Source organism: Chloroflexus islandicus, from assembly GCF_001650695.1.
GTDB classification, from domain to species: domain Bacteria; phylum Chloroflexota; class Chloroflexia; order Chloroflexales; family Chloroflexaceae; genus Chloroflexus; species Chloroflexus islandicus.
In genome coordinates this window covers 57,672-173,014 of the sequence record NZ_LWQS01000060.1, presented here as the reverse complement: position 1 = coordinate 173,014, position 115,343 = coordinate 57,672, and the positions used below count along the sequence as shown (strand labels likewise).

At 60.1% G+C, this 115,343-nt stretch carries 87 protein-coding genes and 1 riboswitch; of the genes, 29 read left to right on the top strand and 58 right to left on the bottom strand.

The features are described from left to right. Positions 1-389 precede the first annotated feature (389 nt). The 10 genes from A6A03_RS20410 to A6A03_RS12120 form a co-directional block, all read right to left on the bottom strand. On the bottom strand, positions 390-581 hold the full coding sequence (locus A6A03_RS20410; protein ID WP_156525331.1) for a hypothetical protein: 192 nt from the start codon (positions 579-581) through the stop codon (positions 390-392). 219 nt (positions 582-800) lie between these two features. Continuing rightward, on the bottom strand, positions 801-2,711 hold the full coding sequence (bchD, locus tag A6A03_RS12160) for a magnesium chelatase ATPase subunit D (protein ID WP_066788556.1): 1,911 nt from the start codon (positions 2,709-2,711) through the stop codon (positions 801-803). Positions 2,712-2,964: 253 nt separating this feature from the next. Further along, positions 2,965-4,080 carry a magnesium chelatase ATPase subunit I gene (bchI, locus tag A6A03_RS12155; protein ID WP_066788554.1) on the bottom strand — a complete coding sequence of 372 codons (1,116 nt, stop codon included), beginning with the start codon at positions 4,078-4,080 and terminating at the stop codon, positions 2,965-2,967. A gap of 135 nt (positions 4,081-4,215) precedes the next feature. Then, complete coding sequence (locus A6A03_RS12150) at positions 4,216-4,410, bottom strand: hypothetical protein (protein WP_066788550.1); 195 nt, start codon at positions 4,408-4,410, stop codon at positions 4,216-4,218. 5 nt (positions 4,411-4,415) lie between these two features. Further along, a complete protein-coding gene (locus A6A03_RS12145) occupies positions 4,416-5,249 on the bottom strand; it encodes a DUF169 domain-containing protein (protein WP_245668969.1) in 834 nt (277 codons plus the stop codon). A gap of 125 nt (positions 5,250-5,374) precedes the next feature. Continuing rightward, a complete protein-coding gene (locus A6A03_RS12140) occupies positions 5,375-6,610 on the bottom strand; it encodes a chlorophyllide a reductase iron protein subunit X (protein WP_012660438.1) in 1,236 nt (411 codons plus the stop codon). Positions 6,611-6,662: 52 nt separating this feature from the next. After that, positions 6,663-7,652: a zinc-binding dehydrogenase gene (locus tag A6A03_RS12135; protein ID WP_012256322.1), complete on the bottom strand. Its 990-nt coding sequence runs from the start codon at positions 7,650-7,652 to the stop codon at positions 6,663-6,665. An 88-nt stretch (positions 7,653-7,740) separates the two neighbouring features. Beyond that, positions 7,741-8,229 carry a 2-vinyl bacteriochlorophyllide hydratase gene (bchF, locus tag A6A03_RS12130; protein WP_066788547.1) on the bottom strand — a complete coding sequence of 163 codons (489 nt, stop codon included), beginning with the start codon at positions 8,227-8,229 and terminating at the stop codon, positions 7,741-7,743. Positions 8,230-8,243: 14 nt separating this feature from the next. Continuing rightward, positions 8,244-9,053: a class I SAM-dependent methyltransferase gene (locus A6A03_RS12125; RefSeq protein ID WP_066788543.1), complete on the bottom strand. Its 810-nt coding sequence runs from the start codon at positions 9,051-9,053 to the stop codon at positions 8,244-8,246. Positions 9,054-9,105: 52 nt separating this feature from the next. After that, a complete protein-coding gene (locus A6A03_RS12120; RefSeq protein WP_066788540.1) occupies positions 9,106-10,464 on the bottom strand; it encodes a BCD family MFS transporter in 1,359 nt (452 codons plus the stop codon). Between the two features lie 1,013 nt (positions 10,465-11,477). On the opposite strand from A6A03_RS12120, the gene A6A03_RS12115 reads away from it, so the two are divergent. From A6A03_RS12115 to A6A03_RS12080, 8 genes are all read left to right on the top strand, one after another. Continuing rightward, positions 11,478-28,202 (top strand): SdrD B-like domain-containing protein, encoded by a 16,725-nt coding sequence (locus A6A03_RS12115; RefSeq protein WP_066788537.1) that lies wholly within the window; start codon positions 11,478-11,480, stop codon positions 28,200-28,202. A 395-nt stretch (positions 28,203-28,597) separates the two neighbouring features. Beyond that, on the top strand, positions 28,598-29,023 hold the full coding sequence (locus A6A03_RS12110) for a hypothetical protein (protein ID WP_066788534.1): 426 nt from the start codon (positions 28,598-28,600) through the stop codon (positions 29,021-29,023). Positions 29,024-29,092: 69 nt separating this feature from the next. Further along, complete coding sequence (locus A6A03_RS12105) at positions 29,093-30,589, top strand: hybrid sensor histidine kinase/response regulator (RefSeq protein ID WP_066788531.1); 1,497 nt, start codon at positions 29,093-29,095, stop codon at positions 30,587-30,589. Positions 30,590-30,654: 65 nt separating this feature from the next. Continuing rightward, positions 30,655-31,509 carry a dTDP-4-dehydrorhamnose reductase gene (gene rfbD, locus A6A03_RS12100; protein ID WP_066788523.1) on the top strand — a complete coding sequence of 285 codons (855 nt, stop codon included), beginning with the start codon at positions 30,655-30,657 and terminating at the stop codon, positions 31,507-31,509. Next, the gene (locus A6A03_RS12095) at positions 31,506-32,468 is read left to right on the top strand and encodes a glycosyltransferase family 2 protein (protein ID WP_066788520.1); all 963 of its coding nucleotides are present in this window, start codon (positions 31,506-31,508) and stop codon (positions 32,466-32,468) included. The genes rfbD and A6A03_RS12095 overlap by 4 nt, the downstream gene beginning before the upstream one ends. Then, positions 32,465-33,247 (top strand): dolichyl-phosphate beta-glucosyltransferase, encoded by a 783-nt coding sequence (locus tag A6A03_RS12090; protein ID WP_066788518.1) that lies wholly within the window; start codon positions 32,465-32,467, stop codon positions 33,245-33,247. The genes A6A03_RS12095 and A6A03_RS12090 overlap by 4 nt, the downstream gene beginning before the upstream one ends. After that, complete coding sequence (locus A6A03_RS12085; RefSeq protein WP_066788517.1) at positions 33,244-33,531, top strand: YhbY family RNA-binding protein; 288 nt, start codon at positions 33,244-33,246, stop codon at positions 33,529-33,531. Before A6A03_RS12090 ends, A6A03_RS12085 begins: the two co-directional genes overlap by 4 nt. After that, positions 33,528-33,908, top strand: coding sequence for a hypothetical protein (locus A6A03_RS12080; protein ID WP_066788516.1), 381 nt, complete (start codon positions 33,528-33,530; stop codon positions 33,906-33,908). The genes A6A03_RS12085 and A6A03_RS12080 overlap by 4 nt, the downstream gene beginning before the upstream one ends. On the opposite strand, the gene A6A03_RS12075 is transcribed toward A6A03_RS12080, so the two are convergent. Continuing rightward, positions 33,871-34,326 carry a hypothetical protein gene (locus A6A03_RS12075; protein ID WP_066788513.1) on the bottom strand — a complete coding sequence of 152 codons (456 nt, stop codon included), beginning with the start codon at positions 34,324-34,326 and terminating at the stop codon, positions 33,871-33,873. The genes A6A03_RS12080 and A6A03_RS12075 overlap by 38 nt on opposite strands. Before the next feature lie 1,345 nt (positions 34,327-35,671). Between A6A03_RS12075 and A6A03_RS12070 the strand changes: the two genes are divergently transcribed. From A6A03_RS12070 to A6A03_RS12060, 3 genes are all read left to right on the top strand, one after another. Then, a complete protein-coding gene (locus A6A03_RS12070; protein ID WP_066788510.1) occupies positions 35,672-36,160 on the top strand; it encodes a flavin reductase family protein in 489 nt (162 codons plus the stop codon). Positions 36,161-36,232: 72 nt separating this feature from the next. After that, positions 36,233-40,279 carry a CHASE domain-containing protein gene (locus tag A6A03_RS12065; RefSeq protein ID WP_066788507.1) on the top strand — a complete coding sequence of 1,349 codons (4,047 nt, stop codon included), beginning with the start codon at positions 36,233-36,235 and terminating at the stop codon, positions 40,277-40,279. A gap of 154 nt (positions 40,280-40,433) precedes the next feature. Beyond that, the gene (locus A6A03_RS12060) at positions 40,434-41,042 is read left to right on the top strand and encodes a hypothetical protein (protein ID WP_066788504.1); all 609 of its coding nucleotides are present in this window, start codon (positions 40,434-40,436) and stop codon (positions 41,040-41,042) included. Positions 41,043-41,083: 41 nt separating this feature from the next. Here A6A03_RS12060 and A6A03_RS12055 read toward each other — a convergent pair whose 3' ends face one another. The 5 genes from A6A03_RS12055 to A6A03_RS12035 form a co-directional block, all read right to left on the bottom strand. Continuing rightward, positions 41,084-41,557 carry an anti-sigma factor gene (locus tag A6A03_RS12055; protein ID WP_066788501.1) on the bottom strand — a complete coding sequence of 158 codons (474 nt, stop codon included), beginning with the start codon at positions 41,555-41,557 and terminating at the stop codon, positions 41,084-41,086. Positions 41,558-41,560: 3 nt separating this feature from the next. Then, the gene (locus A6A03_RS12050) at positions 41,561-42,235 is read right to left on the bottom strand and encodes an RNA polymerase sigma factor (RefSeq protein WP_066788498.1); all 675 of its coding nucleotides are present in this window, start codon (positions 42,233-42,235) and stop codon (positions 41,561-41,563) included. A gap of 153 nt (positions 42,236-42,388) precedes the next feature. Beyond that, positions 42,389-42,601, bottom strand: coding sequence for a membrane protein insertion efficiency factor YidD (gene yidD / locus A6A03_RS12045; protein ID WP_066788495.1), 213 nt, complete (start codon positions 42,599-42,601; stop codon positions 42,389-42,391). Positions 42,602-42,605: 4 nt separating this feature from the next. Continuing rightward, complete coding sequence (locus A6A03_RS12040; RefSeq protein WP_066788492.1) at positions 42,606-43,244, bottom strand: 4-vinyl reductase; 639 nt, start codon at positions 43,242-43,244, stop codon at positions 42,606-42,608. A 79-nt stretch (positions 43,245-43,323) separates the two neighbouring features. Then, the gene (locus A6A03_RS12035; RefSeq protein WP_066788489.1) at positions 43,324-43,833 is read right to left on the bottom strand and encodes a MogA/MoaB family molybdenum cofactor biosynthesis protein; all 510 of its coding nucleotides are present in this window, start codon (positions 43,831-43,833) and stop codon (positions 43,324-43,326) included. A gap of 431 nt (positions 43,834-44,264) precedes the next feature. Between A6A03_RS12035 and A6A03_RS12030 the strand changes: the two genes are divergently transcribed. After that, positions 44,265-44,657, top strand: a complete 393-nt coding sequence (locus A6A03_RS12030; protein WP_066788486.1) for a metal-sulfur cluster assembly factor — start codon at positions 44,265-44,267, stop codon at positions 44,655-44,657. Beyond that, positions 44,654-45,658, top strand: coding sequence for an amidohydrolase family protein (locus A6A03_RS12025; RefSeq protein WP_066788482.1), 1,005 nt, complete (start codon positions 44,654-44,656; stop codon positions 45,656-45,658). Before A6A03_RS12030 ends, A6A03_RS12025 begins: the two co-directional genes overlap by 4 nt. Before the next feature lie 48 nt (positions 45,659-45,706). On the opposite strand, the gene aroQ is transcribed toward A6A03_RS12025, so the two are convergent. From aroQ to infC, 11 genes are all read right to left on the bottom strand, one after another. Continuing rightward, positions 45,707-46,168, bottom strand: coding sequence for a type II 3-dehydroquinate dehydratase (gene aroQ / locus A6A03_RS12020; protein WP_066788479.1), 462 nt, complete (start codon positions 46,166-46,168; stop codon positions 45,707-45,709). Positions 46,169-46,204: 36 nt separating this feature from the next. Then, positions 46,205-51,355, bottom strand: a complete 5,151-nt coding sequence (locus A6A03_RS12015) for an NEW3 domain-containing protein (protein ID WP_066788476.1) — start codon at positions 51,353-51,355, stop codon at positions 46,205-46,207. A gap of 10 nt (positions 51,356-51,365) precedes the next feature. Continuing rightward, positions 51,366-55,154 (bottom strand): right-handed parallel beta-helix repeat-containing protein, encoded by a 3,789-nt coding sequence (locus tag A6A03_RS12010; protein ID WP_066788474.1) that lies wholly within the window; start codon positions 55,152-55,154, stop codon positions 51,366-51,368. Between the two features lie 145 nt (positions 55,155-55,299). After that, complete coding sequence (locus tag A6A03_RS12005; RefSeq protein WP_066788472.1) at positions 55,300-56,295, bottom strand: sugar phosphate isomerase/epimerase family protein; 996 nt, start codon at positions 56,293-56,295, stop codon at positions 55,300-55,302. Between the two features lie 184 nt (positions 56,296-56,479). Continuing rightward, positions 56,480-57,400, bottom strand: coding sequence for a DMT family transporter (locus A6A03_RS12000; protein ID WP_066788470.1), 921 nt, complete (start codon positions 57,398-57,400; stop codon positions 56,480-56,482). Continuing rightward, a complete protein-coding gene (locus A6A03_RS11995; RefSeq protein WP_066788462.1) occupies positions 57,397-58,269 on the bottom strand; it encodes a hypothetical protein in 873 nt (290 codons plus the stop codon). The genes A6A03_RS12000 and A6A03_RS11995 overlap by 4 nt, the downstream gene beginning before the upstream one ends. A 3-nt stretch (positions 58,270-58,272) precedes the next feature. Continuing rightward, the gene (gene pheS / locus A6A03_RS11990; protein WP_066788459.1) at positions 58,273-59,322 is read right to left on the bottom strand and encodes a phenylalanine--tRNA ligase subunit alpha; all 1,050 of its coding nucleotides are present in this window, start codon (positions 59,320-59,322) and stop codon (positions 58,273-58,275) included. Between the two features lie 40 nt (positions 59,323-59,362). Next, the gene (locus tag A6A03_RS11985) at positions 59,363-60,169 is read right to left on the bottom strand and encodes a TrmH family RNA methyltransferase (protein WP_066788456.1); all 807 of its coding nucleotides are present in this window, start codon (positions 60,167-60,169) and stop codon (positions 59,363-59,365) included. A gap of 988 nt (positions 60,170-61,157) precedes the next feature. Next, a complete protein-coding gene (gene rplT / locus A6A03_RS11980; RefSeq protein ID WP_066788453.1) occupies positions 61,158-61,517 on the bottom strand; it encodes a 50S ribosomal protein L20 in 360 nt (119 codons plus the stop codon). 163 nt (positions 61,518-61,680) lie between these two features. After that, positions 61,681-61,887, bottom strand: coding sequence for a large ribosomal subunit protein bL35 (locus A6A03_RS11975; protein WP_066788446.1), 207 nt, complete (start codon positions 61,885-61,887; stop codon positions 61,681-61,683). Positions 61,888-61,942: 55 nt separating this feature from the next. Continuing rightward, a complete protein-coding gene (gene infC, locus A6A03_RS11970; RefSeq protein ID WP_281181287.1) occupies positions 61,943-62,686 on the bottom strand; it encodes a translation initiation factor IF-3 in 744 nt (247 codons plus the stop codon). A gap of 291 nt (positions 62,687-62,977) precedes the next feature. After that, positions 62,978-63,100: riboswitch (TPP riboswitch) on the top strand. A 101-nt stretch (positions 63,101-63,201) separates the two neighbouring features. On the opposite strand from infC, the gene thiM reads away from it, so the two are divergent. From thiM to A6A03_RS11950, 4 genes are all read left to right on the top strand, one after another. After that, complete coding sequence (gene thiM, locus A6A03_RS11965) at positions 63,202-64,035, top strand: hydroxyethylthiazole kinase (protein ID WP_066788440.1); 834 nt, start codon at positions 63,202-63,204, stop codon at positions 64,033-64,035. A 341-nt stretch (positions 64,036-64,376) separates the two neighbouring features. Then, positions 64,377-65,027, top strand: a complete 651-nt coding sequence (thiE, locus tag A6A03_RS11960) for a thiamine phosphate synthase (protein WP_066788437.1) — start codon at positions 64,377-64,379, stop codon at positions 65,025-65,027. Between the two features lie 12 nt (positions 65,028-65,039). Then, positions 65,040-65,840, top strand: coding sequence for a bifunctional hydroxymethylpyrimidine kinase/phosphomethylpyrimidine kinase (gene thiD, locus A6A03_RS11955; RefSeq protein WP_066788434.1), 801 nt, complete (start codon positions 65,040-65,042; stop codon positions 65,838-65,840). A 136-nt stretch (positions 65,841-65,976) separates the two neighbouring features. Continuing rightward, positions 65,977-66,780 (top strand): SDR family NAD(P)-dependent oxidoreductase, encoded by an 804-nt coding sequence (locus A6A03_RS11950; RefSeq protein WP_066788431.1) that lies wholly within the window; start codon positions 65,977-65,979, stop codon positions 66,778-66,780. 21 nt (positions 66,781-66,801) lie between these two features. On the opposite strand, the gene A6A03_RS11945 is transcribed toward A6A03_RS11950, so the two are convergent. The 20 genes from A6A03_RS11945 to A6A03_RS11860 all read right to left on the bottom strand — a co-directional run bounded on the left by A6A03_RS11945 (position 66,802) and on the right by A6A03_RS11860 (position 87,428). After that, the gene (locus A6A03_RS11945) at positions 66,802-67,368 is read right to left on the bottom strand and encodes a helix-turn-helix domain-containing protein (RefSeq protein WP_066788429.1); all 567 of its coding nucleotides are present in this window, start codon (positions 67,366-67,368) and stop codon (positions 66,802-66,804) included. Positions 67,369-67,647: 279 nt separating this feature from the next. Beyond that, positions 67,648-68,703 (bottom strand): LamG domain-containing protein, encoded by a 1,056-nt coding sequence (locus tag A6A03_RS11940; RefSeq protein WP_066788426.1) that lies wholly within the window; start codon positions 68,701-68,703, stop codon positions 67,648-67,650. 178 nt (positions 68,704-68,881) lie between these two features. Then, positions 68,882-70,201: an NAD(P)/FAD-dependent oxidoreductase gene (locus A6A03_RS11935; protein ID WP_066788421.1), complete on the bottom strand. Its 1,320-nt coding sequence runs from the start codon at positions 70,199-70,201 to the stop codon at positions 68,882-68,884. Further along, positions 70,198-71,238 (bottom strand): lysylphosphatidylglycerol synthase transmembrane domain-containing protein, encoded by a 1,041-nt coding sequence (locus A6A03_RS11930; protein ID WP_066788418.1) that lies wholly within the window; start codon positions 71,236-71,238, stop codon positions 70,198-70,200. Before A6A03_RS11930 ends, A6A03_RS11935 begins: the two co-directional genes overlap by 4 nt. 134 nt (positions 71,239-71,372) lie before the next feature. After that, positions 71,373-72,176 carry a phosphodiester glycosidase family protein gene (locus tag A6A03_RS11925; protein WP_066788415.1) on the bottom strand — a complete coding sequence of 268 codons (804 nt, stop codon included), beginning with the start codon at positions 72,174-72,176 and terminating at the stop codon, positions 71,373-71,375. 47 nt (positions 72,177-72,223) lie between these two features. Then, positions 72,224-72,691 (bottom strand): flavin reductase family protein, encoded by a 468-nt coding sequence (locus tag A6A03_RS11920; RefSeq protein ID WP_066788413.1) that lies wholly within the window; start codon positions 72,689-72,691, stop codon positions 72,224-72,226. Beyond that, on the bottom strand, positions 72,688-73,221 hold the full coding sequence (locus tag A6A03_RS11915) for an acyl-CoA thioesterase (RefSeq protein ID WP_245668967.1): 534 nt from the start codon (positions 73,219-73,221) through the stop codon (positions 72,688-72,690). The genes A6A03_RS11920 and A6A03_RS11915 overlap by 4 nt, the downstream gene beginning before the upstream one ends. 98 nt (positions 73,222-73,319) lie before the next feature. Continuing rightward, positions 73,320-74,459 carry an ABC transporter permease gene (locus tag A6A03_RS11910; protein WP_066788410.1) on the bottom strand — a complete coding sequence of 380 codons (1,140 nt, stop codon included), beginning with the start codon at positions 74,457-74,459 and terminating at the stop codon, positions 73,320-73,322. A 310-nt stretch (positions 74,460-74,769) separates the two neighbouring features. Then, the gene (locus tag A6A03_RS11905) at positions 74,770-76,323 is read right to left on the bottom strand and encodes an ABC transporter ATP-binding protein (RefSeq protein ID WP_066788408.1); all 1,554 of its coding nucleotides are present in this window, start codon (positions 76,321-76,323) and stop codon (positions 74,770-74,772) included. Between the two features lie 112 nt (positions 76,324-76,435). Continuing rightward, entirely contained in the window at positions 76,436-77,476 is a 1,041-nt protein-coding gene (gene add, locus A6A03_RS11900; RefSeq protein ID WP_066788405.1) for an adenosine deaminase, read from the bottom strand. A gap of 153 nt (positions 77,477-77,629) precedes the next feature. Then, the gene (locus A6A03_RS11895) at positions 77,630-78,571 is read right to left on the bottom strand and encodes a hypothetical protein (RefSeq protein WP_066788402.1); all 942 of its coding nucleotides are present in this window, start codon (positions 78,569-78,571) and stop codon (positions 77,630-77,632) included. Then, positions 78,568-79,563: a DNA-methyltransferase gene (locus A6A03_RS20010; protein WP_082908964.1), complete on the bottom strand. Its 996-nt coding sequence runs from the start codon at positions 79,561-79,563 to the stop codon at positions 78,568-78,570. The genes A6A03_RS11895 and A6A03_RS20010 overlap by 4 nt, the downstream gene beginning before the upstream one ends. Positions 79,564-79,587: 24 nt before the next feature. Continuing rightward, positions 79,588-80,670, bottom strand: a complete 1,083-nt coding sequence (prfA, locus tag A6A03_RS11890; protein ID WP_066788399.1) for a peptide chain release factor 1 — start codon at positions 80,668-80,670, stop codon at positions 79,588-79,590. Between the two features lie 76 nt (positions 80,671-80,746). After that, positions 80,747-80,881, bottom strand: a complete 135-nt coding sequence (locus A6A03_RS21000; protein ID WP_281181286.1) for a hypothetical protein — start codon at positions 80,879-80,881, stop codon at positions 80,747-80,749. A 1-nt stretch (position 80,882) separates the two neighbouring features. Further along, complete coding sequence (gene rpsU, locus A6A03_RS11885) at positions 80,883-81,086, bottom strand: 30S ribosomal protein S21 (protein ID WP_066788396.1); 204 nt, start codon at positions 81,084-81,086, stop codon at positions 80,883-80,885. 285 nt (positions 81,087-81,371) lie between these two features. Next, a complete protein-coding gene (locus A6A03_RS11880; protein WP_066788394.1) occupies positions 81,372-83,279 on the bottom strand; it encodes an alpha-amylase family glycosyl hydrolase in 1,908 nt (635 codons plus the stop codon). 123 nt (positions 83,280-83,402) lie between these two features. After that, entirely contained in the window at positions 83,403-84,500 is a 1,098-nt protein-coding gene (locus tag A6A03_RS11875) for a sugar ABC transporter permease (protein ID WP_066788392.1), read from the bottom strand. After that, entirely contained in the window at positions 84,493-85,572 is a 1,080-nt protein-coding gene (locus tag A6A03_RS11870; protein WP_066788390.1) for a carbohydrate ABC transporter permease, read from the bottom strand. Before A6A03_RS11870 ends, A6A03_RS11875 begins: the two co-directional genes overlap by 8 nt. 95 nt (positions 85,573-85,667) lie before the next feature. Further along, complete coding sequence (locus A6A03_RS11865; protein WP_066788387.1) at positions 85,668-86,906, bottom strand: extracellular solute-binding protein; 1,239 nt, start codon at positions 86,904-86,906, stop codon at positions 85,668-85,670. 81 nt (positions 86,907-86,987) lie between these two features. Next, positions 86,988-87,428: a MarR family winged helix-turn-helix transcriptional regulator gene (locus A6A03_RS11860; RefSeq protein WP_245668966.1), complete on the bottom strand. Its 441-nt coding sequence runs from the start codon at positions 87,426-87,428 to the stop codon at positions 86,988-86,990. Between the two features lie 198 nt (positions 87,429-87,626). Here A6A03_RS11860 and A6A03_RS11855 point away from each other — a divergent pair, with 198 nt between their 5' ends. After that, on the top strand, positions 87,627-89,183 hold the full coding sequence (locus tag A6A03_RS11855) for a PucR family transcriptional regulator (RefSeq protein WP_066788384.1): 1,557 nt from the start codon (positions 87,627-87,629) through the stop codon (positions 89,181-89,183). A gap of 75 nt (positions 89,184-89,258) precedes the next feature. On the opposite strand, the gene A6A03_RS11850 is transcribed toward A6A03_RS11855, so the two are convergent. Beyond that, entirely contained in the window at positions 89,259-90,692 is a 1,434-nt protein-coding gene (locus A6A03_RS11850; protein ID WP_066788381.1) for an LCP family protein, read from the bottom strand. Between the two features lie 198 nt (positions 90,693-90,890). On the opposite strand from A6A03_RS11850, the gene gnd reads away from it, so the two are divergent. The 4 genes from gnd to A6A03_RS11830 all read left to right on the top strand — a co-directional run bounded on the left by gnd (position 90,891) and on the right by A6A03_RS11830 (position 95,035). Beyond that, positions 90,891-91,793, top strand: a complete 903-nt coding sequence (gene gnd, locus A6A03_RS11845; protein WP_066788379.1) for a phosphogluconate dehydrogenase (NAD(+)-dependent, decarboxylating) — start codon at positions 90,891-90,893, stop codon at positions 91,791-91,793. 143 nt (positions 91,794-91,936) lie between these two features. Then, the gene (zwf, locus tag A6A03_RS11840) at positions 91,937-93,457 is read left to right on the top strand and encodes a glucose-6-phosphate dehydrogenase (protein WP_066788374.1); all 1,521 of its coding nucleotides are present in this window, start codon (positions 91,937-91,939) and stop codon (positions 93,455-93,457) included. Positions 93,458-93,469: 12 nt separating this feature from the next. After that, positions 93,470-94,609, top strand: a complete 1,140-nt coding sequence (locus A6A03_RS11835; RefSeq protein ID WP_066788371.1) for a glucose-6-phosphate dehydrogenase assembly protein OpcA — start codon at positions 93,470-93,472, stop codon at positions 94,607-94,609. A 57-nt stretch (positions 94,610-94,666) separates the two neighbouring features. Beyond that, positions 94,667-95,035, top strand: a complete 369-nt coding sequence (locus A6A03_RS11830; RefSeq protein WP_066788369.1) for a hypothetical protein — start codon at positions 94,667-94,669, stop codon at positions 95,033-95,035. Between the two features lie 247 nt (positions 95,036-95,282). On the opposite strand, the gene secA is transcribed toward A6A03_RS11830, so the two are convergent. The 3 genes from secA to A6A03_RS11815 all read right to left on the bottom strand — a co-directional run bounded on the left by secA (position 95,283) and on the right by A6A03_RS11815 (position 101,626). Continuing rightward, positions 95,283-98,273, bottom strand: a complete 2,991-nt coding sequence (secA, locus tag A6A03_RS11825) for a preprotein translocase subunit SecA (protein WP_066788367.1) — start codon at positions 98,271-98,273, stop codon at positions 95,283-95,285. Positions 98,274-98,385: 112 nt separating this feature from the next. Next, positions 98,386-100,611 (bottom strand): HD domain-containing phosphohydrolase, encoded by a 2,226-nt coding sequence (locus tag A6A03_RS11820; RefSeq protein ID WP_066788365.1) that lies wholly within the window; start codon positions 100,609-100,611, stop codon positions 98,386-98,388. Continuing rightward, the gene (locus tag A6A03_RS11815) at positions 100,577-101,626 is read right to left on the bottom strand and encodes a sensor histidine kinase (RefSeq protein ID WP_066788363.1); all 1,050 of its coding nucleotides are present in this window, start codon (positions 101,624-101,626) and stop codon (positions 100,577-100,579) included. The genes A6A03_RS11820 and A6A03_RS11815 overlap by 35 nt, the downstream gene beginning before the upstream one ends. Positions 101,627-101,800: 174 nt before the next feature. Here A6A03_RS11815 and A6A03_RS11810 point away from each other — a divergent pair, with 174 nt between their 5' ends. Beyond that, positions 101,801-102,415 carry a WD40/YVTN/BNR-like repeat-containing protein gene (locus tag A6A03_RS11810; RefSeq protein ID WP_066788361.1) on the top strand — a complete coding sequence of 205 codons (615 nt, stop codon included), beginning with the start codon at positions 101,801-101,803 and terminating at the stop codon, positions 102,413-102,415. Positions 102,416-102,422: 7 nt separating this feature from the next. Here the strand turns inward: A6A03_RS11810 and A6A03_RS11805 are convergent, their stop codons facing one another. The 3 genes from A6A03_RS11805 to A6A03_RS20615 are packed head-to-tail and all read right to left on the bottom strand — an operon-like array spanning position 102,423 to position 104,978. Then, positions 102,423-104,048: an McrB family protein gene (locus A6A03_RS11805; protein WP_066788358.1), complete on the bottom strand. Its 1,626-nt coding sequence runs from the start codon at positions 104,046-104,048 to the stop codon at positions 102,423-102,425. Then, positions 104,048-104,713 (bottom strand): hypothetical protein, encoded by a 666-nt coding sequence (locus A6A03_RS11800; RefSeq protein ID WP_066788354.1) that lies wholly within the window; start codon positions 104,711-104,713, stop codon positions 104,048-104,050. Before A6A03_RS11800 ends, A6A03_RS11805 begins: the two co-directional genes overlap by 1 nt. Before the next feature lie 40 nt (positions 104,714-104,753). Further along, entirely contained in the window at positions 104,754-104,978 is a 225-nt protein-coding gene (locus A6A03_RS20615; protein WP_172812309.1) for a hypothetical protein, read from the bottom strand. Positions 104,979-105,495: 517 nt separating this feature from the next. On the opposite strand from A6A03_RS20615, the gene dnaX reads away from it, so the two are divergent. From dnaX to A6A03_RS11780, 4 genes are all read left to right on the top strand, one after another. Next, on the top strand, positions 105,496-107,334 hold the full coding sequence (gene dnaX, locus A6A03_RS11795; RefSeq protein WP_066788351.1) for a DNA polymerase III subunit gamma/tau: 1,839 nt from the start codon (positions 105,496-105,498) through the stop codon (positions 107,332-107,334). 227 nt (positions 107,335-107,561) lie between these two features. After that, a complete protein-coding gene (locus A6A03_RS11790) occupies positions 107,562-107,864 on the top strand; it encodes a YbaB/EbfC family nucleoid-associated protein (RefSeq protein ID WP_066788348.1) in 303 nt (100 codons plus the stop codon). Between the two features lie 17 nt (positions 107,865-107,881). After that, positions 107,882-108,499 (top strand): recombination mediator RecR, encoded by a 618-nt coding sequence (gene recR / locus A6A03_RS11785; protein ID WP_066788345.1) that lies wholly within the window; start codon positions 107,882-107,884, stop codon positions 108,497-108,499. A 199-nt stretch (positions 108,500-108,698) separates the two neighbouring features. Continuing rightward, positions 108,699-109,070: a roadblock/LC7 domain-containing protein gene (locus A6A03_RS11780; RefSeq protein WP_066788340.1), complete on the top strand. Its 372-nt coding sequence runs from the start codon at positions 108,699-108,701 to the stop codon at positions 109,068-109,070. A 32-nt stretch (positions 109,071-109,102) separates the two neighbouring features. Here A6A03_RS11780 and A6A03_RS11775 read toward each other — a convergent pair whose 3' ends face one another. The 4 genes from A6A03_RS11775 to A6A03_RS11760 all read right to left on the bottom strand — a co-directional run bounded on the left by A6A03_RS11775 (position 109,103) and on the right by A6A03_RS11760 (position 113,070). Further along, positions 109,103-109,543, bottom strand: coding sequence for a DUF3037 domain-containing protein (locus A6A03_RS11775; RefSeq protein ID WP_066788338.1), 441 nt, complete (start codon positions 109,541-109,543; stop codon positions 109,103-109,105). After that, positions 109,524-110,300, bottom strand: coding sequence for a HipA family kinase (locus A6A03_RS11770; RefSeq protein WP_066788336.1), 777 nt, complete (start codon positions 110,298-110,300; stop codon positions 109,524-109,526). The genes A6A03_RS11775 and A6A03_RS11770 overlap by 20 nt, the downstream gene beginning before the upstream one ends. Then, positions 110,300-112,051, bottom strand: coding sequence for an alpha-amylase family glycosyl hydrolase (locus A6A03_RS11765; protein ID WP_066788335.1), 1,752 nt, complete (start codon positions 112,049-112,051; stop codon positions 110,300-110,302). The genes A6A03_RS11770 and A6A03_RS11765 overlap by 1 nt, the downstream gene beginning before the upstream one ends. A gap of 362 nt (positions 112,052-112,413) precedes the next feature. Further along, positions 112,414-113,070 carry a uracil-DNA glycosylase gene (locus A6A03_RS11760; protein WP_066788326.1) on the bottom strand — a complete coding sequence of 219 codons (657 nt, stop codon included), beginning with the start codon at positions 113,068-113,070 and terminating at the stop codon, positions 112,414-112,416. 114 nt (positions 113,071-113,184) lie between these two features. Here A6A03_RS11760 and A6A03_RS11755 point away from each other — a divergent pair, with 114 nt between their 5' ends. Then, positions 113,185-114,069, top strand: coding sequence for an alpha/beta fold hydrolase (locus A6A03_RS11755; protein ID WP_066788323.1), 885 nt, complete (start codon positions 113,185-113,187; stop codon positions 114,067-114,069). A 148-nt stretch (positions 114,070-114,217) separates the two neighbouring features. Continuing rightward, complete coding sequence (gene cpaB / locus A6A03_RS11750) at positions 114,218-115,267, top strand: Flp pilus assembly protein CpaB (protein ID WP_066788319.1); 1,050 nt, start codon at positions 114,218-114,220, stop codon at positions 115,265-115,267. Positions 115,268-115,343: the final 76 nt, after the last annotated feature.

Below are 115,343 nucleotides of genomic sequence, written 5' to 3'. Positions count from 1 at the left end.
CCGCCTTCCTCTTCCCTCTGCTGGCGGGGCGCCAGAGGCACGAACACCGGCAACCTTTACGGTTGCCGGTGTTTTGTTGGCGGCAGCAATGATAGCGCGTCAATCGCCTCATATCATTGCGAGCCGCGCATAGCGCGGTGCAGCAATCCCCCGCTTTCCTATTGTCATTGCGAGCCGCGCTGGGCGCGGCGAAGCAATCTCCCGCGAGCGCGGAAAGCATGCCTGTCAGCCATTGGTCTGCGCTGAAGCGGGAGATTGCTTCGGTCGGGCGACATCCTGCCGTGCTGGGTGCCGCCGCTCCCTCGCAATGACAATGGCGCTCAACACAGATGGAGTGCGGCAGTTTGACTGCCGCACTCCACACCGCTCTGCCCGTGGGTAACGCGCCGCTACGCCTCTTCACTCGCCGCGATCACGGCATTGGCGATCTGGTCGCCGCGCCCGTTCGGCAGATACACGTAGCGTTGTAACAACTCACTGAATGACTTCGTTTGGTAAGGAGAGGGGCCAAAGATGAGGGCCAGCAGCCCGCGCAGCGGGCGCTTGCTGCGGGGGCGCAGTGTCCTCGCCCCGCTCCTCATCTGTCATTGCGAGCCGCGCTGCGCGCGGCGAAGCAATCCCCCGCGAGCGCGGAAAGCATGCCTGTCGGCCATTGGTCTGCACTGAAGCGGGAGATTGCTGCGGGGCTACGCCCCCTCGCAGTGACAACATACTGGCGCTCAAGCTGGCGATAAACGTATATGGAGTGCGGCAGTCAAACTGCCGCACTCCACACCGCTCTGCCCGTGGGTAACGCGCCGCTACGCCTCTTCACTCGCCGCGATCACGGCATTGGCGATCTGGTCGCCGCGCCCGTTCGGCAGATACACATAGCGCCCGCCTAGCCACGCCGCCAATTGTTGCGCTTCACCCCGCGAGACGAAGCTGCGTTGGGTGTCAATGACCACCGCGCCAATCCCGGCAGCGCGCAACCGTCCGGCCAGTTGTTGCACCTCTTGGCGGGCTTGCTCCAGCCGGCGGTTTTTATCCATCGTCGGGTCAGCTTTGAGCGGCACGTTAGGCCGCCCGTCGGTGATCAGCACGATGGTGGTGCGGAAGATGCCGCGCGATCGGGCCTGTTCACTGATCTGATACGCCGCCAGCAGGGCCGCCGCTAGCGGTGTGCCGCCGCCGGTTGGCAAGACATCGAGCGCCCGTTTGGCCAGCTCGACGCTCTGCGATGGCGGGAGCAGCAGATCGGCCCGCTCGCCGCGGAAGGCGAGCAACGCAACTTGGTCGCGATGCACGTAGGCTTGTTGCAAGAGCGAATTCACCGCGCCTTTCGCTTGTCGCATCCGGTGCAGCGCCATCGAGCCGCTGGCATCAACCAGAAAACAGAAGAGCGTGCCCGCCTTCGAGCGGTACTTCTTGATGTGCAAGTCATCGGCCCGCAAATGGATGCGCCCGCGCCGGTGCTGGTGGTGCGGGTGCTCGCTGGCCCGCAAGCGTTGCCACGGCGCCGCCGCGCGCAAGGTTGCGATCACATCCAGCCGCCCTTGCGCCGGACGGCCCGGCACCGAGCGGATGTGCCGCCCGCGCTGGCCCGAAATCGTGCCGCGTGAACCGCTACGCCCGCGCCGCCGCACCGTGAACGGCGTTTCGAGAATATCCGGCGGCACCTCAGTCTCCATCGCCGCCAGAATCAGGTCTTCCACCGTCAGCTCTTCGTCTGGCGGTTTCGGCGGTTGATCCTCTTCATCGTTCTGCTCGTCCTCTTCATCGCGCTGGCTCGGCGGCGGCGGCGCCGGTTCCGGCGGCGGCGGCGGCGGTTGCGCCTCTTCCTGCGTCATTTCCGGCATCCGGGTTGCCCGTGGCAACATCACCAGTCGCACCGCCAGTTCGAGGTCTTCGTTGCTGACTGCGTCGCGTCCGGCCAGCGCCGCCGCTGCCCGCGCCGCCCGCATCGCAAACATATCGGCCCGGTGGCCTTCGATCCCTAACGCCAACGCGGTCATGCTCAATTGCCGGATCTGCTCCTCGGTGATTGTCACCGTTGGCAGTAGTTCCCGCGCTGCCAACACGCCGGCCAAGACCAACGCCTCATCGTCTTCATAATCGAGGTTGGGCTGCAAGTTGCGCCGCACCACTTCGGCCCGCGTCGTCACCGGCGCTTTGCCGATGGGGGCCACGATCAACCCGAGCCGGTCGAGCAGGTGGCGGCGCGGCGGCCCCTCAGCCGGGTCGTATGTCACCAGCAGCGCAAAGCGGGCCGGTTCCACCACCGAAATCCCTTCGCGTTCAACCCGCACCACGCCGCTGTCCAGCGCGCCGAGAATGTGGTTGATCGTGCTATCGTCGAGCAAGTTGACGCTATCAACGTACAACAAGCCGCCGTTGGCCCGCGCCAGCAACCCGCTGCGATGCACCCGCTCGCCGAGGGCCAGCGTCGCCTCAATATCAATCCCGCCCAAGAGCCGGTCTTCGCTCACGCCAACCGGCATCTCGACCAAATTGCAGGGCAAGGTGGGGTCAAACTCGCGCCCGTTGGCCAGCATACGGGCAAAGGCGCGCACCAATGCGCTCTTGCCGGTGCCGGCCCCAGCCCCAATTGCCACCCCGGCCAGCATCGGATCGACCGCCAGCAACAACAGGGCCTGCCGGGCCGTCTCAAGGCCGACAATCGCCGTAAACGGGAGCGGCGCTGACGGCAGTTCTTTCGCTTTCTGTGCCATAATGCGCTCCTGCCAGCGTGATCGATGCAATCGCGTCACACTGCCAGATGATCAATGATGAAGGAACGTGAGCGATGTGGTAGGGTGTGAAATGCACCCACGGGTTTCGTTCAGCCGTTGCGCAGTTGCGGGGTTGGCATGGAGTGCAGCAAGAAACTGCTGCACTCCATCAAGCTGTGTTGCCGTGACACCGGCTCATTGCGCAAGCGCCTGCGATGCCTGCTGCATTCCACTCTCAGCAGGGTCTGCCCAGTTACGGTACCAACACCTCTTCCACCGCCCGCTCGATCCGCACCGCATCGTCTTGCGTCTCCAACGGATCTTTGCGCAGCCGGTGGCGCAGCGCCAGCACCGCAATCCGGCGGACGTCGTTCACGTTCACCTCGTTGTGTCCCTCGAGTGCGGCCAGCGCGGTCGCCGTGCGGGCCAAGGTCAGTTCGCCGCGGTGACCATCAACCTCAAGCTTGACGCACAGTTCGGCAATCTTGTACAGCACTGGATCGGGCAAGACCACATCGGGCAGGCGGCGTTGGGCCTGCTTGATCTTCCGCTGCAATTTTTGCGTCTCTTTCGCCCACTTCTCGGCGAACGCAAACGGATCGGCATCGTATTCGCGCCGCCGTTTGACGATTTCGACCCGCTCGTTGACATCGGTGATGGTGGTAATGCGCGCATGCAGACCGAAACGGTCGAGCAATTGCGGACGCAGATCGCCCTCTTCAGGGTTGCCTGAACCCACCAGCACAAAGCGAGCCGGGTGGCGCACACTCACCCCTTCGCGTTCGACCACGTTCACGCCTGATGCGGCCACGTCGAGCAACACGTCAACCAGATGGTCTTCGAGCAGGTTGACTTCATCAATATACAGGAAGCCGCGGTTGGCACGGGCCAGCAGGCCGGGGGCAAACGCTTGCACGCCTTGGGTCAACGCTCGCTCAATATCAAGAGTGCCACAGACCCGATCTTCGGTCGCGCCGAGCGGCAGGTCAACCACTGGCACCGGAATGCTGATCACACTCGGCTTTTTCGGCTTGCCGGCTTGATTCGGCACTGCCCGGCACTGGTCGCACAATCCGGCGGTGCGGTCGGGTGCGCACGAGTAGGGACAACCGGCCACCGCTTTAATTGGCGGCAACATCGCGGCCAAGGCGCGCACTGCAGTCGATTTCGCGGTGCCGCGATGGCCCATCACCATCACGCCGCCAATCGTCGGATTGACCACACACAGCAACAAGGCTAACTTCAATTCAGCTTGGCCAACAATTGCGACAAACGGATACGGCGGAACCGGAGCATTGGTGGGCGGTGGGGTTTGCCCGTTAGTTGACGGTTCGGTTGTTTCGACGGCTTGGTCGTGTTCTTTGTTCATTGCGCAGCACCTTTGCAAAATGAATGGGCGGGCATAGGCCCGCCCAACCCATGAAACCCGAATCAGGCGGGATAGACAATAACAACCCGATCACAAATGCGCGACGGGCGTGCCGTGATCCCGCTGTGGGCCGGATTAACGCTGCGACTTGACCACCGATCCCGCTGCCGGCTTGCGCCCGCTGCGCGTGCGGCGCGCAAAGGCGGTGACGTTCGTCCACAGGAACGTGAGACCAAGGCCAAGGACGGTCAGAATTAAACAGGCCCAACACAGGATGGCCGGCGTCAACGGACCGATCATTTGAGTGGCTTCACCGAGTCCGCTTGGCATAGTGTTCACTCCTCTCGCGGCTGTTTTGCCTTTGCGGCATACGACGGCATGATCACCTCGCGCATCTTCTGCGGGTCGATGCGGAAGTTCTCTATTAATTCTACCACGTAGCGCAAATGTGATCGCGGGATGGAAACGAACATTTCACTCGGATCGAGCCGATTATGCATTCGTCCGCCGCCGTCACCAATGGCAAACACTGAATTTTTGGTGTGCCAGGGTGCAGCAAAAATTGAGGCACACGCACTGGCACCCAACTCACCGACCGGAAATGTCCCGATGCGCACACTGGCTGCACCGGCGATCTGCATTGCCCGTTGTGGATCAACCACACAGACCATCAGATCAACCGGTACTCCATCTGGTACGTCGTCAAGTGGTGCCGCCGCCAGTGCCTTGATCATCCCTGCCGGTAACGAGTAGCTTTGCTGTTTATTGCACGCCGCGGCTTCCGGTGTATAAAAGCCCTGCGCATCGGTCAGATAGATACCCTGGGTAATGTACGGCCCCGGATCAGGATTGAAACCGAGGTGGTACTGCCCTACCCAACAGTCGTGGTGGTTTGCATCAACATACACGCGCCGCCCCTGTTCGGCTTCGCGGACAATCGCACACGCCACCACATTGACCGGCTCGTATCCCGGTGGTGGCCCATCGTAACAATAGGTGATCGCGACCGGTCGCCGTTTGACCCGCATCCGTTCCACCAGGAGGCGATTGAGCAGTTTCAGATCGGGGATTTCGTCGTTTTCACTCATCAGCGCCTCCACCACGGGTTTTGTAAATCGGGGCTTTCCGCGTTCAGTGCCGCCGCAGTTTGGCCCCAGCGCCATATCCATCCCTCGATCCACCAGCGTATCCGTAACCTGAGCGGCGCGACCCGATACTCAGTGGTTTGTCTGGCAAGGCGTAGCCACATTGCCCACCTCCATCATCCAACCTGCGGTTACAATGCTGCGCCCGCTTACCGGTAGAACGGGCTGGCCGGTCGGCGCAGATCAACGTAGCGGAACGGCTCTCCTGAACGCTGCAAGGCCGCCAGGATGGCAATCTTGCTGTCCAGATCGTCGGTGTTACCTATGCACACCGTCGTATGCCCATCAATCGTTAGCGTCATGCCCTTCTTCGGATCGTGGTTGGCTTCGGTGACGTACATACCCAATTCTTTGAGCAACCGGGTGACAACCAGCCGGGTTGGGGCATCCATCTCTGGCTTCTCGCCGACCGCTCGCTCCATCAGGCCAAGCGTGATCACCGGTGCCGGCTGGCGTACCTGGTGGTCACCGAACAATTCTTCAGCGGTCGCTCCGGTCGGCGTAATATCTGGCTCTTCGGCTCCAAAGACGCTGAGAAATTCTTTGTATGGAAGAGGTTGTACCTCTTCCATCTTGACCGTCGGCAACGTGCGGTCGATGATCTGACGCGCCAGTCGGTCAAAGAGAGCATCAAAACGCGGCTCTTGCAAAGCTAACTGACAGGCATCGGCCAATTCGCGCACTTTGCGATCCAGGGGAATGCTGGCCAGTACCGGCAGATTGATCTTTTCGGCGAAGCGGGCCGCCACACCGCTACCGTCGTCGCGATTGACCACCAGCCCCAGCAGTTTGGTGCGCCCACCCATGCTGGCGAAGTATTTGGCCGCGCTGGCAATGTTGTTGGCAGCGTAGAGGCTTTGCCGGTCGTTCCCGCAGAGAATGATGACCTCTTCAGCCAGTGAACGTGAGAGGGGTGTTGCAAACCCACCACAGACCACATCGCCGAGAAAATCCATCACCACATAGTCAAGCGCCCATTGGCTGAGGCCGAACTTTTCGAGCATATCAAAGCCGAACGTGATTCCACGTCCACCACAGCCACGTCCTACTTCCGGCCCGCCAATCTCACAGCCATAGACAGTTGCCGCACCATTCATGATGGTGGTCTTAAAGATGACGTGATGGGCGGCCAGCTCCTCTTCGCGCCCGGCTTCTTTGAACTCGCGCCAGACATCACCGAGTGTTGGCAGACTGATACCGCCGAACAGGGCATTGCAACTATCGTGTTTGGGATCGCAACCGAGCTGAAGCACGCGATTTCCCAACAGGGCCAGCTTGCTTACCAGATTGGTGGTGAAGAATGATTTTCCCATGCCGCCTTTGCCGTAGACGGCGAGCATTCGTGCTGTTGAACCTGGTTGTTTCGTTTTTGGATGGGCGGGCATAAAGCCATCTCTCTTTCCAGGCTGATGCGCATTGCTCCTTGGCGAGTGAGTACTACGCTGCGTCGGTACCGTTTTGCGGCCACGTGACAACAACCTTCAAACAGGCCGGGTCTTCCAGGGCCAGGCGATAAGCAGCCTGAATGCGGTCGAGCGGGACGTGATGGGTTAACAGACCATCAACCTTCAAGTCGCCATTAGCCAGCAAATCGCGTACCCGCGGCAGATCACCATCAGGGCCGAATTCCCACTCGCGCGCAACCAGAATCTGCGCCTCACGCATAAATACCGGTGCGTAGGGAATGTTGATGTGGTCGTAGTAGCCCAATAACACGACTCGCCCGTGGTTAGCCAGGAGCGGTAATGCTCCCGACAAGGCACCCATCGAGCCGGTGGCCTCGATCAGCACATCAACCTTGGCTTCGCCGATAGCTTCGTCAAGCGACTCACGGGTAACATCGATAACCTGGTCGGCCTGACTGGCTTGCAAGCGTACTGCCACCCGGTCGGCGACGGCCACGTGCTGAGCACCGGCATATTTTGCCAGGCGGGCTGCCAGTTGACCGACAATGCCCTGCCCCAAAACCAGCACCCGATCACTGCGGCGAATCTGGCCGATTTTGATACCGTGCAGTGCTGTGGCGGCCAGAGCCAGCAACACCCCGGTGGCCGGGTCGAGCGAACCAAGCGGCACAACTCGTTCGTGTTCGGCGGTAATGTACTCACTCTGTCCACCCCAGGCCGCATTGACGCCGCGGAAGCAGCGGGCACCGCCGATATACACCCATTGACCGAGCAATTCTTTCGGTGCTTTACTACCAACCTGCACCACCTGCCCAACCGTCTCGTAGCCGGGCACAACCGGGAAGAGCAGTTGTGGTTGGGGCAGCCGGCCATCAAGCAACATCCGTTCGGTACCGGCGCTAATCGACGTAAAGGCAGTCTTGATCAGCACATCACCGGCTTTTGGTTCATTAACCTGCACCGTGCGAATCTCAATCGTGTTTCGCTTTGGAATAACTACTGCTCGTGACTTGATCGGCATACAGTCGATCCGCTTTCTAGTACGCCGCAGCGTAATCGTTGCTCAGTGACACAGCCAACTTCGAGCTATGCCTTCAACCTCATCGTTACTATTGCGACTTCGCCGCGCCTGCTGATTGCGCCTGCAATTGCGCCTGTAACAAGCGCCGTTCTTTGGCCGAACGGATCCCGCGCCAGAGGAATTGGCCGGCGTTGAACAAATAGGTGACATAGGCAAAGACCATCACCCACATCACGGTGCGGCTATCAAGATTAAGCCATACCGCCACGAAATAGGCGTTATGGGTAATGATGGCAATCAGATTGCCCAAGTCTTCCCAGAAGAATTCGGGTGCCATGAAGTATTTGCCGTAGATATCGTGTTCCCACAGCATGCCGGTGATGGTCAGCGCCCAAATCAGCGCAATCTTGATCCAGACGCTGATGGTTGCGATCCAGTACCCCTCACCGGTAGCCAGATACCGGATAACCAGCGCAAAACTGATAATAAAAACGATAAACTGAATCGGGGCCAGAATAAACTGGGCTTTTGTCCACGGCGATCGGTTGCGCCGCTCCAATTGTTCGGGAGTGTACATGACATCCCTCCGCTTTATTCTCCCTGCGCCGGCAGTTTTGCGCCGGCCCGGCTGATCGTCAGCAAAAACCGGTGTTCAACCACCTGCGGTTCGTTCAAATCGGGCCATTGCTGGTTGGCCCACGCCTGCACGCGCTCAATCGCCGCCGCCAGCACCTCATCGCTCAGCGCCCATGTCTCGGCGTCAATCCGGGCGGCCATCCCGGCAATCACCTCAGCCGGACTGATCGTGCGCTGCCAGCGCGCGGCCTCGATCGGTTCGCCCGCCGGCGCGCCGAGTTTGGCAAGGTGTTGGGTCACGGCTGCGCCAGCGCCGGGCGGTCGCGCGCCGGGCAACAAATCCATCACTGCTTGCCGCAATTGCCCGCGCAGCATGCCAACGCACGAAGCTGGATCGCGCCAGTCAACCCCTTGGATAATCGCCCCGCCCGGCTTCACTACCCGCACCATCTCGGCCAGCGCCGCTCGCCAATCTGGCAGCAGGTGCAACACGTGGACGGCCAGTACGGCATCGAAGACGCCATCAGCGAAGGGTAACGCTTGCGCATCGGCTTTGATCAGCCAGAGCGGCAAGCCGGCTTCCTTGGCTCGTTCTCGCGCGGTTGCTAACATCCCGCCCGAAACGTCGATCCCGATCACATCTGCACCAGCGGCAGCGACGGGAAGAGCTATCCGGCCACTGCCGATCCCAATCTCAAGGATACTCGCGCCATTACCGGTCTGGACAACGATGGCTTGTCCGATGGCGATGGCTGCTTCGGGTGGGTGTGCGCGTTGTGCGTCGTAGACGCTAGCAATCTTATCGAAGGTAATCTCAATAGCCATATCGGCTATGTCTTTCCATTGGCGCGGGCTGATAGGTTTTTTCAATCACACCTTACGAAGCGGTATCCATTGCCAATGCAGTCGTAATCTCTTGCCGCGTCAGACCCTTGAACTCCTGCACCGAGATGCCGCGCAAGATGCCGATCGCGGTCACCATCAGCAAGGCTTCGAGGCCAAAGACAAGCCCGTAACCGACCGCCGGCGACACGATGCCGCCCTCGATCATCACCGTATGGCCCAAGCCGCTAATCACGTTCGCAAAGCCGTTGCCAAGACCCTGCGCCATACCCCACATGCCCATGTAGAGACCGGTCTGACCTTCAACGGTCATCTCCATCATCATTGCCAGAGCGCCGACATTGAACAGGCCGATGCCCAAGCCCATAATGACCAATGCCGGATTGATGATCTCGCGGTGATGGCTAAGCGCAGAAATCATAAGCATAGCCAAGCCGCCAGCAACTCCAAGACCGCCGAGGGTCGCAATCGTCTTCTTCTGGATGGGGAAGATGCTCGACAAAATCCCGATGCCCAGCATGCCGAGCAGCGCGCCGGCGCCCCACATCTGCTGGAAGGCGGCGGTGTCTTTTTGGGGCATGCCAAAGACTTCAGCGCCAAACGGCTCGAGAATGGCATCCTGTAAGAAGATGCCCATAATCGCCAACAGCACGAAGAGGAAGAAGCCGCGCACCTGCGGGTTGCGCCCCATCAAGCCGGTTGCTGCCCGCCACGTCTCCAGCGGGCCGGCCTCACCCTTTTCTGGTGCAGCTAGCAGCAGCTTACGGTGCTCCTCCGGCGTGATCGGTTTCTCAAGACCAAGCACACCTAGCAAGACCGTCACTGTCACAATGATCGGAGTCAGGTTGTAAAGATATTGCATCGACTCGGGCGAGTATTGCGGCATAATCACGCGCGATACGCCGGCCGAGACGATTCCGCTGATAATCACTGTTGCCCAAATAAACGCTACCACCGCGCCGCGCTCTTTCGGCGTCGTCACTTCGGCGATCAGGGCGTTCGACGAGCTGCCGTTCATTGCCATCAACACGCCAAAGAGGAAGATCAACGCGAATGCCTCGATCGTTGCCACTAGTGAGCGTTCGCCAAGCCCGACCGCAATGCTCGGCAGCGCCATGAAAATTAACGCTGCGCCGATATTTGACAAGATGACGTAAGGGGTGCGCCGGAGACCGAAGATGGGGTAGCGGTCGGTGAAGCGGCCCCAATACACTTGGAAGAACGAGATGAAGTGGTGCAGGCCGATCAGGGTGGTGACAATAACCGCCATCGCGCCGAGGTCGGCAATCGTGACCCGGTTGAAGTTGAACGTCAAGAGCGCGAACATCCATCCGGCGCCTACCCGCATCAGCGAGAGGCGAAAGGTTTTGACGGCGAAACGGAGCAGACCCATCACGCACACCTTTCTAGTTGGTTAGATGAGGCGAATAAACCTGTAGCGCAGATTGCGTACTACTTTTTCCGGGTACAACGACTAACTCGCTGTTGGCAGACGCGGCAAGCGATCACTGTAGATAATGGAGGCATTCGGAATGTTCTTTTCGCAGCGAGTATAGCATATATTACAGGCATGTGCAATATTTGTAAAAATTGTGCAATCGCTTGTCAACCTCAAAATTTTGCATATATGTACCTTATTTGGGGCGTTTGGCGAGGGTAACTCTATTAGATGTCTCTGAAATGCCTAGGAATATCGTCGAGTTTGGATTGAATGAGTATTACTATCAATTGCATGGCAGTTGATACTATTTGTGTTGCTGATGGTGTGATTGCTGGTTGTGGACTCTCTACACAGAGATAAAATAGTTGCGCCAATCGATCTAGCATCTACTGGGCAAACTGCATCTAAGCCTTCGACGCTATCTGGTCCCGTTCAAGAAGGCATGAGAACCCGCGGCGGCGGCTGAAGCATCACGGTATGGGGATGTTTCAGAGTTTCATCTCAACATGGGCATACGCAACCAGTCCGTATGCTGCGGCGCAGGTCTTAGCGGTTTAAGAGATAATCCGCGACTGCTGCTAAAGCATCTCGTGCTGTAGATGCTGCGGTGCGTCCTCTCAAGTATGGATTCCGTTCACACATCGCTAGTGATTCGGTAGCAGAGTTGATTGTGTCGTGCTGGACAACGTATGTCGATATGCCTTTGCCGATCGCGCCGGTATTCGCGCTAGTAGTCGGATCAAAATGCAGCGCTTGTGCACCTTATTTACCGCTGCTATTTCGCAACAATTAGGTGTTGCCAGAAGACGGGGTTTTAATAGTTACCATCGCGATGTCCTTCTGGTAATACACCTGTTCGTCGTAGGTTGTATACTATCGCAAGACCTTTCGGTCGGCTTTCGGCTACTGCCGAAGGGTATCGCCGTTATCGTCATAGCACCAGTTGTCTATAAGAGGCTACGCTCATGGCACATCAATTTGCTACCGTTCGCCGTTCCATCCTCAGTTTGTTGTTGATCATGGCTGTAGCCTTTGTCAGCTTGCGGCCTGATGTTGCCTTCGCTAACGCGACCGTCAACGTCGTGCTCAGCACCAATTTCCCGGTGGTGAATAGCGGCGATTGGTCGGTGATTAATGTTGACTATAGCTGTTCGAGCGTGCTCAATACGCCGTGCGAAAATGCCACCGTCACGGTCGTGATCCCGCCCGAATTGGCCGGCGGCGCTGGTGATGTCCAAGCCCTTGGCGCTGGAACGTCACCCTCGTACAATCCGGCAACGCGCACCGTGACGTGGGCATTTAATGCGCCGCTGGCCGCTGGTGATTCCGGCCGGCTCGAACTGCGGGTGCGCTTCCCCGCCGGTACCACCCCCGATGGCACGACGGCGACCCTCCGCGCCGAGATGCGCGCGACTACCGCGCCGCCGCGCCTCTCGAACTCATTGACGATTACGGCCCGCGCCGAACCGCGCGCAGTCGCGACCAAGACCTTCGTTTCCGGCGGCGCGCCTGATGTGCCGACGACCTACCAGTTGCAGGTTTGTATTCCGAATAATGGCTCTGGTTCGCTCAATCTGACCAATGTCCAAATAGTTGATACCCTGCCTGCTGGCGTGACCTTTGAGAGCGCCTCCAATGGCGGTACCTATAATAATGTGACGAATACCGTGACGTGGCCGGTGACCAACCTGACCGTACCGGGTAGTCTCTGCGCCACCCGGACTGTGACGGTGATCTTCCCTTCGGCCTCGTTTCCGGTTGGCACGCAGGTGCGGAATGTGATGGATGTCACGGCGCAGGCTGGTTCGGTGACGTTGACCTTGACCGACGACGATGTGCGTCGCATCCAGCCGCCTACCCCCGGGTTGGGTGCGAGCAAGAGCGGCCCAGATTCGGCATTGATTGGCGATACCGTGACCTATACCCTCAGCGCGGTGAATACCGGCACCACGGCGCTGAACGATGTGGTGATTACCGATCCGGTGCCGCCGGAGTTGCAGGTGACGCGCATCACCGCCGGCGGCGGGAATGTCTCTGGTGTCCGGGTGGCGCTCGAATATACGACGAATCTCAACTCAACCTTTGCCGGCGTTCCCGGCAGCCCCTTTACCACTACGAGCTGCGTTAATATCGCGCCGACGACCGGCGGTGGTTGTGCGACGCTGACCTTAGCCCCCGGCGAGCAGATTACGGCTATTCGCTGGCGCTATCTCGATCCGTTGCCGTTCGGCTTCAGCGCTACCGGCCACAATTTCAGCGCTATTGTCACCGCTAACCCGGTCAATGCGGTGATCGTCAATCAGGCAACCAGCGCCTATACCTTCAATGGTTTTACCTCTACGCGGGTGAGCGAAGCGCGCACTCGCATTATCGAACCCGGTGCGCGCGCGATTGTCACCAAGTCGGTTAATCCCGCGATCGCCTATTCGGGTGATACGGTAGAGTATACGATTACATTGCAGAATGAGCAGGTTGGGACGCCGGCGGCGGCGCTGGTGAATCCGGTGTTGGCCGATTTGCTGGTGACGAGCCTGAGTTATGTGCCCGGCAGTTGGTCGGTCGTGTCGCGCCCGTCCGGCGCGCCTGATCCGGTCTTCGAGACCATCCCGAATTACAACGGCACTGGTCGCACGCTGCTGCGCTGGCGTTGGGATAGCTATAGCTTGCCGCCGAATGCCGCGTTTACCCTGCGCTTCCGCGCCCGGATTGATCCGCGCACCTTGACCGGCACGGTCAACAATACCGCTTCGCTGGCGAGCTTTGCCAACCCGCCCGGCGAGATCTTTATCGATCGCTGTAGCCAGCAAAATCCTGATACGTTTGATGTTGACGGTGACGGCAATATCACCGAATTGCTCTGCTCGTCGTCGATTGCTAGTCTGAGTCTGGCCGCAGCGGCGAATGCCAGCTCGCTCAAGCTAGTGATGGGCCAGCTCGATACGGCATGGTCGTATGATCCTGACATTGGCCAAACTACTCCCGGCGGCATGGCCGATTACCAGTTGATTATTACTAATACCAATTCGGTCGCGCTGACCAATCTGGTGCTGATCGATATTTTGCCGTGGGTTGGCGATGTTGGCGTGGTGCGTTTCAACGATCCACGCGAAAGCGAGTGGCAGCCGTATTTGGCCGGCCCGATTAGCGTGCCCGACGGCGCGACGGTCTATTACAGCACGACTAATAATCCATGCCGGAATCCTGATCTCGGTCTAGCTGATGTAGACGGTAATCCCATCGACTCACCCGGCTGCGTCGATCCGCAATGGTCAACCTCGTTGCCGGCTGATATTACCACTGTGCGCTCGATCCGGATCAATTTCGGCAGCCGGATTCTCTATCCGCAAGACTCAGTGGTGATTACGTGGCCGATGCGTGCGCCGGTTGGCGGCACTCCCGGCGAGGTGGCTTGGAATACCTTTGGCTATCGCGCCACCGATATCAATGGCAACCCGTTGCTGGCCGCCGAGCCGCCGCGCGTCGGCATCCGGCGAGGAGCGGTGTTGCCGCCCTCTTACGGCAACTATGTCTGGCTCGACGCGAATCTCAACGGGATCCAAGACCTCGGTGAGGTGGGTGTCAATGGCGCCCGGATCGATTTCTATCAGGATAATGACGGCATCACCGGCCCCAGCGCTGGCGATCGCTGGGTTGGCTTTACCATCTCTGGCCCGGATAATGACGGCAATCCCGGGTTCTATCTCTTCTCTGATCCGGCTGATATTCCGCCCGGCAATTACTATATCCGCGTGACGCCGCCGGCCGGCTATGGCTTTACCACCCCTAATGTGGGAGCGAATGACGCTATCGATTCGGATATTGATCCGGTGAGCCGCTATAGCGCTGTGACCGAGTTGGTCGCAGGCGAGAACGATAATACGTGGGACGTCGGTTTGGTGACGGTGACCGCGGTTGGCAATTATGTCTGGATCGACCGCAATGGCAACGGGATTCAAGATGAACCTCCCGGCGATGGCGTGAATGGCGTGACCGTGCGCCTCTATCGCTCGGATAATTCGCTGGTGGCGACGACCGTTACCGCCGACGATTTCCTTGGCAATCCCGGTTACTACATTTTCAGTAACCTCAATCCCGGCAATTACTACATCGAATTTGTCTTGCCCGCCGGCTTTACCTTCACCACGGCTGATGCCGGCAGCAACGACGAGGCCGACTCAGACGCTAACCCGGCAACCGGTCGCACAGGGGTCTTTTCTCTCGCGGCGAATCAGCTTGACCGCAGCCGCGACGCCGGTCTGATCGCGCCGTCCGGCACACTCCGGCTAGGCAATCGAGTCTGGTACGACCGCGATAACGATGGCCGCTACGAGCCGGCCAATGGCGAGACCGGCATTAATGGCGTGTCGTTGAGCCTGTTCCGCGATTTCAACAACAATGGCCAGCCTGATCCCGGCGAGCATGTCGGCAGCTCGGTGACGATGACGGTCGGCGGTGAAGCCGGCTATTACCAGTTCACCAATTTGGCCGCCGGCAACTACATTGTGGTGGTTGATGACAGCAACTTCGCCCCCGGCGGTGCGCTGTTCGGCATGCGCACCAGCAGCGGCAATGATCCGGCGCCTGATCCCGATAACGATGTTGACCACGACGACAACGGTGATCTGATCGGCGGCGTTGTGCGCTCGTTGCCGATTACGCTCTCGGCGGGCGGCGAGCCGGTGAACGACGGTGATGATGCTAACGGCAACCAGACCCTCGATTTCGGCTTTATCCGTGGCGCGGCGCTGGGCGATCGGGTGTGGTTCGATACCAACAATAACGGCATCCAAGATGCCGGTGAACCCGGCGTGGCCGGCGTGACGGTTGAGCTGCTCGATGGCAGCGGCAATCCGATTGATAGCGATCCGGCGACTCCCGGCGTGCAACCGACCACCACCGTCACCGATGGCGCTGGCCGTTATGGCTTCACCGGGCTGAACGCCGGTACCTACCGGGTGCGCTTTAGCGGATTGCCTGCCGGCTATAGCTTCACCACGCCCGATCAGGGGGCGAACGATGCCCTCGATAGCGATGCTGACGCGACCGGTCTCACGACGGTGATTACGCTGGCTGCCAATCAGACCGACCTGCGCTGGGATGCCGGTTTGGTGGCGACGCCGGCCAGCCTTGGCGATCGGGTCTGGAATGATCTCAATTACAACGGCATCCAAGATGCTGGCGAGCCGGGAGTGAGCGGGGTAGAGGTGAGCCTCTACCGGCCCGGCTACGATGGCGTTGCCGGCACTGCCGATGATGAGTTGGTGGCGACGACCACGACCGATAGCAACGGCAACTACAGCTTCACCAACCTGCCCCCCGGCCGCTACTTCGTCCAGTTTGGCCCGCCGCCGGCTGGGTATGCAGTGACAGCAACTGATCAAGGTGCGGATGATGCCGCCGATAGCGATGCTGATCGCACCACCCGCCGCACCGCGCTGATCAATCTCGCGCCCGGCCAGAACGATCCCAATTGGGATATGGGGGTATTCGTCTTCGCCACCATCGGCGACCGGGTATGGAGCGATACCAACAATAACGGCATCCAAGATGCCGGCGAACCGGGAGTGAGCGGGGTGACGGTGCGCCTCTACCGGCCCGGCAGCAGCGTGCCGGTGGCGACCACCACCACCAATAGCAGCGGCCTCTACACCTTTACCAATCTCATTCCTGCCGATTACTACGTTGAGTTTAGCCTGCCGAGCGGCTACCGCGCGAGCCCGCAAAATCAGGGGACGGATGATACGCTCGACAGCGACGCCGATCCGGTCACGCGCCAGACGGCTGCGACCACGCTCGATCCGGGTGAGAATGATCCAACGTGGGACTTCGGCATCGTGCCGACCGCCAGCATCGGCGATCGGGTTTGGCTCGATCTCAACGCCAACGGCATTCAGGATGCCAACGAGACGGCCGGCGTGCCCGGCGTGCAAGTCGTGCTCTACGACGGCGCAGGTAATGTACTCAATACCACCGTCACTGATGTTGATGGCCTCTACCGCTTTGACAATCTGTTGGCCGGCGATTACTATCTGCGCTTCGTTGTGCCCGCTAGCTTTATCGTTAGCCCGCAGGATCAGGGTGGAAACGATAATGCGGACTCGGATGTTGATCCAAATACCTTCTTGACGGTGCAGACCACCCTGAGCGCCGGCGAGAACGATCTGCGCTGGGATCTTGGCCTCTACCAGTTGGCCAGCATTGGCGATCGGGTGTGGCACGATATCAATGGCAATGGTCGCCAAGACGGCGGCGAACCCGGCGTGTCCGGCGTGCCGGTGTCGCTCTACCAACCCGGCCCCGACGGGTTGGCCGGCACTGGCGATGATGTGCTGGTTGCTAGTACGGCCACCGATAGCAATGGTTTCTACCGCTTTGATAACTTGATGCCCGGCCGCTACTTCGTCCAGTTCGGCGTGGCTCCCGGCTACAGCTTGCTGAGCCCGCGCGACGCGGCTGCGGCGACCGACGAGACCAACAGCGACGTTGATAACAACCGGCGCACGCCGATTGTTGAGTTGGCGTCGAGCGCGGTTAATCTCACCCTCGATATGGGTGTGCTCAACCCGGCCAGCCTCGGCAACTACGTCTGGTTCGACGCCAATGTGAACGGGATTCAGGATAGTGGCGAAACCGGAGTGGCGGGTGTGACGGTCAGCTTGTACACCCTCAACGGCACGCTGGTAGCGACACAGAATACCGATAGCAACGGCCTCTACCTGTTCACGAACCTGCTGCCGGGTGAATACTACGTTGTCTTTAGCAATCTGCCCGCCGATCGTTCGTTCACCCGCGCTGATCAGGGCAGCGACGATGCGCTCGATAGCGATGCCAACCCACTCGACGGGCGCACCGGCATTATCCGGCTTGCTTCCAATGAGACCAACCTGACCGTTGACGCCGGTATCTTCGAGACGATCACGGTCGGCGATCGGGTCTGGATCGACCGCAACGCGAATGGTATTCAAGACGCTGGCGAGACTGATGGCGTGCCCGGCGTGCGGGTCGAGTTGCTGCGCGACAGCGACGGCACGGTGCTCGATGTGACTTATACCGATCTGAACGGTCTCTACCAGTTCACGCACCTCTTCCCCGGCACGTATCGCATCCGCTTCAGCGAGATTCCAACCGGCTACTTCCGTAGTCCGCAGGATCGCGGTACGGACGATCAGCTCGACAGCGACGCCAACAGCAGCTTTGAGACCGCGCCGTTTACACCGGTGTCGGGCAATAACCCGCAGTACGACCTTGGTCTCTACCAGTTGGCGCGCATCGGCAACTTCGTTTGGGAAGACCGCAACGGCAATGGCCGCCAAGATGCCGGCGAGCCGGCGATGTCCAATGTGACGGTGACGCTAAACGGCACCACTGGCGACGGCAATCTGGTTTCGTTGTCGCAGCAAACCGATGCGAACGGCTTCTATCTCTTCGCGAACCTCGTGCCGGGTACGTACACCGTCAGCGTCACGGCGCCATCTGGCTATGTCTTCACCGCCGCCAATCAGGGTGATGATCTGGGTGACTCTGACGCCGATGCCAGCGGCGTGATGGCAGCCACCACGCTCGAATCGGGTGAAGAAGACCTGACGTGGGACGCCGGTCTCTACCGGCCAGCCAGCATCGGCAACTACGTCTGGCGCGATACCAACGGCAATGGTCTGCAAGACGCCGGTGAAACCGGGATTAATGGTGTTACGGTGACACTAACCGGAACGACCGGCGCAGGTGTGGCGGTTAGCCAGACCACTACCACTGCTGGCGGCGGCCTCTACAGCTTCACCGATCTTGCGCCGGGTACGTACCAGATCACCGTTACCGCGCCGAGCGGCGAGCGGTTTACCTACCGCGACATTACTGCCGCCGAAGTGGCCGGCGCGACCGATGCCAATGATAGCGATGCTGACGCCAGCGGCGTGATGATCGCCACTACGCTTGAGTCGGGTGAGAATGATCTGACATGGGATGCCGGTCTGGTCATTCCGGCCAGCTTGGGTGATTTGGTCTGGGAAGACCTCAATGGCAACGGTGTGCAAGAGGCAGGCGAACCCGGCTTCAATAATGTAACCGTTGCACTCATTGGGGCTGGCCGCGACCGCACCTTTGGCACCGCCGACGATACGCTGGCGACGACCACCACTAATGGTAGCGGCAGCTACGGCTTTGCCGATCTGCAACCCGGCCTCTACCGCGTCCGCTTTACTCGCCCGGCTGGCTACGCCTTTACGGTGGGTGATGCGGCGGCAGCGACCGACGCGACCGACTCGGACGTGCCTACCGGCGTGGCAGCAACCGCGACGACGATCACGATCGATCTGGAGTCGGGCGAGAACGATCTGGCATGGGACGCCGGTCTCTACCAGCTCCTCTCGCTGGGCAACCGGGTGTGGAACGATGTGAATAACAACGGCCTCCTCGATACCGGCGAGAGCGGGCTCGATAACGTGCAAGTCCGCCTCTACCGTGACCTTAACGGTGACGGCGATGTCAACGACTCCGGCGAGACCACGCCGGTGGCGACCACGACGACCAGCAACGGCGGCTACTACCTGTTCAGCGGCTTAGAGCAAGGCGACTATCTGGTTGAGGTAGTCTTGCCGAGCGGCTATGTTTCGAGCACTGGTACTAACGGCAGCGCCAGCGGCCCCTTCGAGCCGGCGCCCGATGCCGATACCGACAGTACCGATAGTGACGATAACGGTACCCAGAGCGGCAGCGTTGTCCGCAGCTCGATCGTGCGCTTGCGGCCCAGCACCGAACCAACCGGTGAGACCAATCCGCTGCCCCCTGCGATCAGTGACCCGGCCCGCAACGAGAACAGTAACCTAACGGTTGACTTCGGCCTTTTCCGCCCGGCCAGCCTCGGCAATCTGGTCTGGTTCGACCGCGACGCCAACGGCGTGCAGAACGGCGGTGACGAGACGGGGATTAGCGGGGTGACGGTGCGGCTCTACCGTGATAGCGATGGTGATGGTCTGCCAAGCGCCGGCGATAGCCTCATCGCCACTACCACGACCAATACTTCTGGGATCTATGGCTTTAACTACCTGATCCCGGCAAATAACTACTATCTGGTCTTCGACCTGCCAACTGGGTATGTGCGCAGTCCGCGCGATCAGGGTGGCAACGACGCAACCGATAGCGATCCCGACCGGACGAGTGGCGCAACTGCGTTGATCACGCTGGTTGCCGGCCAGAGTGACCAGAGGTGGGACGCCGGTCTCTACCAATTGGTCAACCTCGGCAACCGGGTCTGGAACGATGTGAATAACAACGGCCTGCTCGATGGCGGCGAAAGCGGCATTGACGGCGTGACCGTCAATCTGTACTACGACGCTAATCGCAACGGCGCGATCGATCCCGCTGAGAATACGCCGGTGGCGACAACCACTACCAGCGGCGGCGGGTTCTATGCCTTTGCCGACCTTGATCCGGGTAACTATCTGGTCGAGATCCCGGCCAGTAACTTCGCTGCCGGCGGGGTGCTGGGGCCGAGCGGTACTATGCCGGCCTTCCGTTCCAGCACCGGCACCAATGGCAGCGCCACTGGCCCTTACGAGGGTGCGGCGACACCCGATCCCGATAATAACGTCGATAACGACGACAACGGCACCACCGACGGCAGTGGCAATGTGCGCGCGGCCCTGATTACCCTGCGCTCGCAAGATGAGCCAACCAACGACGGCGACGGCAATAACGGCAACCTGACGGTTGACTTCGGCTTCTTCCGCCCGCTGGCGTTGGGCAACTTCGTCTGGCACGACTACAACAACAACCGCACGGTTGATACTGGCGAACCCGGCATCGATGGCGTGACGGTGCAGCTCTATCGCGATACCAACGGCAACGGAGCCTACGATGCCGGCACTGATACGCTGGTGACTGCGATGAACACTACCGGCGGCGGTCTCTATCGCTTCGACAACCTTGCCCCCGGCGACTACCTCGTCGTCATTCCGGCGAGCAACTTTGGCGCCGGCAACGCGTTGCGCTTCTTCCGCAGCAGCGATGGCGGCAATGCCAACGACAGCGACGGCACGCCCGATCCTGATGATAATGTTGATAATGACGACAACGGTATCGGGCCGAATGTGGGAGTGATGACAAACAGTTCAGCGCCGGTTGTGAGCAGGGCTGTCACGCTGAGCGTTGACGGTGAACCGACCACTGAAGATGGCGACAGCAACACCAACTTGACGGTTGACTTCGGCTTTTATAGCTTGACTGTTGGTAACCGGGTGTGGATCGATGCCAACAACAATGGCATTGTGGATGCTGGCGAGGTTGGCGCTGATGGGATTGAGGTGCAGTTGCTCTACGATGCCGACGGCAATGGCGTGCTGGAGGGAGCCGAACTTACCACCGTTATTGCTTTCTTCAACACCAGCAATGGCGGCCGCTACTTCTTCGGCGGTTTGCGTGATGGCGGCACGTATGCCATTCAAGTGGTTTCGGACGGGACGCTGGTGTCGAGCACGGGCATCAATGGCATGGCGACCGGCCCCTACGAGCCGGGTCTCGATCCGGATACTGACGCCACTGATAACAACGACAACGGTACGGCGGTTGCCAGCAGCACCAATGAACGCAGTCCGGATTTCACGGTGCGGGTTGGTTCAATGCCGACTAGCGAGACCGATACCGCCTTGCCTACCGGCATTACAAACCCGGCGATCGACGTTAACAGTAACCTGACCATTGACTTCGGCCTGTTCGACGAAGCCCAAATCGGCGATCGGGTCTGGCTCGATGTGAACGGCAACGGGATTCAGGACGCCGGCGAAACCACCAACATCGCCGGGGTGACGATCACGATCTACGATGCCACGACCAACCAGCCGCTCGACGGCGATCCGGTGACGCCGGGCATCCAGCCGATTACGCGCACTTCGACGGCGGCGGTGACGAGCTATCTCTTCGACCGACTGATCGACGGTTCCTACTATCTAGTCTTTAGCAACATTCCGGCCCAGTACGCTATTAGCCCGCTTGATCAGGGAACGAATAATGCAGTCGACTCGGATGTCGATCCGGCGACCTTGCGCACTGCGACGATCACGCTCGGCGCAACCAATAACAACGACCTGACGTGGGATCTCGGTCTCTACCCGCGGCTCACGCTAGGCAATTTGGTCTGGTACGACAGCAACGACAACGGCGTGGTGGATAGCGGCGAGAATGGCATCCCCGGCGTGCGGGTCGAACTCTACCGCGATAGCAACGGCAATAGCCAGCCTGATACTGGCGAGTTCGTTACCTTCACGACCACTGATCCCAGCGGCAACTACCTCTTCACCGGCCTTGAGCAGGGTGACTACATCGTGGTCATCCCAGAGAGCAATTTCACGCTGGGCCAGCCGCTCTACCGCCACCGTTCGAGCACTGGCGCCAATGGCGCGGCAACTGGCCTCTATGAGCCGGCGCCCGATCCGGACAACAACCTTGATAACGACGACAACGGCACTGACGTGCCCGGCGGTGGTGTGGTCAGCCGGCCGATCACGCTCAACCCGTCGTTCGAGCCGACCAACGACGGCGATGACGCCAACGGCAACCTGACCCTCGACTTCGGCTTCTTCGAGCCGTTGACGCTCGGTAATCTGGTGTGGAACGACGTGAACAACAACGGTCTGTTCGAGACCGGTGAAACGGGCATCAACGGCGTGCGGGTCGAGTTGTACCTCGACAGCAATGGCAACGGTCAGGCCGAGGCGGGTGAGTTCGTCGCCTTCACCACCACGGCAGGCGGCGGTCTCTACACCTTCAGCGACCTGATCGAAGGTAACTACATTGTGCGCATTCCGGCCAGCCAGTTCGCGACGGGCCAACCGTTGGCCGGCTTTGTCTCGAGCACCGGCACAAACGGCAGCTCGACCGGCGCCTACGAGGGTGATTTAACGCCCGATCCCGACAATAACGTCGATAACGACGACAACGGCACGACCGGCGCCAGTGGCAACGTCGATAGCCTGCCGATCACGCTTACCCGCGGCAGCGAGCCGCCAATCGCAATCGACGGCGATGGCGACAACGGCAACCTGACGGTTGACTTCGGCTTCTTCCGCCATGCCCGTCTCGGCGACCGAGTCTGGCACGATGTGAACGCCAATGGCCTGCAAGAGAGCGGTGAACTCGGCATTAGCGGCGTGACCGTCGAGCTGTACAGCGCCGGCGCTGATGGTCAGATCGGCGGCGGTGATGATGCGCTCGTAGCGACCACGACTACCGATGCCAGCGGGATCTACGGCTTCAGCTACTTGATCCCCGGCAACTACTACGTCCGCTTTGCCCTGCCCACTGGCTACACCGATGTCAGCCCGCCAGATCAGGGCAGCGACAACACGATCGACAGCGACGCCGATCCGGTCACCCGCCAGACGGTGGTGATCGCGCTGGCTGCCGGCGATAACGACCCAACGTGGGATATGGGTGTCTTCAACCGGGCCAGCGTCGGCAACTTCGTCTGGGAAGATCGCAACGGCAACGGCCGGCAAGATACCGGCGAACCGGGAATCCCCGGCGTGACCGTGACCCTCTACCGCGCGAGCGATGACTCGGTGGCTGGGACGGCTACGACTGCGGCCGATGGCTCCTACAGCATCACCGGTCTCTTGCCCGGCGAGTACTATGTGGTCTTTAGCAACCTGCCCAGCGGCTACGTCTTCACCGCGGCGGATCAGGGCGATAACGCGCTCGACTCGGACGCCAACCCGACGACCGGACGCACCGCCAACTTCACGCTGGTCAGCGGCCAGACCGACCTGACGTGGGATGCGGGTGCATACCGGCCAGCCAGCATCGGCAACTACGTGTGGCTGGATGTGAATGGCGACGGCATCCAGAACGACGGCACGACCGGAATCACCGGCGTGACGGTGACGCTGAGCGGCACGACCGGCGCGGGGGTGACGGTCAATCTCAGCACAACCACGGATAGCAGTGGCTTCTACCTGTTCGATAACCTCGCGCCGGGCACGTACACGGTGACGGTGGCGCGGCCGAGCGGCTATGAATTCACCGCGGCGAATCAGGGTGCGGATGATGCGGTGGATTCGGATGCCGACCCAACCACCGGCGCGATGAGCGCGACCGTGTTGGAGTCGGGCGAGGAAGACCTGATGTGGGACGCGGGTCTCTACCAGCCGGCCAGTATCGGCAACTACGTCTGGGACGACACCAACGGCAACGGGGTGCAAGACACCGGCGAGCCGGGAGTGGCGAACGTGACAGTCACCCTGAGCGGCACGACCGGCGCAGGGGTGGCGGTCAATCGGAGCACGACTACGGACAGTAATGGCTTCTACCTGTTCGATAATCTCGCACCGGGCACGTACACGGTGACGGTGGTGCGTCCGAGCGGGTATGAATTCACCGCGGCCAATCAGGGTACGGATGATGCGGTGGACTCGGATGTGGTGAACCCCGCCACCGGCGCGATGAGCGCAACCGAGTTGGTGTCGGGCGAAGCTGACCTGACGTGGGACGCCGGTCTCTACCAGCCGGCCAGCATCGGTAACTACGTCTGGAACGACCTGAACGGCAACGGGGTGCAAGACACCGGCGAGCCGGGGGTAGCGAACGTGACGGTGACGCTGAACGGCACCACTGGCGCGGGGGTAACGGTCAACCGCACCACGACCACGAACGGTAGTGGCCTCTACCTGTTTGATGGTCTCGCGCCGGGCACGTACACGGTGACGGTGGTGCGCCCGAGCGGCTATGAATTCACCGCGGCCAATCAGGGTGCGGATGATGCGGTGGATTCGGATGCCGACCCAACCACCGGCGCGATGAGCGCGACCGGGTTGGTGTCGGGTGAAGCCGACCTGACGTGGGACGCCGGTCTCTACCAGCCGGCCAGCATCGGCGACCGGGTCTGGCGCGACTCTAACGGCAACGGCGTGCAAGACGCCGGCGAGCTCGGCGTGGCCAATGTGGAAGTGCGGCTGAGCGGGACAACTGGTGCAGGTGTCGCAGTTAATCGCACCACCTTCACCGATAGCGATGGCCGCTACCGGTTCGATGACCTTGCACCGGGTGAGTACGCCATCACTGTGATCGCGCCGCCGAATGACGCCTTCACCGTGCCTAATCAGGGTGGTGATGATGCGCTCGACTCAGACGCAGACGCCAGCGGGGCAATGCCGAGCACGACGCTCACGTCGGGCGAAGAAGACCTCACGTGGGACGCCGGTCTGTTCGGCGCGGCTAGCATCGGCAACTTGGTCTGGGACGACCTGAACGGCAACGGGGTGCAAGACGCTGGCGAGCCGGGAGTGGCGAACGTGACGGTGACGCTGAGCGGGACGACCGGCGCGGGGGTGGCGGTCAATCTCAGCACGACCACGGACAGTAATGGCTTCTACCTGTTCGACGGGCTCGCACCGGGTACCTACACGGTGACGGTGGCGCTGCCGAGCGGCTATGAATTCACCGCAGCCAATCAAGGTACGGATGATGCGGTGGATTCGGATGCTGACCCAACCACCGGCGCGATGAGCGCGACCGTGTTGGTGTCAGGCGAGGAAGACCTGACGTGGGATGCTGGTCTCTATCAGCCGGCCAGCATCGGCAACTACGTCTGGGAAGACCTGAACGGCAACGGGGTGCAAGACACCGGCGAGCCGGGAATTGGCGGCGTGACCGTGACCCTCTACCGCGCGAGCGACAACTCCGTGGCGGGGACGGCGACGACCGCGCCCGATGGCTCCTACAGCATCACCAACCTCGTGCCCGGCGAGTACTACATCGTCTTCAGCAACCTGCCCAGCGGCTATGTCTTCACGGCGGCTGATCAGGGCAGTAATAACGCGGTCGATTCGGACGCCAATCAAACCACTGGCCGCACGGCTACCTTCACGTTGGTCAGTGGTCAGAGCGACCTCACGTGGGACGCGGGTCTCTACCAGCCGGCCAGCGTTGGCAACTACGTCTGGCGCGATGTGAACGGCGATGGCGTGCAAGATGCCGGCGAACCCGGTATCAGTGGCGTGACCGTCACCCTGACCGGGGCCGGGCCGGATGGCGTGTTCGGCACAGCGGATGATGTCAGCCGCACGACGACCACCGATAGCAACGGTGAATACCTCTTTGATAACCTGCCGCCGGGCAGCTACCGGCTAACCTTTAGCGATATTCCGGCTGGATTAACCTTCAGTCCGGCCGATCAAGGCGGCGATGATACCGCTGATAGTGATGTCATCACCAGCGGCGGCGCCACCGATGTCTTTGCCCTCACCAGCGGCCAGAGCGATCTGTCGCGTGATGCCGGTCTCTATCCGTTGTTGAGCCTCGGCAATCTGGTCTGGGTCGATACTAACAACAACGGTGTGGTGGATAGCGGCGAGAGCGGCGCGGGCAGCGTGCAAGTCCGGCTCTACCGCGACAGCAACGGCAACGGAGCGTGGGATGCAGCCGATCAACTGGTTGCCACCATGTGGACGGATAGCAATGGCAATTACCGCTTCACCGGCTTGCCGCAAGGCAACTACTTCGTGGTCTTGCCGGGATGGCAATTCGGCATCGACGGGTTCTGGTACGGCTACCGCAGCAGCACCGGTGCGTTCTCGCTGACGGCTGGGCCATACGAGCCAGCGCCCGACGCCAATACCGATCTCGACAACGACGATAACGGCACGCGGCAGGCCGATGCCGGCTCGGACTTCAACATCGTCAGCGGCGTGATCGAGCTGCGGCCCAACAGCGAGCCGGATACAGCCGTTGATGGCGATGGGCGCGACAGCAACCTGACCATCGACTTCGGCATCTTCCGGCCGGCGGTGGTGGGTGATCTGGTCTGGAGCGATCGCGATGGCAATGGCGTCCAAGACACCGAAGAGCCGGGAGTGGCGAATGTGCGCGTCACCCTCTACTACGTTGGCGCTGACGGCATTGCCGGCACGGCTGACGATGTCGAGGTGGCGACGCAGCTCACCGATAGCAATGGCTTCTACGAGTTTACCGATCTGCTGCCGGGTGACTACTATCTGGTCTTCAGCGAATTGCCGGCGGGGGCGCGCTTCACCGCTGCCGATCAAGGCGCTGATGACACGCTCGACTCGGATGCCGATCCGGTCACCGGCGTGACCGCCGTCTTCTCGCTCGAGAGCGGCACGATCGCTTGGGATTGGGACGCCGGTCTGCTCTTGCCGGCCAGCGTGGGCAATCGCGTCTGGCTGGATGCCAACGGCAACGGCGTGCAAGACAGCGGTGAGCGCGGGATCGAAGGCGTGACCGTGCGCCTGACCGGTACCGACATTGACGGCAACCCGGTTGATCTGAGCACGACCACCGACAGCAACGGTGATTACCTCTTTGATAACTTGCCGCCGGGCAGCTACCGGCTGACCTTTAGCGGCATTCCGGCTGGATTAACCTTCAGTCCGGCCGATCAAGGCAGCGATGACACCGCTGATAGTGATGTCATCACGAGCGGCGGTGAAACGGCGGTCTTTGACCTCGTCAGAGGCCAGAACGATCTGTCGCGCGATGCCGGTCTGTATCCGTTGTTGAGCCTCGGCAATCTGGTCTGGGTCGATACCAACAACAACGGCGTGGTGGATAGCGGCGAGAGCGGCGCGAGCAGCGTGCAAGTCCGGCTCTACCGCGACAGCAACGGTAACGGAGTGTGGGATGCAGCCGATCAACTGGTTGCCACCACGTGGACGGATAGCAATGGCAATTACCGCTTTACCGGCTTGCCGCAAGGCAACTACTTCGTGGTCTTGCCGGGGTGGCAGTTCGGCATCGACGGCTTCTGGCCCGGCTACCGCAGCAGCACTGGCGACTTCTCGCTAACGGCTGGGCCGTATGAGCCGGCGCCTAACGCCAACAACGATCGCGACAACGACGATAACGGCACACGGCAGGCCGATGCCGGCTCGGACTTCAACATCGTCAGCGGCGTGATCGAGCTGCGGCCTGATAGCGAGCCGGATACAGCCGTTGATGGCGACGGGCGCGACAGCAACCTGACCATCGACTTCGGCATCTTCCAGCCGGCCAGCGTGGGCAACCGGGTCTGGAACGACCTCAACGCCAACGGCATTGCCGAGTCGGGTGAGGAGGGCGTTAGCGGGGTCACGGTCAGGCTGTACCGGTCTGACGGCACACTGGTTGGCACGGTTGTGACCGGCAGCGACGGCAGCTATCTGTTTACAGAACTGCCGCCGGGGAACTACTACATCGAGTTTGGTCTGCCAGAGGGATGGGTGTTTAGCCCGCAAGGTCAGGGCAGCGATAGCGGGAGCGACAGCGATGTTGACCCGAACACGCAACGCACGCAGGTCTTCATGCTCACCAGCGGCCAGAATGACCTCAGTTGGTGGGCAGGCATCCACCGCGCGCCGCCGACCGCGATCACGCTGCTCAGCTTCACCGCCGAGCGGCAGAGCAACGGCGTGCTACTGCGCTGGGTGACGGGCAGCGAACGGGATACGCTCGGCTTCGTGATCTTGCGCAGCGCGAGCGGCAACCGGGCGGATGCGGTGCCGATCGTGGCGACGCCGATCCCGGCGCAGGGCAGCGCCGGCGGCGGCGCGAGCTACCAGTGGCTCGATCGCACGGCCCAGCCGAACGTGAGCTATCACTACTGGCTGGTCGAGATTGAAACTGGCGGCAGTCGCAACGAGTTTGCCTTGCACAGTCCGGCGCTGCAATTCACCTATCGGGTGCTGGTGCCGATCATTCAGCGCTAGCAGGCGCTTCGCAGCGTTCTGACCCGGTTGCCGCTCCTGATCAGGGGCGGCAACCGGTTTTTGGCAGCACAAGGGGGCGTGTAGCTTGCCAAACCTCATTCCGCTCGTTGGGTGGCAAGAAGTGTTTTTCAGACAATTTTTTGACTTGTAAGCAAAAAAGACATGCTAAAATTAGTGTGTCATGATATAATAGGCAAACAAGATAAAAAAGTCTTATCTTGGCGTATCATCACTTACTACCGGAAGGCGCATTCACCTCGCGGCGGCAGCGGACGGCACGAGCGCCTGCTGGCTCATCGCAGGGCTAGAGCGCCATCGACCTATCCGTGCAGGCATGTCTCTTTCGGCATCGTCCAATCCTAAGCTTGACGAGTATTCGCACAGGAGCCGGCGCTATGTATATTCGCTGGGTTGTGCGGCGGCACAAAAACGCTGAAATTGCCAATACCAATTTCTACGACGCCTACCTTGTCGAGAGTTACCGTGACGAACGGGGGCAGCCGCGGCAACGCACGATTGCCTATCTCGGCAATATTCGCCAGATCGAAGGAGAGTTTCCGACGATTGAGCGCGAATTATTTTTATTACGCGCCGATCGTATTCTCGAGTCGTTGCCCGAATTGACCGAGACTGAACGGCAAGAGGTGCGCGATGCGTTACGGCGTAAAGTGCCGCCATTGAATCGTGATGAAGTCATTCGCGGGTTTACCGCCAATCTCAGTTGGTACCGGCAATGGTGGGAACAGCATGGCAACCCGCTCAGCGATGAGGAAGTGCTCAGTATTGTGCGCGCAACGCGGGGCAAGGTCGAGCCGATCTAAGCCATACCTTGACCGAAAATACACAATTTTGTCATGCCACTGGTAATAGCTCCGTGGTAGGATATAACCATGGAGCAAAATACTGTCTTAATCGTTGACGACGATGAGCAGATGCGCGCACTGCTCATCGAAACGATATCCCCCTTCAACCTCCGTCTGCTGACTGCGCAGCGCGGCGATCAGGCGTTAGCGTTGGCCAGAGAACATCACCCTGATCTGATCCTGCTTGATGTCATGATGCCGGATGTGGACGGGTTTGAGGTATGCCGATCATTGCGCGATGATCCGAAGTTGGCCCAGATTCCGATTGTTATGATCACCGCGTTGAATGATCGCGAAGCAAAAATACGCGGATTCGAGGCTGGCGCGGATGAGTTTATTACCAAACCGTTTGATCTTGGTGAATTGCAAGCGCGGATTAATACTTTATTGCGCTTGAACCGGTATCGCCGGCTCTTGCAAGAGCAAGCGCGCGTGAGCGCCGAACGAGCGCGGTTTGAGTGGGTGGTAGTGACATCGGATAACGCCTACCTCATTCTTGACCAGCAGGACCGGATTACTTACGCCAATCCCCGTGCCCGGGCATACCTTGGCTTGGCGGCTGACGAGCAGCCGAGCAGGCCCTTCCGTGAACTAGCTGCGCAGCGGTATCAGTTGGCGCCATCCGAGGCATGGGAACAGTGGCCGGAGCCGGTTGATCTCCAGCGCTTCTTAGTGCATCCTGAAACGCTGCACAGTTCTGAACAGTGGCTCAAAGTTGAGCCGGCAGTCGTCCATCCGGCGGATGACCAAATTGTCGTGACCATCCGTGATGTGACGCAACAAATCACTGCCCAACGTGATATGTGGACGTTTCATACCGCGATCTCGCATAAACTGCGTACACCGTTGGTCAGTATCATTGGCGGCTTGAATATCTTGCACGACAATATGGATCAGCTTGATCGCTCGATTGCGCGGAATATTGCGGCGATTGCCCTTAGCGGCGCGCACCGGCTGCAAAGCGAAATTGATGATATTTTGCAGTATGTGCGCAACCCCGGTGATGCGCACTACCTTGATACATGCACGGTGTTTGAACTGCCTGCTATGATCGCTGCGATCAGCCAAGAATTGGGGATGCAAACTGTCAGCCTCAACCTTGACCCCGCGCTCGATACGCGGCGGTTGCGGATTTCGCGGCGCAGCCTTGAAACCGTATTGCGGGAATTGTGCGAAAATGCGAAGAAGTTTCATCCGCAACGCAATCCGGCGGTGATGGTGCGCGTTGATGCCGATCTGGTTCGTGATCAGGTGCGGTTGTTGGTCTGCGATGACGGCATTCATCTGCCGCCCGAACAACTGCGCAAGATTTGGCAGCCGTACTATCAGGCCGAGCGCAGCTTTACCGGCCAAGTTGAAGGGATGGGTTTAGGGTTGGCGCAGGTGGCGCGGATCGTGTTGGCGGTTGGCGGCAGCTACCAGATTCATAATCGTTCTGATCGGCCCGGCATCTGTGTCGAAATCCGCATTCCCTTTGCGGAAGAACAGGCCCGTGGCGTCGTGATCGGTACGGGTGAACGTTGAGTTGACGCGTATCAGCTCTTCTGCTACTCTGTGAAGCCGGTTACGCGCAGAGAAGGAGCCAGAGCGTGCGGATTGCAATCACCGGAGCGCAGGGGCAATTAGGGCAGGCGGTGATAGCCGCGCTCGCCGATCAACATGATCTGGCGCCGTTGGGGCATGGCCAGCTTGAGCTGGCTGATCCGGCCACTGCCGATCAGATTGCGGCCACCGGTGCGGATGTGGTGATCCATGCGGCAGCCTATACCAACGTTGATGGGTGCGCGCGTGATCCATTGCTGGCCTATCGGGTCAATGGCTTGGGCACGCGCTATGTGGCCCTTGGCTGTCGCCGGATCAATGCGGCGCTGGTCTATATCAGCACCAATGAGGTGTTTGCCGGCGATGGCCGGCGGCCATATTTTGAGGATGATCCTACCGGCCCGATCAATCCGTATGGCCAGAGCAAGCTGGCTGGTGAGCAAGCCGTGCGCGCGTTGTGGCCGCGCCATTTTATCGTGCGGGTGGCGTGGTTGTTTGGCGGCGAACGCAATTTTGTCCGCACGGTGTTGCGGTTAGCGACCAACCCGCCGGCTGGCGGCTTGCGGATGGTGGCCGACGAGATCGGCAGCCCGACGTACGCGCCTGATGTGGCGGCGGGGTTGGCGCGGTTGATTACCACCGATTACTACGGCACCTATCACTTTGTCAATGATGGCATCTGCTCGCGCTACGAGTTTGCCGCCGAAATTCTGCGCCGTGCTGGTATTGATACCTCGCTGCACCCCATCCGCTTGCGCGATTTTCAGCGCGATAGCACGCCACCGCCCTATACGCCGCTGGCCAATGTGGCCGGTGCGGCGTTGGGCATTACGTTCCGCCCGTGGCAAGAGGCGCTCGACGCCTATCTTGACCGTCTGCGCCGCCAAGCGTTATTGCCATGATCGATGTGATTGTGCCCAATTACAATGGCAGCGCATTGCTGCCGGTGTGTCTTGACTCGTTGCGCGCGCAGACCCGGCGTGATTTTGTGGTGACAGTGGTTGATGACGCCAGTACCGACGACTCGGTGGCGTTGGTGCGGGCGCGTTACCCGGAAGTGCGGGTGTTGGCGTTGGCGCAGAATCGTGGGTTTGCGGCGGCAGTGAATGCAGCGATCGCGGCGACCAATCACCCCTTTGTGGTTTTGCTCAACAATGATACCGAAGCTGACCCAAACTGGTTAGCGGCGCTGATCGGCGCGCTCGAACGCTGGCCGCAGTTTGCTTTTGCCGCCGCGAAGCTGCGCCTGTTCGACCGGCGCGAGGTGTTGCATTCGGCAGGCGATTTCTATCGTGTGAATGGCGAGCCGGGCAACCGCGGGGTGTGGGAAGTCGATCGCGGCCAATACGATGCGTACGCCGAGGTGTTTGGGCCATGCGCCGGCGCAGCCGCCTACCGGCGCAGCGCGCTCGAACTGCTAGCCGAAGACGGTAACGTCTTTGACGAAGAGTTGGTCATGTACTGCGAGGATGTCGATCTCAACCTGCGTGCGCGGCGTAAAGGGCTGCGTACCATCTTTGTCCCGACCGCAGTCGTCTACCACCGGCTGAGCGCCAGCGGCGGCGGCGCTTTGGCGAGTTATTATTGCGGGCGCAATTTTCCGCTCGTATGGGTAAAAAATATGCCCCCGCCGCTGGCGCGCCGCTATTGGCCGGCGTTAGTGATCTCGCAGGTGCGTTTTGCCCTGCACAGCTTGTTGCACGTTCGCGAACCAGCCGCGCGGGCGCGGTTGCGGGGCCAATTGGCTGGTTTGCGCGCGTTGCCGCGCTTTCTATCGCGCCGTTCCGCATCACCCGAAGAAACTGCGCCGGTCGTTGCTGCACTGGCGCTCGGCCAGCCACCTACGCAGAGCACATCATGACCAACGAACCATTCCTGTCCATTGTGATCCCGGCGTACAACGAAGAGCGGCGCCTGCCGGCGACCCTCACCGCGATTATGACCTTTCTCGCCGCCGAACCATACGCCAGCGAAGTGATCGTCGTCGATGATGGCAGCGACGATCGTACCGCCGAAATTGCCACTGCCTTCCCCGGTGTCACTGTGTTGCGCTGTGATCATCGCGGCAAAGGCTTTGCGGTGCGCGCGGGGGCGCTCGCAGCGCGTGGATCGATCATCTTGCTGTGTGATGCTGATTTAGCGGTGCCGATTGAGGAATGGCCACGATTGCGCGCCGCGATTGAGGCTGGCTATCCGATCGCGATCGGTTCCCGTGAGGGGGTCGGTGCAACCCGCGAGGGCGAACCATGGTACCGGCATGTGATGGGCCGGGTCTTCAATGGGATCATTCGTCTCGTGGCCCTGCGGGGGATCAACGATACCCAGTGCGGTTTCAAGGCGTTGCGCCGTGAGGTGGCTCGCGATCTCTTCCGCCGGGTGCGGATTTACGGCGATGATGCGCCGGTCGTGCGCGGCGCCGCTGTGACGGCGTACGATGTCGAATTGCTCTTCCTTGCCCAACGCCGTGGCTACCCGATCGCCGAAATTCCGGTGACGTGGCGCTACGGCGCGGAAACCAAAGTCAATCCGCTGCGCGACTCGTGGCGCAATCTCCGTGATGTGCTACGGGTGCGCTGGAATGATCTCCGTGGCCGGTATGATGTTACATCCGTCCCCGTAGAGGAGGTTGCTCCCCGATGACACCTAGCCAACGCGCGCATCTGCGCCGCCTCGCCCATGCCTTGCCGGTTACGGTGATGATTGGCAAGCATGGCCTGACTGAAAACATTCTGTCGAAGGTCGAACAAGAACTCGATGCCCACGAGTTGATCAAACTGCGGTTTCTTGACTACAAAGACATGAAAGATGAGTTGGTCGAGACAATAGTAGCGACGACCGGGGCGATGTTGGTGGCGATTATCGGCCACACGGCGATCCTTTACCGCCAGCACCGCGATCCGGCGCAGAGGAAGATCCACGTATGAACACGAAAGCCTTGCAACGCGGGTTCTGGCTCTCGTTTTGGTCGGTGGTGACCATTATGACGGTGCGCGGCGCGATCATTCCGGCGCGGCTGCGCAATCTGCGGATTACCAGCCTCAGCGGGATCGGGCCAGTGTATGCGACCGTGAGTTGGGGCTATAGCGCCGGCAGCCGGCCGGTCAATGTGATCTTTGATCTCCAATGCGCCGGCGGCGCGACGGGGAGTGTCACCGTTGATGGCGAGGCGCTCGAGGCTGAGGTGCCGTTGATTGGAACGGCGCGCGCCGGTGAGGCGTATACCATCACGGCGACGTTGGTCTACCGCCGGTTGGGTTGGACGTTTACCCGCCAGATGCAGGCGTCGGGTCAGATTGGGTAGCTTGCGCCTCGAGTTCAGCGATGCGAGCTCGCACTTCGGCAGCGAGCCGCTGCAATTCGCGGTTGACGACGTACTGCCATTCGGCGGCTTCGTGGTCTTCGAGCGCGCCGCCACCGTACTTCAATTCCATCGCTAAATGCCAACCTTTGCGTTCGGCAAACTTCTCTAATTCGGCGCACCGGCTCGGCGGCCAACGCCGGCGGATAAATTGACGAAACGCGCGTTCCATCCGCCCTGATCCATCGGGATTTAACGATGGCAAGGGGAAGAACGGCTCTTTATCGCGCGGATCGGGGGCGGCCGCTTTGCTGAAATAGAGGGTGCGCTGGGTAATCGAGTAGCGCCACTCGCCATCGCCATGGTAATTGCCGGGATTGTTGGCAATAGCGCCGGTCAGCATGCGATCGGTGATGGTCATCGTTGCACCTATTCAATACAAACCGATCTTACGACAATAATTTGTTCTATACAGCATAGCACAGAGCAGGCGAAGAAACAACTAGGTGGGGAATAGGGAGGGGGGCCGGGGGTGAGGGATCATGACCAAGGCGCCAAGCGAGCAAAGCCGCAGCGATGGTAAACGCCAAGGCGCTGAGGAACGCGAAGGACGCAAAGGTTTTTGGGGGAGCACCACCGCCCTGATTGTCATTGCGAGCCGAGCTGTGATGTTGCCCCCACCCTCGGCCCCTCAACCCCAACGGGGGAGGGGTGTTTTTTTACCGCAGGGGGTGCAGAGGGCGCGGGGGAGGGCGGGGATACGAGCGCGCTCGTATCCCTCGCCAAACCCGTTGTGTGCTGCACGGTTTGCACATAGCCCTCATCTCCCGGCCTCCTCGCCCGCTTTCCGGCTGTCATTGCGAGGGAGGGGCGGCTCGCAGCGCGGCGGGGAGCCGCCCGACCGACGCAATCTCCCGCTCTAGTGGTACGAGCCAGCTTTGGGATGGCAGGAGCCCGGCCCTGAAGGACCGGGCTAGGCTGACGAAGCCCGCTGCGCGGGCTGCTGGCCCGCCCCTCCCCCAGCGGGGGAGGGGTTGGGGGTGGGGGCAACTCGACCGTGCGCATGCGGAATGCTGCGCTTCGCGCGGAATCCAACCATGCCCCGCTCCCGCTCCCACGGGTGCGGGGAGCTGCTGCCGATCACGGTCGCGGTCAAACGCGGCAAGAACCCGCTCCCACGGGTGCGGGGAGCTGCTGGGTCTGCGCGACGTCCCGTTGTCATTGCGAGGGAGTGGTGGCACCCAGCCGCGCTGGGTGCCGCCCGACCGAAGCAATCTCCCGCTCTAGCGGTACGAGCCAGCTTTGGAATGGCAGGAACCCGGCCCTGAAAGGCCGGGCTCGGTTTACGAAGCCCGATCGGGCTGCTGGCCCGCTCCTCCCCCAGCGGGGGAGGGGTTGGGGGTGGGGGTAACTCGACCGTGCGCACGCGGAACGCTGCGCTTCGCGCGGAATCCAACCATGCCCCGCTCTCACTGGCGCAGGAGCGGGGCGTTCCCACGTTCTGCGCCCGCGATGCCGTACACGTTATCCAGCGGCTCCCCCTCTCCCGCCGTGAGGCGGGAGAGGGGCCGGGGGGTGAGGATCAGCGGCCTGCGGCCCGCCCCTCATCAGCCAGCGTAGGGGCGTGTAGGCAGCTTGAAACCTTCTCCCGCTAAATGGGATGTTGCGGCAGTCAAATTGCCGCACCCCATAACGCCTTGCTCATTTCACCGTACTCGGCGTATACTTCTATAAGGAAGAAGTTTTGAAATACGTTGAGATGTTCAATGACTGTCGATCCACGTGACTATCGCGCCACAATGGGTTTGTTTGCCACCGGGGTGACGGTGATTACCGCCAGTGATGGCCAGCAGATTCGGGGCATGACCGCTAACTCGCTCACTTCGGTTTCGCTTGATCCGTTGCTGTTACTCGTCTGTGTCGATCGCAAGGCGCGTATGGCGCCGGTGATCAGCGCAGCGACTCAGTTTGCGGTGAATATCTTGCGCGCCGATCAAGAAGCGATTGCACGCCATTTTGCCGGCCGGCCACAGCCTGATCTCGATATCCCAATGATTGAACTGGCCGGCGCACCAGTGTTGCGCGATAGCCTTGCCACATTGGTCTGCGCCCGCGATCGCATCCTCGACGGCGGCGATCACCTGATTGTGCTGGGGCGGGTGCTTGCGCTGCGTCGCGCACCTGAAGGGGAACCGCTCTTATACTTTGCCGGTGCGTATCGCCACTTGGCGGAAGTATCGCCAGCGTTGGCGTAAATTTCTCTAACGTGCTACGATTCACTCTGGTAGCGTTGGTTGATGTCGGCGTACCTACCGGAGTGTACGGCAATGATCTACCTACGCCGGCGCATATTGCTTGGCTTTGGTCTTGGTTACGCTGTACTAATCTGGCTCAGCGCGCAGCCGGTCGTCACCACGCGCGGCTTGCCATTGATTTGGCTCGCCGCTGGCGTGGCGTTAGGCGGTGCGCTGCTCGCCGGCAACCGCGTCTTGCCGGTCATCTTTGCCGGCGCCTTGGTTGGATACGGCGCCGTCTTCTGGCAGCTAGGTCTCCCGTTTGAGCGATTGTTGCTCTCGGCAGTAATCTTTGCCAGCACCGCGCTGGGACAGGCATGGCTGGCTTGTTTCCTCGTGTACCGGTTTGGCGGGTCGCTGCCGCCGGCATCCTTGCCACGTGTCTTACGGGTGTGCGGGTTACTCGCGTTGGCTGTCCTGCCGGCGCCGTTTATCGGCGTAGCGACAATGACCGCTGCCGGAGTGCGCTTGGCTGGCGATTGGCTGCTGGCTGGCGGGCAATGGTGGCTCAACTTCCTCGCCGGTGTTTGGCTGGTCACGCCTTGGTTTGTCGTCGGTGTCTACTATTGGCGCCAGCGACCCATGCGTGAACCGTTCTTGTGGCCGGTGAGCAGTCTCTTGCTGGCATTGCTGCTCTTTAGTTTGCAACTGATCTGGCGCGATGCCCAGCAGCGGTATGCTGACCAACTCCAAGCCGATGCCAACGAAATCATGAGTCTGATCGATGATCGGCTAACGCGCTATGAACAAGGAATTCAGGGCATTGGCGCGTTCTTTCTCGCTTCGCAGCAGGTTGAACAGCATGAGTTTAGCGTCTTTGTGCGCACTATCCTCAATCAGCTACCGGCGTTACAGTCGGTCGGTTGGGCGCAGCGAGTGACGCAGGCCGAACGAGTTGGGTTTGAGCGCCAGATGCAGGAAACCGGCTTGCCAGACTTTCGGGTGCGCGAACCGGGTGCCTTCGGTCCGCCAGCAGGCCCACGGCCTGAGTATTTTCCCTTGACGTATGTCGAACCGTTTGCCGAGCGCCGTCCGGTGTTAGGCATGGATATGGCGGTCGAGCCGGTACGGCGCGATGCGTTGGCGCAGGCGCGCGATAGCGGGCAGATTGTGATGACCGGGCCGATTCGCCCGTATGTGGCAACCGTGGATATGCCGGCGGTCTTGTTTATGGCGCCGGTGTATAATGCAGGCTTGCCGCCGCAAGATATCGACGAGCGCCGGCGCCGGATTACCGGAATGGTCATGTTCTTGGTGATGCCGGCTGAGTTGATCGAACAGGCGTTACGCCCGGTTGTCCCTCCTGATCTTGAGGTGCTCTTGCTCGATGTCACCGATGGCGCGCCGCAGCCGCTCGCTTTTTACGCATCGGGTGCGGCTCAACCGCCAGAGCAGCTTGATCTGGCGGGATTTGTGAGTGAGGCCGCGATGGTCATCGAGCAGGATCGCTATGGCCGGGTCTGGCAATTTGCGTTGCGGCCCGGCGCGACCTACCCAAACCGTTGGTTGAATTGGGATGTCGTGAGCCGCACGCTGATCGCTGTCGCTAGCCTTGTAATCTTCTTTCTCTTTATCGGTCAGCGCCAGCGGCACGACGCGCGCCAACGCCGGCTCACCCGCACCTATGCCTTGCTCAGCGCCATTAACCAGATGATCATCCGCGAACGTGAGCCGCAGCGGATTTTTCAAGAGGTCTGCCGGATTGCGGTTGAGGTGGGCGGGTTTCGGATGGCGTGGATCGGGCAGCGGCAAACAGGCAGTGATCGGTTAGAACCGGTGGCATTCGCCGGTGAAGCAGGCGATTACCTCGAACGCCTTCATATCTTACTGAGCGAAGATACGACCTGCCCGACGGCGCAGGCGCTGCGCAGCGGCCAAGCGATGATTGTCAATAATCTGGCGACTGATGAACGGGTGGCATTGTGGCGTGAAGCGGCGTTGCGGTTAGGGTATCGCGCCTCGGCGAGTTTTCCGTTGCTGGTTAATGGCGAGGTGTATGCGACCTTAAGCCTCTATGCCGGCCAGCCCGCTTTTTTCGATCTTGACGAAGTGCGTTTGCTCAACGAACTGGCCGATGATGTTGCCTTTGCCATCGTGGTCGGGCGGCAAGAGGCGCAGCTCCGCGCAAGCGAACAACGTAATCATCTCATTGTCAGTACATTGCCGGATATGGTCTTCCGGCTAAGCCGGCAAGGCGTCTTCATTGATTTCTCGGCGCCACCGAACACAATGCTTGTGCAACAGCCAGAACTCTTTCTCGGCCAACCGTTTGAAACAGTGTTGCCGGAGGATTTGAGCCGGCAATTGCGCGATGCACTGGAGATGGCGTTTGCGACCGGCGAATTACAGACCGTCGCCTATCAACTGCAGATCGACGATCGCGAACGCTTCTTTGAAGCGCGCATCAAGGCTAGCCCCGCTGGTGATGAGGCGATCGCGATTGTGCGTGATATCACGGCATGGCGTACAGCCGAGTTAGCCTTGCAGGCTGAACGTGATCTACTCGCCCGCCGCGTCGCCGAACGCACCGCTGAATTGAGCCGGGCCAATGCCGAGTTGGCGCGGGCCGTGCGCACCAAAGATGAGTTCCTTGCCAATATGAGCCACGAGTTGCGCACCCCGCTGAACGCAATTCTTGCCCTCAGCGAGAGCCTGTTAGAAGAGTTGCGCGGCCCGCTCAACGAGCGGCAGCAGGCGGCGGTGCGGGCGATTGAGGCAAGCGGTCGCCATTTGCTAGCCCTGATTAACGATGTGCTCGATTTGGCCAAAATTGAAGCGGGGCGGATGGATATCAGCAAAGAGGTGGTCGCGGTCAGCGATCTGTGCGAAGCGAGCCTGACACTGGTCAAAGAGCAGGCCCACAAGAAACAGATCCGGCTTTCGCTATCGATCGACAATCCGCAGACGCGCTTTTTAGCCGACCCCCGCCGTATCAAACAGATACTGGTCAATCTGTTGAGCAATGCCGTGAAGTTCACGCCCGACGGCGGTTCGGTGGAGTTGCAGGTTACGACCGATGCGGCTCAAGGCACCATTGCCTTTACGGTCAGCGATACCGGCATTGGCATTGCACCCGAACAGATGCAGTCCCTCTTCCAGCCGTTTGTGCAGCTCGATAGCAGCCTCAGCCGGCAACATGAGGGGAGCGGCTTGGGGTTGGCGCTGGTACGGCGTCTTGCCGATCTGCACGGTGGCAGCGTTTCAGTCACCAGCGAGCCGGGGAAAGGTAGCATCTTTACCGTGACGTTGCCGTATCAACCGGCAACGCATGCGGTTGCGACCGCGATTGATGACGAATTGTCGCCGTTGCGGGTGGCATTGGTGATCGTCGATTCGGTGACGATGGCCGATCAATTGGCCCGTTACCTCGAAGAGCAGCAGATCCAGCCGGTATTGGCGTTGCAAAGCAGTGACGCGCTTGCGCACGCCGCCACAGTGCGTCCCGATCTGATCGTGCTTGATCTTCACATCGCCGGCGGCGCGGGTTGGGAGATTCTCGCCGGCTTGCAACACGATCCTGACTTGCGTTCGATCCCAGTGATTGCCATCGTCATAGCGGATGAAGCCCAACAAGCGTTGGCAGCCGGCGCGACGGCATGGCTGGTGCAACCGGTTGATCGGGGTGCGGTTCGGCGTGCCTTGAGCCAAATCACTTTTTCGCCGCGGCCAACGACCACGCTGCACCTGCGCCGCGGATTAGGCGCTAAGCTCTTGGTGGCTGAAGACAACGAACTCAACCTCGCAACGATGAGTGAATACCTGAAGGCGTGTGGGTATGAGTTGCAGGTCGCGCGGAATGGGCGCGAGGCGTTGGCAGTCGCCGCCGAATGGCAGCCCGATCTGATCATCATGGATATTCAGATGCCTGAAATGGACGGGTTAGAAGCGATCCGGCAATTACGCGCGCAAGCGATGTACGCTGCTACACCGATTATTGCCGTCACCGCGCTGGCGATGCCGGGTGATCGCGAGCGTTGCTTATTGGCCGGCGCAACCGATTATCTGGCCAAGCCGGTAAGTCTGCGCCGGTTGGTCGAGCGTATCGAACAGCTTTTGCAGCAACAGCAACATGCCAGATAATTCCAGTGTATCTGGTACTCTTCATGTGCTACAATCAGACATAACAATGAGGTCGGTGCAGCCCCCCTCGCTGCTGCCCTGTCACCCTCGCCGCTGCGCGCAACGACCTGCGCCACCGTTAGTTCGTTACCCATTCCGCCAGAGGAGCGCCCCTATGCTGGCCCGGATCGCACTCAGCCTGCTGCTTGGCTTCATTTGCGGCACGACCGGTCTGGTCTTCATGCCCGATTTAGCTCGCGTGATCGGCCCGTTCATCTGCACTGGCGAATTGCAGCCCGTTCGCAGCGACGGTGTGTTGCATTTTCGTTGCCGCACTGTCAATGGCGATGAACAGCGGCTCGATCTCAAACAGATGTTGCCGTATGCCATTATCAGCACATCGTTGCTCTTGATCCCGCCGGTGCATACCGCTATTCGCCACTTTGAGCGGCGCTATTCGGCGATTCGGCAGGCGATCGATCGCGATTTAGCCACTTCAGTGCCGGTGCGCGCTGAGCTGTTGAAGGTAGAGATTGTTGGTTCGTATAAGCGAGCCATTTTGATGCGAGCGGTCGAAACGGAGTTGACGCTGTGGGTCTACCCGCCGGCTCAGCGTCCTTACGAAGCGCGCGCATACTGGTTGGTCGAGGAGGCGGGCTTGCCCAATCTCCGGCGCGGCACGATGCTCAATGCGCGGATCAACCCCTTGCGTCCGCAGCGCGTCTATCCGGCGGAACCGTGGGCGACATACCTCTGGCATGAACAAGCGCCGGCAGGAAAGTAGGGGAATGGTAAGGGGCGGGCGCCAAACCCGCCCCTCAGCATCTACGACGACGAACTTCTGCTCCCGATCGGTTTCAGTTCAGGCTGCCACGTATCGAGCAGAATCCAGAGCACGAGCGCCAGCAAGACCCAATGCAATTGGTCGCGGATGAGCGCAGCGATGCTGACGGCTTCGCGGGCAAAGGGGATGGTCTCGTACAGCGATTGCAAAAGCCGGGCAGGCAACGCTTCCAATTGCGCGATCAGCGAGCCGGCGCCAAGCTGAAACCAGACAATCTGATAGAGATAGGCAGCGCCAACCATCGAAACCAGCACTGCGAGCGCAATCAAGCCAATGGCAAGATAGAAGCGCCAGCGTGGCAGTGGCGCCGTGGCCGGAGCAGGGGTGGGCGCGGCGTTTGGCACCAATTGCAACAGCCGGTGCGTCAATTCAGGCGGCGCCTCCCAGCGCAATTCGTGGCGGAGCGCCGCATCGAGCAGCTCTTCTGGTGGTGGTGTTGGCATTGGCGTAGACATAACTCACCTCCTTCCCCACCCCGGTAGCAGGCGTAGCGGCGTAATCCGTAGCGACTGATCATCAACCGGTTTCGGCGCCGGCTGATTCACGGCGCGGGTCGCCGGTGGTTCATTCGTTTGCAACAATTGGGCGAGGCGCTCTTTGCCGCGCCGGATATGGCTCTTCACGGTATTGAGGGGCAGGTCAAGAATCTCAGCGATATCGGTATACTTGAGATCCTCAAAGTAGTATAACGTCAGCACCAACCGGTAATGCGGTTCGAGCTGTTCGAGCGCGCGGCGCACTTCAAGCCGCAACTGGTTGACATCGAGCGATTGGGCCGGATCGACCCAACGGTCAGGATCAGCCACGGTATGCAGCGCATCGAGCTCTTCGTCATCGGCAGCGGGCGGCACAATCGGCGCTTGCCGTCCGCGCCGGCGTAATTCGTCGCGGCACAGATTGACCACCAATCGGTACAGCCACGTGGTAAACCGGCTCTCGCCGTTGTACTGGGGCAAAGCGCGGAAGAGCCGGATAAACGCCTCTTGGGTCAGATCAGCGGCGTCGTCGGCGTTCTTGAGCACGCTCATTGCGATACTATAGACATAATGTTGCTGACCGATGATCAAATCGGTCAACGCCTGTTGGTCGCCTTGTTGGGCGCGCACAATCGTCTCGCGAGATGGTTCAGCCACCGGTTTGCTACTCCTGACGCCGGTAAAGCGTCATAGGCACGCTGCCGGATCGCAGCGGCGGACTGGCTGATAAATAGACGACGGTGCGGCAGAAAAAGTTGCGCGCAACAGGAAAAGCTAAGCGCCGCGTATATCGCGGCGCTTAGCTTTGCGTTACGGCACCGGATCGTACCCGCCGCGGGCGAAGGGATGGCAGCGCGCGATCCGTTTGATCGTCAGCCAACCACCGCGGAGCGCGCCGTGCTTCTTAATCGCTTCATAGCCGTAGTGCGAGCAAGTGGGGGTATAGATACAGCTCGGCGGCGTCCACGGCGAGATCGCGACCTGATAGAAGCGGATCAGCTTCAAGAGCAGCCAGCGCAGCATACGCTTACTCCAGCGGATCCTTGCCGATGGCAAAGGCGCACGACGAGCAATTACCCTGCCCCATGCACGAGATCTGCTCGACCGAGAAGCGGCGGCCACCGCTCACCCAAGCAGTTGCCTCTTCGAGAATGCCGCGGGCGATGTAGAACACCGGCCCCGGCTCAGGGCGTGTGATACAGTTCGAGCAGCGGGTGATGTGGTACACAAACCGTCCGCGCTCTTCCTCGACATGGCTCGACTGGTCGGAGAAGCGGTCAAACGTTTGGGCAGTGGCGTTCAGCACGATCTTGAGCTTCATGGTGATCGGCATGAGTTTCAATGCCAGATCAGCCATGCCAAGCAGCGGACCGAACTCCTTCAGACCAAGCGAGAAGGCGACACGCCCGGCGCGCAACTCAAGGCCGCGCGCTCCACGCGGCCCGTACATCGTGCCGAGCGCCACCGAATACTTCGAGATGGCTTCGAAGGGAAATTCGCGCTTGAGGTCGTTCGGCGGGTAGGCGTCGATGTACTGTTGCAGATCGGCAAGCCGGAGCAGGGCCTTCACGCCGTTCTGACCCATGACTTCCTCCAGCGACAGGAAGCAGAGTCGGCCGATCTTATTAGGATAGTACAGGCCGCGGAAGGCTTCTACTGACGTCATGGGTTCTCTGGCTCCTTCTCACAGCTACGAAGAGAACGGCTCTTTGCGATAACGCTCATACTATAACAGAAAATGGCGATTAGCGCACAGTTTCCCAGACCAGATGCGCCAATTCGGGCAAGATGAGGCGGTTCATACCGAGCTGAACCGCGTTGGGCGAACCGGGCAGGCAGAAGATGAGCGTTCTGCCAAAGATGCCAGCGGTTGCGCGCGAGAGCATCGCGGCTGGCCCAATCTCGGCAAATGACAACATGCGAAACAATTCGCCAAAACCGGGCAATCGCTTTTCCAGCAAGGCGTCAATCGCTTCAAAGGTACTATCGCGCCGGGCAATGCCGGTGCCGCCATTGGTGATGATCACTTTGCACCCTTCGGCGGCAAAACGACGCACCATCTCGACGATTTGCGCCGGCTCATCTCGCACCACGGCATATTGTACCACATTGTGACCGGCTTGCGTCAGCGCCGTGCAGATGTAGCGACCACTTTCATCGGTTGCTTCGGTGCGGCTGTCGCTCATCGTCAGCACCGCGCAAGGAATGGCGGCAGTCTGTGTCGCTGCTGCCTGACGGTGTTCTTGATGGCCCATAGTACGGTTCCTCGCCGTTTATGAATCTGCTGTATCCTACCATAATTTGGCCGGTTGTGTCCAATTCCTTGCTTGTCAACCGACCATGCCTGTTTCGCTGGTGCTCGCATGCCTCTACCGGTATTGCTGCTGTTGCCGGAAGTGAATCACAGGGTGCATCTGTGTTTGGTATTGATATACCATTGGCGCGACCGCTTACGGCGCAGCGCGCTGGTGGGCTGGCTCGGTAGCGGTGTTCGTTCCATTTTCCAAAATTCTGCACTGTTACCTTGCAAATAACTTGCATTCATTTTAGATATTTGATATATTCATGTCAGATCTCACTTCATGCCAAGTCACTTATCGCAACGCAGCGCCTCTTCGCCTTCGTCGTTCTCCGGCGTCGCCTCAAGAACGGTGTTCTCTTTCCGTGTCTTTGTCAGGAGGTGTCAATGGCAGATACCGCAACCGCTGGAATCGGTCACGATGACGTGATGGCTGTGCTGCGCCAATGCTACGATCCATGCTGTAAAGAGCGGCAGGTGAGCGTCGTGGATATGGGCCTTGTCGAGCAGATACGGATCAATGGCCCGCAGGTTGATATCGATATCATCCTCACAACTGGGTGGTGCCCGTTTGCGTGGCATCTGCTGCAAATGATGGAAGAGGAGGTCAAGTCGCTGCCCGGTGTCGAACAGGTGCAGGTCAATATTACGTGGGATACGCCGTGGTCGCCCGAACGGATGTCAGCGTTGGCCCGTGAGCGGCTGCGCTTGCCGCTCGAACAGTTGTTGCCGCTGCGCGAGGCGCGGATGCAGAATGCGCAGCAGGAGGGTGCGCCATGATTGATGATGCGTTTGTCTTCGATGGCGTCTGTCACGTGTTTAATTTCGATAAATCGAACGCCTTTGGCAAGCCCGGCGAGATGTTTATCGAGCATCTCTACGCCTTCCACCAAGTGCTCAATGCCCCCGGCGAGAAGACGCTCAGCCGCGAAGAGTATATGCGCGAGTGGCACGTCGATGAGATTGGCCGGATGGTCTTCGATGAAAGCCCAACCGACATGATCATTGCCCAGCCCTTGCCGCTGACCGACCTGTTCAAAGATGGCCTCTCGGCGTGGGAACGCTGCGCCGAGATGGCCCGTCGCTACCCCGATCGGGCGATCTTCTGGGGATCGATCAATCCGCTTGAGGGCAAGAAGGCCCTCGACCTGATGGAAATTCAGGTGAAGGAGTATGGCGCACGCGGCTTCAAGCTCTACAATGTGCGCTACGATTATGGCCAGCCGTTTCCATGGCGTATGGACGACCCGCGGGTGGCGTTTCCGGTTTTTGAGAAGGCGCTTGAATTAGGGGTGAATATTATCGGCGTTCACAAGGGGGTGCCGCTCGGCCCGCAGCCGGTGGAGCATACCCAAGCATGGGATATGGACGGCGCAGCGGCCAATTTCCCTGAGATCAACTTCGTCATCTTCCACGTCGGCTTGCCCTTTATCGATGAGATCTGCTGGCAGTTGGTGCGCTATCCCAACCTGTACGCTTCTATCGCCGCCACTGTCAACTTTGTCGTCCGTTCGCCGCGGGTCTTCGCCGAAACGATGGCCAAGCTGCTCTTCTGGTGCGGCGAAGATAAGATTATCTACGGCGGCGAGTCGCCGATCTGGCATCCGCGCGGCGCGCTCAAGGCGTTCTGGGAGTTTGAGCTGCCTGAAGACATCGTGCAGGGGTATGGCTGCGGCCAGTTGACGAAAGAGGCCAAGAAGAAGATTCTCGGCCTGAATCTGGCTCGCTTGCACGGGATTGATGTTGAGGAGAAGAAGCGCAGTCTTGGCTTGGCGGCCTAGCGTAACTCTTGGCGCACAGAGCAAGAGCAGCTCTGTGCGCCTTGCCATTTATCCCTGCGTTGTCCCGTTTGCAGGTAGCCGTTCAGCTAACAGCCATTCCAATGCCAGTAGATAGCCGCGCCAGCCGAGGCCGGTGATCTGGCCGCGCGCGATCGGCGCGATCACCGAGGTGTGGCGGAAGGCTTCGCGCTGGTAGACATTTGATAAATGCACTTCAATAATCGGCGCTGAGAGCATCGCTAACGCATCGCGCAACGATAACCCATAGTGGGTCAGCGCCCCCGGATTGATAATGATGCCGAGCGCGTCCCAGCCGTGCGCTTGAATGGCATCAACCAGCTCCCCTTCGTGATTGGATTGGATGCAGACCACGTTGACCCCAGCCGCTGCGCCGCGGGCCAACAGCGCGGCGTCAATGTCGGCCAACGTGGTCGTGCCGTAGATTTGTGGTTCGCGCCGGCCCAGCATGTTAAGGTTGGGGCCGTGGATGACTAAGATGGTTGGTGGCATCGTTATTGCTCTCTCGGCGGCAGCGCACTGCCGTTACTACCGGCTCACAACCGGGATAAAGACTGTTTCGCCATAGATATCCGCCCGGTAGAGATAGATCATCGAGAGCCGGATACTGCTGCGTTGGCTCGGGTCGCGCCGCGACGTGGCTGTCAAGACCACATCGTGGCGCAATGCAAACGGTTGGATCGGCGGTAAGGTGACCGTGACGTTGATCCCGACATCGCTTGCACCGCCGTTCAACGTCACCGTGCTTGGCGTGATCGTCACGCCAAACGTGCTGCTCAGCCCGCTGGCGGTCAGATCAAACGTGTCGGTCTCGTTGCCAAGGTTTTCCAGCACAATCCCGCTAAAGGTTATCTGGTTGGTTCCCGCCGGAATGCCGCGTAGCCGGTCGCTGCTCAGCAAGACGCCGGTGACCAATCCAACCCGGACACTGTCAAAGATGGTGCTCTTTACATTTGCATCGGTCTGTGAAGTGGCCGTGACCCGGATGCTGCTCAGGTTGAGATTGGCCGCTAGCCCGCCCGGCAGCGTCAGCAACACGGTGATTTCGCGACTCTCCCCCGGAGCGAGATTGATTTCGTTGGGGAAGACGCGCACGTTATGCCCATCGCCTTGGATGGCGGCGATGGTGTAGGTGTCAGCGCTGAAGCCAATATTGCGCACCGTGTGGGTGATGACCGTAGTCGCGTTCGGCAACGCAATCACGTTCCGCGACGGTTCGAGCAACACGTCGCGCAGCGCGCCGACTTGGACGATATTCTCGGCACTGGCCAACACGGATGTGCCGCCGGTTGCCCGCGCTTCCACCGTGATTGGGTTACTTGTGCCGGGTGGTATGGTGGCCGGGATAGTGACTGTCACCGTGATCACGACCGTGCTGCCCGGCGTCAAGACCGCAGTCGTGGCTGGTGTCACGGCAGGGGTTGGCCAGCTTGAATCGGCGCTGCGTGCGCTCAGATCGTAGGCAATGGTTGATGAACCGCTGTTGCGCAGGGTATGCGTGAAGACGACCGTTCCCCCCGGTACGCCGTTGGCCGTCGTGCCCGCCGAGAGATCAGCTCCGTCAATGCTAGTCACGGTCACGCTATCCACCACCTCGGCGCTCACCGCCGGATTGCCTTGCGAGGTGGCGCGGATGGCGGCGGTTGCGGTCGTGCCGGCGGCGATGCCAGTCGGAACCGTGATCTGCACGGTCACAGTGATGGCAGCGTTACGGGCTAGGATAGGCGTTGTTACCGGATCGACCGTCCCTGTCCAGCCGATCGGCAACCCGCTGAGGTTGAGGGTGAAGCGGTCGGGTGCGTTGCCGGTATTGGTCAAGATGTGGGTAAAGGTGACGGTCGCCCCCGGATCGGCGTTTGCATTGAGCGGGGTGGGTGCGAAGCTCAGATTGCGGATGGTCGTTACCGTCACGGTGGCGGCCGTACTCGCCGTGCTATCGGGTGCAGGCGGGGTCTGGCCGCCGTTGCGGGCAATCGCTCGCACTTCGAGCGGCGTATTGCCGCCATCGGCAGTGGCCGGCACGCCTACTTGCAGGGTATAGGTGCAGGTGCTGCCATTGGCCGGCACTGGCGAGGGGCAGGTGGTGCTACTGCCTACGAGGTTCCAGCCGGCAGGCAAGGTTTGCTCGAAATCAAACGGGGCCGGCGCATTGCCGCCGTTGTGCACAGTGACCGTGATGGTGGCTGTCGCGCCGGGATCAACCGGGTTGGGGGTCACGATGGGAGCACCCACAAAGACCGGCGTGCCGCCGCCAATCACTTGCGCCGTGCCAGTTGCCGTGCGGTTGGCCGGCGGGTTAGCGCCGCCGGTGACACCAGCTTGGACGGTAAAGCCGTAGAAGCCAACCGGCTCGCTAGCGCCAGCGGTAACGGTGAGGGTGATCGGGCGCGATTGCCCGGCGGCCAAAGTGAAGTTGCTGGCCGGGGTGGCGGCAAAGGTCAGGCTGGAAGCGGGAGTTGTGCTGGCCGGCGGCGTGATGATAAAGGTATCGGTAAAATTGCCGGTATTCGTGATCACATAGCTAAACTCAACCGAGCTAGCCGGTGTCAGTTGGCGGGTGGTTGGGGCAAGAGCAGCAAACTCGAAGTTGCGCACCACTGGCACGCGCACGGTATCGGTCGTTGCCGGATCGCTCTGCTCGGTAAAGAGTTGCGCCCCCTGCTGGCTGGTAGCGCGCACGCGGAACGAGAACGGGTAGTCGCCGGCGAGCAACGAGCTGCTAGAGGGTGTATTCGCGACGATAGTGAGCGTCGTTGTCGCGCCGGGAGCTAGGGTTGTGCTGCCGAACGTCGCCGACGCGATTGTCCAACCCGCTGGTGGCGTACCGCTAAAGACCGGCAAGCCGCTGCTACCGTCAGGCCGGATGATGCTCAGATTGCCGGTGAGTTGGCCGGTGTTGGTGACGGTATGGGTGAAAGTAACGGTATTGCCGGTGCGCTCAATTATCTGGCCGGGAGAGACGACCGGTTGGGCCGGAATGATCGTGATCGCCTGCGCGACGGTGGTCAAAGTCACGCTATTCGAGACCGTCTGGTCGCTGCGCGCCGTCACCGTGGTGGTATCGGTGTCGCCAGCGCTGGCAGTGAGCGGCACCGCCACCCTAATGATCATCTGCACACTGCCAGATGGCGGTACTTCCACTAGCGCCGGCCCGCTTGTCCAGCCGCGATTGCTATCGAGCGTCAGGCTATAGGTGCGCGTCACCGGCGCGGTATGGCTCAGCGTCAGGGTATACGTGGCGGTGCTGCCAAGGCTGACCGAACGGCTGGCGCCGCCGGTAACGGTGAGGGTTGCGGTTGGTGTGGCACAAGCGCCGGTAGCATTGACATCAAGCGCGTTTGAGAATGGCGAGCTATTGCCGGTGGTTGGGTTGTGGACGGTAGCGGTGATGAACCCCAGACAACCGGTAACATTGACGCTAAAGTTGCCGCCGGCAGTGGTCGTCACGCTGGTCAGGAAGACCGGCCCCTCGCGGTTGCGATCGGTGATGCTGGCGCTAGCGGTAAAGATTTCGACCACACAACCGGCGCCACAATCGGTTGTGCCGGTAACGATTGGCGAACCGGCGGTAATCGGGTTAAAGCTCGGTGCGGCGAGATTGCCGTTCGCATCACTGCCAAGGCTAATGCCGTCGCCTTCGTTGTTTTGGGTCGTATTCCGCGAAATCAACACCCCGGAAACATTATCGGCGACAAAGATGCCGTGACCAACGCCAAGCCGGCCATTGCGCACCAGCCGGTTGCCGATCAGTTGGTTATTGCTGCTTTGAATATGAATGCCATGATTGGCGTTAAAGACAGAGGTATTATTCTGCCCGGCAAAGGCAATCAGATTGTTCTCGATCCGGTTATTGCTGCCGCTTGACAGCACGATCCCATCTCTCCGAATCGTTGTGCCGCTACCCGGCGTCTCGCTGCTCGATGCCCGCACGCCAATGCGGTTGCCGATCAGTTGGTTATTGTTCGCATTACTCAGATTAATCCCAAAATCCACGCCACCGATCAGATTGTCGCGTACCGTCGCATTGCTCGCGCTGCTGATGCGCACGCCACGGCTACCGCCCACAATACTGCTCACAAGAATACCGTTGCCGTCAGCGCGCACGCCAAGGTAATTGCCCTGCACCGTGTTGCCATTGGCGGTACAGGTAGGGCACGGTTCGATCAACACCGCGGCCCCCGAACCGGTGACAGCAAAATCGCCGGCGGCGATCACGTTGCGGTCGGCGGGGTTGGGGCCGCCGATCACCGAATTGCTGCCGTTTTCGATCCAGACGGCGGCGTCACCAGTGCCGTATCCCACGGTTGGTTGGCTGATGGTCGTTGTAGTGGTCTGCGTGCCCAGCGGATCGGTGCCTAGATAATTTCCGCGCACGATCGTGTTGCTAGCCCGAATCCGGATCGCATGGGTGCGCGACCCGGCAATCACGTTGCCCGGCCCGATGGTGGTATTGATCGTGTTGCGCCCGACAAAAACCCCTTCGCCGCCGGAACTCAGGTTCGCAGTGCCATTGCCGGCCGGAAACGGGTTGCCGCTCGCGTTCAGCGCAACGCCGATATAGTTACCGGCAATGACGGTAGGGCCGGTGGCGAATTGGGTGTCATTGATCACAATCCCGCTGTTGCTATTGCCGCTGATATAGTTGCGTCCGCCTACCGGATCGAGCGGATCACCAATTTCGGTGTTGATCGCGCCGTACGTTGCGCCGCCAGCAATCAAAATGCCAATCCGGTTAGAAATAATCGTCCCGCTCGGATTCACGCCGATCCAATTGCCAGTGATACGGGTATTCCGTGGAATGCTCGGTGAGCCGGCGCTGCTCGTATTGCTGAACAAGCCAATACCGGCTGCGTTAGCGCCGGTGTAGCCGCCGATCACGTTCCCGCTGATTACAGTATCACGCGCGTAATTTTCAATCGAAATACCGCCAAGATTACTAGGTGATGGCGCTGTGACTAGTGCAGCATTGCCATTGACCGTCGTGCCGAGATAATTGCCGCGAATCTGGTTACTGATGAGCGGTACGGTGCTCACATTGTTCGAGATGCCAATATCGGCACGCTCGTTGCCGCTAATCACATTCCGGTCAGCCGGGTTGCCGGTGCCGATCTGGTTATTGCTCGCACCATCGTCAAGCAGAATGCCATAGTTGGTATTTGGCTCTGGAAAGCCATTCAAATGGCCGATCCAATTATCGGCGATCAGGTTGTTTTGGGCGCTATTCCGGAGATAGATGCCAGAACCGCCACCGGTAATCGAGGTGCCGCCGAAGCGAATAATGACTAATCCGCGGATCACATTGTTATCGGAAGCAATGATCAAGCCATGCGCTGGAATGACTTGATTGCTCGCGTTGCGCAACTGTTCGCCGCTAATGATCACGGTATGCCCGCTGCCGCCGTCGATGGTGGTATTGCCTTCGGTGAGCGGCGGCAAGCCAGTGTTTTGCACATAGATCGTTCCGCTCACACTGAAGGTAATCGTGTCGGGCACGCCATTGCTATTGGCGGCAATCATCGCCTCGCGTAGAGTGCAACCGCCGGGAGCGGTCGTACATGCGCCGTCGTTAGTGTCAGCCAGCGAGTTGACGACCAACGACGCTGCCAACACCGGTTGCGCCGCCGGAATCAGGCTGACGAACAGGATGATCAGGAGCGCAATGCGCAGATGGCGGTGCATAGAGCCGCTCCTAACGAGTCACTAGCGGTATCCAGACTGCCGGCACTTGCACGCCCGACGAGTCACGCACAATGGCTACATCTTGCACCTCGGCCCCGCTGAGCGGTTCTTCCGAACCGGGGATCGAAGCCCAAATCCGCAATGTTTCACGAGTGCCGGGTAGGATCAGCTCGCTGATCCGCACCCGCACCCGTAGCACGATCTGGTTGATCTTGCCTTCGCCAGCCGTATTATCGAGCGTCACGGTGTTTCCAGTAATCGTAACGCCGCTAGTGCCCGACTCAAAGGCGACTAAGGTGCTGCCGCGGCTGGCGGCGAAGTTGAGCTGGAAGGTGGCCCGCCCGTTGCTGGTGTTGCGCAGGGTATGCAAAAAGACTACTTCGCGTCCAGCCTGCACATCCTGCTCTTGATTGCTACGCAGTTCAGCGGCGTAGCGCAGACCAACGCTCGTCGTGTCGGTCATAGTGATCGTCCGCGCGCCAAATCCGCGCGGTGTGGCGGTAATGACCGTGGTTGCCCGCACCGGGTTGCCGCTGGCATCGGCGGTCTGTGCGCCAGACGGAACCGTAATCTGCACGGCAATCTCGGCGCTGGCCCCCGGCGCGAGGGTGACGGTTGGTGTAAGCACTGTGGTGTTATAGGTGTCTAGCCCAATCAAATCAGCGGTTGTGGCGCTAATATCGACCGGCACGGTCACGTTGCCATTGTTGGTGATCTGGTGGCGATAGATGTAAGTGTCAGACGGCAAAACGGTTGCCGCGCCGGTGGCCGGAGTGGCCACAAGTACCGGCAAGGCTTCAACCGCAGTGCGCAGGGTTTGGGTGATCGGATTAAGTACTGGCGCCGTCAGCGAGACGGTGGTGGTGTCGGTGATTGGTACTTGCACCGATGGATGGGTACCGGTAGGGAGGGTAAGGGTAACAGTTAGCAATTGGCTCGCGCCGGGCAACAGCGTGAAACGTTCGCTCGGCGCGACGGTCGCCGTCCACCCGCTGAGGGTGCCGGTGGCCGTGAAGCGAATACGATTGACCCCAAGCGTGCCATGATTTTCCAACCGCAGCCGGTACGTGACACTACTGCCGGGGGCGGCGCTCTGTTCGATGGGATCAATCGGGATGAGGCGCAGATCGACTGTGGGTGTAAAGACGCGGAACACCGAGGTATTACCGAACCGATCGGTTGCGGTAAAGAGCAGTTGGCGGTAGGTTTGGGGTGGGGTGCTGAGCGTGGCGTTAAAGGCGCCGGCGCTATTGGCGCTTGCGCTGGCTAATGGTTGCCAACCTTGCCCATCAGGCGCCGCCAGACTGGTATCATCGCCATAGATGTGGATCGTGCAGCCGGCGCAGGCCGATACCGGATCGAGATCCTCTTCGCGTTCGGCAGTGCTGGCCAAGACATTGCCGCTGACCGGCCCGTCTTGGAAGACTTGGAAGTTAAACGGCGGATCAATGCTGTGGTTCGGGAGCGTAAGGTTTTGATCCGGATCAGGCGGCGTTCTGCTATACAAGGTCGTGCCGGCCAGCTCAATCCCGCCGAGGGTATTAGCCGCCATCTGATTTTGGGTGATCGTCACCCGGCGCGCCGTATCAGTCACCAGCACAGCGTAGCCGGCATTGGCGCGCAGCCGGTTGCCGTTGATCGCCACGCCAAGGCTGCTGCCGCCTACCTGTATGCCATCGCCGCCGTTCTGCTCGATCACATTGTTGTTGTTGATCGTCACAGTACTGGTGTCAGTGAGATTCATGCCATCGCCGGCATTGGCTTGCACCTGATTGGCATTCAACGTGGCAGTGGCAACGTTGGTGAAGCGGATGCCTTCCGCTGCATTCAACCGCACCAGATTGCCGCTCAAGGTGGCAGTCGTCACATTCGTCAAGGCGATGCCGGTGCCGGCAGGGCGGGCCAGCGGATCGGGACTGCCACCCGGATCGGCCACCCAACCGATCTGATTTTGCTGGATCGTGAGTGAACGGGCATTGCTCAGCTCAATGCCGGCGGCGCTGCCGTTGCCGCCAATCGTATTGTTAGCGATGGTGACTTGAGAGGCGTCAGTAACGCGGATCGCGGGGCCAGCGTTGGCCGCGGCAACGCTATACGCATCGCCGGTCGTGTCACGGCGCAATCCGAGCGTATTGGCGCGCACCGTAATACTGAAGCTGCTTGTGCCGCTGATATCAATGCCGGGGCCGCTGGCCGCGGCGATGATATTGCCGTTCGTGCTGCCAATGGTAACATTCTGACTATCGATCACTGCAATCCCGGCGGCAGCGCTGCCCAGCGCCGTGCGGCCATCGGCGCTCAGGCCAATGATATTACCGTCGAGGGTGGCGCTGCCAACGTTGCGCAGCCGGACATCGTAACCGGTATTGGCAGCAATTCGGGAATTGGTCATCGTCACCTGCGCTGTGCCGTTGAATTCAACGCCGCCAGCGTTGGCAAAGGCGTTATCGCCAGTAGGGAGCACCCCAACAAAAGCGTTCGTGATCGTGACGCTGCTCACGCCGCCAACCCAGATTCCCGGCCCGCCATTGCCGCCGATACGCACATTCGCCGTTGCGCTGCCGATAATCGCATTGCCGGCACTCTCACTGATCCGGATGCCGCCTTGCCCGTTCGGTCGCGCACTCGTAAACCCGCGATTTAGGCCAATGATGGTATAACCGCTTATCGCAGTATTGATCGGCGCCGCGCCGCCGCCGCTGCGCACCTGAATGCCATAGCCGTTGTTGTCGCTAACCACTAACGGGAGAGTGGCGCTAGCGCTGCCGATCACCGTCCCTTGCGCTCCGTCTTCGATCCGGATGCCGTCGCCGCCATTGCCAACGGCAGGTTCGCTGTCGAGGTTGACCCCGATCAGGTTGCTGCTAATCGTCGTCGTATAGGTTTGCGAACCGCTTATGAAGATTCCGCTGAGACCGTTAGCGCCGATGATATTGCGTTCTGCACTGGTCGCGCCGCCAATCTCGTTCAACTCAGCGCGTCCGTTTGGATCGCTCGCCGTATTGCTCAAAATTTGGATGCCATGACCGCCATTAGGCCGGGCGGCAGTGGCACTCGTGTAGAGCACGCCGATTCGATTTGCTCGCATCGTGTTCTGCGAAGCATTTTCGATGAAGATCCCGTTAGCAATATTGCCGGCGATGGTGTTAGGGGCTAAGGATACACCGATCTGATTATTGCGCGCATTCGCGCCGATAATCACGATCCCGTTACGGTTGCGGTTGGCGTCTGGAGGTATGGTTCCATCGAGTTGCAACCCGATATAACAATTGCGGATTGTGTTATTAGCGCTGCTGATGTAAATGCCGCTGCCACGGTAGCCACCCACGTCGCTGCTTGCACCATAAATCGCTATGCCCTCAATGATTGCGCCGCCGCCATTCAACACGAGGCCAGCGTTAGCGCTGTTAGCATTGATAGCTACCTGTGGTATGCCCAATGCCAATACTTCAGCGCTAATCGTGACATTAGCACGTGTGATCGGGGGCAATAGTTCGCTTAACGTAATGATGTAAGGCGTGCTCGCGACGTAACCCTCCGTCACCAGATCAAATGTGATGATAATCCGGTTGGTGCCGGGGGTGGCATTTGCTTTGGCAATGGCTTGGCGCAGACTGCAATTGCCATTGACCACATCATCAGTACAATGGTTGTTGATGTTTGTGACTGGGTTGTCGGCTAGGGTATCGACGAAAAACTCAACAACCTCTGTCTGGCTAAAGCTCGATCGAGGCCAGAGCAGCGTGCTGCTGAGAAACAGCAGACTTGCCAACCACCACCAGACTCTGCGCGCGTGCATGCGAACTCCTTGCGCCAACGAGCGGCGCGCAGCAGAAGGAGCGGATCAGCTCCCTTCAAATACGTTTTCTTCCCAGTTGCTCTTGATTGTAACACGATGCGCAGACCGGCTGAAGAGGCAACCAGACAGGAATTTAGTCCTATCTTTATAGCTTGGGCAAGACGCCGATCGTGCGCAGGTACGCAATCGAGGCGGCGTATTGCTGGTCTTCGTACAAGCTGATCTGCTCTTCACCGGCGCCGCGTTCCCACGGCGTGCGCCAATCGTCGTCGCGCAAGCGCATCGTTTGGGCAAAAAGGCGCAACACCGGTAACACCTCGCGCACGTCGCAGGGCGGGTAGCCTCGCCACCAGTCATCGTCGAGGATGCGCACGTGGCGGGCGCTATGGCTGACCAGCTCGATCTGGCAGGCGACGTCAGGGGCGTGTTGTTCAATCTGGCCCAACAACCGGCGAATGTCGAGATCGCCTTCGCCGAGGGCGCAGCGCACCAGCCGCCAGCCTTGGGTGGTCGGGTAGGTTTCGTAATCAGCAAGGTGAACATTGCGGATCAGCGGCCCAAGCCGTTCGACTGCGGCGTAGGGTGTTTCACCCACTACCAGCGTGTTGACCGCATCAAAACAGACCCCAAGGTACGGACTGTCAATCGCGGCGCAGATCGCGGCTAGATCGGCACTCGTGGCGTCTTGGTGGTTCTCAACCGCCAACACTACGTTGTGTTCGGCAGCGAGGTCAATGACCGCACGCAGCCGCTCAGTCACATCGGCCAGATAAGCCGGCCAATTGTCGGTGAAAGGACGGCGGTAGCCTTCGAGCACCGGACTGATCAAGACACGCAATACGCGCGCACCGGCCATCGCTGCTGCTGGGATGTGGGTGCGGAGCAGGTCAACATTCGCGATCTCGCTATCGGCGACCGGCGTTAAACCGCACAGACTCAGCCGCTCGCGCAGCGCATGCAGCCGGTCAGGCGAGAGGTCGGGCAACAGGCTGAGCGGAAATTCAATGCTCTGCAAACCGGCGCGCGCAGCCAGCGTCACAATATCTTCGACGTCGAGCGGATGGCTGACGGCGCGGGTGGTGCCGCGGCCAATCAGGCCGCAGCGATAACTGAAACTTAAAGCGGAAAGACCGATCAACACCGCCGAACCTCAATAACCTAGTAGACCTTTATCATACCACAAGTGTGGCAAGCGGGGTGTGTATCTGAATGAAAGCTCTCACGTTCATACCGGGCGAACAAGTGGTGCGGCAGTTACGTTGTCGCACTCTAGACGAGCATAGCGCTGGAATGCGGCAGCGGGATTGTCGCACGCCATCCGCGCTTTATCCTGTCGCTTGCTGAGCAGTGCTCTCTGGCGCGCGCTGTTCGGCGATCGAGGCGATGGCAATCCCGCTGAGTAAGAGAACAATTCCGCCAAACTGCAATGGGGCCAGCGTTTCGCCAAAGAGGATGAAGGCGAGCAGAGTCGAGCCGATCGGTTCGCCGAGAATAGCCACCGCCACGTAGGTGGCCGATAGGCTGCTGAGCGCGTAGTTGAAGGCGGTATGGCCGAGCAGTTGCGGGCCGATGGCCAAGCCGAGGATGAAGAGGTAGACATACGGCGGGAAGCCGAAGAATTGCTGGCCGGTGGCGATGGCCCACACCACTAACACTACCGCTGCGCTGGTGTAGACTAGCCAGATGTACGCGAGCACCGATAGCCGCCGGCGTAGGTCACGTCCGATGAGCAGGTAGGCGCTGGCTGTAGCCGCGCCAATCAGCGCCAGCGTATTGCCAAGCAGCGGGTTGCTTTGGGTCGGGTTAGCACTGTCGCTCACGCTGATCGCAATCGTCCCGATCAGGGTCAGCGCAATGCCAAGCAGCGTCGTCCAGTGCAACCGTTCGCGGAAGAAGAAGAGCGAGGCGATCCCGACCCAGAGCGGGTTGGTTGAGACGAGCGCGGCGCTGCTCGCCACCGAAGTATATTCGAGCGAGCTGATCCAACTGGCGAAGTGAACCGCCAAAAACGCGCCTGCTCCCATGCCAAACAACACATCGCGCCGGTGCAGCCGGCGAATCTCGCCGCTGGCCCGGCTCAGTGCGATGGGGGTCAGGATCAGCGCCGCTAGCCCCAGCCGTCCGGCGGCAATGCTGAGCGAGGGCATGCCAGCACCCTGCGCGTAACGGATCATGATTGACGCGGTGGAAGCGATCAAGACACCGGCGAAGAGCACGGTGTACAGCCATAAACGATTCCGGTTCATGCGGTTGCTTTCGTCCAGCGTACCAGCGGCGCGGCGACCCACGTGGGGGGCGGCGTCTGGTACAGTTGGGTGGCATCGCTCGCCACCAGATCGAGTATCTCTCCGTGGAGGGGGCCGCGCAAGAAGCGGAAGACCTGCCCGGCGTCGCGGGCATCGCTCTTGGCGCGCACGCAGTGTTGGTTGTAACCCCAGTAGTCACCGGCGGCGAGCAGGCGCATGCCCTCTTCGATGGTGCGGCGGGCGAGTTCCAACCCGCCGGCCTCTGGGGCCAGCGCTTGGTCGGGCGGGTCGCCGTAGCCGATGCCGTGGTGGAACGGATCGGCGGTCGAGACAATCACCGCATCGCGGGCCAGTTCGACCAGCTCGTCAATGCCGGGCAACAGTTCGGGATGGCCGCCGGCCAGATACGGATACCGCTCGATCACCTGCGGCCCGCGAATCCCGCGCCGGCGGGTTTCCAGCTCCCAGAAGAAGCGGAAGCTGTAGAGAGCGTGGTCAAGCTGCCATTCATTGCCGCGGTCGAGACCCGGCCCCTGAATGCCCCAATACCGTTCGGCGGCAGGCGATCCGCCGGCAGCCACCCGCCGGCGAGCCTGTTCCATCTCGTCATTCCAAGCGTGCAAAACGCTGATCACCAGCACCCGGCCGGCCCCGCTATCGAGGCAGGCATGGACGGCGGCGGCAATCTGGTGGCCGCAATCGGCTACCCCAGCGTGCGGAAAGACGATCACACCGCCGGCAGCCAACGTGGGCGCGAGATCCCATTGGCGGGCGCGGTCGAGCAACTCGTAGCCGCCGCGCTCGCCGAGCGCCTCGTGTTCAGCGCGGTAGAGATCGTGAATCGCTTTGTTCAGTTCGTCGCGGCGCATCGCTCACCCAAACTGCTCGACGAAGCGTTGGTCGCCGCTGTAGAACCAGCGAATATCGTCGATGCCGTACTTGAGCATCGCGACCCGTTCGGGGCCGAAACCGCCGGCAAAGCCGCTGAATTCGGCCGGATCGTAGCCGCCGTTACGCAACACATTCGGATGCACCATCCCGCAGCCGCCGATCTCAAGCCAGCCGGCATACTTGCAAATCCGGCAGCCTTTGCCGCCGCAGAGGAAGCAAGTCACATCCATCTCGGCGCTCGGTTCGGTGAAGGGGAAGAAGCTGGGGCGCAGCCGCACTTGGGTGCCCGGCCCGAACATCCGCTCGGCAAAGAAACTTAGCGTGCCTTTGAGATCGGCCATCGTCACGTGGCGCCCGACGGCCAAAAACTCAAACTGGTGGAACATCATCTCGCTGCGCACCGTCACCTGCTCGTTGCGGTAGACTTTGCCCGGAATGAGCACCCGCAGCGGATTGGGGGCATTGCGCCGCATAGCATGGATTTGGCCGGGAGAGGTGTGGGTGCGCAAGAGCACCGATGGCGCGCCTGCCGGCATCTCGACATAAAACGTATCTTGCATATCGCGGGCCGGGTGGTCATCGGGGAAGTTGAGCAAGCTGAAATTGAAGGCGTCGTATTCAACTTCAGGACTTTCCCAGACCTGAAAACCCATCTCGGCGAAGATCTGCTGCACCTGCCGCAAGATCTGGTTCGTGAGATGGATATACCCGACCGCAGGCTGGCGACCGGGCATCGTGACATCGATCCGGTCAGCGGCCAGCTCGGCGGCGATCGCTTGCGCTTCAAGCCGTTCTTTCGCGGCGGTGAACACGGTTTCAAGCTGTTCGCGCAGCGCATTCACCCGCTGGCCGGCCACTGGCCGTTCTTCGGCGGGCAACGCGCCGAGGCCGCGACTGAGGCGCGAGAGGCGGCCTTGCTTGCCGATAAAGCGGCTCTTCCATTCAGTGAGGGCGGCTAAGTCGGTGACTGACTCGAGGGCGCTGAGAGCTTCTTGTTCGAGCGCAGCCAATTCATCGAGCAGTGTGGTCATGCGGCACCATCTTGTTCCAGAGACGCGATCATTGTTGCTATTATACATTGTTGCGCGGCGAGGGAGCGCAGGCATCGGCGCTGCGTTGGCGCAAGGCTTCAAACAGGATAATACTGCCGGCGACGCCGGCATTGAGCGATTCGATCGGGCCGGCCATCGGAATGGTGATGGTCTGGCGGGCGAGCGCGCGGGCGGCGGCGCTGAGGCCGTGCGCTTCATTGCCGATAATCAGCGCCGCCGGTTGGCGCCAATCGACGGCGTAGTACGGTTGGCTGCCGGCGCTATCGGCGGCATACACGGTGTAAGGGCCAAGTTCGGCGGCAATCTCTTCCCACCCCAACAGGCGAAGCGGCACGACAAAGTGCGCTCCCATAGCGGCGCGGGCCACCTTGGGGCTAAACGGATCGGCGGTGCCGGGAGCGCACAGCACAAGGCCGGCGCCGGATGCCGCCGCCGAGCGCAGCAACGTGCCAACGTTGCCGGGGTCTTGGATCTCGTCGAGCACGAGCCGGAGGCCGGGCCGGGGCGGCAATTCCGGCCATGCGACGGCGGCAATCACGCCTTGCGGTTGTTCAGTATCAGCGGCGGCAGCCACAACGGCGGGCGTGGCGGGGAAACAGCGGGACAGCGTTTGCAGGCGGGCAAGCAGTGCTGTACCGGCGGCAGTGGCAGCCAGTTGCTCAGGCGCATAGAGGGCAAGGCGCAGTTCGGCTCCGGCAGCGAGGGCATCTGCCACGAGCCGCACGCCTTCGATGACGAAACTGCGCTCGCGCCGCCGATCGCGGGCCGATGCGGCCAGCGCGCGCAGCCATTTGACGTGTTGGTTGGCGGTGCTGGTAATCACCATGTGTCAGCGCATAAAGCAAGGATGCCAAAAGATTATGGTTCATTATACGCTGAAGTGGCCGGTGAACGAGAAGGCGCTAAGCAAGCCAAGGCGCAAAGGGGCAAACGCCAAGTCGCCAAGGACGCGAAGAGACGCAGGGGATTAAATCATCCTCTGCGTTCCCTGCGCCCTCTGCGGCAAAAAAGATCTCCCCTCTCCCGCACCAGCGGGAGAGGGGCAGGGGGTGAGGGCCAGCAGCCCGCGCAGCGGGCTTCGTACCCCTAGCCCGGCCCTTCAGGGCCGGGTGCCGGATCAGATGGTTTGCCCGCCCTTGAACCCCAGCGGGGGACAGGCTGGGAGCGACGCAAAGAGAAGGAACTGCACGGCGCTACCCCTCCCTCAGCGGGGGAGGGGCAAGGGGTGGGGGCAAACACGAAGGCGCAAAGCATGCAAGGGTGCAAACGCAAAGCCGCCAAGCACGCGAAGAGACACAGGGGATTGGATTATCCTCTGCGTTCCCTGCGCCCTCTGCGGTAAAAAAGATCTCCCCTCTCCCGCACCAGCGGGAGAGGGGCAGGGAGTGAGGGCCAGCAGCCCGCGCAGCGGGCTTCGTACCCCTAGCCCGGCCCCAGATGGTTTGCCCGCCCTTGAACCCCAGCGGGGGGACAGGCTGGGAGCGGCGCAAAGAGAAGGAACCGCACGGCGCTACCCCTCCCCCAGCGGGGGAGGGGCAAGGGGTGGGGGCAAACACGAAGGCGCAAAGCATGCAAGGGTACAAACGCCAAGGCGCTAAGGACGCAAAGAGACGCAGGGGATTGGATTATCCTCTGCGTTCCCTGCGCCCTCTGCGGTAAAAAAGATCTCCCCTCTCCCGCACCAGCGGGAGAGGGGCAGGGGGTGAGGGCCAAAGACAAAGCCGCCCAAGACACGCAGAGAAGCCGGGGATTAAATCATCCTCTGCATCCCCTGCGCCCTCTGCGGTAAAAATACCTAATTCGCCTTGGCGCAATTACGCCGTCGCAGCCGCCTGCGCCTGCGCCACAATGCGGGCAAAGGCCTGCGGATCGCGGACAGCCAGATCAGCCAGCATCTTGCGGTCAATCACAATATTCGCCTGCTTGAGGCTATTGATGAGGCGGCTGTACGTCGTGCCGTTGAGGCGGGCAGCCGCGTTAATGCGCATAATCCACAGCCGGCGGAAATCGCGCTTGCGGCGGCGGCGGTCGCGGTACGCATCGGCGAGCGCGTGCATCACCGCTTCGTGAGCAACCTTATAGTGGCGGCTGCGCGCGCCGCGATAGCCCTTCGCCTGCTCTAACAGCTTCTTGTGGCGCTTGCGCACCATTGTGCCACGCTTGACACGAGCCATGGTTGTTCTCCTTTGGCGGATCGGTCAGGGGGTGGCAGACCGAACCCTGAACTTCATCCGCACTATAGCTTGCATACTGATAACGTTACGTGCCAACAAAAACCCTGCGGGCAGCGCAGGGCTGACGTTTGCGACGGGTACGAGCGACCCGCCGCTGGCGTGCTTACTCAAGACCGTAAGGCAGCGCGACTTGCAACATGCGGCGATTAGCCGGCGAGGTCGGCTGATCCTTGCCCCACTCGCGTTGCGAGCGGCTGGGCCGGTTGCGCTTATTGCCGCGCACACCGCTCTGCTGCAAAAACTTGCCAGACGCAGTCACCTTAAAGCGCTTTTTGGCGCCCTTGTGCGTCTTCATCTTCATCTTAGGCATTGAATAGCTCCTTTACCGCAACCGGATAGCAGAAGCCAGACCGGTTTCGCATCACTTAGCGCCGTCGCCGGCGTTCCCGCTCGTCATCGTCAAAATCGTCTTCGTCCTCGTCGTCGTCATCGTAATCTTCGTCCTCGTCGATGAGGTCATCACCTTCGTCAAGCTCATCCTCATCAACAAGGTCTTCTTCTTCGTCTTCGTTTGCCGGCGTGGCCACAGGCGCTGCCGGCGCTGGGGCAGACTGGGCGTTCGCAGCGGCTTGGCGCTGAGCGGCAGCCTTCTGCGCCTGCTGGGCCGCTTTCAGCACCTTCGCTGTCGGCGCCAACAACATCGAGAGGACGCGCCCCTCCATCAGCGGCTTTTGCTCGATGACGGCAATATCGCTCAATTGCTCGGCAATCTCATCGAGCATTTTGCGCCCGATTTCCGGGTGGGCCATTTCGCGACCGCGGAAGCGCAAGTTAAACTTCACCTTGTCGCCGGCCAACAAAAAGCGCCGCGCCTGATTCGCCTTGACGGCGACATCGTGATCGTCGGTTTTCGGCATCAGCCGGATCTGCTTCAATTCTGACTGCTTCTGATTGCGGCGCGCTTCCCGCTCTTTTTTGCTCTGCTCGTAGCGGAATTTGCCATAATCGAGCAGACGGCATACCGGCGGAACCGCATTGGGCGCGACTTCAACCAGATCGTACCCCCGCTCTTCAGCCATAGCTAGCGCCTCGCGCAAGGGGACGATGCCGACTTGGGTGCCGTTTTCATCGATCAGGCGCACTTCACGGGCGCGAATGCGATTGTTGATGCGAAACCGGTCTCTGATAGCGCGACTCCTTCGTCTTTCGAGCGGTGACGGCTGTGTGCCGGAAGCCAGTTGCCGGGATGAGCGTCACCGTTAAGGCGAACCTTATGTTATGCAGACGACAATAAAACACCGACGTGAACCACTGCTCACATCAAGCCTGCATTATACCAGTCTGGGCAGGGATCGTCAAACGAATAACGCCTTGAAAGCGTCTTTCTTTCATGTCCATGAGAGCAAATACACTTGCCGGATTGCGCCGGCTAGTGTTCTATGTTATCATGAATTCAACAATCTTCATGCCGGGGGAGCTTGGGAGAACCGAGCTGAGAGGGCGCCTTTGGCTTTTGCCGCCGGCGCCGACCCTCTGAACCTGATCTGGGTTATGCCAGCGGAGGGAGGAGCAGTGCGCAGTCCGATGCGGTCTGCGTGGATCGTCAACTCACCGTCCTGCCGCGGCAGGGCGGTTTTTTGTCCCTGCGCGACGCTCATCCGTTTGCTGGCGCAAGGAGGCAACGATGGCATTGAACGAACGGATCGCAGAACTGCGGGAGCGGGTGCGCCAGCAGCGCCCCCTGATCCACCACATCACCAATTTTGTGGTGATGAACGACACGGCCAATGTGACGCTCCATATCGGCGGCTTGCCGGTGATGGCCCACGACCGCGAAGAGGTGGCCGAGATGGTGGCTATGGCCGGCGCATTAGTGTTGAATGTCGGCACCTTGTCACCTGATTGGATCGAGGCCATGCTGATCGCCGGCAAGCGGGCGAATGAGCTGGGCATCCCGATCGTGCTCGATCCGGTTGGCGCGGGGGCGACTTCGTTGCGCACCGCGAGCAATCGCCGCTTGCTGGAGGAATTGCGGGTCGCAGTGGTGCGCGGCAATTCGGGCGAGATTGGCGCGCTGGCTGGCATGGGTGGCGTGGTGAAGGGGGTTGAGGCGGTGGTTGAAGCCGATGATCCGGTGGCGGCGGCCCAGAAGCTGGCGCAACAGTATCAGACGGTGGTGGCGGTCACCGGGAAGCGCGATATTGTCACCGATGGCAGCCGGGTGTTGGCGGTTGACAATGGTCATGAGTGGCTCAAGACGCTGACCGGCACCGGTTGCTCGGCGACGACCGTGATTGCGGCGTTTGCAGCAGTTGAGCGCGATTATGTGCTGGCTGCCGCCGCCGGCTTAGCCTGTTTTGGGGTGGCCGCCGAGCTGGCCGCTCCGCTCGCGCACGGCCCGGCCAGCTTTAAAGTGGCGTTCTATGATGCGATATACCATTTGTCGGCGGAACAGATTCGGGCCGGTGCGCGCGTGACCAGCTTGAGCGACGATCAGAGCATTGCGGTGGCGCGGTAGGTGCGTTGAGAAGCACTGCTTGCGCTCATCGTCTGAGAGCGGGTGGCAGGTTGATTGCCGCATACCATCCGGTTCATTCTGGAGTGCGGCAGTTTCACTGTCGCATTCCAAAGCGTTCGTGCTCATCGCATTCTGGCGTGCGGTCGTTTCACTGCGGTACGTCACCGTTTCATTCTGGCGTGCGGACGTGGAACTGCCGCATTCCAAACTGGACGATCGCACACTGTCGCACACATCATGTTCGGAGTTATGGAGTGCGGCAGTGCAACTGCCGCATACTATCCGGTTCATTCTGGAGTGCGGTAGTTGAACTGCCGCCTGCTATACCGAATGACTCATCTATGCAATCAAAAACACCCATTGACTGGAGCCTCTATGTCGTCACTGATGCTGGCTTATCACGGGGCCGCTCGCATCTGGCGGTGATCGAAGCGGCGATTGCCGGCGGCGCGACGGTGGTGCAGTACCGCGAAAAGGCGGCTTCTACCCGCCAGATGATCGCCGAAGCGCAGGTGTTGCGTGAATTGACCCGGCGCGCCGGTGTGCCGCTGATTGTCAATGACCGGCTCGATGTGGCTTTGGCGATTGATGCCGATGGGGTGCATGTCGGCCAAGACGATATGCCGGCGGCGGTGGCCCGTCGCTTGATCGGCCCTGACAAGCTGTTGGGGGTCTCGGCGGCCAATCTGGCCGAGGCAATGCAGGCCGTGCAAAACGGCGCCGATTATCTGGGGGTCGGGCCGGTGTTCGCTACCCCGACCAAACCCGACGCCGCGCCGCCGATCGGGATGGAGGGCCTGCGTGAGATTTGCCGGCATGTGCCGCTGCCGGTGGTTGCGATTGGCGGGATCAATGCGACCAATGCCGCTGCTGCCATCGCTGCCGGCGCGCAAGGCATCGCCGTCGTGTCGGCGGTGGTCGCCGCCGAGGATGTCGTTGCGGCGGCGCGGCAGTTGCGCGCACTTGTCGCTGCTGCGCGCCAACGCGCATAGAAAGGAGTAACTATGGCGTTGCCACGCTGTTTGACGATTGCCGGCTCGGATTCGGGCGGTGGGGCCGGCATTCAGGCTGATCTCAAGACCTTTGCCGCGCTGGGGGTGTATGGGATGAGCGCCCTTACTGCGGTGACGGCGCAGAATACGATCGGCGTGCAAGGGGTGATCGAATTGCCAGCGGCGTTTGTTGGCCAGCAGATCGATTCGGTGGTCAGCGATATTGGGGTCGATGCGGTCAAGACCGGGATGCTGGCCAACGCCGAGATTATCGCCGTGGTGGCTGAAAAAGCGCGGGTCTATCGGTGGCCGGCACTGGTGATCGATCCGGTGATGGTTGCCAAGAGCGGCGATCCGCTGTTGCACCCGGCAGCGCAAACGGCCCTGATTGAACTACTCTTGCCGCTGGCGACGATTGTCACCCCCAACCTGCCTGAAGCGCGTGCTTTGACTGGCATGGCGATCGAAACAGTCGCCGAGATGGAACAAGCGGCGCAAGCGATCCATCGCATGGGGCCGCGTTGGGTGCTGGTCAAGGGCGGCCATCTGCAAGGCGATAGCATCGATGTGCTTTATGACGGGGTGCAGTACCGCTATTTCACCTCACCCCGGATCGAGACCCGTCACACCCATGGCACCGGTTGCACGTTTGCGTCGGCAATTGCGGCTGGTTTAGCGAAAGCCCTGCCGGTGCCTGAGGCCGTGCAAGCGGCCAAAGAATATATCACCTTGGCCTTGCGCCATGCGCCGGGTTTGGGCCATGGTCACGGGCCGGTGCATCATTTCGCCGCGTGGTATGAACAAACGGCGTGATCGCCGGCAATAAGCGTATTTGGAGCGAGACGGCCACATTGGCCGTCTCGGCTGTTTTGGTTGACAAGACAGATACTGTCGAGTATGGTACCCGCACTATCTGTTCAAGCCAACCAGAGAAAGACGGACAAAACCCATGCGTGTACAGAACAAAGTCATTGTCGTGACCGGCGGCGGCAGCGGGATCGGGCGGGCCTTGGTGTTGCATGTACTGGCGAAAGGGGCGCGTGTCGCGGCGGTTGATCTCAACCCGGCTGCCTTGCGGGAGACGGCGCAACTGGCGGGGGCGCAGGCCAGCCGGCTCTCAACCCACGAGCTGAACATTACCGATCGCGTTGCTGTGGCTGCTTTGCCGGCGCAGGTCGTAGCTGCCCATGGCGCAGTTGATGGTTTGATCAACAATGCCGGCATTATTCAGCCGTTTGTGCGCGTGCCTGACCTCGATGAGGCGACGATTGAGCGGGTCATGAATGTCAATTTCTACGGCACCGTATGGATGACCAAAGCCTTCTTGCCCCACCTGCTGGCCCGGCCCGAAGCGCATATTGTCAACATTTCGAGCATGGGCGGCTTTGTGCCGGTGCCGGGACAGACCATCTATGGCGCGGCCAAAGCGGCGGTGAAGCTCTTTACCGAAGGACTGTATTCTGAACTGCTGGAAACCAAGGTGCGGGTGACGGTCGTTTTCCCCGGCGCCGTCAACACCAACATCACCGCGAATTCAGGCGTGAGCAGCTTGCCGCGCACCGATAAACAACCCGCCATCACGCCATTGCCAGCCGAGCGGGCAGCGCAGATCATCATCGAGGGCATGGAGCGCAATCGATTTCGGGTGCTGGTCGGTAACGATGCGACGATGATGGATCGGCTCTACCGGCTCAATCCGCAGTTTGCCGTGCGCCTGATCTTTCGCCAAATGAAGAGCTTGCTGGGAGGATAGTCTTGGCGCGTGGCTCTAGGATCATCCTGCGCCGCCATTGTTATGGTCAGGCGTTTCGTGCGGCAGCGTAGCAAGTGGGTATCCCAGCAGAAACATGCGCCGCAACGTGCGTCCCTCGGTGGGAGGTTGCTGCTCGGCTGCGTGCAACAACTGGTGAATCGCATTACGCAGTTGGCGGCACTCTTCATCAGTGGCGTAAAACGTGAAATCGTGCGCGGAAATGTCGTCGAAGTTTGGCTCGCCGCGCTCGAGCAGATAGCGGGCAAAGTCTTGCGCGACCACCCAGCCATAGATGCTCACGTGCTCGGCGAGTTTTTTCATGCCCTCCTCATCATGAATCTCGGATAGCCGCACTTGCCCGAACACCGGCAAGAAAAAGCGCTCTTCAATCCCGTTGACATGCCGGGTGGCGGCAACTTTGATGATTCCGGCGTCGAGCATCTTGTGAATGTGACGGTAGAGCGATGGACGCGGGACATCGGGCAGCAAACGGCTCAGTTGGTTAATCGAATAGGGGCCGCTGTACAAGGTTTGGAAGATGCGCATCCGCACCGGATGGTTGATAATGTCGAATTTGTGCAGAATCATCGTCGACTCCTAACGTCATCAAATTTGAGACCGTTTGCTGATTATACCACTTCTTTCCGAGCAGGTATGCGAGGGTTGGTCTAGCCAAGGTAAGCATTGTCTAGACCGTGTGGCTCAATCGCCTGCGCACGCGAATGCTATCTTTTTGTGTGTTATCAATATTATATACGTAAATCATTTGCCAGAAATAATGCAACCTTGCCCGGCTACGCTTGTGCGTAGCCGGGCAGCAATGGTGAGACGGTTGCGGAATTGCAGAGGAGCTGGCGGCCAGTGCGCCTAGCTGCGGATAATCATCGGCAAAAAGGCGCGCGGGGTGAGTGGCGCGCTGCTGCTGGCAAATGGGGTGTCGGTCGACCAATGCTGGGCCGCGCCGCCGGTGCGCGGTTGCAATACGCCGGGACTTTGGTTGCCCGGCGCGCTGTCGCCGATCGTGGTACCGCTGCCTTCATCAAAGCGGTAGAGGGCCACGGTATTGGCGTCGGCGGGGTGCGGCGCCGTAGGGGGGGCGAAGTTGCCGGTATAGCGCACGCTGTTCGACAGCCGCACGTCATCGAGCAGGCCGTTGTAGTAGCGGCTGCCCGGATAGTCATGCTTTTCGGCTCCAAACACGAGGTAGGGGTCGCTGTTGGGGTACGAGGTCGAACGATTGAGCCGATAATCAATCCTTCCGCTCGGCCCGTTCATCTGCGCGTCGAGCTGGCCATCGACAAACAGCCGCACCTGCCCGCTATTGGCGCGGGTGACGGCAATGTGATGCCACATGCCATCGGTGACGGTGCGATTGCCCTTCAGTAACCGATCGTCGCTTCCTACACTGAAGCCAACGACCAACTTGCCGTCGCAAATCGCAATGCCGTAGTCGCCGTAATCACCGTTGCCAAAGATGTCGCGGTCAATAATGATATTGCCGTAGTACCAGCCATCGCACGCCGGCGCGGTATTATCGGCGGCATTGGCCTTCATCCAGAACTCCACCGTTAGATCGCCGCCAACATTCACTGGGCGCGAACTGGTCAGTTGACCGCTGCTGTTGATCGTTCCGAGCGGGATTTTGATCCGGTCGAGATCATTGGTGCTGCTGCCGAACAATCGGATGGAAAAGCCGCCGGCAGAGCTTGGCGTTGCGGTGGCAGGCGTAGTGGCAAGCGGGCTAGGTACGGTTTGCGCAAGGCTGTTGCTGGCAACCGGGTCTGGGGTAATGGCAGACTGGGCAGGGGTGATCGTTTCTGCCGGCCCTTGGGCCAGCGTGGGTGATGGGATCGCGTTGCTCGCGCTGCAACCGATGAGGACGCCGATCAGAATCACGATGCCTATTAGCCGGTATGGGTGCATATTCCCCCCTATGTTGTTGCGCGGAACGATCTGGGCAAGGCAGCGCCGCACCTAGACCACCCGCAGCGATCTCCGCTCAACGCGAATGCGATTAGGCAAGGCGGTCTCGCGCTGGATGGAGATAACGTTGCGTTTAGCGTGTGATATAGAAATGACTTATCACATCATCAGCGCATCATCAATAGCCGGAAGGTACCGGTTGCGCCGTTGGGTGCGGGCGGGCAAGGATGATCTGCGCCGCGCGCCGGCCCAATTCAACCGCGTAGTTGGTGCCGCGATCCCATGGGTAGACTTGGCTCATACTGGCCCAGTAGAGGCCGGGCAGCGGGGTGGCAATCGACGGGATATTGCGGCTGTGATTGACCGGCACAATCGGTTGGGCGTAGGTTTCGCGGTGCAACCAGTACGCGCGCACCCACTCGCGGCGGAAGGCGGGGTTGATCTGGCGTAAGGCTGGCATAAAGCGTTCGAGCAACGCTTCAGGCGTAAGCTGGAAATACTCGTGGTCAGGATCGAGATAGTCGCCGCAATAGAGCAGGCGGTCGCCGCCGTAATAGTCCGGTTCAATGAAGTTGGTGTGTTCAACCAACGCCAAAAACGGGAATTCGTCTTTGGGCAGGTTGAGCCAATAGATGCCGTTGGTGAGCGGTTGGCGCAGGGCAATGGTCATCACAACCGCCCCCATCGAGCGCAACTGGCGCAGTTGGCCAAGGTAACTGGCCGGGAGATGGGGAACCAGCCGCGCCAGCAATCCCGGCGCGCCGGTAACGAGCAGGGCGTCGTAATCAGTGGGAGGGTGATCGCCAGCGATCACCTGCCAACCCGTCTCATTCTGCGTTACGGCCTTCACCGGCGTTTTCCGCCACACTTGCACCCCGCGCTGGGCGCAAGCGGCGCACAACCCATCGGCAAACGCTTGAAAACCGCCTTGAAAATACCCTAGCTTGAAGCTGCGCGCGCGCAGCCGCGCCCACAGCCACGCCATATTGACCTCATCGGCGTGGGGGCCGAATTTGCCTTCGAGCAGCGGGTGCCAGATCACCCGCGCCACATTGCGCCCCGAATAGCGTTCTGTCCACGCGGTGGCCGTCACCTGTTCGAGCCGTTGCCAATTGCTGGTGATAAACTTGAGGTAAAAGGCGCTCACGCCAAAGCGCAACCGGTCGAGGAAGGGCAAGCCGGGGAAGCGCAATACCGGCAGCACGCCATCAAGCGCATATCCGCGCCCCCGCCACCATTGCGCCGTCACCGGCGCGCGGAAGAAGAGCCGGTCGCGCATGCCGATCTCGTTGGTCAGATTGATAATAGCGTGATCGGTGGTGAAAATGTGATGGTAAAACCGTTCGAGCGGCCATTGCCAAGCCGGATCACGAAAACCGCTGGCCAACCCGCCCACCTGCTCACCGGCTTCATAGACCGTCACCGCATGGCCGCGTCCGGCGAGATCATAGGCAGCGCTCAGACCGGCAATGCCGGCGCCGACGATCGCAATCTTCATGGCAACACCTGCTGGGTGACGGAAGCGTCTTCAGTTGTTGTCGTCGTTGCCTGTTCGCGCAATGCTGCCGCCCGGTCCATATCGCGCCACGTGAGGCTTTGGCGCAGCATATACCACACGCCAAGCAGCGTCACCGGCAGCCACAGCGCCACATGCAACACCAGCGTATAGCCGGCGGCCAGCGCATGCGCCACGCCGAACTGGGTCAAGATCGCAATGCCGGGCGCATCAAAGGTGCCGATATACCCCGGCGTGGAAGGGATCGTAGTGAAGAGATTCACTACTGCGGTCATCAGCATCAAAACCAAAAACGAGACTTCAAACGGAAAAGCGTGCATCACGAACCAATATTTGAGCGTTTCACCGAGCCAGATCAAGGTTGAAGTCAACAGAATAACCAGCATTTCGCGCGGGCTGCGCAGTGATTGCAACCCGATAATAAACCGGTCAAAGAGACCGTGAATGCGCGGGCGCAGGAACGGCGGCGCAAACCGGTCAACGGCGAGGGCATACAGCCGGCTCATACGTTGCGGGCGGGCGGCTAAAGCGATAAATGCGACCAGCGCCACAATGAACAGGGCGCTAAACGCTATGACAAGGGTGCGGAAGGCAGTAGGCAGCGGCGCAAAGGGTAGCGTGATTGCCACAAAGAGCAGCATCACCAAGCCGTCAAACAATCGCTCAAGCACCACTGTCGCCAGCGAGGCGCTCATTGCGATGCCGCAATTGCGGCGCAACACATAGCTGCGCAACACCTCGCCGGCGCGCGCCGGATACACATTGTTGCCCATGTAGCCAATCACGACAATCGGGAAGAGTGCGCGCAGTGGTACTGGCGCGATATGGTTGAGCATCGATTGCCAGCGCCACGTGCGCACCCAGACGGTGGCAAAATAGACGGCGACTCCCGGAAGAAGCCACCAATAATTCGCCTCGCGCAGCGCTTCCCAAAAATGGGCCAGATCGAGGCCATAGAGGGCGATCCCAAGGAAGATTGCGCTAATAATCAGCCCAAGCCATAATTTCCAATACCGCACAAAATTTCCCTTTTAATAATCCTTCATGTACGGGCACAGCGCCGCTATGCCCCAGCAATCAGCGCCGCTGTGCCCCTGTCATCCGTTCGCCGCGCTGCCCCTTCCCTGCATCTTACCCTTGCTATCGCAGCCTGTCAAAGCGGGAGCACCAGCAACGCAAAGGGGAGGGGGACAAACGAGTCAATCCGTAGGCCGCCGTGATCACTCTGCGCAATCAGGCCGGTAGAAGAGCCGCCATCAAGGTTAACCGCGATCTCGATATCGAGATCGGCTCCCGCTAGAAATTGCGACCATTCAGCGAGGCTAAACGTGGCGCCGGGGGCGACGATCAAGAGCACACGCCCAGCCCGATCGAGCGCAATCGCACTCCGGCGCGCGCGTTGGCCGTCGTCACTGGTATAAGCAGCTTTATTGCCCGGACGCACCAGCAGCGGCCAACCCTGAATGGCTTGCGCAAAAGGAGTACCGTCGTAGGGCTGGTCAGCGAGTGACCAGAGATGTGGTACGCCGGCGTCATCAATCGCAAACATGCCGCCCTGATCGACATAACTCTGGCCAATGACCCGTTGATCGCTGATCAGCAACGCCACTGGTTCGCCGTTCGCATCAAAAAAGCCGCCATTAATTGCAGCCACAGCACCATATTGGGCTGCCCAAGCGCTGAGCATACGCGGCGCGGCGGGATCATAGCCCACGACGAAGCGCACTTTGGCCGGATCGACGCGAATCACTTGCACCGGCACACCGGGCGTGTCTAAACGGCGTAATTCGATCCCGGCGGCCAGCGAGCGCCAGTCACCGGCAGGCGCCGAGGGTGTTGCTGGCCGGGTCGGCATCAGGGTTGGCACGCCAGCCGGCACACTGTTGGGCGGGGAAGCGCCGGCGCAGGCGGTGAAGACAAAGAGACCGGCGAATAACGCGCACAATAACCGTAGCATTACGCTCTTCCATACGCGCCACACCAAGCGATCGTGACCGTGATTGCTCACCCCAACTGGTGGTACCCCGACCGGTAGTACAACAGAGGCCGGCCCCCGAAGACACGCGCATCAACCACTTCTCCTACGAAGATGGTGTGGTCGCCGCCGGGCAGGGCGCTATGCAACCGGCACTCGATCTGGGCTAGCACGCCGTGCAGAAGTGGCAACCCGCGCGGCGAGAGGGTGTAGCTGTGCGGGGCAAATTTCTCGCTGTCGTGCATTGCAAAGCGGCGCGAGAGATATTCTTGATCTTCGGCCAAGATGTTCACCGCGAATTGTCCGGCAGCCGCGATCACATCGTGGCTGGTCGCCGCATGATCGATGCAGATCAGCACCAGCGGCGGGCGCAATGACAGTGAGGTAAACGAACTCACGGTCAAGCCGGCCAAGCGGCCTTCGTGAGCGGTCGTGACGACAGTCACCCCCGAAGCGAAATGGCTCATCGTTTGGCGAAAGAGTGATTCGTCGATCATGGTCGTCCTGTATTGCGACGGGCTGCGATCGCGGCGTGAATCTCGGCGCCGACGGCATGTTCGGCGCGGGCTTCATCATCGAGCAAGAGTAGTTGTGGTACCGTTGGCGATGGCCCGCCTTCACGGTTAATCGCAACCATACTGAAATAGCCGGTCGTGCAGAGGCGGCGATCGCCGATCAGCGGGTGTTCGGCAAAGAGATGCACGCGCACCACCATCGAGCTACGCCCGACGTAGATCACCCGCGAAAAGGCTTCGACAATCTCGCCTTGCCCGATCGGGGTGCGAAAATCGATCCGTTCAGTGGAGGCAGTGACGACCGGCAGCCGGCAGAAACGCAAGGCAGCGATAGCAGCGGCTTTATCCATCAACGCCATGACATCGCCGCCAAACATCGTGCCGTAACCGTTGGTTTGGTGCGGCAAGATGATTTCGGCCATCCGTTCTTCGGCAGCCGGTTTGGCTGGGCGGTTTTGAGTCGTGAAGTCGTCCATAATCACCTGAACAGCAAGGCAGATAACGGCGCTCATCCGAGCGCCGTCGTTGGCGATAAGAGCAACGCGAAACTAGTGTGATGGTACAAATCCTTTAGCCGGCTATCCTTATCCGCTTTGGCGTTGCCGCATTGCTACCCGCCCCACCCCTTCGAGAGCTGAGTCTCTTCGCCGGGTTTACGTTTGGGCAGTCGATAAATAAAGCGAACAATCTGGTCGGCAGCGACGAACATAATGATCAGGGCTTGGACAATCTTAATCACATCGATTGACAGGCTGGCCCGCACCTGCATCAAGCGCGCACCAGTGAGCAAACCGCCCCAGAGCAAGCCCGAAAAGATAATCCCCACCGGGTTAGCGCGGGCAAGCAGGGCAACGGCGATGGCGTCGAAGCCAAGACCGGAAAAGAAATCGGCGCTGAGCGAACCGCGCACACCGCTCACTTCAATCGCACCGGCCACCCCGGCCAACCCGCCGGCAAACGCCATCGCCAGCACAATCGTGCGCGGCACGCTAATCCCGGCGTAGCGCGCGGCGTTGGGGTTGGTGCCGGCGGTGCGCATCTCGAAGCCGAGGGTCGTGCGGTAGAGCAGCCATGCGATCACAAAGACCAGCACGATCGCCAGCAGAATGCCAAGGTGTAATATGGTCGAGCTGCCTACCTGAATGCCGGGCAAGCGAGCGGTATCAACGATCAGCCGTGATCGGGCGCCGGTGGTATCGGCGGGATCACCGAGGATATATGGCGTTTTGCTGCGGATTAGCCAGTCGGTCATGCGCAACGCGATATAGTTGAGCATGATCGTATTAATCACTTCGTGCGCGCCGGTGCGCGCCTTGAGAAAGCCGGCAATTGCTGCCCATGCCGCCCCGCCGAGCGCGCCGGCGATTAGCGTAGCCGGAATGTGAAAGATAGCGGGCATTTGTAACGTGGTGCCAATCACCACCGCTGCGACTGCGCCGGCGTACAGTTGCCCTTCTGCGCCGATGTTGAACAACCCGGCCTTAAAGGCGAGCGCGACCGCTAAGCCGCAGATGATAAACGGCGTCGAGCGCACTACCGTGTCGGCGATCGCGCGCGGCGAACCGAAAGCGCCTTCCCACAAGCCGATATAGGCGGCTTGCCAATCGGCGCCGGTAATGCCGATGATGAATGCGCCAACGACCAGTGCGCTAAAAACGGCCAGTATTGGCACGAGGATGCCTGACCAGCGATCCCATACTTGGCGGAGCGCCGAGGGGCGAACCCCCGCTTCAGTGGCTGCTTGCGCCATGCTCTTCTCCCTTATCGCTTACACGTCATCGATGTGGACATGAGTCTTGTTTGAATGTTGGGCTATCACAACCTTCTTTGTTGCCACCACTATGGCAGTGTGCTTCATGCGATCTGACGCCAGTCTGTCATTGCGAGGGTGCGCAGCGCCCGCCGATCTGTCATTGCGAGGGCGCGACGCGCCCTGAGGCCCATCTGTCATTGCGAGGGCGCGACGCGCCCGAAGCAATCTCCCACTCTTGCGCAAGACAACCCGCTCAGGGCATCTTTCCCGCTGTCGTGGGAGACTTGCGTCGCCGTGCCAGTATGCGTTACGCTTCCACCGGCACTGCGCGATCGAGCTTCGCACCGGCCATCAAGAGGCCCAACTCTTCCCGCGAGAGTTCGCCGTTCTTAACCGTGGCGACAATCTGGCCGTGGTACATCACGGCGATCCGGTCGGCGAGCGATAAAATTTCATCAAGCTCGGCTGAGACCAGCAGCACGGCCACACCCTCGTCGCGCTTTTTCACGATCTGGTTGTGAATAAACTCAATCGAACCGACGTCGATGCCGCGGGTTGGTTGCGAGGCGATCAACAGTTTGAGCGGGCGGGTAAACTCGCGGGCGACGATTAGCTTTTGCTGGTTGCCGCCGCTGAGCGAGCTGGCCGGCACGTGAATGCTCGGCGTACGCACATCAAATTCGGCCACCAAGCGGGTGCAATGCTCGTTGATCGCCTGCTCGTCGCGCACGATTCCGCGGGCGAACGGCGGCAGGTAGTACAGTTCCAGCACCGAATTATCGGTGAGCGGGTACGATGTCACCAACCCATCGCGCTGGCGATCTTCGGGAATGTGGGCCACCCCTAATTCACTGATTTGGCGTGGGGTGGCGTTGCTAGCATCAACGCCAGCGATCCGCACTGTGCCGGCCTCGCTGGGGCGCAAGCCGGTCAGCGCCGCCACCAGCTCGGTCTGGCCGTTGCCTTGCACACCAGCAATACCCAAAATCTCGCCGGCGCGCACTTCCAGATCAACGCCTTTGACGGCCAGCAGCCGGCGATCGTCACGGACTTGCAAACCGCGCACTTCGAGCACTGGCGCGCCGGGGCGGGCCGGCTGTTTCTCGACCTTCAAAATCACTTCGCGCCCAACCATCATTGCCGCCAGACTAGCTTCGGTCGCTTGCGCCGGCGTGGTCTCGCCAACCACTTTGCCGCCGCGCAACACGATGATCCGGTCAGCGACTTCTAAGACTTCACGCAGCTTGTGGGTAATAAAGATGATCGAGGTGCCTTGCGCCGTCAGGGTACGCATCACCCGCACCAGATCGTCTGCCTCTTGCGGCGTCAGCACTGCGGTCGGCTCATCGAGGATCAAAATATCAGCGTTACGGTAGAGTGCCTTGATAATTTCAACCCGTTGCTGCGCGCCAACGTCGAGGTCAGCTACGAGCGCGTTGGGATCGACCGGCAGGCCATACTGCTCAGAGATGGCGCGGATGCGTTCGGCAGCCTGCTTGCGGTTGAGGAAGGGGCCGTTGGTCACTTCGTTGCCGAGAATAATATTCTCGGTAACGGTCATCACCGGTACGAGCTGGAAGTGCTGGTGAACCATGCCGATGCCGCGCGCAATCGACTCGTGCGGATTGCTGATGCGAATGGGTTCGCCTTTGACAAAAATCTCGCCTTCGTCTTGATGATACAAGCCGTAGAGGATGTTCATCAGGGTGGATTTGCCGGCGCCGTTCTCGCCGAGCAGCGCCAACACTTCACCCTTATACAGCTTCAGCGACACATTGTCATTCGCGACAACACCGGGAAAGCGTTTGGTAATACCGCGGGCTTCCAGTACAACCGGGCGGTCTAAGCCATTCTGCGTCACAGGCAACCTCATTGCATACGTATCGCACAAGACAGACGGGCATTGCAATCGACTGGCGCTGCCGGAGATATAGGGTATTGTAGCATATTCTGACCGTTTCGCCGGCAACTGCCTACACTCCCAGCTCGGCGCGCAACTGGTGCAGGGATGGTTCGATCGTGGCGAGCAAGGCTGCGCGTTCGGCAGGCGGCAAGAAGGTCGCTTGGGCAGCAGTGCGGGTCATTGCACAGAAATCAGCAGCGGTAAAGCCAAGGTAATGCGCGGCGCGGCGAAACTCTTCGGTGATGGTGGTCTCGAAGAAGGTGGGGTCGTCGGAATTGATCGTCACCGGCACGCCGGCGTCGTAGAGCTGGCGCAGCGGGTGGGCTGGCCATGCGGTAATGGCTTTGGTGCGAATATTGCTGCTTGGGCAGACATCAAGCACGATCCCGCGCGCGGCGAGGGCAGCCAGCAGCGCCGGGTCATCCACGCTGCGGATCCCGTGACCGATCCGGCTCACTTCCAGCACATCAATTGCACCCCAGACGCTGGCCGGGCCAACCACCTCGCCGGCATGGGCCATCACGCCAAGACCGGCGGCGCGGGCGGCGGCAAATAGCTCAATAAACTCTTCGGGCGGGTGGCCAATTTCGTTGCCGCCGATCGACCAGCCCACCACCCCAATCGAGCGGCAAGCAATTGCCGTTTCGAGAATAGGCCATGCCGCCGCAGCGCCGTATTGGCGGCCATAATCGAGCACCAGCCCTACCCGCGGCCCGCCATGCTGGGCAGCGCGGGCGAAGCCGGCGGCAGTGCCGGCCAGTGCCTCGCGCAAATCAACCCCGCGGCGCACGTGCTGCATCGGCGAGAGCATCACTTCGGCGTAAACAACGTGCTGCGCCGCTAGCTCCATCCCCAGATCAAACGCGAGCAGCTCAAAATCCTCGCCATGCACGATGGTTGCGGCCAGCGCCATAAATGCGCCCAAAAAAGCGTGAAAATCCTCGTAGTGAAAGAGAGCGGCCAATTCTTGCTCGGTGCGCACGGGCAGCGGAATGCCGTTGCGTTGGCTCAGCTCGAGAAACGTGCGCGGCGCGACTGCGCCTTCGAGGTGCAGATGCAGCTCGATTTTGGGCATGCGTTCAATAAAAGTCGCGAGCGCCGGCGTGAGCATAGCCTTTCTCCCGCTCGAAGGAACGATGTTGAGTCGTATTGTAGCGGATGTTGTGGGGTATGGGTGCGGGAGTGTTTGTGGAGCAATAGCATCTGATCAGTGAACCAGTGTAAATGACCAATGGCTATTATGCGCTAGTTATTGCGGTATGATTCACTTCGAGAGCCGCCACAGATCCTTGGTCAAAAATGACTGAAAATCGCTGATATAAGGACGTAGACGATCATTGAGCACAGTCTCGGAATCTACATAGTACACTCCATCTAACTGATTTAACGCAATAGTGTAGCCAAGAAAGTGGTTGCTTTTAAATGTTGAATTGACACCAAAATCATTATTTCTGATTCTGGCTCTTTGTACATCGTGTAAGAAAATGGCTACAACCGGAATATTTCTTCCTAGCAACTTCGTGAGTAGATATTTGTCAAGAAATATCTTATCAATTCGATCTTTACTCGTTGTTTTGATAGACCCTATAATCTCATTAGGATTGATAAATCTGGTTTCTGCGGCGACGATGGTGTGATAGCGTGAGAAGACGAGATCAAGTTCATAAGAAATTTGTATGTCAGGATAGTGGGGAACCGGAATATGAACTGTACGTGATTCGCATACCAAACCTATCTCTTGGAGGATGAGCTTGACAAGCAACTCGAAAAGTTGTCCTGCTCGTTTGCGTGCTTGGTTGGAATTAGGTAAAGAGTCTCCAATGCACCCTATTGCCTGTTGAATAGTATAAACAATTCTGTTGATTGGCGAGGTTTTGAGATATGTGACAGCGCTAGGCAAACAAGTAATCTGTTCTTGATGTTGACGTAAATCAATTAAGAATTGCAAAAACTGTTGCCAAGCCACATCGAATTCTTGGGCTATTTCGATAAATAGTTTAGTATTGATTGGACGTGTAATTTGGAAATTCTCCGCTTGACTATATTGGTAGAAGATGTAATGATTTTTAGTTGGCGATACGATCCTCGTAAGTTCAGATATAAGATTAAGAAAGCTTTGACAGGTGTGGTAATAGTCTTGTAAGCTCGTCAGTTTTTGGGGGATTTGCACCGCATCTTGGAGATCTGCTAACTTCGTTTGGGTCATCGAATCGATTTCCTTCGTTCGGCATTCTCAAAGTCGTACTGTATCCACTTCTCAATTGGCCAATCTTCTACTAACTCAATTCGCTCAATTGCCCAGCGGCAGTATTCTAGGGATATATCGCATCCTTTCCATTTTCGGCGTAATTGTTCGGCGACAACTGCCGTTGTGCCTGAGCCTAAAAAAGGGTCAATGACGAGATCACCCTCGTTTGAGGCAGCCAAAACGAGCTTGCGCAGCAACTCTTCCGGTTTTTGCGTGGGATGCGGTGTTTTTTCGTGCATTCCATTGCACGTTGTTGGTATTTCGATCACATCGCGCGGTTTGGCGCCGCGCATATGCGGACGCCAAACTGGAGCATGCTTTTTGCGCCGTCCGTACTGACTCGTCTCGGCTTGCGGATGCTCAGGATACTTGAGCGTGTGTTTCCCATAAGGAATACGAATATCGTCGATGTTAAACGTAAAGTTTTTACTCTTTCTAAAATGAAGGATGCTCTCGTGGGAACGTCCCCAGTCTGAACCGAGGTTGGCCTTGTTTTTATAATGCCAGATCAACCAGCGACATCCGGCGAAGTATCGTGATGCAGGCAGTTTGATGTCAGCGATAATTTCGGAAAATCCACAAATGAATAAACTACCTGAAGGTTTTAGAACACGAGCTGCTTCTTGAATCCAGCTCAATGACCATTCAACATACGCCGCTTGCGATTCAAAGGTGTCCCATTCCGCTTTTTTGATGTTATACGGTGGATCGGCAAAGACAATATCAACTGACTCGGATGCAAGTGAACGCAACCATGCGATAGCATCACCTACCCAAATTTCACCATTGGGATGTGTGTAGCATAGTGCGGGATGATGCGGATCTATTGCGGTTTCGTCGATCGGAATAATGGTTCCTTTAAGCAAGGGCTGACCAAAAAAAGAAGGTATGGCTGTGTTTCGGGTATATTTCGCCGAAGAATCATTGAGATTTGTGGTAGTCTCTTCCATACCTCTTCCTTTAGCCAGCCACCCTCAATTCGTAATCCCGCTGGCGCGCAGCCGTTCGGCGTTGTCGTAGACGATCAGCGCCTCGATAATCTTGTCGAGTTCGCCGTTCAGCACTGCCGGCAGGTTCGAGAAGTTCTGGCCAATCCGATGGTCGGTGATCCGGTCTTGGGGGAAGTTGTAGGTACGGATCTTTTCGGCCCGTTCGCCGCTGCCGACCTGCGCAAGGCGCGAAGCGCCGATCTCGCGCTGCCGTTTCTCTTGTTCGCGGGCATAGAGGCGGGCGCGCAACACGGTCATCGCCCGTTCGCGGTTTTGGATCTGCGAACGACCGTCTTGGCAGGTGACGACAATCTCTTCGGGGGTGCCGGCCTTGTACACAATCCGCACCGCCGAGTCGGTGGTATTGACGCCTTGGCCGCCATGGCCGGCGCTGCGGAAGACATCGATGCGCAAATCTTCCGGCTTAATCTCGATCTCGGTCTCTTCGACTTCGGGCAGCACGGCCACCGTCGCGGTCGAGGTGTGAATCCGGCCACGAGCTTCGGTGGCGGGCACACGCTGCACCCGGTGGACGCCGCCTTCATATTTCAATTGGCTATACGCGCCTTCGCCGTGGATCTGGAAAATCACTTCTTTGATGCCGCCGATGCCGTTTTCGGTGATGCTGTCAACTTCCACCTTCCACCCCTTCGACTCGGCAAAGCGGGTGTACATGCGGAAGAGGTCGGCGGCAAAGAGCGCGGCTTCATCACCGCCTTCACCCTGCCGGATCTCCATCACCACATCTTTCGAGTCGTTGGGATCGCGCGGCAGCAGCAACAGCTTGAGCTGCTCTTCGAGTTCGGCCAGCCGTTTGCGCTGCGTCTCAAGCTCTTCTTGGGCTAACGCGCGCAATTCGGGGTCGCTCTCGCCCAGCATCGCCTCGGCTTCATCAATCGCGCGTACCGTCGCCTGATATTCCCGGTACGCAGCGACCACATCTTCCAATTCGCGCTGTTCGCGGGCATACTGCTGCAAGAGCGTGACGTTGGTCGCCACCTCAGGCTGGGCCATCAATTCGGTGAGTTCATCGTAGCGCGCGGCGACGGCAGCCAGTTTATCGAACATAAGACATTATTCCATCTGGATGAATAGTGGTTGCTGATCCGGGTCGAGGTGTCACTCGCCACGGATCAGAGAATCGTTATTGGTTTGACCAGCGGCGAGCTAGCGCACGGCGTTGCGCGCCGCCATCTTGCCCAGACACCATTTCCGCAAAGATAGCCGATGGCACAATACGCAACATCAGATCGCGCATCGTGCCATCAGCAATACTCATGCTACATCCCCAGCGAAGCAGCTTTGGCCAGCTTCTTGCGGCGATTGCGCTCAGCGCGGCGGCGCTTCTCTTTGCGCTGCTCGCTCTTCGAGACGAAGTGCATCTTCTCGCGATAGGTCTTGGTGATCCGCTCGGCGACGACACCTTTATTGAAGCGGCGAATCAGTTGCTCAACGGTTTCGCCTTCACGACGTTCAACTCGCATAGCGCTGCTGGATCGGCGGCACGGCAACCGGCATGCGGCATAGAACCGTGGATTGGCGGGGGGCGACGCCCGGCTCTATGGTCGTATCCGCGATCCTCCCTCATCACCTCCTTCGCAACAGATTTGGTGCGCCCCTGAGCAGCGGCAATGCCGTGATTCCTACACCGAAACAATAGTATACCGGATGGCCAGCGAATGCGCAAACGCTGCGCAGCAGAGGCGCAGGGAACGCCGCGGTTTGGCAAACGGCTGCTCGTTGCGCTCTGCTGCGCCGTGGTATCGACACTATTCTTGACGGCGCAAGATAGCGCCGCCATACGCCGGCAAGATCACGTTCCCGGCGATGACATCGGCGGTTTGGGTTGCCAATGCGACTTCCCAGCGACCAGCCGGCAATGGGATTGCACTGGCGTGCGGCGCGTTGTTGAGGGCAACCAGCCACGTTGCGCCGTTGGCGGTGCAGGTATAGGCTAATTGGCGCTTCTGGTCGTCGATGTGGGTAAAGACGCGCTCGCCGCGCCAGATGGCGGTTGTTGCCCGGCGCAGTGCGCCCAATTGCCGGTAAAACTGCAACAAGTCGCGATCCTGATCGTCACCCCAGAGCATCGGCAAGCGTGACTCTTCAGGGTGGCCGCTGCCGTCGGCATGGCGCACGTCAAGCCGTTGGCTCAGCCCGACTTCGGTGCCGTAATAGAGCACCGGCGAGTGGGGCAGCGTGTATTGGCAGAGGGCGGCGAGCCGCAACCGGCGGGTATCGCCGCGCGCCACCCATAAGAAGCGGTTCATATCGTGGTTGTCAAGGAAGCTGGGTAGAGCAAAGCCGGGCGGGAAGTAGGCTAGATGCCGGTTGAGGAAGATAGCGAACGTGCTGGCGCTAATCTCATCAAAGGCGAAAAAGCGCCGGATGGCCTGCAAGAGCAGGAAATCAAGACAGCCGTCGAGCCGGCCAACATACGACCGCAAGATCTCAGCCGTGTCAACTGCTTCGCCCAACAGCACACAGTCGGGTTTGATCGCCCGCATCGCCGCCCGAAAAGCCGTCCAAAAATCGTGCGAGGGGCCGATCGTGTAGTCGAGCCGGTAGCCGTCAACCCCCTGTTCGAGCCAGTAGCGCGCCGCGTCGATCATAAATTGGCGCGCCGGCGGATGATCAAGGTCAAGCTGCGGTAGCTCGGCGACGCCAAAGAACGACACATATTGGTCTGGATACTGCGTAAAGATGAACCAATCCCGTTCCGGGCTTGAGGGATCGGTGATAGCGCGCTGGAAGATCGGGTGCCGGCTTGAGAAGTGATTGGCGGTATAGTCAAAGATCACCCGCATCCCGCGGTCGTGGGCAGCGGCGATCAGCGTTTGCAGATCGGCTAACGTGCCCATCCGCGGCTCGACGCTGTAGTAATCGGTGGCGTTGTAACCGTGGTGCGATGGCGAGGGAAAGAGCGGCGAAAGCCAGATCGCGGTGGTACCCAAGCTGGCAATGTAATCGAGCTTGGCGGTTACGCCAGCCAGAGTGCCGCCGTAGATGCCCATCGGTGTGGGTGGGTTGGCAAATTGGCGGTCAGGGCCGGGATGAAACCGGTCAATGAAGACGTGGTAGATGACGGCTTCATCAAGCCATGCCGGTGCGCCTTCGTCGCCAACCCGGTAGGCGCAGGTGCGCGGGCGGCGGAAGAAGGTGAGGTTAAACTCGGCCCCCATTTCGCGCAGGTAATGATCGCCGGGGCCGGGATGGCCGAGCACGCTGCCATCGCCTTCGGTTGCGCCGATCACTTCGCTGTACCAGAGCGACCCCTCGCCTTTGCTCAGCCAAGCCTCGATCCGGTAGCGCACAACAGTGCCAGACGGTTGCGGCGGCAGATCGATGGCCCACTCTTCCATATAGCCCCACAGCAGCGTATCCCAGTGGCTGGCGAGGTGATGCCCGTGCGCCACTGCGCTCCCCGGCGCGGGTTGGCCGCGGCACCCGGCTGGTTCGCTGCCATCGGTCGTGTAGTAGACGCTAACCCGGTCGGCGGTGATTGACGGGCCGAGGGTGACGAACAGCCGCACCGGTTCGCCGGCCCGCGGCGCCGCCGGTTCCATACGATAACGGTGGGAAATACCGGCCATTTCGGCCCGCACATACCCCAACCGGCGGCTGTCGGTGGCCATCGTGCCAAAAATGAAGTCGGCAGAGACGTGAATCTGTTCCACGGTGAACGATCCTTTGGGGATTACAATCATTTTGGGAGCCGCACAGCCGTGCGGCTCTACATGTGGTATCGCTGGACGGTATTGCGGAGCCGCACAGCCGTGCGGCTCTACAATCCAATCATATCATCCCTTGACCCCGCCCAATGTCAGGCCGCCGATGATATACCGCTGCAACAACAGGTAAACGATCGCCACCGGCAACGACAGCAAAATCGAAAAGGCAGCGAAGCGCGACCACGGGATTTGTCCGGCGTACTGGCCAGTCATGTTATAGAGCGACATCGCCAGCGTAAAATCTTTGGGGTCGGTCAGGAACTGCCACGACAGGAAGAACTCAGTCCAGCCGCCGGTGAAGCCAAGAAACCCAGTGACGGCCAGCGCCGGCGTCGCCAGCGGCAACACAATCTGGAAGAAGACCTGATTCGGCGATGCGCCATCGATAATCGCCGCCTCCTCCAGCTCTTTGGGAATCGTATCGAGGTAGCCCTTCAGGTTCCAAATCGCAAATGGCAAGGCCCCCGACACCATCGCAATCCCGACCCCAAGCAGCGAATTGCGCAACACAAAGACCTCGCTGCGGGCCGGGGCGAGGCCGCCGTAGATCAAGCCAAGGCTAATGACCAACCCTACCGCGCCGAAGAAGTAGTTGCCCGGCCCCGCCGAGCCAATCCGGATCGCCGGCACTACCGCAAACAGCGTGAGACCGAGTAGCATCAGACCGGCGAGAATGAGCACAATACTCATAATCGCACTACTGATGCGAATGCTATTAAGCAGTGCAAAGAGCGGCGCAATCGTCGCCACACTGGGCAAGACGGTAATCGCCAGCACCGCAATCATCATAAACTGCCGGCCGGGGAACTTGAAGCGCGAAAAGGCATACGCCGCGCTAACGCCGATGAGGAGGGCAAAGGCCGACACCCCGCCGGCGAGGCGCAGGCTATTAAACGCCAGCTCAGCGAACGTCACCGGGTTGGCGGTCGGGCGGTCGAGCACCTGCACATAGGCTTGCAGCGACGCGCCGGGAGGAATCAGGTTCAGCTCGGTGGGGCGCGAAATATTGCGCGGATCGAGCGACATGCTCACAATCCAGAGCACCGGAAAGAGCACAGTCGCGGCGATGAACAGGCAAATTGCTTGCAACACCAATTGCTGCCACCACTTCAAGCGGCGGCCGGCGGCGGTGCTGCCTGAACGGCGCTGAGCGGTCACACTAGACATCGTAGCTCTCCGTGGCGCGCGAAATCTTGTTGGTAATCAAGAAGATCGGGATCAACACCAGCGCAATAATGACCGAAAATGCGGCGGCAACCCCATAGAGCTGGTTGACGTTAATCAACTTAAACGCCTGCGTCACCATAATCTCGGTGCGGCCGAGCGGCCCGCCGCCACTCATAAAGTAGATCACGTGGAAGAGGTTGAAGGTGGTAACGATACCAACCATCGCCGCCGGCACCATCGCCGGACGAAGCAGCGGCAGCGTGATTCGCCAGAACTGCTGCATACCGGTCGCGCCATCAATGCTGGCCGCCTCGTACATCTCTTTCGGGATCGATTGCAGCGCACCGGTGGCCACGATGGTCATAAACGGCCAACCCAGCCAGATATTGGCAATCAGCATCGCATAATAGCTGAGCGGCAGGCCAATGCCGGGGATGGGATCTTGAATCTGGTTGAACCAGCGAATTTGGACTGGATCGAGCCCAAACGGCGTGATGAAAAGATTAATCAACTGATTGATCGAACCGTACTGGTCATCGAACATATTGCGCCAGACCGTGGCGACCACGATATTCGGTAACACCATCGGTAAAATATAAATAGCCCGATAGATTTTGCGTCCCCACAGTCCTTCCACGTTTAGCAAGACAGCGATAATAATGCCCAGCGCGACGTGAAACCCAACATTCGAGAATGTCCACCACAGGTTGAAGGCCAGCAAGCGCCAAAAGTCAAAGTTACCGCCAAGACGGGCGACAAATTGCGGGTTATTGGTAATAATATCCAGATAGTTTTTAAAACCGACAAACTGGGCCGGCCGGTAATTGGGCGGAGTCGTACCGCCGGGGCCAAAGGGGTTGAGCGTCTGTTTCCCCTCTTCTTTGATCACGCCGTAGTCGGTAAACGACATCCAGACTTGAAACGCCAGCGGGTAAAAGGTGACGACCATCATAATCACCAGTGCTGGCAGCAGGTAGACAATCGGGGTGCGCAGTTGTTTCCACCCCTCGTACAGAGCTGAGCGCGGCGCTCGCGCCGTTGGCGAGGCCAGCTCTGGATTTGTGGTTGCCATGCGGCTTCCTCCCCTGCGGTTGGAACGTTCAGATGTTGCGTATGATAACACTGCCAGACCCTCAACGGGGAGGGTCTGGCAGGCGGTTGACCGGATTACTTGCCGTTGGCGGTATTCATCAGCGCGCAGGCTTCGGTGACAGCAGCCTTGGGATCAGCGCCACCGTCGAGTACCTTCGTCATGGCATCGCCGAACGGGCCCCAGTAGTTGTCGAGTTCGGGGATCTGCGGCCGCGGCACGCCGGTGGCCGACGCCTGCGCGAAGGCCTCTACCAGCGGATCGCTGATCTGCACTTTGGTGCTCACCGGCACGTGGCCGGCCTCATCGACGTAGACCTTCATCGATTCGGGGCTGGTCAGGAACATCGCCAACGCGACGGCGCCGGCCACGTTCTGGCTGTTGATGCTGACGTAGAAACCATCGACGCCGGTGAGCGGGCCAGCCGGCTTGACGGCTCCCGGCATCGGCGCGACGCCGAGGTTGTCACCCAGCACGGCGCGGTAGTCACCCAGCACCCACGGGCCGTTGATGATCATGTCGGCCTTGCCGTCTTTGAACAGCGAGTCAGCTTGGCCGCCATCGGTCGAGAAGGTGACAGTGGGTACTTCCTTCAGCGCCTTGAGGTAAGCGAACCACTCAGGGCCGCCGGCCTGATCGGCGATGCACTTGCCGTTGCTATCCATCAGTTGGCCGCCAAACGCCTGCAACCAGCCGAAATTGTGGTAGGCATTCTGGTTGAGCACCAGCGTTTTGCCCTCTTTGACCAGCGCCAGCAGCTCATCAGTGGTGGCCGGCGGGTTGGTGATCTTGCTCTTGTTGTAGTAGAGCGCTACCGCCTTAAACGACTCAGGAATGCCGTACAGCTTGCCATTGAGCGACATACCGGCCACGCCGGTCGGCGCGACATCGGTCAACATGCTCTGATATTCGCTCAGATCGGCCAGCACCCCCGCGCGGATCTGGCTACCAAGGCTGTCATTCGGCGCAATGAACATATCGGGGCCGCCGCCCGACGAGACCTCGTTGTTGAACTTATTAAAAATCTGATCGAAGGGGATTTGCAGCACATTGATGGTGGCCTGCGGGTAGGCGGCGCGGGCGCGATCAATCAGCATATTGATCGCCTTCTCCTCGGCGCTGCCGGTGCCATAGGCATGCCAGAGCGTGACAGTGCCGGTAATTGCCATGCCGCCAGCGGCAGGTTGGGCTGGCGCAGTCGTGGCTTGAGCGGGAGCAGTCGTGGGTTGGGCAGCGGGAGCGGGTTGGCCGCAAGCGGCGAGGAGAGTGGCGAACAGGGTTAGCAGCGCGAACAGTGCAAACGACAGGCGCTTCACACGTTTCTCCTTTGGCTGGGGCAACAATGCCCAAATAATCAGGAACTATACCGTCGAAACGATGGTGATGAGATGGGCCAATCAATCGCTATCGCTCGATATCGCACCTCCTTCACTCCCATGTTGTATGATCGTCAATTCGCGCCGGAGCTTGAGTAGCAAGCGAGTGAGCAACTCGCGCTCAGCCCCATCAAGCACCGCCCACCGGCGCGCGAGTGATTCGCTATGCGCAGCGCGCACCTTGGCCAAGTGGGCGCGGCCATGCGCTGTCAACCCGATCCGTTGCACGCGCCGGTCACTCGGATCAGCGATGCGCTCAACCAAACCGAGCGAGCTAAGGCGGTCAATCAGGCGGGTCGTGCTGCTCTTGTCAATCAACAGATGGACGCTCAGATCCGACAGCCGCACACCGTGGTGTTCAGCCAGCAACAGCAGCGCCGCGTACTGGGTAGGGTTGAGCTGGAATTGGCGCAGGACACGGCGATCGCCATCATCCAGCAAGACATAAACTTCTTGGATCATACGGTGCTGCTCGGTGCCGGATGGCGTCATAGGCATTCGGATAACTTCGTTGTCAACAAAATAGTTGTATAAACAATAATTGTGAGTGGGATTATAGCAGATGTGACAAGTGGTTGTCAAGAGGGGCGTGTGACGTTGATCATCAGAACAATGTATAATACGGTCAACTTCGGTGATAACGATTTGTGATGCATTAGTATGGTAACCATCACCGTTCGCGATGTTGTGCGACTAGCGTTGCCGGAGGGCACTGCGGTCGTCGCTGGCGCTGCCGGCTTGGGGCGTCAGGTCAGTTGGATTGCCACCCTCCGCGCTACGTTGCCGGCCTTTGCCGAACTTCGCGGTGGTGAACTCGCCTTGCTATCGGTTGAAGCGGCGCGCGCGCTCGATTCGCGGTTAACGTTAGCGGTGTTGGTGCGCCGCTTGGCGCAGGCGCCGGTGCCGATTGCCGGTGTCGCTGCATTGGGCGTGATCACACCCGAAGATCAGCAAGCGGCGGAAGAGGCCCGGCTGCCGTTGCTGCATCTGCCCGATGGGATCGATCTGCGCGAGGTCGAGCGTGAGATCACGCGCCTGATTACCGATTACGAAGCTCAATTCGAGCGGCGGGCCGCCCAGCTCTACGATTTGCTGACCCAACGTTCATTGCAAGGCGGCGGGATTGGCGGCTTGCTTGATATTTTGCACGAGCGTACCGGCCAGAGTGTGGCTTGTTATGCGCCGAATGGCGTGATCCGGGCGCAGCGTGGGCGCGGGCAGGCGCGGCTGGCCTTGCAGGCGCTGCGGCCCTCTGGTCGCGGCGAGACAAGTTTGCTCAACCAGCAAATCTGGGTCGAGCCGATTGGCAATAGCAGTGTGCCAACTGGCTACGTCGCGATTGCTGGTACAGCGCTTGATCCGTGGGATCGCACGGCAGTGCAGCGTGGCGCCTTGGCGTTGGCGCTCGAGTTGGCCAAAGAACAGGCGGTGCAGGCTGCCGAAGAGCGGTTGCGCGGCGATTTTATTGCCAGTATTCTGGCCGGGCCGCCAGCCGATATGGCCGCAGCGATCCAGCGTGGCCAAGAATTGGGCTATACCCTTACGGCGCCCCATACGGCAGTGCTGGTGCATATCGATGATGCCAGCGCGGCGACGTTGGGCCGGGCGGCGGCGAATATTCAGAATGAGCTGAAACGGCTGAATATCAATGCGCCTATCTCGCGGCGCGAGAGCAATGTGCTCTGTATGTTGCCCTTGCCGACCGTCAGCCGGGCGCGCGAGGTGGCCGAGCAGTTGCGCGAACGCCTGTTGCTCGATCATCCGAATGTCGTGCTGGCTGTTGGCATGCCGGCAGCGCATCTCTCGGAATGGCGGCGCACACTCGAAGAAGCCGAACAGGCTCTCAGCCTTGGCCGCCAGATTTTTGGGAACGATCGCGTGCTCGCGTTCGGCGATTTAGGCGTCTATCGTTTGCTCATCCGCTTGCGCGAGACGCCGGAGCTGTGGTCGTTCTACCGCGAGACGCTCGCTAGTCTCGCCGAGTATGATAAACGCCAGCACGCCGACTTGATCAAGACGCTCGAAGCCTATTTCAACAACCTCGGTAATCTGCGCGCTACTTCCGAGGCGTTGCACGTTCACCGCAATACGTTGCTCTACCGCATCGAGCGCATCAAAGAGATTAGCGGGATGGATCTCGACAACGCCGAGGAACATTTTGCGCTCTGGCTAGCCGTGCGCGCGCACCGCATTCTCTCGACCTTGGAAGAGGGTTGAACAAAAGGGAGTAAGGATCGGGGTCAGCGCGTCAGGATGCTACCTGCCCTCCTCCCTATTCCCCACTCCCCTCCTTTACGGCGTGCGATCGCGGCCCAAGATCACCACAATTTCTGCCTCGCTATACACTTCTGCCGGTTTGCCAACGACCACCTCAGCGCCGAGCAGTTGGGCCAGCCGGCGGGCGGTGAAGGGGGCGTTGCCGGCTTGATACACCACCGTACGCGGGTAGTCTCCCGGCGGCGCGTCAGCAGGGGCGAGCACCGTAAAGCCGTTGGCGCTCAGTTCTTCACTGGTGCGGCGCGCTAACCCGACCACGCCGGCCCCATTGAGCACCTGCACCCGCGCTTGTTCGCTCGCCTCTCCCGGCGGCGTCAGCCAGCGATTGACCAGCGCTGCCACGTCGCTGGCATCCCAGATCAGGTTGGTGTCGTTTTCTCGCACAGCTACCGTGCCCGGCTCGATCCGGTAGCGCCCGATCAGCGCCGGATCAAGGTTGGCGGCTAGCCGGCCCATGGCCAGCAGGGTGTCGAAGTTGGCAAGCGGCAGGGTGGTCAGAATGGCCGGCGTATCGCCAGTTTGGGTCACGGCATCGAGCAGGCGCGGCAACAGCAGCATCCGCTCAAACCAGTTGTGCTGCTGGATCTCATTCACGATCGCTTGTACAACCTGCTGCTGCCGTTCGGTGCGGCCAAAGTCGTTGTCAGCGTGGCGCGTGCGGGCGTAGATCAAGGCGCGCGCGCCATCCATCCGTTGCGGGCCGGGTTCAAAGACGACTCGCATGACGCCGTAGTCTGGGGTGGGGTAGGCGTCATCGACGATCCGGCGCGGCACGTCGATTGTAATCCCGCCAAGGGCGTCAATCAAGGCAGCGAAGCCGTCGAAGTCGATCTGCACCATGTAATCGACCCGCATGCCGCGTTGCTCGAAGTTGAGAAACTGGCTGACTGTGTCAGCGGCGAACGCCATCCCTCCCTGTTCCGGGCTAATACCGTCGCCGTAGAGTTCGGTCGCGTGGTAATAGCCGTAAGCATAGGCGGCGTTGATCTTGCTGGGGCCGCGGTTGGGCAGATCAACCTGTGTATCACGCGGGATCGAAAGCAGGTTGGCCCAGCCTCCCATACCATCGAGCCGCACCAGCATCAACGTGTCGCTGCGTATCCCCTCTTCGGGACGGTCACGCCGGATGTCAACCCCAACCACCAAAATATTCGCTCCCAACAATGGCGAGGTGATGACCGGCCCGCGCGGATCGGCAACCACGATCCGCTGCGCCAGCCGGTGGATCTGCCAGTAACCAAACCCCAGCGCCAGCGCAACGATGGCCACTATCCCCAGCGCAATCCAACCCAGTGGCCAGCGCCGCTTAGGTATGGCGCGACGTGGCGGTGTAGCTTGCGGTGGCGATGGCGGGCCTTGGCGAGCGCTTTTGTGCTCTACTCTTCGCATCACCAGCGTCTCGCCGGTGTACGGTGGGCGAGGCGGTTGGTTGTTGGAGGGATTTGACATACCTACACTCCGAAATAATGGGATCATTATTGATGGTAGAGACGTTGCCGGGCCAGATGTTGGTATCCGCGAGCGCCATCACTCTGCGTAACGCCAATTAGCATACCGCATTGCACTCGCGCCGGCATCAGACCGGAGTATAATGCTTAGGCAAGGATGATCAATTGCATTCGCAATAGTTAGCTTGAGGAGCGAATGATGGAAGTAGGACTAATCGGTCTGGGCCGGATGGGCGCGAATATGGCGATTCGCTTGCGCCGCGGCGGTCACCGGGTGATTGTCTATAACCGCACGGTCGCCAAAGCGCGTGAATTGGCGGCTGAGCACGATCTGATCGCGGCGGAGGAATTGGCCGATCTGGTGGCGATGCTGACCCCGCCGCGCGTGGTCTGGTTGATGTTGCCGGCGGGTGCTGCCACCGACGAGCATCTGGCCGCGCTGACGCCGCTGCTCGCGCCGGGTGATATTGTGATCGATGGCGCCAACAATAATTATAAGGCGAGCATTGCCCACGCCGAGCAGTTGGCGGCGCATGGCTTGCGGTTTCTCGATATTGGCGTCAGCGGCGGGATTTGGGGCTTGCAGGTCGGCTACTGTATGATGGTCGGCGGCGATGAGGAGTCGTTCCGCTACGTTGAACCGCTCTTGCAGACGCTGGCCCCGCCGGATGGCTATCTGCTGTGCGGGCCGCATGGAGCCGGCCATTTCGTCAAGATGATCCATAACGGCATCGAGTATGGCATGATGCAGGCGTATGCCGAAGGCTTCGAGATTTTGCGCCAGTCGCGCTACGATTTTGATCTAGCCAAGATCAGCCACCTCTGGAATCAAGGCAGCGTGGTGCGCTCGTGGTTATTGGAATTGGCCGAGCGCGCGTTCAGCGCCGATGCCGATCTGAGCAGCATCCGCGGCTATGTCGAAGACAGCGGCGAGGGACGGTGGACGGTGCAAGAGAGCATTGATCTCGATGTGCCGGCGCCAATCATTACCCTCTCGTTGCAGATGCGCTTCCGCTCGCGGCAGGAGGACAGTTTCAGCGCCAAGGTGTTGGCCGCGCTGCGCCAGCAGTTCGGCGGCCACGCGGTCAAGAAGGCGGAATAAAGCCATATTTACCGCAGAGGTCGCAGTGGACGCGGAGGGAAATAAACGTATTCGGCGCGGGGAAGTCAACCTGCCGTAATATATCAAACACCTCTGCGTCCTCTGCACCCTCTGCGGTAAAAAAACAAGCACGGAGTGAGCGCATGGCGACGCCTGTTTTGGATAATCCGCTGCGGGCCGGGTTGCGCATTGGCCGTACCCCCGAACCCTGCACGATGGTCATTTTCGGCGCCAGCGGCGATCTGACCAGCCGCAAGCTGGTGCCGGCGCTCTACAATCTAGCTCGCGAACGCCGCTTGCCCGGCGGTTTTTCGGTGGTCGGCTTCGCCCGCCGCGATTGGAGCGACGACTATTTTCGCGATCTGCTGCGCGAGGCGGTCAATGCCAATTCGCGCTCAGGGCCGGTTGATCCCGAATTGTGGGCCAGTTTCGCCCAAGGGATTCAATACCATCGCGGCAGTTTTGACGAGGCTGATGCCTATACCAGTTTGGCCGAGCGGCTAGCGGCGATCGACGCCGAGCGCGGCACCGGCGGTAATCGCGTCTTTTATCTGGCCACCCCGCCCGATGCCTACCCCACGATCGTGGCCCAGCTCGGCGCGCATGGGTTGGCTCACTCGAACGGGTGGACGCGGATTATCATTGAGAAGCCGTTTGGCCACGACCTCGCCAGCGCGCAGGCGCTTAATGCCGAGGTGTTATCGGTCTTTCGCGAAGATCAGGTCTACCGCATCGATCACTATCTCGGCAAAGAGACGGTGCAGAATATCTTGATCTTTCGCTTCGCCAACGGCATCTTCGAGCCAATCTGGAACCGGAGCCATATCGATCACGTGCAGATTACCGTTGCCGAGACCATCGGGGTCGAGGATCGCGGTGGCTATTACGATACCTCTGGCGCGCTGCGTGACATGATCCAAAACCACCTGATGCAGTTGCTGTGTCTGGTGGCGATGGAGCCGCCATCGCTCTACGATGCCGATGCGGTGCGCGACGAGAAGGTCAAGGTGTTGCGCGCGGTGCGCCCGTTGTCGGTCAACGATACGGTGCGCGGCCAGTACGGGCCGGGCAGCGCCAATGGCTTGCCGGTGCGCGGCTACCGTGAAGAGAAGGGGGTGTCACCCGCTTCGCAAACCGAGACCTATGTGGCGTTGAAGCTGTTTATCGACAATTGGCGCTGGGCCGGCGTGCCGTTCTATTTGCGCAGCGGCAAGCGCTTGCCGCGACGGGTGAGCGAGATCGCGATTCAATTCAAGGCAGCGCCGACGATGATCTTTGCCGATACACCGCTCAACGACCTCGATCCAAACGTCTTGGCGATCAAGATCCAGCCTGACGAAGGGATTTCGCTCAAATTCAGCTCGAAAACTCCCGGCCAACCGCAGATCCGTCCGGTGACAATGGATTTTCGCTACGGCGCATCGTTCGGCGTCACTTCACCAGAAGCCTACGAGCGGCTGTTGCTCGATTGCATGCTCGGCGATGGCACCCTCTTTACCCGCCGTGACGAAGTTGAAACCAGTTGGGCGCTGTTGACGCCGATCTTGCAGGCATGGGCCGAAGGCCCGCCGCAGCCGTTCCCCAATTACGAAGCCGGTAGTTGGGGGCCAGCGGCAGCCGATGAATTTATCGCCCGCGATGGCCGGTCGTGGCGGCGACTATAGGATGGAGATGGTATGAGCGAAGCGGCAATCGATATCAATGCGATCGAGCGCGAATTGCGCCAGATGTGGCAAGAGCAAGCGACGCATCCTGACGCTGGCGGGCAAGCGGTGATTCGGGCGCTGACGCTCAACTTGATTGTGCGCGCGCCTGATGATGGTTGGGCCGAACAAGCGTTAGCGGTAGCGCCGGCGCTTACGGCGCAACACCCCAACCGTACCGTGATCGTGATTGACCGGCCCGGCCCGGCGACCGAGTTGCAAGCGAACGCACAGGCGCTCTGTACGCTGGCCAATGCTGGTCGCACGCAGGTCTGCGGTGAGCAGGTGACGATTAGCGCCCGCGGCGCACCGGCTGGGCAACTGGCCAGCCTCGTCTTGCCGCTGCTGGTGCCCGATCTGCCGGTGGTGCTGTGGGCTCCCGGCCCGCAGCCCTTCGCCCAGCCGCTGGTGCAACGGCTCTACCGGCTTTGTGACCGGCTCATCGTCGATTCGACCACTTTTGCTGATCCGCTGCGGGAATTGGCCGAATTAGCCGCTTTTGAACAGACAGCCAACGGTGCGCCGGCGGTGAGCGATTTGGGCTGGACGCGCCTGACCTCGTGGCGTGAACTGACGGCCCAATTCTTCGATACGCGCCCCTTTTTGCCGCACCTGCACCGGATCGACGAGATCGTGATCGAATACGCCGCCGGCAATCGTCCGAATCCGGTGGCGGCGTTGCTCTTTGTCGGCTGGCTGGCGAGTTGTTTGAAATGGACGCCGCTGGAAGATGCAGTCGGGATCGAGGGCGAGACCATCCAAATCTACCTGCGGCGACCAGCAGTGGGGGTGGGGCCGGCGGCCATCCGGCTAGTGAGTGTGGCAATCCGGCCAGTCGATCGCGCCGGCGTTGAAGGGCTGGCACGGTTGGCGTTGCGGGCCGTAGATAATCAGCAGGCAGAGTTTGTGGTGGAATTGACGAGTGATGCCGGACACGCTTGCACGCGCGCGACTATTGCCGGCGCGCACCCGATCGAACGCACGGCGACGATTGATCGGCCAGCGCTGGCCGATCTGCTCAACAGCGAACTACGGCTGCTCAGCCGCGACCGCACCTTTGCTGCGGCGCTGCATCTCGCCGGCGGGTTAGCGCGACGGTTGGCGTTGCCATAGCGGGAGATCCGCTATAATGCTTCACCAACCGCATGTATGCAGACAAGGATCGCGCTGATGTTTCCGTTTCAAGAACTCTTCCTGAGCCCGCTCGGCGTTGGTATCATTATCTTAATGTTGTTGATTGAATGGCAGGCGATGGTACAGATCAAATGGCAACCGCTCTTTCGCGCGTTGGGTGATGTGGCGGTGGCCAGTATTGTGTCATCAGTCGTGATTGTGCTGCTGGGCCAATTGCTGCTGGCGTTAGAGAACCCCCTGTTCGTGATTGTGGGGGCGTTTGTGGTAGCGGTGCTGGTTGAAGGCTTCGTGCTCATGCTAATCCGCAAACGCAAAGCTGCCCCTAGTTACATGGCGGCGCTGATTGCGAATGCGGTGTCGTTTATCTTTTTGCTGATCTTTTATTTGTCGTTTTTGGCGATGTAGCAAGGGCAGCAGCCCTGCGGTAGGTGCGCGGGGCGTGTTCTGTTGTCATTGCGAGGGCGCGCAGCGCCCGCAGCGATCGCCACGTTGCCCCCACCCCAGCCCTCCCCCTCCGGGAGAGGGCTGGGGTGGGGGCGTCAAAGGGCTGAGGGTGTGAGAATGTATGCCCCCTCCCGGCACCCTTCTGCTGGGGGAAGGAGTGTAAAACCCCTCCCCCAGCGGGGGAGGGGCAAGGGATGGGGGCGTTACGTTACCGCTTCTTCCCCCGCGGCACCGATTGGGGATTGCGCCCGCGTTGCGCGGCGGGGCCGTTTTGTGGCAATTGGCCGCTATCGATCGCAGCTTTGATCTTGGCCGCCTCTTCGGCGATAGCCGGGTTGGCCGGACGCGCTGGCTTAGCCGGTGACGGCGCAGGCGTTGCCACCGGCGTTGCATTCCCTAAACTCGCCAACTCGTGCTCACGACCCAAGTGGCAATGCTTGAACTTCTTGCCGCTGCCGCACGGACACGGATCGTTGCGCCCGATCTGCGGGGTTGAACGGCGTTGCGGTTTGCGTGCCTGATCGACTTCGCTGCTGCCGCCAGCGATTTGTGCGGTTGCCAAACGGCGGGCCTGCTCTTCGGCGATTTGGCGCAGATAGGCTTCATACTGGAACGAGGCCGGGATCACGTTGTAAACAATATCGCGCGCAATGTTCTCCTTCAGCTCGTCGAACATGCGGAACGACTCGCGCTTAAACTCGATCAAGGGGTCTTTCTGCGCGTAGGCTTGCAAGAGAATATTCTGCCGCAATTCGTCCATTGCGGTCAGATAATCGACCCACTGGCGATCGATCGCGCCCAACATCACCCGTCGCTCGACCGTGCGCATCACTTCCGGGGTAATCGCCTTCTCGCGCTCGGCGTAAGCGGTTTCGAGCTGATCGAGCAAGAACTGCTCAATCTCCTCTTTCTTCTTCCCCTTCAACGTCTCGGCGGTGACGGTCGGCGGCAGGGTCGGGTTGATCCGGCGATACGCGCGCAGCACCTCAGTCAGCTCAAGCTCATCGGGTTCATCGCTCAGATGTTCGTCGATCTGGCTCTGAATCTCTTCCGCCATCAGATCGAGCACCCGCTCGCGCATATCGGCTTCGTCGAGGATAGCCTTGCGGTCAGCGTAGATGATCTGGCGCTGCTTATTCATCACGTCGTCAAACTCGACGGTGTGCTTGCGGGCATCGAAGTTGTACCCCTCGACGCGGGTCTGTGCGCCTTCGATGGTACGATCGAGCAGGCCGGCTTGCAACGGTACATCGGAACCAACGTACCGCTCCATCAAGCCTCTGATCCGGTCGACCGGGCCAAACCGGCGCAGCAATTCATCTTCGAGCGAGAGGAAGAAGCGTGACGAGCCGGGATCGCCTTGGCGACCGGCGCGCCCGCGCAACTGGTTGTCGATCCGGCGCGCCTCGTGGCGTTCGGTGCCGATTACGTGCAAACCGCCGAGCTTGCGCACCTCTTCGCCTTCGGCCTCGGTCAGCGCCTTCGCCTTCTCCCACGCCGCTCGCTTCTGTTCAGGCGTGGCCGTTTCGATGGTCAGGCCCTCTTTGCGCAAAAACTCCTCGACCAGACCATCGGGGTTGCCGCCGAGCAGAATGTCGGTACCACGACCAGCCATATTGGTGGCGACCGTCACCGCGCCCTTACGCCCGGCCTGCGCCACAATTGCAGCCTCGCGTTCGTGTTGCTTGGCGTTGAGCACGTTGTGCGGGATGCCGGCCTGCTTAAGCATCGCGCTAAGCCGCTCGGAGGTTTCGACCGACGTGGTGCCGATCAGCACCGGTCGCCCGATCTCGTGCATTTCTTGCACTTCGCGTAGCACAGCGTTAAACTTCGCCTCTTCGGTGGCGTAAATCTGGTCGGGCAGATCCTCGCGGATCATTGGCTTGTGGGTTGGAATGACCACCACATCGAGATTGTAAATCTTGGCGAACTCTTCCCGCTCGGTGTAAGCCGTACCGGTCATACCGGCCAGCTTCTTGTACATGCGGAAGTAGTTCTGGAAGGTGATGGTGGCCAGCGTCACGTTCTCGTTCTTAATCGCCACCCCTTCCTTGGCCTCGATCGCCTGATGGAGGCCATCGCTCCAGCGCCGGCCCGGCATCGCCCGCCCGGTGAACTCATCGATAATCACCACTTCGCCGTTCGGCGTCACCATATAGTCGCGGTCGCGCTGGTAGATAAACTGGGCCTTGAGCGCATTCTCGACGTAGTGGGTCTTCTCGTAGTGTTCGGGATCGAACAGGCTCTCGCCAGCGGGGATATTGAGCAGCTTTTCGAGCTTCTCAATCCCCTTTTCACTGAGGTAGATGCTCTTGCTGCGCTCATCGACAAAGAAATCGCCGTCCGGCTCCAGCCCCTCCTCTTTCACCTGCTTGGCCGTCACCGACGAGCGGCGCAACTGGCGGACGAGCTTCGCCATCTGGCGGTAGAGATCAGACGACTTCTGCGCCGGGCCAGAGATGATCAACGGCGTGCGCGCTTCGTCGATCAAGATATTGTCAACCTCGTCAACGATGGCGTAGTGCAACTCGCGCTGCACGAGCTGCGACTTCTCGTAGGCCATGTTGTCGCGCAGATAGTCGAAGCCAAACTCGTTGTTGGTGCCGTAGGTGATGTCGGCCAGATAGGCTTCGCGCCGGGTGCAAGGCCGCCAATGGACGAGGCGCTGGTCTTCGGGGTTGGCGTTGGGATCGATATAATCAGGATCGTACAACGCGCTCTGTTCGTGGGCGATAAAGCCGACCGAGAGGCCAAGGAAGTGGTAAACCGGCCCCATCCATCCAGCGCCGACTTTGGCCAGATAGTCGTTGACCGTAACCAAATGGGCGCCTTTGCCTTCGAGCGCGTTGAGGTAGAGCGGCAAGGTGGCGACGAGCGTCTTGCCTTCGCCGGTCTTCATCTCGGCGATTTTGCCTTGGTGCAGCACAATGCCGCCGATCAACTGCACATCGAAATGGCGCATCCCAATCGTGCGCGCGGCTGCTTCGCGCACGGTAGCGAAGGCTTCGGGCAAGATATCATCAAGCGTCTCGCCATCGGCTAGACGCTGGCGGAATTCATCAGTCTTGGCGCGCAGCTCGGCATCGCTCAACTTGGCGAATTCGGGGCCAAGCTGGTTGATCTCTTCCACTATTGGCTGCAGCCGGCGTATCTCTTTCTCGTTGCTGTCACCCAGCAACCGCCGGAGAAAATTCAACATACCAACTCCTTATACGGGCGCAGCGCACTGAATTCCTACAATCAGGCACGGGCGCAGCGCACTGAACCCCTGCAATCAGGTACGGGCGCAGCGCGCTGCGCCCGTTGTTTCCTCATCTCATTATATCATTGCTGCCCATTTCGGCGATGACCTGCTCGAAAACTTCTACTACCCGCGGATCGAAGTGGCGACCGGCTTGTTCGCGGATATACGCCAGCGCCCGTTCCCGTGACCAAGCGGCCCGGTAGGGCCGGTCGCTGGTGAGGGCGTCGTAGACATCAACCACGGCGAAGATACGCGCCGCCAGCGGGATCTCCTCGCCGCGCAGACCGCGCGGGTAGCCGGTGCCGTCCCATTTTTCGTGGTGGCACCACGGAATATCGAGCGCAGGCGCGAGAAAGGCAATTGGGCGCAGCAGTTCGACCGCGAGTGTGGGGTGGGTGCGCATAATTGCCCACTCTTCATCGTTGAGCGGGCCGGGCTTGAGCAAGATCGCGTCGGGAATACCCATCTTGCCAATGTCGTGCAACAGCGCGCCGCGGCGCACGTGTAGCAGCTCTTCCTCGCTAAAGCCCATGCGCGCAGCGATCCGTACCGTCAATTCGGTCACCCGGCGCGAATGGCCTTCGGTCTCGCGGTCACGCAGATCGAGCGCGCGCGACCAGCCTTCAATCGTCTCATCATACGCGGCGCGCAATTCGGCGTTCGCCGCGCGCAGTTGCTCGAAGAGGTCAGTGCGGTGCAGCGCGTTGGCGGCCAGTTCGGCAATGTCGTTCAGCAAATCCAGCTCGGCTTCGCTCAGCGGCGTTGCTCGCTGCAACAACAAGACCCCCACCAAGCGATTCGCGGCGTACAATGGTGCGCCGATCACGGTCTTGCCGGTCGCGCTGAGCAGGTCTGCAACCGAAATAGGGCCGCTGATGTGCCGAAACCGATCGCTCAAGCTGGCCAGCACCGCTGGTTGTTGTTCAAGTGTAGCTAGATAACTCAGCGCGATATCAACATGCAAGCTACCGTTATGTTGCCGCAAAAGGGCAATGCTCTCAGCTTCAAAGATCTCGCGCACCTTCCCCAACAAGATTGGCGTCAACTCGGCCCACGATTGCGCCGGGCGCAGGGATGTCCCAATGGCGGCCAGCGTGGCGCGGCGCTGCTCACGGGCGACCTGTTCGGAAATATCCTGTTTAATGGCGATAAAGCGGCTGATCACGCCGTCTTCATCAGTGACCGGCGTAATCGTCATCTCTTCGTGGTAGAGACTGCCGTCTTTGCGCCGGTTGATCAGCCGGCCCCGCCATGGGTTCCCAGCCAAAATCTGATCCCAGAGCGCGGTGTAGAAGGTGCGATCCTGCTTGCCGGAACGCAAAAGACGGGTTGATTGGCCAATCGCTTCGGCTGCTTCGTAGCCGGTCAAGGTGGTGAAAGCTGGATTGACCCACTCGATGATACCGTTGCGGTCAGCAATCATAATCGCGTTGGCGGCGTCGTTGAGCGCTTGGGCTTGCAGCCGGAGACGCTCATTTTGCTGATGGAGTTGGTCGCGGTAGTGGGCGTTTTCGATCGCGATCGGCAATTGGGCGAGAAAGCCTTCCCGTTTGATAATATAATCGGCCACGCCGAGCCGTAATGCTTGTAAGGGAAACTCCTCGTTACCCGGCTGGGCCATTACAATGATCGGTTGCACCAGCCGGCGGAATTGGATCAATTCTTTCACCAGATCGAGCACGGCCAAGCGCGGTTGCGCGCAATCGATCAGCACAATATCGCTTGCCAGTTGGCCCTGCGCCAGCCCGTGCAACAAGGCGCGCTGGCCGCGCACCGGCACACAGTGCAGGTGGGGCGCGGTGCGTTGCAGATAGTGGATCGTTGCTTCGCTGTCGGTCGCGCCGAATTCAACATAGGTGACGGTAATGGTCTGGCTGCGCCGCGCTTGCTGGGAATGAAACCGCTGGCACGCCTGCTCGATGATCGCGCCGATCCGGTCGAGGTAGTCATCACGCTTGATGACATAATCATCAGCGCCGGCTTTGAGCGCGCTAATCACCATGTGATCGCCGCCGCCGCCGGTCAGGATGATCACAGCCAGCGGCAGATGGCGGGATCGAATGTAGGCGAGCAGATCGAGGCCATCGCCATCACGGAGGTGCAGGTCTAGCACCACCCCATCGTAGGGTGGTGCAGTCGCTGATAGGCTGTGGAGATGGGCGTATGCAGCTTGATACGAATCGATATGCGTGATTTTGATCGTAGCATCGTGCAGCAGCATTGCGCGCCGGAAGAGATCGGCGTCAAAGGGATTATCTTCAATCAGCAACAGATGAAGGTGATGCGGTGGCATGCGGGATCTCCACGTAGAAGATTGCGCCGGCGCCGGGGCTGCTCTCGGCCCAGACCCGTCCGCCCATGCGCTCAATCGCTTTTTGCACGATAGCTAACCCGACTCCGGAGCCGGGATACGCATCTTGTGGGTGCAAGCGTTGAAAAATGACAAAAATGCGCTCGTGATGGCGCATGTCAAACCCGATCCCGTTATCTTTGACCCATAATCGCACTGTATCGCCCGCGGCTTCGGCGCCAATTGCCAGCCGCGGTTGGGGAACGTGGGCCGTAAATTTCAGCGCGTTGTCGATCAGGTTGCGTAGCGCCAAGGTGATGCCGATCTCGTCGCCGCGCATCACCGGACAGCGAATATCTTGTTCGATGGTGATGCCGCGTGTCTCGATTTGATCAGTATGCATGGCCCAAATCTCTTCGATGATGGCGGCAAGGTTAATCTCGGCATATTCCAGCACTTTGCGTTCAATGTGGGTATAGGCAAGTAAATCGTCAATCAGTTGGTTCATTTGGGTGGTTGCCGTGCGAATGCTATTGAGGCATTGTTTGCCGTCATCGTCGAGCCGGTGCGCATGGAAGCGTAAGAGGAGTTGGCTATAGCCCTCAATGACGCGCAGCGGCGCTTTGAGATCGTGAGAGATCGTTGCGGTAAAGGTTTCAAGCTCTTGATTAATCTGGCTCAATTCGGCATTTGCAGCCTGCAATGGCGCGGTGCGTTCGGCGATACGCTGTTCGAGCGAGGCATTGAGCGCGCGGAGTTCGTCGTTGATGCGCTGGTATCGTTTGAGCGCGCGCCATCGTTCCCATCCCAGCCAACCGGCCATTGCCAGTACAAACAGCCAGCCCTTGGCCGTCTGCCAGCCGGTCAAGCTCTCTATATCGCTGATCATAAGCGTGAGGAGCCTGTCAGAGAAGGCAATCCATGCTCCGGCAATGATCGTGTACCAAGCCGCTAATCGCAGCGCGCTTGGCGCCGGATCGGCGCTCTGCCAAAGCTGGCGCAGATGTGCGAGCGACATAATCTCATCCCGCAGTGATTGTGCAGCGAGCAACTGGATGGAACCATTGAACGGGGATGCGCTCTAGCTTGAGATACTCTATCATCATATCACATTGCATCATGCAATGCTATGCTACAATCGCGTATGGTTGCGCAGCATGCGCCAGTGTGACAGTATGGCGAAGGAGGCGGCATGGCAAAGGCTGGAGTGCTTTATGTTGGCGCCGATAATGGTCTGTACATCTTCAGTGATCCGGGTGGCGCGGGCCGCTGGCGCTTGTTGCCCGATATGGCATTGTCCGGCGAGCAGGTGTTCGCGCTGGTGGCTGCCGATTCGCTGAGTTTAGTGGTGGCGACAAAGCAGGCCTTCTTGCGCAGTGATGATGGTGGCCGGCAGTGGCGCGAGGCCGATGCCGAGGATCGGGCGTTGTTTAATTTTCTCGCCAGTGATCGTCTGCCGGTAGCGACCGTGCAGGGAATGGGTGTCTGGCGCGATGCCGATTTGGGGGTGCCGGACGCGCGTTTGTTGGCGGTGCTGTCGGGGAAGCAGGAGGTGTTGTTAGCCGCAGTCGCTGAGGGCACGCGCGTTATGCGCAGCGAGGACGGCGGCAAAACGTGGCAGGAAGTGACCGGTGCATGGCAAGGCGCGCTCAGCGCGTTTGCGCCGAGCACCTATCATATTGATGTGGTGTGGGCCGGTACCGATACCGGCCAAATCTGGCGCAGCGATGATCGCGGGCGTACGTGGCAACACGTGGGCAGTGTCCCCTCGCCAGTGCGTTGTCTCGCCGCGGTGCGGGTGGCGTGACGCCGGATCAGCCGTAAAAGTCGGTATACCCCTCGCGATCAAGCCGGGCTAGCATCTGTTCGAGCCGGGTTGCGCTGCGCGGGAGCCTTCCTTCACAAAGCGCTTGTAACCCGCGCAGCGCCTGCCGGAAGCGCGGGGTGTCGTCGCCGCGCAGGCGCGGCAAGAGGCGCTGGAGCATCTGTACGTCTAGCGCCTCGAATGGACTCATACTGCTGGCTTGTTCGATGAAGCGGAGCGTTTCACCCAAAGCCCGATACCCGGCTGGTTTTCCTGCCGCTGCCATGTGGGTCTGGATCGCGGCCAGCATCTGCCAGATCTGGTCGTCGATCGCTCCTTGATACACGGCGCGGAAGCGGTTAAGATCAAAGTTCCCTAGTTCGATCAAGTTGGCCCGATCGAGCACTTTGTCGCTGAGCAAGAAGGTGCTTTCATCGACGTTGACGGTGCCGATCAAGCGCAGATTGGCCGGCCAGCGTAGCGGGTTGCGCACCACGCCACCGCCGGCCAGCGGCGTTTCGGCCAACGGGGTGCCGAGATCGATCAATCCCTCGGCAGTCTCCATCGCCGAGAGGATCGGCGCCAGATAGTATTCGGGCCGAGCTAGATTCATCTCGTCGAGGCAGACGATGTAGGTCTGATCGGGGTCGGCGGCGGCCTTGAGCACATGGCGCAGAAATGCGGTCGGCTGGTAGAGACCAGTGAGCGTGTTGTAGTAGCCGAGCAGGTCGCGGGCGCTGTGCCAGTCGGGTTGCACCGCCACCAGCAGGTAGATCGGGTTGGGTTGGCCTTCGCCGCTGCCGATCAGCGCATCCGCGTACAGCCGGGTCAGCCACGTCTTGCCGCTGCCGCTCGGCCCGGCCAGAATCACGAGCGGTCGCGCTTGCACTGCCAGATGAAACGCTTCCAGTATACGTTCATCAGTCACCATCCCGCGCCGGCGAATCGCGGCGGCAATCTGCTCGAACGGCGGCAATCCGGCGTGGTAGCGTTCTAGCGTCTCACGCAAGGTGTGGGTGGTCGCCAGCTCGATCTCGGCCAGCTCCATTAAGGCTTCATTGAGCGGCAGCAACGCGCAAAGATCATCGATCAGCCGCTCGTCAGGCGGCACGTTATCCCACGGATAGACAAAACCGGCCCACAGATATTGGGCTTGCCGTTGGGCCAGATAGTGATCGATCCAGCGCATGCCCGGCGCGGGCGGGCGGCGGCTGGCAAACCTCGCCTGCCCTTCCGTGCCGATCCGGTCGATCAGCGCTTCCCACAACGGGCGCGCTTCGCGCCAAAGCCGGGCCAGTTGCGGTCGCCGCGCTCCCCACAGTTGCAAACCCACGGTGACTGTGCGTTCAACCCCGCTCACCGTTAGCATAACGCCGGCCCCACGCGGTGGCCGGTCAAACGCGAACCAATAGTCTTCGATCGGATCGCGCCGCCCCTTGCCGCGATCAATCGCGCGTCGCGCCTTGAAGCTCAACTCGTACAGCGGCCACTGTCGCGGCAAGAGCGCTGCCGCCCGTTCGGCGGCACGGTTAGCCAGCGCCAGCATTTCGGGGTGCAACCAGCGTTGCACCGCTTGCCAGCGCTCGCTCACGCCGGGTTGGAGCAGAGCTTGCAGCGCGGAAGGCGAAAATGGCATCAGGCAGTCGGTGGTCGCAAATAAAACTGCGGATCAAGCCCCGGTTCAGGATCGCTCGGCGTTGGCGGAAAGACCGTTGCCAACCGCGGCAGGATCTCGCGCAGTTCGCCGCTCATGGCCGCAATCACCTCTTCCACCGCCTCAGCCTGCAATCGCTCCACCGGGAAGAGCCGGGTCACGGTTAATTGCGCCAGTGCTGGCGACTGTTCGCTGCTTAAGCGGAAGACGCCGTTGATCTCGAAGTTATCCTCAATGTCAGTATGGCGCGCAAAGAGCTCGAGGATTTTGGTGGTTGCATCCTCAAAATGGGTTGTCTGCTGTTCGTCATCGCTCAGCGGCAGGAAATAGGTCACGTCGAACGCCATTGGGCTCGCGCGCCGCATCGTGCGCAGCCGCTCGGCGGCGATCTGGTTAAGTGCATCAATGATGGGTTGGCCGTGCAATGAGGCAATGGTCAGCTCCGCCGGCCAGTGGATGCTCACCACGGCGCGCAACGGCGGTTGTGCCCATGCGCCGGTTTTATCGGTATTCGGCGGCAAACAAGTCACGTGTAGGCTGCGCCCCAACGTGTGAACGTCAAGCAGTTCTTGGGTGTGGACGATGTTGATCTGGTGTTGTTCGAGGCTTTCGATCAACAGGGCAATCAATTGCTCGTAGGTGAGCATAGGGCATCCTCTGGCGCAGACGGGTGATACTAGCGTACCATTATACCACCGGTGATGTTCTAGTGTTGATCGGTTTGACCCCGCCGCGCCGGCCAAGCCCGAACCCGATCCGGTAGATGTCGGGCATGTTGATGCGATTGTCGCTCGTGAGTTCAAAAATGCCAAGGTGAAGCAAATGGTTTTTGATGCCGCTCCATCCGTCATCAGTCCATAGTGGCGGTAAATAAGGGCGTAGAGAGTGCCACGGGGTTCGGAGGATAGCCACAAAGATACCCAAACCATCAACCTCATGGTTTTGTGCCTTTTGTGTCTTTTCGTGGCTATTCAGCCCGCGCAGCAGGCTTCTAATGGCTGTGCAATGCCTCACAGTCCGGCGCTGCGCTCCCCGCTCCCGCGCAGTGGGAGCAGGGTTGGGATGGGAGGGAGGCAATGCTAAGCCGCAGAGGATTTAAACGCAAAGGCGCGCAGGGCGCAGATCGTGCAATGGGTTTGGGTGATAGCCACAAAAATATTCAAACCATGTTTTGTGCCTTTTGCGTCTTTTCGTGGCTATTCAGCCCGCGCAGCGGGCTTCGTAGCCGAGGGTTCAAACGCAAAGGCGCGCAGGGCGCAGAGCGCAAAATGAGGTTTGGGGGATAGCCACAAAGATATTCAAACCATGTTTTGTGCCTTTTGTGTCTTTTCGCGGCTATTCAACCCGCGCCGCGGGCTTCTAAGAGATATGCTGTCCGCTCGCCTCTGGTATAATACCCTCTGCTGACCAACCGACACCCGAAAGCGCGATGGCAGTTCAGTCACTCTACCGCAAATGGCGTTCCCAAACCTTTGCCGAGCTGGTGGGGCAAGAGCATGTGGTGCAGACGCTGCGCAATGCGATTGCCGAAGACCGGGTCGGCCATGCCTATCTCTTCACCGGCCCGCGTGGCGTCGGCAAGACGACGATGGCCCGCTTGCTGGCCAAGGCGGTGAACTGTCTCCATCCCGATCCGGCGGCGCGTCCCTGCGGGACGTGTGAGATGTGTACGGCGATCGCCGAGGGCCGCGCGGTTGATGTGATCGAGATGGATGCCGCCTCCCACACTAGCGTGGAGGATGCGCGCGAGATTATCGAGCGGGTGCAGTTTCGTCCCAGCGTCGCTCGCATGAAGGTCTATATCATCGACGAGACCCACATGCTTTCGACTGCGGCGTTTAATGCTCTGCTCAAGACACTCGAAGAGCCGCCCGATCACGCGCTCTTTATTCTCGCCACGACCGAAGTGCATAAGGTGCCGGCGACGATTTTGTCGCGCTGCCAGCGCTTTACCTTCGTCCGCCATAGCGTGACGTCGATGGCGGCCCACTTGCGCCGGATTGCCGCCGCTGAGGGGATCGCGCTGGCCGATGGCGCTCCCGAAGCGATTGCCCGCGCTGCGACCGGCAGTATGCGCGATGCGCTCGGTATTCTCGAACAGTTGGCTTCGTTCGTCGAGGGGCCGATTACCCTGCACCACGTGCAGAGTCTGCTCGGCATGACTGCTGCCGCCGAAGTAGATGCGTTGATCGCGGCCTTGCTCGCCGCTGACCTGACCGCCGCGCTGCGCGCGGTCAATGCGGTGGCGAATCAGGGTGCTGATCTGCGCCAGTTCGCCCGCGATCTGGTGGAACGGCTGCGCGCGGTGATGTTGCTTAAGGCGACCGGCGATCGCTCGCTGCTCGACCTCGGCGACGATGAGGCGGCGCAGTTGGCGCAGTGGGCGCAGCAGGCCGAGATGGCAGCGCTGGTGCAGTGGGTGAAGCTGTTTAGCAATCTTGATTACCAGTTGCGCACGACGCCCTACGGCCATCTGCCGCTCGAAGTAGCGGTGGTCGAAGCGTTGCTCGCTCCCGCCCCCGCGGCCCAACCGGTAGCGCCGCGTCCGCAACCGGCCCGGCCCCAGCCGAGCGCACCAGCCGTCGCGCCGCGCCCGCACTTGTCTGAGAGCCAATTTGGCTTTGTCACAAGCGCAAGCGTTGCGCCGCTGCCCGCTTCCCGCCCGCAACCGGCTCCGGCTGGCCCGGCTGAACCACCCCGCCCGCCGGTTGCCAGCCAACCAGTGTCTGCCGACCCGCCGCCGGTTACGCCAGCGCCGTCGCCTGAACCATCAGTGCCCGCGCCTGCGCCTGCCGCCGACCCGCCGCCCCCGCCGCCGGCAGCATGGGCCGCGGCCCAACACGCCCGCCCGCCGGCTGATCCGGCAGTCGCTCGCGCCGCTGATGCCGAACTGTCCTTGCTCGAACAGCTCGAAGCGACGTGGGAAGACTTTAAGCGCGATGTCCGCCCGCGCAGCCCGACCGTGCAGGCGCTGCTCAATAGCGCCCGCCCTTACGATGTCGAAGGGAATACTATCGTCTTGCTGGTGTCGTCTTCCTTTCACAAAGAGCGGCTGGAAGAGCCGAAAAATCGGGCGATTATCGAAGAGGTGTTGCGCCGCCGGTTAGGCAAAGTCTACGCCGTCCGCTGCACAATCGAAGAAAAATCGGTCGAACCCACCGATCTGCGCGGCAAGATTCGCGAGGCGCGCAAAGATGAATTGGTGCGCGCTGCCCTGAATATCTTTGATGCCCAGATCGTGGATATTGAGCCGCTCGAACCGGAATGATTGCTGTACAAGCGGCGCGCAGTATGGTACCCTGTGTAGCAGAAGTGCGTGGCTCTGTGACCTGTCGTGAGTGGGTTGTCTGTGTGCGATCGTATGGCGTGCGGCAGTGCAACTGCTGCATTCCAAATCATTGTTTCAGCGTGACAATATGGCGTGCGACAGTCAAACTGCCGCACGCCAAAGCCAAATGTAAACCTCTTTACCAGTGCGTGAAAGGAGCAGATTCCATGAATCAACGCCAACTGATGCAGATGGCCCAGCAGATGCAGCGCCAGATGCAGAAGGTGCAGGAAGAATTGGCCGCCACGATTGTGGAGGGTACTGCCGGCGGCGGCGCGATTACGGTCAAGATGAATGGCCACCGCGAGGTGCAGTCCATCACGATTGCGCCCGAGGTGGTTGACCCGAATGATGTAGACATGCTGCAAGACCTGTTGCTCGTTGCTATTAACGACGCTTCGCGCAAAGCCCAGCAGTTGGCCGAAGAGCGGATGCAGCCGCTCACCGGCGGGCTGAAGGGGCTGTTCTAAGCCGCTGCGGGGAAGGTATGGCCGTTCACCCAGAACAAACATTGATCGCTGCGCCAGTCGCTCGCTTGATCGAGGAGTTTGCCAAGCTGCCCGGCATCGGCCCCAAGACCGCCTCGCGCTTGACCTTCTTCCTGCTCCGCGCTGAGCCGAAGCAGGCCCAAGCACTGGCGCAGGCCATCCTCGATGTCAAAGAGCAGGTGGGGTATTGCCGGCGCTGCTTCAATATCACCGTCGGCGAGTTGTGCCCGATCTGCCGCGATCCTAGCCGCGATCAGACCAAGATTTGCGTGGTCGAAGAGCCGCTCGATGTGCTGGCGATCGAACGTACCGGCGCCTATCGCGGTCTGTACCACGTCTTACACGGCCATATCGCTCCGCTTGAGGGCATCTATCGCGAGGATCTCAAGATTGATGAGCTGCTGGCCCGTGTGCGTAGCGAGCCGGTCAACGAGGTGATTCTCGCTACCAATCCCAATACCGAGGGTGAAGCGACCGCCTTCTTACTGTTGCGCGATCTGGCTCCGCTCGGCGTGCGGGTCACGCGCCCGGCCCGTGGCCTGCCCACCGGCGGCGATCTGGAATGGGCCGATCCCGAAACGCTTGGTTCGGCGTTGGAAGGCCGGCGGGAGTTGTAGGGACCATCGGGGTGTGGCAGAGCATCGCTGCCTGATGTCATTGCGAGCCGCGCGTAGGGGCAGAGCAGCGCTCTGCCCCCGCGCGTAGGGGCAGAGCGCTGCTCTGCCCCGATAGCGGATGAAGCCACTCGCAGCGATCGTCCACAAGCTGAAACAACCGCTCTATGCAATCGCTTCGCAATAACCCAATCACACTGTTATGAACGTCACCACGATCCTCAACGAAACGATCGCCAGCGTCAAAGGCGCCCAGTTTGCCGGCATTGTCGGCACCGATGGCCTCAGCGTGGCGATGGCTTATCACCCCGCCGCCGTTGAACTTGATCTCGATATCGAGTTAGCCGAACTCGAATTGGCTGAACTGACCTCGCGGGCAACCGCGGCGGCTGATCGGATTGGCGCCGGGTATGTGCGCGATCTGGTGATCGAAACCGATGCGCTGTTGATGCTGGCGACCCAGATTATGCCCGGCTATTACGGGGTGCTCGGCGTGCTCAGCGAGATTGCTAATCTGGGCAAGGCCCGGTTTGCGCTCCAAGCCATGGTCGAACGGGTGCGCGCCGAGTTGTGAGCCGATCGGCTCGCGCACCCCTTGCATCTCGCCTAGTTGCCAATCTCTTTTTGCGTCTCGTTGCGACTATGCGGCGCCATCACCTCACCCGGCACCAGCACCATCTCGGCAAAGATGTGCTCCAGCGTCGCCGGCGCTTGCTCGCACAACCCGCAATGCACCGCTGAGGGTTGGATAATGGTGCTGCGCGTCGCCGTGAGCCAACGGAATCGCTCGTAGATCGGCAGTTCCCCGATTGGCCCCGCTGCCCTGCCGCCAGCGCAGACTAACTCAAAGGCGGCTAATTGCTCACGCACCGGCTCAAGATCGAGATCGGGCCAGAGCGCGGCAATCCGCCCCTCGTCGAGTTGCGTGCGCATGCCGAGAAAGCGTTGTTGCCGGCAGAGCAGCACCACCCCGATGTTGATCTGTTCGCCCCGCTCGACGCGCGGCACCAGCCGCAACAGAGCATACTCAAAGGCGCTCGCGGGCATCGATGGCCTCCTGTACGAATGCGCGCGGCGCTGCCAGCCGCAGACTGAGGTATTCGACATACGCTGCCCGGTGCGCTTTAACCGAGGGGAAGCGCGGATCGGCCAGCCATTCATCCGGCACCTTCGCCACAATCTCCCACAGCAGATCGCGGGTAATCTGCCGCGCCAGCGTCTCATCAACTGTTGCTAATTCGGTTGCCGCCGGCAACAGCACGTGCTCGCGGATCTGGCTGAACGGCATTCTGGCCCGGCTTTGATAATCGTGCCACGTGTAATGCATGTACAGCGCCGCGCCGTGATCGATCAGAAACAGCCGCCGGTGCCACCAGAGCAAATTGGTGTTGCGCGGCGTTCGATCCACGTTGGTGATAAAAGCGTCAAACCAGACGATTAACGAAGCTAATTCGCGGTTGAGGGTGCGAATCGCGATCGGATCAAACGCCAGCGCGCCGGGCAAGAAGTCAACCGCCAGATTCAACCCGGCGCTGGCCGTTACCAAGTCTTGTATTTCGCCGTCGGGTTCGTTGCGCCCCAACGCCGGATCAACCTCAATCAGCACCAGTTCCGGCGCCGGCAAGCCGAGCGCGCGGGCCAGTTCGCCGCAAATCAACTCGGCGACCAGTACCTTTGGCCCCTGCCCTGCGCCGCGAAACTTGACCACGTACAGGCCGTCGTCGTCGGCTTCGACAATCGCCGGCAGCGAGCCGCCTTCGCGCAGCGGCGCCACATAACGGGTGGCAGTCACTCTCCGTAACATTAACGCTCCACCTTCAAGATATAGCCCGTCTGGGCCGGGATTTCGGTGAACGGTTGGTATTCGACGATCGCGCCGTTGCTGATGGTCAGCGGCGCCGGCGGGGCCGGCGGCGTGCCGTACAGCGACACAAGCTGGTACGTTCCGTCCGGCAAATCGCTCCCGCTCAACGAGAGCGTAAACGGCTCGGTCGGGACGGCGTCGAAATTGATGATCACTACTACTATATCATCACCGCTGCGCCGGATGTAGGCGGCAATGTCGTCGCCTTTGGCCTGCAACGGGATAAAGTCGCCGGTCGCTAGCGCCGGTGTGTTGATGTGCAAGTGGATGAGTTGCCGGTAGGCATTGAGCAGCGAGTCCGGGTCTTCGTCTTGCAGCATCACATTTTTCGATGGGTAATCGAGTTGCGGCATTTGCCATGGGAAGCCGCTGGTGAAGCCGCCAAACTCCTCTTTTGTCCATTGCATCGGCGTGCGGATGCGCTCATCGGGTTTAACGCCGAGCATGCCAATCTCTTCCCCATAATAGATGAACGGCAATCCCGGCATGGTCAACAGCGCCAGCGCCGCCAGCTTCGCCTTGGTAACATCGTTGCCGAGCACTGACATAACCCGGTTTTGGTCGTGGTTGGTCAAAAACGGCGCCCACCGCTGGTAGGGCAGTTTAGTGTAGGCATCTTGGGTGGCTTGCATCAACAGCCGCGCCAACCCGGTATTGGCTGCGCCGACAATCTGCTTGGCGACTTCAAACTCGAAATAGTAGTCGAGCTGGTCGGGGTAATACGGCGCTAAGGTGCGCGGGTTGCCGTTGTAGACTTCGCCGACCGTAAAGGTGCCCGGCAGCTCGCGCTCAAGGAAGCGCCGAAACTCGCGCAGCCATTCAAACGTCTCGGCAGTATCTTCTTGCAGCGTGTAGTACTCGATCAGATGCTTGATCGCGTCGAGCCGGAAGCCGGCTACACCCATCTCTTCCACCCAGAAACGGGCAATCTTGTAGGCTTCCGCCGTCACCGCCGGATTGCGGAAGTTGAGATCCGGCATCCCACCCCAGAAGACGCCGTAGTAGTACTCGTCACGGATTGGCGATTTGTGCCAGACGACATTGTTACCAAACGGGCCGCGGTAGCCGGGGTCAATCGCCGACCAGAGGTACCAGTCGCGATAGGGCGAATTGGGGTCGCGTAACGCCTCTTGGAACCACGGGTGCTGGGTGCTGGTGTGATTCAGCACCAGATCAATGATAATCTTGATCCCGCGTTTATCTGCTTCGGCGACCAGCCGCTTAAAATCGTCGTTGGTGCCGTAATCTTTTTCGACCGTGTAGTAATCAATCGTATCGTAGCCGTGATAGCTGGCGGCCTCGGCCACTGGCATCAGCCAGATGCAGTTGATACCGAGATCGGTTGTAGTCGTGGGATCGCCATCGTTCAGATAATCCAGCTTGGCAATAATCCCGTTGAGATCGCCGATCCCGTCACCGTCGCTATCGTAAAACGAGCGCACAAAAATCTCATAGCAGACCGCGCCGTCCCACCAACCGGCTGCGAGCGGGAACGGCGTCGCGGTAGGGCCGGGGGTAATGCGGGGCGGCAAGGTCGGCAACCGCGGGTCACGGGTTGGCGTTGGCGGGCGGGTATTGGTTGGGGTGGCAGCGGAAGTTGGCGTCTCGGCGGGGGTGGGTGGCGTAGCCGCCGGCAGGCCGCACGCCGCCAAGAGCATTGCCGCTAGCAAGAGCAGGGATAATCGGTGCATAAGAAACCATTTCGTAGTCAAGTAATTGCATCTGCCTGCATTATAGCAAATCTGTAACGCAGAGACGCGAAGGAAGCAAAGGCGCAGAGAATCGGAACGCCAAGACGCGAAGATACGCTAAGACGCAAAGCAATCTGAACGCTAGGGCATGTCAAGCCAAGATACGAAGGCGTACAACATCCTGATCCCAGCCTCCCAAGCACACTTTTGATGAACCTCCAAAACCCTTTGCGCCCTCTGCGTCTTTACGGAGCCGGACAGCCGTCCGGCTCTACTGCGTCTTTGCGTTAAAAATCTTTGCGCCCTCTGCGTCCTTGGCGCCTTTGCGTTAAAACCCTTTGCGTCTTTGCCCCCTCTGCGCCTTATCGTTTCAAGACGCTCCGTAATCCCTCAGCAAACTGGCGCGCGCCGCCTTGGGCCGGATGGCGCACGGCATGGTGCGCAATGCCAAGCTGGGCCAGCGCTTGGCTCGCGATCCGCCCCATCGCCACCACTGGGCAGCCGGCAAAGAGTACACAGGCGCGAGCCAACAATGGCAAACCGAGCGCCAACTCGCTCTGGCGCGGGGTGCGGTTGCTCTGCGGCTGGCCGGGTTGGTGCGGGTGGAGCGGAAAAGCGTTCCATCCCACTGCAAACCGGTTTAGCGCCGCGAGTTCGCGATACACGATGGTCGCCGTCTGCTCGCGTGAAATGCGGCCATCGTTCGTTGCCAGCCGGAACCCGCGCGCCGCGCCAAACTGGCCGGGAGGATCGACCCCCGCCAACAAAATCTGTTCACTGGTAAACGGCACGCCGGTGCGGCGCGCGCCGTTATAGCCGGGAGCTTCGCCGATCAGCACCAGATCAGGGCCGCGTTCATACGCCAGTTGCAGCGCCAAGGCCAGATTCGCCCGCCGGATAGCATTGCCGCGCTGGTGCTCGTCGTCGTCCGTCTCCCATGCATACATGTTGGCTGTATGGATCGGCGCCGGCAGCGACGCGAGATCCGCGATCAATGCCGCAATGATCTCACTCGTCACTCACCCCTCCCTCATCACGTATTTGACATATTTGTCAGCCGCCATTGCATCATTTGACAACATTCTGTAACTGCTTGGGATTATAGTGGATCCAGCGAACAGAGGAGGTTTGCCATGTCAACGTCGCCGACACTCTGGGAAATTGAAAGTCCGCTTGGTCCAGTCGCGTTTCGGGTTTCTGGTCAGGGACGCCCCCTGATCTTTTTGCATGGATGGGGTGGTTCGAGCCGCTATTGGCAAGCTGCGCCGGCTTTTTTGCCGAATCGGCGGTTGATTGCCATCGATCTGCCCGGTTGTGGGGCTTCGCCAGCGCCGATCGAGCCGGTGACGCTGGCATCGTATGCGCGCACGGTGTTGGCGGTTGCCGATGCACTTGATGTTGACCGGTTTGCTTTGGTGGGCCATTCGCTGGGCGCGGCAATTGCGTTAGCCGTTGCCGATCTCGCTTGCGAACGGGTTGAGCGTTTAGGACTGATCAGCTTTGGCTTCAGCGCCAATCTCTACGAAGATAATCTGGTCACGATCGCTGGAGCGCAATGGCAAGTAGCGGCGGCGTATTGGCGACCGTGGCTGATCTGGTGGCGGCCATGGTGGGGTGTGACCCAGCAATGGCGACAGGCATGGTGGACGATGCCTCCCACGCCTGAACTGCTGGCCCGCCCGATGGTGCGTCGCCCGCTCGATAGTTCATTGTTAGTGCAAGGCATTGCCGATCTCGTCGCGATGGATCCGTTGGTCGCAATGGAAGCGGCGGCGATCATGGGCCATCCCCAGCTCAAGCGCGCTGTGCAACGGCCATTGCCGCCGGTGTTGTTGATCAGCGGGCGCTATGATCCGGTCTTTCCACCAATCAATGTCCAAGCACTCAGCCGTTACTTGCCGGATGCGAAGGTCTATTTCATTCCTGATTGCGGTCATGTACCGATGGTTGAAGAGCCAGCGGCGTGCTATCACGCAATTGCGCGCTTTCTCGATGGAGAAAACGATTATTCGTCGTAGTGTTTACAGTGTCAATGCTAAAGTGTAAAGACAACTTCGCCGCATAAAAGGCGTAAACTTCCTGTTCCCTCTTGCCAGCGTATGCTATAATGGGCAAGGCAATGCGCGAAGCTGACCGGCTTCGCTCTGAACAGGAAGGTTGCCTTCTATGCGGCGTGGCGCATTACTGTTTCTACTCATCGGCCTCATCGTCATTATTGGTGGGTTGGCGGCTTTCTTGCTCTTGCGTGGCGGCGCGGGACGGACTACTACTACCTCAACAACGCCGGAAATTCCGCCGACGCCAACGACAGTGCCGCTCGTGCGTGTGGTACAGGCGCGGGTGGATCTTGACGCCAATACCTTGCTCAACGATCCGGCGCTGCTCGATGTGGTGGAAGTACCCGTCACCGAATTTGACGAAAAGAACGATTTTAGCAACATTAATGATGTCCTCGGCAAGTTGCTGATCAACCCGGTCGTGGCTGGCCAGTCGATCCGGCGCGATAATGTGCGCGATGCCGGCCTTGCGCAACGGATCCCGACCGCCGAGCCCGGCCAAGCGCAGGTGAAGGCATATCCCATCTTAGTTGATAGTTTGTCAGGTGTGGCCGATCAAGTGGCGATCAACGATTTTGTTGACGTGATCGCGACCTTTTCGGTCGATCGCCAGATTATCCGCCCCAGCGCATCCGAGCAGGTGATCACGGTCAACGATGTTGACCGGGCAGTGCGTCCCTACGAATACGGCGAGAACCAAACCTTCTTTACCACTAAGACCATCATCCAGCGTGCGCAAGTGTTGCAGATCTTGCGTCCGGCTGTGCCGCCGGCGGCTGAAGGCGAAGCTGGTGCAACAACCGCGACCACTACTACTGATACTACTGGCGCGCCAGCGGTTGATGCATCCGGTCAGCCGATTAACCAGCCGGTTGGCGATACTACCAGCGCGAATACCTTGACGGAAGGGAATTGGGTGGTGGTGCTAGCCTTGACGGATCAAGAGATCGAGCTGCTCGAATTCGCTGCTCAAAGCGGTGCGCGGATCGTGCTGGCCCTCCGTGGCAGCGGGGATGCAGCGATTGAGACGACCAGCGGCGTGACGCTTGATCTGTTGGTGCGTGAGTTTGGTTTGCCGTTGCCGCAGCCGCTGCCGCCTCGCGTCTATAGCGAAGCTGAAGTCTTTACGCCGCAACCGACGCCAACTCCGCGCCCATGAGCTATTCCATAAGTGCCAGCTCTAGGGTACAATGACAATATGCAGTACGGTCTATCATAACCCATGCATTATCGCG

Excerpts from the sequence above, each read along its gene's own strand:
- A6A03_RS20410 (WP_156525331.1), bottom strand. The coding sequence starts at position 581 with ATGAGGAGCGGGGCGAGGACACTGCGCCCCCGCAGCAAGCGCCCGCTG.
- bchD (WP_066788556.1), bottom strand. The coding sequence starts at position 2,711 with ATGGCACAGAAAGCGAAAGAACTGCCGTCAGCGCCGCTCCCGTTTACG.
- bchI (WP_066788554.1), bottom strand. The coding sequence starts at position 4,080 with ATGAACAAAGAACACGACCAAGCCGTCGAAACAACCGAACCGTCAACT.
- A6A03_RS12150 (WP_066788550.1), bottom strand. The coding sequence starts at position 4,410 with ATGCCAAGCGGACTCGGTGAAGCCACTCAAATGATCGGTCCGTTGACG.
- A6A03_RS12145 (WP_245668969.1), bottom strand. The coding sequence starts at position 5,249 with ATGGATATGGCGCTGGGGCCAAACTGCGGCGGCACTGAACGCGGAAAG.
- A6A03_RS12140 (WP_012660438.1), bottom strand. The coding sequence starts at position 6,610 with ATGCCCGCCCATCCAAAAACGAAACAACCAGGTTCAACAGCACGAATG.
- A6A03_RS12135 (WP_012256322.1), bottom strand. The coding sequence starts at position 7,652 with ATGCCGATCAAGTCACGAGCAGTAGTTATTCCAAAGCGAAACACGATT.
- bchF (WP_066788547.1), bottom strand. The coding sequence starts at position 8,229 with ATGTACACTCCCGAACAATTGGAGCGGCGCAACCGATCGCCGTGGACA.
- A6A03_RS12125 (WP_066788543.1), bottom strand. The coding sequence starts at position 9,053 with ATGGCTATTGAGATTACCTTCGATAAGATTGCTAGCGTCTACGACGCA.
- A6A03_RS12120 (WP_066788540.1), bottom strand. The coding sequence starts at position 10,464 with ATGGGTCTGCTCCGTTTCGCCGTCAAAACCTTTCGCCTCTCGCTGATG.
- A6A03_RS12115 (WP_066788537.1), top strand. The coding sequence starts at position 11,478 with ATGGCACATCAATTTGCTACCGTTCGCCGTTCCATCCTCAGTTTGTTG.
- A6A03_RS12110 (WP_066788534.1), top strand. The coding sequence starts at position 28,598 with ATGTATATTCGCTGGGTTGTGCGGCGGCACAAAAACGCTGAAATTGCC.
- A6A03_RS12105 (WP_066788531.1), top strand. The coding sequence starts at position 29,093 with ATGGAGCAAAATACTGTCTTAATCGTTGACGACGATGAGCAGATGCGC.
- A6A03_RS12095 (WP_066788520.1), top strand. The coding sequence starts at position 31,506 with ATGATCGATGTGATTGTGCCCAATTACAATGGCAGCGCATTGCTGCCG.
- A6A03_RS12090 (WP_066788518.1), top strand. The coding sequence starts at position 32,465 with ATGACCAACGAACCATTCCTGTCCATTGTGATCCCGGCGTACAACGAA.
- A6A03_RS12085 (WP_066788517.1), top strand. The coding sequence starts at position 33,244 with ATGACACCTAGCCAACGCGCGCATCTGCGCCGCCTCGCCCATGCCTTG.
- A6A03_RS12080 (WP_066788516.1), top strand. The coding sequence starts at position 33,528 with ATGAACACGAAAGCCTTGCAACGCGGGTTCTGGCTCTCGTTTTGGTCG.
- A6A03_RS12075 (WP_066788513.1), bottom strand. The coding sequence starts at position 34,326 with ATGACCATCACCGATCGCATGCTGACCGGCGCTATTGCCAACAATCCC.
- A6A03_RS12070 (WP_066788510.1), top strand. The coding sequence starts at position 35,672 with ATGACTGTCGATCCACGTGACTATCGCGCCACAATGGGTTTGTTTGCC.
- A6A03_RS12065 (WP_066788507.1), top strand. The coding sequence starts at position 36,233 with ATGATCTACCTACGCCGGCGCATATTGCTTGGCTTTGGTCTTGGTTAC.
- A6A03_RS12060 (WP_066788504.1), top strand. The coding sequence starts at position 40,434 with ATGCTGGCCCGGATCGCACTCAGCCTGCTGCTTGGCTTCATTTGCGGC.
- A6A03_RS12055 (WP_066788501.1), bottom strand. The coding sequence starts at position 41,557 with ATGTCTACGCCAATGCCAACACCACCACCAGAAGAGCTGCTCGATGCG.
- yidD (WP_066788495.1), bottom strand. The coding sequence starts at position 42,601 with ATGCTGCGCTGGCTGCTCTTGAAGCTGATCCGCTTCTATCAGGTCGCG.
- A6A03_RS12040 (WP_066788492.1), bottom strand. The coding sequence starts at position 43,244 with ATGACGTCAGTAGAAGCCTTCCGCGGCCTGTACTATCCTAATAAGATC.
- A6A03_RS12035 (WP_066788489.1), bottom strand. The coding sequence starts at position 43,833 with ATGGGCCATCAAGAACACCGTCAGGCAGCAGCGACACAGACTGCCGCC.
- A6A03_RS12030 (WP_066788486.1), top strand. The coding sequence starts at position 44,265 with ATGGCAGATACCGCAACCGCTGGAATCGGTCACGATGACGTGATGGCT.
- A6A03_RS12025 (WP_066788482.1), top strand. The coding sequence starts at position 44,654 with ATGATTGATGATGCGTTTGTCTTCGATGGCGTCTGTCACGTGTTTAAT.
- aroQ (WP_066788479.1), bottom strand. The coding sequence starts at position 46,168 with ATGCCACCAACCATCTTAGTCATCCACGGCCCCAACCTTAACATGCTG.
- A6A03_RS12015 (WP_066788476.1), bottom strand. The coding sequence starts at position 51,355 with ATGCACCGCCATCTGCGCATTGCGCTCCTGATCATCCTGTTCGTCAGC.
- A6A03_RS12010 (WP_066788474.1), bottom strand. The coding sequence starts at position 55,154 with ATGCACGCGCGCAGAGTCTGGTGGTGGTTGGCAAGTCTGCTGTTTCTC.
- A6A03_RS12000 (WP_066788470.1), bottom strand. The coding sequence starts at position 57,400 with ATGAACCGGAATCGTTTATGGCTGTACACCGTGCTCTTCGCCGGTGTC.
- A6A03_RS11995 (WP_066788462.1), bottom strand. The coding sequence starts at position 58,269 with ATGCGCCGCGACGAACTGAACAAAGCGATTCACGATCTCTACCGCGCT.
- pheS (WP_066788459.1), bottom strand. The coding sequence starts at position 59,322 with ATGACCACACTGCTCGATGAATTGGCTGCGCTCGAACAAGAAGCTCTC.
- A6A03_RS11985 (WP_066788456.1), bottom strand. The coding sequence starts at position 60,169 with ATGGTGATTACCAGCACCGCCAACCAACACGTCAAATGGCTGCGCGCG.
- rplT (WP_066788453.1), bottom strand. The coding sequence starts at position 61,517 with ATGGCTCGTGTCAAGCGTGGCACAATGGTGCGCAAGCGCCACAAGAAG.
- A6A03_RS11975 (WP_066788446.1), bottom strand. The coding sequence starts at position 61,887 with ATGCCTAAGATGAAGATGAAGACGCACAAGGGCGCCAAAAAGCGCTTT.
- thiM (WP_066788440.1), top strand. The coding sequence starts at position 63,202 with ATGGCATTGAACGAACGGATCGCAGAACTGCGGGAGCGGGTGCGCCAG.
- thiE (WP_066788437.1), top strand. The coding sequence starts at position 64,377 with ATGCAATCAAAAACACCCATTGACTGGAGCCTCTATGTCGTCACTGAT.
- thiD (WP_066788434.1), top strand. The coding sequence starts at position 65,040 with ATGGCGTTGCCACGCTGTTTGACGATTGCCGGCTCGGATTCGGGCGGT.
- A6A03_RS11950 (WP_066788431.1), top strand. The coding sequence starts at position 65,977 with ATGCGTGTACAGAACAAAGTCATTGTCGTGACCGGCGGCGGCAGCGGG.
- A6A03_RS11945 (WP_066788429.1), bottom strand. The coding sequence starts at position 67,368 with ATGATTCTGCACAAATTCGACATTATCAACCATCCGGTGCGGATGCGC.
- A6A03_RS11940 (WP_066788426.1), bottom strand. The coding sequence starts at position 68,703 with ATGCACCCATACCGGCTAATAGGCATCGTGATTCTGATCGGCGTCCTC.
- A6A03_RS11935 (WP_066788421.1), bottom strand. The coding sequence starts at position 70,201 with ATGAAGATTGCGATCGTCGGCGCCGGCATTGCCGGTCTGAGCGCTGCC.
- A6A03_RS11925 (WP_066788415.1), bottom strand. The coding sequence starts at position 72,176 with ATGCTACGGTTATTGTGCGCGTTATTCGCCGGTCTCTTTGTCTTCACC.
- A6A03_RS11920 (WP_066788413.1), bottom strand. The coding sequence starts at position 72,691 with ATGATCGACGAATCACTCTTTCGCCAAACGATGAGCCATTTCGCTTCG.
- A6A03_RS11915 (WP_245668967.1), bottom strand. The coding sequence starts at position 73,221 with ATGAGCGCCGTTATCTGCCTTGCTGTTCAGGTGATTATGGACGACTTC.
- A6A03_RS11910 (WP_066788410.1), bottom strand. The coding sequence starts at position 74,459 with ATGGCGCAAGCAGCCACTGAAGCGGGGGTTCGCCCCTCGGCGCTCCGC.
- add (WP_066788405.1), bottom strand. The coding sequence starts at position 77,476 with ATGCTCACGCCGGCGCTCGCGACTTTTATTGAACGCATGCCCAAAATC.
- A6A03_RS11895 (WP_066788402.1), bottom strand. The coding sequence starts at position 78,571 with ATGACCCAAACGAAGTTAGCAGATCTCCAAGATGCGGTGCAAATCCCC.
- A6A03_RS20010 (WP_082908964.1), bottom strand. The coding sequence starts at position 79,563 with ATGGAAGAGACTACCACAAATCTCAATGATTCTTCGGCGAAATATACC.
- prfA (WP_066788399.1), bottom strand. The coding sequence starts at position 80,670 with ATGTTCGATAAACTGGCTGCCGTCGCCGCGCGCTACGATGAACTCACC.
- A6A03_RS21000 (WP_281181286.1), bottom strand. The coding sequence starts at position 80,881 with ATGAGTATTGCTGATGGCACGATGCGCGATCTGATGTTGCGTATTGTG.
- rpsU (WP_066788396.1), bottom strand. The coding sequence starts at position 81,086 with ATGCGAGTTGAACGTCGTGAAGGCGAAACCGTTGAGCAACTGATTCGC.
- A6A03_RS11875 (WP_066788392.1), bottom strand. The coding sequence starts at position 84,500 with ATGTCTAGTGTGACCGCTCAGCGCCGTTCAGGCAGCACCGCCGCCGGC.
- A6A03_RS11870 (WP_066788390.1), bottom strand. The coding sequence starts at position 85,572 with ATGGCAACCACAAATCCAGAGCTGGCCTCGCCAACGGCGCGAGCGCCG.
- A6A03_RS11860 (WP_245668966.1), bottom strand. The coding sequence starts at position 87,428 with ATGATCCAAGAAGTTTATGTCTTGCTGGATGATGGCGATCGCCGTGTC.
- A6A03_RS11855 (WP_066788384.1), top strand. The coding sequence starts at position 87,627 with ATGGTAACCATCACCGTTCGCGATGTTGTGCGACTAGCGTTGCCGGAG.
- A6A03_RS11850 (WP_066788381.1), bottom strand. The coding sequence starts at position 90,692 with ATGTCAAATCCCTCCAACAACCAACCGCCTCGCCCACCGTACACCGGC.
- gnd (WP_066788379.1), top strand. The coding sequence starts at position 90,891 with ATGGAAGTAGGACTAATCGGTCTGGGCCGGATGGGCGCGAATATGGCG.
- zwf (WP_066788374.1), top strand. The coding sequence starts at position 91,937 with ATGGCGACGCCTGTTTTGGATAATCCGCTGCGGGCCGGGTTGCGCATT.
- A6A03_RS11835 (WP_066788371.1), top strand. The coding sequence starts at position 93,470 with ATGAGCGAAGCGGCAATCGATATCAATGCGATCGAGCGCGAATTGCGC.
- A6A03_RS11830 (WP_066788369.1), top strand. The coding sequence starts at position 94,667 with ATGTTTCCGTTTCAAGAACTCTTCCTGAGCCCGCTCGGCGTTGGTATC.
- secA (WP_066788367.1), bottom strand. The coding sequence starts at position 98,273 with ATGTTGAATTTTCTCCGGCGGTTGCTGGGTGACAGCAACGAGAAAGAG.
- A6A03_RS11820 (WP_066788365.1), bottom strand. The coding sequence starts at position 100,611 with ATGCCACCGCATCACCTTCATCTGTTGCTGATTGAAGATAATCCCTTT.
- A6A03_RS11815 (WP_066788363.1), bottom strand. The coding sequence starts at position 101,626 with ATGTCGCTCGCACATCTGCGCCAGCTTTGGCAGAGCGCCGATCCGGCG.
- A6A03_RS11810 (WP_066788361.1), top strand. The coding sequence starts at position 101,801 with ATGGCAAAGGCTGGAGTGCTTTATGTTGGCGCCGATAATGGTCTGTAC.
- A6A03_RS11805 (WP_066788358.1), bottom strand. The coding sequence starts at position 104,048 with ATGCCATTTTCGCCTTCCGCGCTGCAAGCTCTGCTCCAACCCGGCGTG.
- A6A03_RS11800 (WP_066788354.1), bottom strand. The coding sequence starts at position 104,713 with ATGCTCACCTACGAGCAATTGATTGCCCTGTTGATCGAAAGCCTCGAA.
- dnaX (WP_066788351.1), top strand. The coding sequence starts at position 105,496 with ATGGCAGTTCAGTCACTCTACCGCAAATGGCGTTCCCAAACCTTTGCC.
- A6A03_RS11790 (WP_066788348.1), top strand. The coding sequence starts at position 107,562 with ATGAATCAACGCCAACTGATGCAGATGGCCCAGCAGATGCAGCGCCAG.
- recR (WP_066788345.1), top strand. The coding sequence starts at position 107,882 with ATGGCCGTTCACCCAGAACAAACATTGATCGCTGCGCCAGTCGCTCGC.
- A6A03_RS11780 (WP_066788340.1), top strand. The coding sequence starts at position 108,699 with ATGAACGTCACCACGATCCTCAACGAAACGATCGCCAGCGTCAAAGGC.
- A6A03_RS11775 (WP_066788338.1), bottom strand. The coding sequence starts at position 109,543 with ATGCCCGCGAGCGCCTTTGAGTATGCTCTGTTGCGGCTGGTGCCGCGC.
- A6A03_RS11770 (WP_066788336.1), bottom strand. The coding sequence starts at position 110,300 with ATGTTACGGAGAGTGACTGCCACCCGTTATGTGGCGCCGCTGCGCGAA.
- A6A03_RS11765 (WP_066788335.1), bottom strand. The coding sequence starts at position 112,051 with ATGCACCGATTATCCCTGCTCTTGCTAGCGGCAATGCTCTTGGCGGCG.
- A6A03_RS11755 (WP_066788323.1), top strand. The coding sequence starts at position 113,185 with ATGTCAACGTCGCCGACACTCTGGGAAATTGAAAGTCCGCTTGGTCCA.
- cpaB (WP_066788319.1), top strand. The coding sequence starts at position 114,218 with ATGCGGCGTGGCGCATTACTGTTTCTACTCATCGGCCTCATCGTCATT.